We start from the raw sequence: 115,343 nt of genomic DNA on the forward strand, positions 1-115,343 counted from the left end.
AACGCAGATGATAGAGTACGGAACCCAGGTAGTGGGGGGCGTAACGCCCGGTAAAGGTGGCAGCACCCACCTGGAGCGCCCGGTATTTAACACAGTGAAGGATGCGGTAAAGGCTACCGGTGCGGATGTATCTATCATATTTGTACCTCCTGCTTTTGCAGCAGATGCTATTATGGAGGCCGCCGAAGCTGGTATTGCGCTGGTGGTATGTATCACAGAAGGTATCCCCGTTCAGGACATGGTAAAGGCTAAAAGCTACCTGCAGGGCCGCAATACCCGCCTGGTAGGGCCTAACTGCCCCGGCGTGATCACCGCGGAAGAAGCCAAAGTAGGTATCATGCCTGGTTTTATATTCAAAAAAGGGAAAATAGGTATCGTGTCCAAATCCGGTACCCTTACCTATGAAGCCGCAGACCAGGTGGTGAAAGCCGGCCTGGGTATCTCTACCGCTATCGGTATCGGTGGCGACCCGATCATCGGCACCCCCACTAAAGAAGCCGTGGAACTGCTGATGAACGATCCCGAAACGGAAGGTATCATCATGATAGGCGAGATTGGCGGTAGCATGGAAGCAGAAGCTGCCCAGTGGATCAAGGAAAACGGTACTAAACCCGTTGTAGGGTTCATTGCCGGTCAAACCGCTCCTCCCGGCCGCCGTATGGGCCACGCAGGCGCTATCATTGGCGGTGCAGACGATACTGCCGCCGCTAAAATGAAGATCATGGCAGAATGTGGCGTACACGTAGTAGAAAGCCCTGCCAACATCGGTAAGACCATGGCGGAAGTGCTGAAGAAAGAGCTCGTGAAATAGTCATTTCACTGAAACATATAAGGAAAAGGGTCACCACGGTGGCCCTTTTTTATTGCCCATCAATTAACATTTTCTAAAATGTTTTTTTAATAATTTTCGGCCGATTTTTATACCTATTCACCACACACTAAATGAAAATTCCTATGGGAAAGTTTGTTATTAAGACCGGTAATGATGGACAATACCGCTTTAACCTCAAAGCAGGCAATGGCCAGACCATTTTAGTGTCTGAAGGCTACACCTCCAAAGCCGCCTGCGAAAACGGCATAGAGTCTGTAAAGAAGAATGCAGCAGACGATGGCAAGTATGAGAAGAACACCGCCAAAAACGGTAAGTTCTACTTTAACCTGAAAGCCGGCAACGGCCAGGTGATTGGCACCAGTGAAATGTACGAGTCGGAAGACGGCCGTGACAATGGCATCGATTCTGTAAAGAAGAATGCCCCCACTGCCGGAACAGAAGAGCAATAACCTTTGCAGTATTGCAGAATTCTAAAAGGGCTGGGCATCCGGCCCTTTTGTCTTGAAAAGAATATTATAGGTATATTAGTTTAAAATACACCATTCCTTTATGCGACGTAATGCTTTATTAGCCCTCGTATTTACCCTTTTTTGTTTACCGCTTATGGCCCAATATAACTACTCAGCTGAATGGCAAAAAGTAACAGATCTGGAACTAAAGGGATTGTCAAAATCGGCCCTGGAGAAAGTGGACGCCATCTACAACCAGGCGCTTAACGATGGGCGGGAACCGCACCAGGTAAAAGCCCTGCTGTACCGGCTCAAATATTCCAGGATCCTTGCTGAAAATAGCGCCGCGTACAGCCTCCGGATGTTGAACCAGGAGACAGGCCGTACCCACGGCGCCGCCCATGCCCTGGTGCAAAGCATAAAAGCGCAGATGTTGTGGGAGTATATGCAGTATAACCGCTACCGGCTATACAGCCGCACCGCCCTGGCAAACGATACTTCCACAGATATAGAAACCTGGGGCCAGGATAGGCTGGGCCGCGAGATCAGTGCTGCCTACGAGGCTTCGCTGGAAAACACCACCGTGTTACAGCAAACCAATCTCTCCACCTTTGAAGATATATTGGAAAAAGGCAATGCCCGCGCCCTGCGCCCTACTTTATATGATCTGCTGGCGCATCGTGCGCTGGACTATTTTAAGTCCGGCGATCGTTACCTGAACCAGCCCGCCAACCTGTTTGAGTTGGAAGACATGCAGGCATTTGCGCCCGCGGCTGCATTTGCCGCACATCAGTTCAAGGTAGCAGATACGGCCTCCCAGCAGTTTAAAGCCCTGCAGCTATTGCAGGACCTGATCCGTTTTCACCAGAAAGATAACCGCGCCGCCCTGCTGGATGTAGACCTGGAGCGTATCCGCTATATGTACCAGGTAGGCGTAATGCCGGATAAAGAAGCATTGTATGTAAAAGCCCTGCAGCAGATGCAGGAGGACTATGCACAGGATACAGAAGTAACAGAAGTGCTGCACCTGCTGGCCCAGTATTACTATCAACAGGATCAGCAGAGCGATAGCGCTACCGGTAAAGCCGTGCTGGCAGTAGCCTTATGTAACAAGGCTATAGAACAGGCGCCCAAAAGCCATGGGGCCATCATGTGTAAGCAACTGCTGGCCAGTATAAACGTTCGCACAATAGGCCTGGAAACAGAACTGGTAAACCTGCCGGAACAACCCTTCCGTACCCTGGTCACCTACCGCAATGCGCAAAAGATCTACCTGCGCATAGCTGCTATCAATGAAGGCTTCCGTAAACAACTGCGTGATGCGCAGAACGATTATACCGATACCACCAACCGCTATTGGCGGCTCATCACCGGCAGGCCTGCTGATAAGCAATGGGAGCAGGCATTACCGGATCCTAAAGATTACCGTCAGCATACCGTAGAAATAAAAAGTGACGCCCAGCCGCTGGGCCAGTATATGCTGCTCGCCAGTACAGAGCCGGGGTTTTCTACGGAGAACAGCATACTGGCGGTACAGTTTATCCATGTATCCCAGATCAGTTACATCAACCGTGGTAGTACGTACTTAGTGCTGCACCGGGAAACCGGCCAGCCTTTAGAAGGTGTACGCCTGAACGTACAGGAAGCTTACAACGATGCGTCGAAAGGGAAAGGAGAATTAACCCGTATAACGCAAACCTATGTTTCGGACAAAAACGGCCTTATCACCCTGGATGCCGCTAAGAACAGGAGCAGCCGTAATGTGCGCATGGAGTGGATCTACGGTAAGGACGTACTGTATCCTGATAACTACAGATATCTTTACAGGAACGTTCCGCAACCCGCAAAACCGGAAGAAACAAAAAGCTTCCTCTTTACAGACAGGGCTATTTACCGCCCCGGCCAAACCGTTTATTTCAAAGGCATCGTCGTAAAGAAGAATAATACAGACCGTAGCAGCCAGGCCCTGGCAGCCTATAAAACGGAGGTGCTGTTAAAAGATGCCAACGGTGAGAAAGTAGATTCACTGCAGGTGACCTCCAACGAATATGGCGCTTATTCAGGTAAGTTCCAGTTACCCGCCGGCCGGTTGAATGGCGCATTCAGTATCACGGATGATGATACAGATGGCAGCGTAGGCTTCTCCGTAGAAGAATATAAACGTCCCAAATTTTATGTGGAGTTCGATACCTTAAAAGGCAGTTACAAAGTAGGAGATACCGTAACCGTACATGGTAAAGCATTGGCCTATGCCGGTAATAATATTGACGGCGCGCAGGTAAAATACCGCGTAGTACGGGAAGCCCGCTTTCCTTATTATTGGATGTTCTACTTTAAACCGGCGCCATCTTCCGCCTCCCGGGAAATAGCCAGCGGACAGGTACAGACAGCCGCAGACGGCAGCTTCTCCATCCCCTTTACCGCGCTGCCCGATAAGCAGATAAAACCGGAACAGAAACCCATCTTCACTTACCGCATCTATGCAGATGTAACAGACCTGAATGGAGAGACCCGTAGCGGTGATCAACGTATAGCCGCTGGTTATCAAATGCTGGAAGTAAAGCTGGATCTGCCGGAAGAAGTACAAGTGCAGGACCTGAAAAAAGTGGCTATTACCACGGCTAACCTCAATGGCGCTTTTGAGCCTTCCGCGGTAAAAGTGCGCCTGCTGCCGTTGCAGCACCCAGGCAGGCTCATACGCCCGCGGTACTGGAATGCACCGGACCAGTTTGTGATGACGGAAGAAGAATATGTCCGCAACTTCCCGCTGGATGTATACAAACATGAAGACGAGCCGGCACAGTGGAAACGTGGCGCCGCAGTACTGGAGCGGTCATTCACCACCGTTAAAGACAGCGCTGCAGACCTTTCTGTAAAATCGCTGCCACAAGGCTGGTATGAGCTGGAAGTAAGTACAACTGACCGCCTGGGTACAGCAGTAGTACAGAAAAAAGTATTCCGCGTATGGGATCCGCAGGCAACAAAACTGCCTTTCCCGGCTTATTTTGCTACGGGCTTTGATGATAAGGAATATGAGCCCGGTACGCAGGCGCAACTGGTATTAGCCACTACAGCTAAAGACCTGTATATACTGCAGACCGTTGAAAGATGGGATCAGCGGGCAACAGATGAAATGCTGCGCCTCTCCGACAAGCAGCAGGCTTTCCCTTATGCCATAACAGAAAAAGACCGTGGCGGCCTGCAGCTGGAATATAACTTCGTAAAAGATAACCGCGTATTCAGCTGGCAGCAAAGGATAAATGTGCCCTGGAGCAACAAAACACTGGAGCTTACCATTGGTACCCACCGGGATAAATTACAACCCGGCGAAAAAGAAAAATGGCAGGTACAGATAAAAGGCGCTAAGAAAGAACAGGTAGCCGCCGCCATGCTGGCCACCATGTACGACGCCTCCCTGGATGCATTCCGCAAACAGGATTGGTCATTGCCTGACCTGTACCCCGTTTTTTACGGTAATGAGAACTGGGAAGGTAATGAGGTCTTTGTGGTAACGCCCGCCTATGGCTGGTATCCCCAGCCGCCGCAGATAGAAGATAGCGCTATCATTTATGATCAGCTGGACTATTCCAGCGTGATTATAATAGGGTCGCCACGTTTTAAGGAGTCAAGGCCAGTGGCGGCGGGTGCTGCCCGCAGCGCCGCGAAAGTGATGATCAGGGGCGCTGCATTGCCTGCGCCGCCACCAGCAGCGCCGGCCGCTGCCCAGGCAGACATGGCGTATAACCAACTGTTTGCACCTGTATCGGAATCAGAAAAGAAAGAAGAGGTTGATAATACAGCGGCGCCCGCAGCCCCCGCCGTTACGCCACGTACCAACTTCAACGAAACCGCTTTCTTCCTCCCGGACCTGCGCACAGATAAAGACGGTAACATCTCCTTTGAGTTCTCCGTACCGGAAGCACTTACCCGCTGGCGTTTCATGGGCCTGGCACATACAAAGGATATGGCCATGGGTTATACAGAAGCCAGCATTGTAACGCAAAAACCTTTAATGGTACAACCCAATGCGCCGCGTTTTATGCGCGAAGGCGACCGCATGGAATTCAGCGCCAAGATCAGCAACCTGGCAGATAGTATGCTGATAGGGGAGGCCCGCCTGGAGCTCCTGGATCCCGCTACCATGCAACCGGTGGATGGCTGGTTCCAGAACATTTTCCCCACCCAGCACTTCACCGTGCAGAAGGGGCAAAGCACCGCTGTTACCTTCCCGGTACAGATCCCTTACAACTATAACAGCGCGCTGTTATACCGCGTAGTGGCCCAATCCGGCCGCTATAGCGATGGGGAGGAGAATGCGCTGCCCGTGCTGGCCAACAGCATGCTGGTAACAGAAACAATGCCGCTGGCCCTGCGTGGTGATGGTACCCGCAACTTTACATTTGATAAACTGTTAAAAAGCGATACCTCCGAAACGCTGAAACAGCATGCATTAACCGTAGAGTTTACCAGCAACCCGGCCTGGTACGCGGTGCAGGCATTGCCGTACCTGATGGAGTTTCCGCATGAGTGCGCAGAGCAGGTGTTTAACCGCTACTATGCCAACACGCTGGCTACCCATATTGCAAATACATTGCCCGGTATAAAACAGATCTTTGATAAATGGGCAAAAGAAGATACCGCCGCCCTGCAAAGCAACCTGGAAAAGAACCAGGAGCTCAAAAGCATACTGCTGCAACAAACCCCCTGGGTGCTGGAAGCTAAGAACGAGTCTGAGCAGAAAGCGCATATCGCCCTGCTGTTTGATCTGCACCGTATGAGCGGCGAAATGGATCACGCATTGGAACAACTGAAGCAGATGCAGCTGCCCTCCGGCGCATTCCCCTGGTTTATGGGCATGTGGGAAGACCGCTTCATCACCCAGTACATTGTAGCCGGCTTGGGCCGCCTGCGCCAGCTCAACGCGCTCACCGCTGATCAGCAAAGCGCCTTCCGCCAGATCAGGGATAAAGCCCTGGCCTACCTGGATAAGCAGCTGGACAAAGATTATCATAGCCTGCTAAAAGCTAAGGTGGATCTGAAAAAACAGCAGCTCAGCGGCATAGAGGTGCATTACCTGTATATGCGCAGCTTCTTTAAAGACATACCGGTAGCTAAGAATATACAGCCTGCATATGACTACTACCTGTCGCAGGCTAAGTCCTTCTGGCGCCCGCAGAACCACTTTACACAGGCGATGGCCGCCCTTGCATTATACCGCAGCGGTGATAAGACAACGCCGGCAGATATATTACGCTCCTTAAAAGAAAATGCGATCAATAACGAAGAACTGGGTATGTACTGGAAGGAGGATTGGGGCTATTTCTGGCACCAGGCGCCCATTGAAACACAAGCCATGTTGATAGAGGCTTTTGATGTAGCAGGAAAAGACAGCGCCGCTGTAGCCGCTATGAAGACCTGGCTGCTCAAGAACAAACAGACCAATAACTGGAATACCACCAAAGCCACGGCAGATGCCTGTTACGCCATGCTGCTAAGCGGTAATAACTGGCTGGCCGCTAAACCAGAGGTGAGTATCCAACTGGGCAGCGAAACGATCAGCTCCGCTACGCAGGCTGCAGAAGCAGGCACCGGCTACTTTAAACAACGCCTGGATGGCAGGGCCGTAAAACCCGCCATGGGCAATATAAAAGTAACCCTGCAGCAAAGTCAGGGCCAGCCGGCCTGGGGCGCTATTTACTGGCAGTACTTTGAGCAGCTGGACAAGATCACTCCGGCCCAAACGCCGCTGGTGTTGCAGAAAGAACTGTTCATCCAGCGCAACACAGAAAAAGGCCCGGTATTGACCGCTATCACAGACGGCAATAGCCTGAAGATAGGCGACCGTGTTAAAGTGCGCGTAGTGCTGCGGGCAGACAGGGATATGGAATACATTCATCTCCGCGATATGCGCGCCGCCTGCTTTGAGCCGCTGGATGTGATCAGCGCCAACAGATGGCAGAATGGCCTCAGCTATTATGAAAGCACCAAAGACGCCTCTACGGATTTCTTCTTCAGCTATCTGCCTAAAGGAACGCATGTGTTTGAATACACCTTGTTCGTTACGCACGAAGGGGAGTTCTCCAACGGCATTAGCATTGCAGAATGTATGTATGCGCCGGAGTTCAGCGCCCATAGCGCAGGTATCAATGTAAAAGTGACAAAGTAATATTTACAACGGCACAGATAGTGCAGGAGGGGTACCGGATCCGGTACCCCTCCTTTTTTGTAATATTATTTTACCGCAGATTAACCCAGCATCAAGTCCACATCAAGCCTGCCTTAAGTCCGTGTAGCGTTGCACTATCCTTGCATTTCCCTGGCCCTGCACTATATTGTTAATATAGTATCACCCCATTAGCCCCCGCTTTTTGGTATCTTGTCCCCCTTTTATTACCGTATCATGGATGTAGACTATCTCATAGCCGGCCAGGGCATAGCTGGTACCCTGCTCAGTTACAGCTTGCTACAGGCCGGACAGCGGGTGCTGGTCATAGATGAATATAAGCCCAACAGCGCCTCCCGCATCGCCGCTGGAGTGATTAACCCGGTATCCGGCCGCCGTTTTGAGATGGCCTGGATGTACGAACAGCTGTACCCTTTTGCAGTGCAAACCTACCGGCAGCTGGAAGAGCTATTGAATGTGCCGGTGTTTAAGGAACGGGATCTCTGGATGGCCCTGCCCTCTGAACAGCTGCGCACTGCGTTCAACAATAAAACAACGCAGGGCCTTGCCAGCCAGTACACCCATACCGCAGATGCGGCCCTTTGGGATGCCTGGCTGCACCAGCCCTATGGCGCCGCTATTGTAAAAGGCGCTACCGTATTGCTGCAACACCTGCTGCCGGCCTGGCGGCAGTACCTGGATAACAAAGGCGCATTATGGCAGGAACGCCTGGACCCGGACCTGTTGCAGTTTGGGCAGCAGACCCCGGGGCTGCAATACAAAGGAATAAATGCCCGCGCCATCATCTTTTGCGAAGGCGCGCAGATCATCCACAACCCCTGGTTTAAACACATCCCTTTCCTGCTCAACAAGGGAGAAGTATTAAAAGTGCGAGTGCCTGGCCTGGATACAGAGAACATCATCAAAAAAAGCATCACCATGGTGCCGCAGGAACCGGAAACATTCTGGGTAGGCTCCACCTTTGTTTGGGATTACCCGGATGAAGCGCCTACCCCGGAAAAACGGGCTTTCCTGGAAGACGGCCTGCAACAGCTGTTGAAAGTACCTTACCAGGTGCTGGACCACCAGGCAGGCGTACGGCCTTCTGGAAAAGACCGCCGGCCTATTATGGGGCTGCACCCCCGGTACCCTGCCCTGGGCCTCTTTAATGGTCTGGGTACCAAGGGTTGTTCCCTGGCGCCCTATATGGCAGACCTGCTTACCCGCCACCTGCTGCAAGGCGCACCGCTGCTGCCGGAAACGGATATTAAACGATATTTTAATGAATGAACGGCTAGAAATGCTGGCCGTATACTGTATATTTGCCCCCCACCGGTATAGGCGGCAATGGCCGCGCAAAGGCCGGTAATAAACAGAAACAGACAAATTTTAACCAATATGTACAGAACGCATACTTGTGGCGAGCTCAGAATGGAGCAGGTAGGTCAGCAAGTGACCTTAGCCGGCTGGACACAGACAGTAAGGAAATTGCATAAAGCAGTCACTTTCGTCGATCTGCGTGATCGTTACGGTATTACGCAGCTGCTGTTTGGCGAATCCATGAGCGACCGGCTGGAAAAAGAGCCCCTGGGCCGTGAATTTGTGCTGCAGGTTACAGGTATCGTTACCGAACGTACCAGCAAGAATAGCAACATTCCTACAGGAGATATAGAAATTACGGTAACAGATCTCAAGATCCTCAATGCCGCTAAAACGCCTCCCTTTACTATACAGGACGATACGGACGGTGGCGATGAGCTGCGCATGAAATACCGCTATCTGGATCTGCGCCGCAATGCGGTAAAGCAGAACCTGGAACTGCGCTACCGCGTAAACCGCTCCGTGCGCAATTTCCTGGATACCAGGGGCTTTATGGATATCGAAACGCCCTTCCTCATCAAATCCACCCCGGAAGGCGCCCGCGACTTCGTGGTGCCCAGCCGTATGAACGCCAACGAGTTCTACGCGCTGCCCCAGTCCCCTCAAACCTTTAAGCAGCTGCTGATGGTTAGCGGGTACGACCGGTACTACCAGATAGTAAAATGTTTCCGCGATGAGGACCTGCGTGCAGACCGTCAGCCGGAATTTACCCAGATAGACTGTGAGATGTGCTTCGTTGAGCAGGAAGATATCCTGAACAACTTCGAAGACATGGTGAAACACGTGTTCAAAGAGATCAAGGGCCTTGAGTTCAACGAACCGTTCCCCCGCATGACCTTTGACGATGCCATGGAGTTCTACGGTAACGATAAACCGGACATCCGCTTCGAAATGAAGCTGGTGAACCTCACGGATACCGTAAAAGGCCAGGGCTTTAAGGTATTTGACGAGGCAGAGCTGGTAGTAGCCATCAGCGTAAAAGGCTGTGGCGAATACACCCGCAAACAGCTGGATGAGCTCACCGATTGGGTGAAACGCCCGCAGATAGGCATGAATGGCCTTATCTATGTGAGATATGGCGCAGATGGTTCGCTGAAAAGCTCTGTGGATAAATTCTTCGACGAGACCAAACTGAAAACCTGGGCAGAGAAAGCCAATGCACAACCCGGCGATCTCATACTGGTACTGGCGGGCCGCGAAGAGCGCACCCGCAAGGCCATGAGCGAGCTGCGCCTGGAAATGGGCGAGCGCCTGGGCCTCCGCAACAAAAACGAGTTTAAACCGTTATGGGTCATAGATTTCCCGCTCTTTGAGTACGCAGAAGAGGAAAACCGCTGGGTAGCCCGGCACCATCCGTTCACCTCTCCCAAACCGGAGCAGATTGCGTTGATGGACGACCGCTCCAAATACGGCCAGATCAAGGCCAACGCCTACGATATCGTGCTGAATGGCACTGAAATAGGCGGCGGTTCTATCCGTATCTTCCAGCGCGATCTGCAGGAAAAGATGTTTGCCGCCCTGGGCATGACCCCGGAAGAAGCTAACCACAAGTTTGGCTTCCTGCTGGGCGCCTTCGAATATGGCGCGCCCCCGCACGGCGGCATCGCTTTTGGTTTTGACCGCCTCTGCTCACTGCTGGGCGGCAGCGAAAGCATCCGCGACTTTATCGCGTTCCCCAAAAATAACTCCGGGCGCGATGTGATGCTGGATGCGCCCAGTTCCATAGATCAGGCGCAGTTAAATGAACTAAAGATTGCCCTGGTGAAAGAACAACAAGTACAGTAAAACTGTTATTTGACTATCAGGCCGTGCGTAGGTTGTTTAACAGCAAAATAACTGTCCGGCCACCCCAAATGATCATTTCGGCGCGGTTTTTGAATCTTTGGCGCCCGCGCAGATAGTCAAATGAAAGGATGCCCGGTCATTACACGCCGGATGGGTTGAAAATGAACGAATTAAAATACTAAATCCCCTTTGATGCCTGCTTATTATGGCGTCAAAGGGGATTGCCACAATATAGCAAGCATATTGAAATATAATTTATATTATATAATTTTGTAAATTATTGATAACTACTACAAAAAATTATACTGCCATGAGAGGAGGCAAAAAACTACTCAGCCGTGTGGTATGGTTTTGTGCAGTGCTATTATGCGTGCTAGTTGCGCAAACAGCTTACCCCCAGCAGTACAAGAAGCGCTACCTCGATAAATACGAGGACCTGTCCGTACGGCTGATGAACGAAACCGGCATCCCCGCCAGTGTAATACTGGGCGTGGCTATGTTGGAATCTGCCATGGGCACCAGCAGGAATGCTAAACTGTTACACAACCACTTTGGTATCGTGGGCCGCAACTCTTTGGCCAAAAAACACGCTACCTACCGCTCCAAATACAAGGAATATCCTACGGACTCCGCCAGTTATACCCATTTTGTAAAATTGGTTACAAAAAAGAGATGGTTTTCCCAGCTAAAAGGCAATACGGAATACCCACTGTGGTTAAAGCATATGAACCATACCGGTTACAGCACTGCCGGTACGGAGTGGATAAGAAGGGTAACAAACCTGATTAAACGCTACAAATTGTATAAATTGGATGCGCAAATGGATGTTGCAATAAAACAGACATAAGCGTTTTAACCCGGGACAACAACAGATCACTAAGCGTATAAAAGAATACCACACCAATGCCTGCCAACAATAGGTCAGCCCATCCCTTTATTATCATTGCCGGTACGATGGTATGTCTGCTGGCGTTATCATTTGTACATAGCAGCTTTTCCCTGAACGGCTTTACTTTCCGCCAGGTGGATATGCTGGCGGATGTAAAGATGGACGAAAAGCCCCATCCCACGCCCAAACAGGTACTGGCTGCCAAAAAAACAGCAGATTCCAGCCAGGCAACAGGCCCCTCCTCTATACCGGAACCGGATCATCACAGCTATGACTACATGACCTATACCGGCATACAGGAGTACCAGGATACCGTAACCACCGCCCCCGGTATGCAGCATTTCCTCAATGCCCTGCAGGACCTGAAAACCGGTAAAAGGAAAAAAGTACGTATCGCCTACTTTGGCGATTCCATGATAGAAGGCGACCTTATTACCAGCGACCTGCGCGACAGCCTGCAAACACAGTTTGGTGGCGCCGGTGTGGGCTTTGTGCCGGTTACCTCCGTAGTGGCCTCTTTCCGTACCACTATCCTACATACCTTCTCCAAGAACTGGACAGATTACCATTTCCGGAACAACCCGCCGCAGAACCTGGCGCTGGGCCTTTCCGGCCATACCTTCCTGCCTGCTGCGGAAAGCTGGGCGCGTTATGCCCCCGTACACAGGCACGGCCTGGACCGGTTTGATGAAGTATATGTCTTCTACGGCCCTGCCAACGGCGGCAATGTGATCATTAACGGCAAGCCTTACACGCTTTCCGGCGATGCGCCGGTTAATGAGCTGGCCCTCCGGCAGGATACCACGCAACAATCCGTTATGCTTAAGTATGAGGGCGGCGCCCCTATGCCGTTCTACGGCCTTAGCTTTGAAAGCAGCAACGGTATCTATGTAGATAATTTTTCTTTCCGCGGCATCAGCGGTATAGAGCTGGCTAAACTGGGCAAAGGCATGCTGCAGCAAATGCAGCAACAGCATCCCTACGATCTGGTAGTGCTGCACTACGGCGCCAACGTATTATTCCGGCCGGAGTTAACAGATTACAGCTGGTACGAGCGGCCCATGCAGCGGGTAATAGACTCCCTGCGCCATACCTGGCCGCAAACCTCTTTCCTGATCGTAGGCACCGCAGATAAAGCATATAAAAAAACAGACCGTTATATTACCGCCCCTGGAGTAGCGGCCCTGCTTAAAGTACAGCACGAGCTGGCAGAACAGCATGGTACCGCTTACTGGAACCTTTTTGCGGCTATGGGAGGCGAAGGCTCCATGACGCATTGGGTAGAAGGGGATACAACATTCGCCAATAAAGATTATACACATTTTAATAGCAAGGGAGCGGCCAGGGTGGGCGCGTTGCTGTATAAAGCAATAATGGATGAATATAAGCAGGAGGTACACCCATAAAGTGAGGGTTATTGAACGTATAACAAAGTATTTGGTTTTTCAACGCTGGCTGCCCCTCTGTATGGCGGCTATGCTTGCGACTGCCAGCGTGCAGGCGCAGCATGGGCCCAACACCATACAGCAGGATACGGCCCTGAACCGTTTTTTCGCCGCCCTCCAGCAGGCAGATAGTAATGTAGTAAGCGTGCTGCACCTGGGCGATTCGCATATACAGGCAGGTTATTTTCCGGAAGCTACCTGCGCCGGGCTGCAACAGCAGTTTGGCAATGCCGGCCGGGGATGGGTATTTCCCTTTAACCTGGCAGGCACCAACGGACCGGACGATTACCGCTGGAACAGCAACGTACGCTGGCAACCGGATAAGGTGATAGACCGTCACAAAGATTACGAACCAGGCCCCGGCGGCATCGTGATCACCACGCAAAGCGCGGCGCCGGCATTGTCCTTTAACGGCCAGTCCGGCCAGGGACCGGATGATGAGGTGCATGTGGCAGAGCTGTTTTACGATGCAGGTACGGCCGGTGTACATGTAACGGCCCCGGATGCGGAGGTAGCGGTTACGCCCGTGCCTTATGCTGGTACGGAAACGCTGAGTATGGCCACCCTTACCTTCCAGGAAACGGTACAGTCCTTCCAGGCCCGCTGGGACAGCAATGGCAGCGCGCCGTTTCATTTTTACGGAGCCGTGTTGCGGAATGGGCACAACGGGGTACTGTACCACGCTATCGGTATCAACGGCGCCATGTACCAGCATTATGTAGAAAGCAGCAGTACACTGGTCTCGCAGATGCAGGCGCTGCAGCCGCAACTGGTGATCATCTCACTGGGCACCAACGAGGCTTATAGCGGGTTAAGCGCATCCGCTATAACAGAGCAGATAGACAATACCGTGCGGCTCATGCGGGAGCAGTTCCCGGAAGCCTGTTTTGTGTTGACCACGCCGCCGGAATGTATGCGCACCGCACGCCGGGCCTTCCGCAAAAAGGTGGGTAAAAAGTACCGTACCTACTACCGGATCAGCTATTACCCAAATGCGGCCATCACCATGGTCACCCAGCAGATAGTCAGCTATTGCCGCAACAACGGCCTGGCCTGCTGGAATTTTAACGCGGTGAACAGGTCCATGAAACAGGAGTTTGCCGGCGGCTGGGCGCAGGATCATATCCACTTCAATGCAAGGGGATACCAGCTGCAGGGCCGCCTCTTATCGCAGGCATTGCAGGATGCCTACAAGACATACGCAGAAAAGAATCAACAATAGCATATCCATATACAGATGATAGATCTTCAGAAACTGTTGGCCACTTTAGTGTACGATCCTAAGGATCCTGTGCTGTTCAACAGTGCATTTTTCTTCTATTACTTTGCGGTATTCCTGTTCTGCTACCTGGCAGTAGCCGGCAGCAAAACCGGCCGGGTATGGGTGTTCACCCTGTTCTCCCTGTACTTTTTTTATAAAGCCTGCGGTTATTATGTAGGATTGGTCATGCTGTCCGCCATCGTGGATTTCAACCTCTCGCGGTGGATCTTCAAAGCGCAGCAACGGTCATTACGCGTATTCCTGCTGGTCTTTAGTATCGTCATCAATATAGGATTGCTCTTTTACTTCAAGTATACGGACTTCTTCATCGGTATCATCAATGATGTAACCGCAGGTCATATCCAACCCTTGCATCTGTTGCTGCCCATCGGTATCTCCTTCTACACGTTTGAGAACTTGAGTTACACGATAGACGTGTACCGGAAGGAATTTCCGCCGGTGGATAATTTCATGGATTACCTGTTCTTCCTTTCCTTTTTCCCTAAGTTGATGATGGGCCCCATTGTGCGCGCGGCAGACTTTATTCCGCAGATCTCAAAGCCTTATACCCTTAATTCAGAGGATATAGGCAAAGGGATGTATCTCATCATCAGCGGGCTGTTTAAGAAGATCATCATCTCGGATTTTATTTATCTCAACTTTGTTCAATACATCTTTGACGATCCATCCAAACATACCGGCCTGGAGTGCCTGCTGGGCGTATATGGTTATGCCCTGGTGATCTATTGCGACTTTTCCGGTTACTCGGATATGGCCATCGGCATTGCCCGCTGGACCGGCTTTAAGATACCCCCCAACTTTGAAACGCCTTACCAGAGTGCCAACATTACAGAGTTCTGGCGCAGATGGCATATCTCCCTCTCGTCCTGGCTGCGCGATTACCTGTACATACCATTGGGTGGCAACCGTAAAGGCAAGGTGCGTCAGTATGTAAACCTGGCGCTAACAATGCTGATAGGCGGCTTCTGGCATGGCGCCAGCTGGAACTTCATCTTCTGGGGCGGCCTGCATGGCGTTGCCCTGGGCGTGGATAAGATCCGCATAGACTACCTGAAGCGTACTGGCAAAACATTCAACGGCTTTAGCAAACACCTGTTCAAAGTGCTGGGTATATTGCTCACCTTCCATTTTGTATGCTTCTGCTGGATCTTCTTTAAAGCATCCACTTTCCATGATGCCTGGGCCTTGGTACACCAGATCGTGTACGATTTCCAGCCGGCTATCTGGTTTGATCTGTACCAGGGGTACACCACCGTATTTGCCCTGATGCTGCTGGGCTTTATCCTGCACTTTGTATCCGCTGCCGGCGGACAGCATACCATGGAGCGGGCTATGGCCAAAGTACCGGTATGGGGCAATGTGGCTATCATGGTAGCGTTCATCTGGCTGTTGATCCAGGTAAAGACCACCCAGCCCATGATCCCGATCTATTTCCAGTTTTAGTACATTTGCTCCCAAATTCTGTGCTGTATGCGAACATTCAAGTGCCTGCTGGTGCTGTTACCGTTATTACTGCTGTCTGTAATTTCCAGGGCGCAATTCCTCATGGACATGATAGACACCACCACGGAACTGGGCAAGGGCATGTTCTCCATGTATAAAAAATACGATGCGCTGCGTTTCAGCGGTTATATACAACCACAATTCCAATACATAAGCAGCAAAGGCGCTAAAAGCTTTTCCGGCGGCGATTTCCCGGCGGCGGTAAATAACCGCTTCACCCTGCGTCGCGGCCGTTTACGGGTAGATTATGAGCGGCATAATGACGACGGTACACCCAGCGTACTGTTTGCCTTCCAGTTCGATGGTACGGAAAGAGGCGTCTTTATCCGCGATTTCTATGGCCGTTTCTTTGAACATAAATGGGATGTGTTGTCCATTTCCGGCGGCATGTTTGCCCGCCCCTTTGGTTATGAGGTAAACCTGGCCTCCGCAGATCGCGAAAGCCCGGAACGCGGCCGTATGTCGCAGCTGCTCATGCGTACAGAGCGGGACCTGGGCGCTATGATCTCCTTTGAGCCCCGCCGCAAAGACCACCCGCTACGTTTCCTGAAAATAGACGCTGGCCTGTTTAACGGCCAGGGCTTGTCCGGCCCTTCAGACTTTGACAGTCATAAAGACCTCATTGCCCGCATCGCCCTTAAGCCGGTAGCCCTCAATGCCAGCGGCTGGAAGCTCTCGGGTGGTATCTCTACCCTATACGGCGGCATGCAGCAGTTTACCAAATACATCTACCGTAGTGGTAACGGTCCAAACGGCCATGAAGGTTTTATGGTGGATTCTGCGGTAACAAATGAGGGTAAGATAGCGCCCCGCCATTATTACGGAGCAGATGTGCAGCTAAGGATCCCTAATAAAAAAGGTTTTACAGAGCTCCGGGCAGAGTACCTGCGCGGCACCCAAACGGCTACCGCCGCCAGCAGCGAAACACCGGGTACCATACCGGTAGATGCTATTGGCAACCATGCCCCCTTATACATTCGTAAATTTGATGGCGCTTACATCTATTTCCTGCAGCACCTGGGCAGCCCGGAGCATCAGATCGCATTGAAGTACGATTGGTACGATCCTAACCTGGCGCTTAGCGGTCACCAGATTGGCCAGGCAAATACCAACACCACAGAGGCAGATATCCGCTTCGATACCTTTGGGGCCGGTTATCTCTATTATGTGAACGAACACCTTAAAATAACACTGTGGTATGACCTTGTCAGGAATGAATCAACAGACCTGCAAGGTTATACCACAGATGTAAAGGATAATGTATTTACCTGCCGGCTCCAGTACCGGTTCTGATCATTTTACTCATTTACTGGGCACACATAACACCGCATCCGCCATCAGATCCCCCTGTACGCCATCCGGCAACGCAAGGTCTATAGTATAAGGGCTGCCGCTCTTATACTCATAGGTCCCCAGGGATATCCATTCATTAGGATGCTCTTCCAGCGCCACCGTTTCCGTTTTTTTGCCGCCTGCCGCAGTGATCGTAAAGGCGGCAGAAGGCGCTTTACCCTGCCTGCCGGTGTTATAGTAATAGATAGTATAGCGGGCATTGTGCTGCATGGGTGGTGCAAATCGCAGTGTCTTTTTATCCGTGCCGGCCGGCGCATAGGTAACAGAGGTACCATAGTTACCTGGCGCTTTGATCTTCTTCCATTCACCGGTGTGTTGTATATAACCGGCATCGGCGTCATCCACCAGTACTTCCGGTATGCTGCCGTCTGCCAGCGGGTCTTGTTTCAGCTTTTGCTGCAGCGCTGTTATATCTACCGCCTGTATGGTTTGTTTGTTATTAATGGCCATTACAGCTGCTACGGCAGATGACTGGCCCAGCACCATAAACACCGGCTCCATACGGATAGAGCCATAGGCAATATGGGTAGCGGATAAACATACCGGTACCAGCAGGTTCTTACACTCGCTGGCTTTAGGCGTCAGAGAACGGTAGGCAATAGGGTAGGGGCCAGGGGTGCCCATCTGCACATCGCCTTCATTCTTTACCATGCCGTTTACCACCACGCGTTGGCAGTTGTGGGAGTCCATAGTGTAGGCGGCCATACCAATAGCGTCTTTTACTACTTCTTTTCCCTGGCAATTAGCCTGCGTCATTACATAATCGCCTATCATACGGCGGGCTTCCCTTACATACAGCTGAAAGGACCAGTTGCCATTATCCGTATACTCATCCTTGGGGTAGCCCCATTTCAGCATCAGCTGGCGCACGCTGGCCGGCACGTGGGTATCATGCCCCAGGAAGTAGAGCAGCCCTTTGTTATAATCCTCATGTTTTTTGATGATCTGTTGGCGCTTGGCATAATCAGCCTCCGGATAATCATAGTTCATGCCTATCATGTCTGTAGAGAACGGGCCGTTATTGTTGATATCTGTTTTGTGATTAGGCATCAGGTCAAATTTCAATCCGCCCCAAAGGCTGGTCCATGGCTTTACGGCCATTACCCGCAGCACCAGTTCAAACTGGGTGGAGTCGTAGTTATCCGGCCGGGTAATGGGAATACGGTTAGCCGGATCATCCGTCAGGCAAATACGGTAGTTATAAGCCTGTACTTTTTTATCGCCGCTGCCGTGATCCGCAAGCGGCTGGGCGCTAATGCCCCATAACAGGCCGCTGGCGGGTTTGCCCGGCTCTTTATAGGGGTCAATCCCATCCGGGAACTGGTGTTTATCCAGCAGCTGCACGCCGTCGTAGGTTTCGTTATACTGGCTGTTGGCTTCGCGGCCTACGGTATAACTTACGCCGGCCTTGGCCATCAGATCGCCTTCATAGCTGCAGTCAATGAACATTTTTGCCTTAATGGTACGTTGGGCGCCGCCATTGGTGCTTTTCAGGGTAATGGATTGTATGGCCCCCTGCTGTTTTTGCGCGGCGGTAATGTAGTAGTTATACAGTACCGGCGCCTGGGCTTTCTGTATGTATTCCTTGAGTATATCCTCTGCCACATGCGGCTCAAAGATCCATTGTTCAAACTTGCCGTAGTGCATGCCTACGCGGCGGTAAAAATCCCGCGCCAGGCCGGTAATGGCGAATTTGTTGCCAATATCTGTATAGCCTAATCCGCCGCTGGTCATACCGCCCAGGTGTTTACCAGGTTCTATCAGTAATACCGTTTTTCCCATCTTTTTGGCGGTGTAGGCGGCCGTTACGCCGGCAGCAGTGCCGCCATAGATACAGATGTCATAAGTGTCCGCTTGCTGCGCGGTAGCGGGCCGGTAATGCATCATCAGCAGCAACGTGGCTAGCAGTAGGTTTCCTGTTCGTTTGCTTAGGTTCATATCAATCAGTTTTGTCGTGTTTATTTATATCCCGGGTTCTGTGTTAACGTTGGCTGCCCATTCAGGTAGCTGTTCTGAATTTCCGTTTGCGGTATGGGGTAATACTCATCCTCTCCCTTGGTAAAGATGGCCCCTTTAAGATATACTCTTTTAATGGATTCTTTAGCCAGGTAAGCATTCAATTCTGTGTCTGCAATACCCCAGCGCACCAGGTCAAAGATGCGGTGCCCCTCCATGGCCAGCTCCAGCTTGCTTTCAAAACGTACGGCTTTCAGTGCCTCCGTTTTAGAGGTCCAGGGCGTTTGATAGATCTCTACGTGATAATTAGCCGCCGGTGTGCCATCCGGCTCCTGCACATAACAGCCATTCTTGGCGCGGGTACGCAGCATATTTACATACTCCCGGGCCTTATCCGGTGAGCCTATCTCTGCTTCACACTCCGCGGCCCACAGGATCACTTCTGCCAGGCGCAACAGTTTTACGTTATTGGCCACGGCGGTAGGGCTGGAGGCGTCAGAGAACTTGCCCTGCTGCTCTTTATAGTACACATTCTTTTTAGGGCTGTAAGGTCCGGCATAGGCCTGGTTACGGATCCAGGCGGCGCCGGGGTGCGGGCCCCAGTCCAGGTAGGGAATGCCCCTGCGGCCTACCGTCCAGTCCAGCCGGGGATCCAGCGCACCGGTGTACGGCGTGAATGGCTGGTCAGAAGGAATGCCTTCGTCATTCTTCACATCCTCATTGTTATAGGTATCAAGGAATGGCAAACCATTCACATCCGTTCTATAAGAATTTACCAGGTCCTGGCTGGGCTGGAACGTACCACAGCATTTACCCGGACCGCCGGTGTAAGGGTAGTTCAGCACATCGCCGCCATTGCCATTGGCCCCTTTGGCGCCATCGTTTACAGAGGTCTGCGCTTCCAGTATGGCTTCTGCACTGTTCTTGGTATCCGGGTTAAAATTGGCGTGGTAGCAGTCATTCAGCTGGTACTTAACGCCGCGGGCGTTTTTGCCGTTTAATATCACCGCTTCTATCAATGGTTTTGCCTCCGCAAACTTACGCTGGTACATATATGCTTTTGCCAGGTAAGCGGTGGCGGCCCATTTGTTCACACGGCCTATCATATCCTGCGTTTCCGGAAGGTTATCTGCGGCATACTGCAGATCAGCTGTAATATCCGGCCATATATCCCGGTCGTTGGGGATCTTGGGATTCAGGTCCGTAACGCTGTCACTCACATACGGCACATTATTCCAGAGCTTTTTGGCTTCAAAATGATAGAAGCCCCGCAGAAAGCGCGCCTGGGCAGATACGTTCTTCTTCTCATCGTCCGTCATATCCTCCACCTTACGCAGCACCTTCAGCGTATTATTGGCCCTTACTACGCCTTCATACAGCGTGCGCCATTTGCCCAGGTAATAGTTATCAGATGGGTTGGATTCATATCGTTCTATGTTATTAATATCCGGTTGACTGCTCGGATCAGCGCCCTTATGGGCATCACCGCCGCGTATGCTGCCAAAGCTCCAGTTAGAGGCGGTTTGTTCATAGCTGCCGCCGGCGCCTATACCGTCCAGCAGCGAGTAAGCGCCTACCAGGATGGCATTTACGCCTTTTTTATTAGCCAGCGCATTTTCATCAAGGGAGAGCGGCTGTTTGTCCAGGAAACCCTTGGAACATTGCCAGTTGCAGAGCAACAACAGACCGGCGAAAAAAAGCAGGTATTTAAACAGTGCTTTCATATGTAATGATTTTGGATGGTCAGTAATTAAAAACTAAGCGAAATGCCTACCAGTACTTGCCGCGCATTGGGATAAAAACCATAATCCACGCCTTTGTTAAGATCGCCGCCGCCGGTAAAATCCGCATTCATAATATCCGGGTCCAATCCGCTGTACGAGGTAATGGTGAACAGGTTGGTGGCCTGTACATAGATCCGCAGCTGGTCTATATTTACGCGCCGTAATAAAGCAGTAGAGAAAGTATATCCAATTTGCAGGTTCTTGGCCCGCAGATAGGAGCCGTCTTCTATATAGTAACTATGCGAGATACCGTTGCTGATATTATCATTGGCATCCAGTATAGGCAGTTTCGCATTGGGATTATCCGGCCGCCAGGAGTCGTACAGCATGCGTTTGCTGCGGTTGCCGGCAAAGGTTTGAAAATCCGTATAGTATTTGGTGATATTATAGATATCATTACCCTGTGAGCCGTACAGGTACAGGTTCAGGTCAAAATGATGCCAGGCCAGGCTAATGTTAAAACCATACGTGAAATCAGGATGCGGATTGCCGATGAACGTACGGTCTGCCAGCGTAACAGAGCCATCGCCGTTCATATCCTTCAGTTTATACTTACCTACGAATTTAGCCGGGTTGTTTTTATCCATACCGGTTTGCAGGGCATGCGCCTTTACCTCTCCCTCATTTTGAAAAATGCCTTCTATCTGGTAGCCGTAGAACATAGATACCGGCTGTCCTTTCTGGGTAAGCGTAATAGTGCCATAGCGGGTGCCGCCGCTGAAGATCTGTTCTGTGCCGGAATCGCCCAGGCGCAGCACTTCATTTTTATAATGGCTGAAGGTGAGGCCGAATTCATATTGTAAGTCACCAGCCTTATCCCGGTAATTCAGACCCAGGTCAATACCCGTATTACGCATATCGCCAATATTCACAAAAGGCGCATTGCCGCGGCCTGCCAGGGCAGTTAGCTGAGGTTGCGTGAGCATGCCGTTGGTACGGCGGTCGTACCACTCCGCATTTACTTCCAGGCGGTTTTTAAACAGCGCAAGGTCTAATCCTATATTGGTCATTACGGTAGATTCCCATACCGTAGCCGGGTTGCCCAGGTTAGCCAGGTAATAGCCTATCACGGTACTGTTGCTGGTGCCGCCCAGGTCATAGTTGGAATTGCCGGGTGCTGTGCCGTATTCATAGGCATAGTTATACGCCCGCGGTATCTCCTGGTTACCGGTAGAGCCTACGCCGGCGCGCAGCTTCAGCTCATCCAGCCAGGTCACGCCTTTCAGGAAAGGTTCTTCAGAAAGCCGCCATCCCACGCTGGCTGCGGGAAAAATACCATAACGCTCTGCCGGCGCAAAGCGGGAAACGCCATCCCTGCGCAGGATACCGGTAAACAGGTATTTATCGTGAAAAGAATAATCAATACGGCCAAACATAGAGGCCAGCGCTGTCTCGGTCCGGGTGCTGGCATTGGTCTGCGTACTGGGGTCGCCGTTATTGAGGTTCCAGATTTGCTGCGAGGTGCTGAAATAATTCACCCGGCTGCCGCTCAGGTCACGGCCGTTCTCAGAAATGGCTTCTGTGCCTAGCAAAACATTCAGGGAATGATAACCCAGTATCTTCTTATAGGTAAGTGTATTGGTAAACACCCAGCGCAGGTTATAGCTGGCGTTTTCGCTAAAGGAATTATTAGCAGATGGTTCTGAATGCTCCGGGTTCAGGTAACTAAAGCCATAGCCGTTGCTGGTAGTATAGTCAATACCAAAACTGGAACGGAACTGCAAACCTTTCAGCAGCGTGATCTCTGTATAGGCATTACCAAAAGCGCGGAAACCTTTTGTCTTATTATCCTTACCTCTGTATAATAGCGCGTATGGATTAGAGGCATTACCCAAACCAGCCCCGCGGGTACCCGCAAAATTGCCGGCTATATCATATACAGGGATAATAGGCGGCAGGCGCATAGCGTTTACAATGGCATTACCTTCCCCGCTGCCATAGTTACCGCCTGTGGATTCTGTAAAAGCCACCTGCAGGTTCTCGCCAAACTTGATGTTTTTCTTCACCAGCAGCGACGTATTGATACGGGCAGAGTAGCGCTTGAAATAAGTATATGCCAATATACCCTGCTGGTTAAAATAATTAAGACCAAAAGCATAATTACCCTTATCCGTGCCGCCAGAGCCGGTGAGCTGGTGGTTCTGTATAGACGCGGGGGAGAAGATCTGTTTATACCAGTCTGTGCCCGCCTGGTTGGCCTTTACGATCTGGTTAGTGGCCAGGTCATATTTACTTTCATCCACCTGCCCCTCTTGTTTACCTGCAGGCAGTATATAATAGGGGACCACTGCATCCTGGCCGTTGCCAAACTGTGGGTGATTAGGATTGCCGTTGGCGGTTATCTGGCCGGCATTTCTAAGACTGGTCCAGGTAAGGTCAGCCCATTCGCGGGTATCCAGCAGATCCGGCCCTTTGCCTGGATACTGCATGCCGTAATAAGCATCGTAGGCTATTTTAGAGGTGCCTGCCTTGCCTTTTTTCGTGGTGATGATCACCACGCCATTGCTGGCCTGCGCGCCGTAAATAGAGGCGGAGGCGGCGTCCTTCAGCACCTGTATGGATTCAATATCATTCGGGTTCAGGCTGTTCAGGCTCTGGCTGCGGGTAGATACGCCGTCAATTACATACAGCGGCCCGTTATCATTGATAGTGCCTATACCGCGTATACGCATAGCCACGCCGGCGCCGGGTGCGCCATTACTGGTAACCGTTACGCCCGCGGCCCTGCCCTGCAGCTGCTGCCCAAAATTGCCGGCCGGTGTAGACAGCAGGTCTTTGGTATTTACTACCGCTACGGAACCGGTGATGTCTTTTTTCTGCTGCGTGGTATAACCGGTCACCACTACCTCAGAAAGCGAGCTGGTACCGGAGGATAGCGTTACATGCGCCGTGCTTTTATCCGCCGCAGGCAGCTCCCTGGTATCAAATCCAATGTATTGGAACACCAGGATGGCATTGCCATTAGGGATCTGCAAATGGTACTTGCCCTCCGCATCAGACACCGTGCCTTTGGTAGAGCCTTTTACCATCACGCTTACGCCGGGTAACGGCAGATTATCCGTAACAGAGGTAATGATGCCCTGTATCGTAGTATCGGCAGGCGCTGTGTAAGGCAAGGGGTTGCTTATACTTGCCGGTAGCGCCATTGGCAGCGGCGTGGGCGTGTAAATGGTGTAACTGTGCTCGCCATACTGTTTTACCTTCATGCCAAAAGGCGTAAGCAGGTCTTTTAATAACGCATCCAGGTTGGCGTACTGCTGTTGCGACTGCAGGTATTGTAATACTTTTTCTGCCGTTACTTGTCTCTCCGCTAAGGTCTCGCTGTCATAGTCAAATGTTACATGATAGCGCTGTGAAATGTTGGAAAGGGCGGCTGTCAGCGACATGCTTTTAACAGCGCTTTTGCGGTGATGCTGTTCCTGTGGGCGGCCGCTCCAGGAAAGATCCTGGGCCTTTACCGCCTGATGCAGGCACAGGCAGCACCCCAGGAAAAAGAGGCGCCCGGAGCATCTTGGGTAGAAGATGTTCTTCATAACTGGGAATTTTTGTTTTAAGGGATGATGATCTACCTACTTATTATTTCTCTTTTTTTTCGATGAAAACCGTATCTGCCCGTTGTATGATCGAAAGCTGATAAATGGTGCTGAGCTTTTGCAGCAGCAGTGCGGGCGCGTTAGCCGGCGCTGTGCCATTGAACCGTTTATTACTGAGTAGAACCTGCTTATCTATATTAAAATGCCATCCTTGCGTATCTGCCAGGTAGGTAAAAATATCTTCCAGCGGCGCATCCGTAAACACCAGCTGGTTATTGCGCCAGGCCGTATGCCATTGGGTATTTACTTTTTTGCGGCGTAGGCTTGCGCCGTCCGTCACCACCATTTCACCGGGCTGCATCTTTACAGCGGCAATGGATGGGTTAACAGGCGCCACCTGTACGGCCCCCTGCTCCAGCACCACTTTTAGTTGTTGGGCCTGTGTATTTACATTAAAGGAAGTGCCCAGCACCTGTATATCCCCCTGCATGCAGCGCACGGTAAAGGCCGGTGCATGCCCGTGCTTTTGTACAGTAAAATAGGCCTCACCTTCCAGCTGCACCGTATAGGGGTGGCGGCTGTTATAACGCAGGGATGATTGCTGGTTCAGTAAGATCTGTGATCCATCTGCAAACGTCACCCGCCGCATTTCCCCCGGACCGGTAGCCACCAGGTTCAGGGGCGGATTAAAATACCGGTAACTGAAAAAGCCCGCCATCAACAACACCAATACAGCCGCTGCATATTGCCAGTACGGCATTAACCTGCGAAAAGGCCGGTTGTGCTGCTGTTGCCGGAAGTCCTGTACACGCTGCCAGATCTCCTCTACTACCGCTGCATCCGTTGCTGCGGGCGCAAAACTATAATGTAACAGCAACGCCCTTGCTTCATTTACAGTGGCAGCCTTTTCCGGGTGATCCGTCAGGAATTGTGCCCAGTATGCATCATCCGTTGCATCCGGGTTTTTTACCCAGCGTACAAAATCGTCATCCAGCGCCAGGTCCCAGGCAGTATAGCTACTATAAACGGCCGTTGTTTTCATGCAGCAGCATCCATTTCAAGCACAGAGTATCCGGCGCCCGGTTTTTATCCCTCCGGGAAATAGAAATTGATTTTGTCTAAAAAAGAGGTGTTTTTTTGAATGGATACTAACGCATTGTCTCCCGCAACACTACATACAGCCACGCCAGTGCCGGGCCCGGCAATATATTCCGCAGCGTTTCCAGCGCTTTATACAGCGTTTTATAAACAGATTTTTGATCTATCTGCATCACCTCCGCTATCTCCTCATAACGGAGGCCCTGGAAAAAACGGAGATAGATCACTTCCTTTTGCCGGGCAGGCAGCTGGTTTACATAAGATTGCAGGGTGGCCAGCTGTTCTTTCTGCAGATAACTATCCAGTGCGGGCGCCTGCGAAACGGGCGTCAGTTGCAGCATGGTATCAAACAGCTCCTCTACAGGCTGTTCACGTTTGTGCTGGCGTAGTAGCTTCAACAATTCGTTACGCACGCAGCGCAACAGGTAAAACTTAACGGATTGGGGAAGCGGCAATTGCTGCCGGTGAGTGAGCAGGTAGGTAAATACATTCTGTACCGCATCTTCTGCCAGCGATCGCTCGCGGCACATCTTATAACTGTAATCCAGCAGGGTAACTACAAAATGGCGGTACAGCCATTCCAAAGCAGCGGTATCATTATCACGGGTAAACGTTTGCCAGGCAAGCCGGTCTTCTTCGCCCGGCAATGGCGGCGGGTGATGGTATTTGTTCTCGCTGGCTGACATTTACATGATGTACCTCTGATGATGAATCAAACGCCTAATATACATTTTCTCATCAGCAGATTAGCACATCAGCACATTATCATTCCCGCCCGGTATCCAGCGTAAAGCCAAAAGTGGAGCCTATTTCAGGTTTACTGCGCACATTAATGGTTTGTTTATGCGCCTCTATGATATGTTTTACAATGGCCAGGCCCAGTCCGGTACCGCCTATATCACGGCTACGGGCCCTGTCTGTACGGTAAAAACGTTCAAAAACACGGGGCAGATGCTCTTCCGCAATGCCAATGCCATCATCAGAGATCTCTATGAGCACCTGTTTATCATCCATATTGTATACGCTGGCAATGGTATGCCCATCAGCCTTACCGTATTTAATGGAGTTATCTACCAGGTTCATCATCACCTGCCGTACCTTCTCCTTATCGGCCTGTACCACCACCGGGGCTTCACAGCCTTTTTTGATATTGAACTTAATACCCTTGGTATTGGCTTTCAGGGAAAGTGTGTCAAAAACATCCTTGATCATCTCCTGTATCACAAAGCTTTCCTTGTTAATGGTCATCTCGCCGCTTTCCAGCTTGGAGATCTCATCCAGGTCGTCTAGCAGGTGACAGAGGCGGTCAATGTTCTTGGTCGCATTCTTCAGGAATACCTTGTTCACGTTCGGGTCTTCAATAGCGCCATCCAGCAGCGTATGTATATAACCCTGCACCGCAAATATGGGCGTTTTCAGCTCATGGCTCAGGTTCAGCAGGAACTCCTTACGGAACTCCTCATTCCGCCGCAGGATGTCCAGCTCCTCCTTTTTCTGGCTGGCCCACTTCTCTACATCCTCGCTTACCTCGTCAATGGTTTTCAGGGGCAGTATGTTCTTGTTAAAGAACTCTTCCCGTTTAGACGCCTTGGTCTGGTAAATGAACTTGTAGATGAGTTTTATTTTCCGGTAAATGAAGTTCTGTAACGTATACAGGTACAGGTAATAAGATACCAGGAAGGTAAGGATAAAAGCGGTCAGCATTACCTGCCAGCGCCCGTCTGCAATTAAACTACCCAGTGCTATTACCGCAGAAATAATCAGCGCTGTAAATCCCGCCAGCTTTTGCGGGGACAGATTCTTTGCTTTAAACATACTCCAAAGTGAGTAATTATTGTAATACCGGGAAATTAAGCTAATTTTTTTACTTGACATAAATAAGCTAGCTATTAGCCATTGGCTATTAGCTTTTAGCGCCGCCGGGCAAACATATTGGCGCCTATCGTTGAAATAATCAAATGTGAAGCATACTACTAAAAGCTAAAAGCTAACCGCTAACAGCTTACATTTCAAACTTGTAACCTACGCCTTTAACCGTAGTTACCAGGTCAATACCTATCTTCTGACGGATCTTGCGGATATGCACGTCAATGGTACGGTCGCCTACGATCACTTCCGTGCCCCATACCTGGTTCAGGATCTCGTTCCGGAGAAATACGCGGCCAGGTTTGGATGCCAGCAGCTGCAGCAGCTCAAACTCTTTCTTAGCCAGTACGATCTCCTGTCCTTTATAGGTAACGGTGAACTTTTCGCGGTCAATGATCAGGTCCCCCAGCTGCATCTGCATTTCTTCTGTCTTATGCAGGCGGCGGAAAAGGGCATTAATGCGGCTTACAAGTAATTTGGGTTTGATGGGTTTTGCGATATAGTCGTCGGCCCCCATATTCAGGCCGTCAATTTCAGACTTTTCATCGTTCAGGGCTGTCAGGAACAGCACCATGGTATCTTTGAATTCAGGTATCTTTCTGATTTCCCGGCAGGTATCAATGCCGTTTTTATTAGGCATCATGATGTCCAGCATAATAAGATCGGGGCGGAAGATCTTGGCTTTCTGGATAGCTTCGCTACCGTCTTTGGCAGTCACAGTATCATATCCTGCAGATTTCAGGTTGTAACTGATGATTTCCAGAATGTCCAACTCATCATCTACCACTAATATTTTACCTACTACCGCTTGGTCTATCATAAATACGCTTTTATTAAGATGGCACAAAATTAATCAGCGCCCGGGTTAAGTTAACATTATATAATTGTTAACACGATGTTCGCGGAGCTTTGGTACACTGCAAGTTACGAATAATTAAGGCGATCGCTCAGCCTGGCCAATGGGTTAGATATAGTTATTTGGCATCATTCGTATGCTTGTGATTGCCATCCCCATTTTTACTATACAACCGGCTAATAGCATGGGTGATCTCATTAAGCATTTCCACCTGCGTTTGTTGCAGCTCCAGCACGTCCTGTTGCTGCCGCATAATAAGGTGGTCCATCTTCTCATGCAGGATCCTTACTTCCAGCTCTGATTTCAGGTTGATCATATAATCGTTCTTGGCCCGTTGCCGGTCCTTTTCCTCCTGGCGGTTCTGGCTCATCATGATCAGGGGCGCCTGCAGGGAAGCAATGCAGCTCAGGATCAGATTCAGCAAAATGAAAGGGTAGGGGTCAAAGCCCTTGTTGATCAGCCAGAACACGTTCAGGGCCATCCACAGCAGGATAAATACCATGAAAATGATAATAAAGGTCCAGCTCCCGCCAAAATCCGCGATCTTATCCGCCAGGCGCTGCCCGGTACTGAGAGGCGTAGCTTCCGCGCTTTCCTCCAGCTTATCGGTCAGGGTCTCATGGTCCCGCATCTTTTCCATCACGGTCTTTTCCAGCTCCGTTAGTTCCCCTATCTCCCGGGAAAACAGGTTTTCAAAATACCGCTGCCGGTAAAGGTTCAGTTCCGAAATAGACAGGCTGCATCTGTTATTAAAACCCGGATGCTCTTGTTTGATAAGTTCCAGCAGTTCCTGCCGGATAGCATGAAAGGATACTTTTTCTGTGGCGGGGAAATGCCGGCCGGAGATATCACTGACAAATGTTTGCATAATTGCCGCGTTGGTGTATATCACTAAGGTAAGGGCAAATGAGGGATTGACAGGCTCCGAAAGGCTTAAAATCACCTTAATAACACTCATAACACCATTACGCCCCACCCTCCACCCCCAAAACCTGGCGCACAACGGCTACACCGCCTACCTCTACATCTCTTGCGTTCTCTGGCCTTGCCGGGCAGGATTCAAAACGGTCCTTTGGCTAGCGTGCCCCGCTTGATGCCGCCCGGCAAAGAAACCACCGCTGCTACGCCCTCCAACGCCCCATAGTCATCCCAACAGCCAGGCGCAGACCGTTTTCGAACCTGCCCGGCATGGAATAGCACCTGCCCGCCGTGAAACAGCACCTGCCACGAAACAGCACCTCCCGGCACGGGATAAAAAAACGGCAAATTCCCCTTCCAGCAAGGCATTTGCGAATTTGGTCGTAAATTTGCTATAAGGGAAAGCGAAAAGTACATTTATAAATGAGGAAATTTTTTATACTCTTATGCCTGGCGGTTGCTCAAACCGGCTGGGTATATGCACAGGGCGAGCTGAAAGTGGACATTCCTATTGGGCGCCTGGGTTTTCACGAAAACATAGACAAGGAACAGGCTGCCGCCGATAAATTCGATGGTAAGGCAGATGATATGATAAAAGTATCTGATGATCAGACCCTGAATCTCCAGGTAACGAACGCCATCACAAAGCAAGTAGATGATATCCAGCTGGATATAGAAAGGGATACCCTGCTTGATCACCGGCTCAAGATCAAATATCTCACCGGCCTCTATGCTGTATTGCATGACTATAACCTTAAACGCGCCTACCATAAGATAGACGCCGCAGAAGCCCCTGCCATCATACAGGCCTACCGCGGTATGATGCACGCGGATATAAAGGGTCAGAGCATACTGCCCATCGCCAGGGACTTGTCCTTCAGCGCCGGCGAAAAACTGATAGAGGTCTACCACGATAACCCGGGTTATAAAGAAGCCAGGGGCATCCTCTTCTCCAAATACGCTTTCAGCAACCTGGAAACTGTAATGGCAGAGATAGGCCAGTACCTGGAATACCAGGTCACAGACTCCGTGATTGCCGCCGTAGCCCGTAAGTACCCCAACCAGGTGCTTACCTACGCTACTTCCTATACGCCGGTAGCCACCGCCATCAAAAAGAACCCGGATCCCATCGTACAGCTGATCGTTAAGATCGGCAACTCCGGCCAGTCTACCCGCATTCTGCCATTCATAGATGAGCTGATAGAAGGTTCCATGAGCATAGACTCCCTGGAAGGGATCGTAGATAGCGACTACCCGTACTTTAAACAAATGGTAAAAACCTCCATCATACTGCAGCAGAAGAAAAGCAGCGGCCAGAACCCCCTGGGTATGAAGGCCATGATGGATAATATGAAATCCCGCTCCCTGCGCTATATCCGCGAGGTGAACGACCTGCACGAAGAACCGGCCAATGTGCGCTTCCGCGTGGTAAAGGACTTTACGCCGGAAGAACTGTATTACCTGATCGTAAACGGTCAGGAAGAGCTGTTCACCTCCAGCTATACTAACCATAACGATGCCGGCATGTACGACCAGATGATGCTGCGCATGAAACCTGCCCGGGGCGACAGCCTGCTGATGGTAGTAGGGTTTGACCGTTTTAAGAAATTCATCGCCATGGCGGCGGGTTTTAATACCCTGGATCATTTCCTCAAATCCATGGCCCCGGAAAACGCTAACTACCTCATGAAGAAATACGTGAGCAGCCTGGAAAAAACAGAAGACCTGGAAGACGCGGTGGACGTAGCCAACTCCTTTGGCAGTATCCGCGACCCCAAGCTGCTGGATTTCCTGCGGGAAGAAGTGAAAAAGAACTATGTATTTGTATCCAAAAAGAACGATAAACGCGGTAAGGTGATCTATGAGCTGCTCTCCAGCCTGTTTGATACAGAAGCCGGCAAGGGCAACGACTCCACCAAAGCTACAGATATGGCCACCAGGCTTAAGCTGCCGCCGGTGAACTATGTAGACTTTAACGGCCTGCTCAGCGACAGCGGCCGCATCTTCCAGCAGGTATTCTTCTATGGAGATAAAGACGGCCAGGAATCCTACGCCAGCTTTATGACCAGCTTTACCGGTGGCGACTGGAAAGTGAGCAAAGGCCAGTACTGGACCACCATCGTTTCCCTGAAAGGCAAACCCATTACCATTTTCGCCAACCTGCCGCTGAACGAGCCGGAAGATAAGACCGCCATCGAAAAGCTGAGCGAGTACCTGGACGAAAAAGACATCCACCCCACGGTATTCATCCACCGCGGGCATAGCTACCACGTAAACACCACCATGGATAACCTGCAAAGCTCTGCCAAGATAGTAGTGCTGGGCTCCTGCGGCGGCTACCATAACCTGGCCACCGTACTGCAGAAATCCCCGGATGCGCATATCATCTCCTCCAAACAGGTAGGTACCCGTTTTGTGAATGAGCCCATCATCCGCACCCTGGAAGATGTGATCCGCAGCGGCAAGAACGTAGACTGGGTGAATATGTGGGCTGTGCTGAGCAAGCGCTTTGCCGGCGATGCCCGTAACAAAGAGCTCTTCAGCGACTATGTGCCCCCGCACAAGAACCTGGGCGCTATCTTTATCAAGGCATACAAACAGATCATGAAAGACGATAAATAAGTAGCTATTAGCTGTTTAGCCGCTGGCTGTTAGGAGATTAGCAATCACTAATGGTCAGCGGCTAATTATTTAACCCCCGCTCCAATCACTAACTGGCTAACGGCTAACCGCTAATAATTATCTTTGCCTCATGGAGAATTTAACTATCAAGCGGATTTTTGACTTCAGTTTGTTGCGGCGCCTCTTCAGTTTTGCAGTTCCCTATAAACGCTCTTTTTACCTTTCCATGGTGTTAACCATTGTGCTGGCGGTACTGTCGCCCCTGCGCCCTTACCTGATCCAGGTAACCGTAGATAAGTACATTGCCGGGCGCTGGATGCAGATGCTGGTGATCATCACCCTGGTGCAGATAGGGTTGCTGCTGATAGAGACCGTGGTCCGTTTCTTTTTCTCCTACCTCACCAACTGGTTGGGCCAGTCCGTGGTAAAAGACCTGCGGGTAACCGTTTACAACAAGGTGGTACGGCTAAACCTCGCCTTTTTTGACCGCACCCCCATTGGTACCCTTACAACCCGCACCATCAACGATATAGAAGCCATAAATGATGTTTTTTCTGAAGGCATCATCTCCATTGTGGCAGACCTGCTGATGATCGTAGCCATCCTGGCAGTGATGTTCATCGAGGATTGGCGGCTTACGCTCATCAGTCTTTCCCCGTTCCCCATATTGATCATTGCCACCTGGATGTTCAAGGAAAGCGTGAACAAATCCTTTCACCGCGTAAGGAATGCCGTAGCGGCCCTGAACGCCTTTGTGCAGGAGCATATCACGGGCATGGTGGTAGTACAGGCCTTTTCCGCGGAAAAACGGGAATACGCCCGCTTTAAACAGATCAATAAGGATCACCGGAATGCCAATATAGACGCCATCTTCGCCTACTCCGTTTTCTTCCCCGTAGTGGAAATTATCCTGGCCATTTCCCTGGGTCTCATGGTATGGTGGGGCGCCAACAAAGTGCTCAGCTACGAAGTAACCCAGGGCGTGATGATCGCTTTTATCATGTACCTCAACCTGCTCTTCCGCCCCCTGCGGGTGCTGGCAGACAAGTTTAACACCCTGCAAATGGGCATGGTGGCCAGCGAGCGCGTATTTAAGGTGTTGGACAGCGATGATCACATCCCGGACAACGGCAAGGAAAAAGCCGCCAATATGCAGGGCGATATCCTGTTTGATCACGTATCCTTTGCCTATACGGAAGACCGTTATGTGCTCAAAGACATCAGCTTCCACGCCAAACCGGGGGAGACCATCGCCATTGTAGGGCATACCGGCTCCGGCAAAACCACCATCATCAGCATACTGAACCGCCTGTACGAGATCCAGCAGGGCCAGATAAAGCTGGATGGGATCAATATCCGGGATTATGCCCTGGCAGAGCTGCGCAGCAGGATAGGGGTGGTGCTGCAGGATGTGTTCCTGTTCTCCGGTTCCATTTACGAAAACATCACCCTCCGTAACGCAGCCATTTCCCGCGAGCAGGTGGAGCAGGCAGCCCGCCTTATTGGCATGCACGAATTCATTATGCAGCTGCCCGGCGGCTACGACTACCAGGTAATGGAACGGGGCAGCACCCTCTCCCTGGGTCAGCGCCAGCTGATCTCCTTTGTGCGGGCGCTGCTGTACAATCCCGCTATCCTCATCCTGGACGAGGCCACCTCCTCCGTGGATACTGAATCAGAGATGCTGATCCAGCAGGCCATCGACAAACTGATCGCCGACCGTACCTCCATCGTGATCGCCCACCGTTTAAGCACTATCAGCAAAGCCAGCAAGATCATTGTGCTGGATAAGGGCGAGATCAGGGAAATGGGTACGCATGAGGAGTTGCTGAAACAAGAAGGATTTTACTACAAGCTGCATAGCATGCAGTTCAAGAAGACAGTAAATATGTAGATATGGACGTAGTGGCGCCGCGGATATAGGATTTCTTTAATAAGATCCTGGGCCTTGAGCAGAAATATATCTCATTTAAGTAATAACTGTGTACCACCAACGCCGTTCCGCTAAAACGGGACGGTTTTTTTATGCCGGAGAGGCCCGTGGCAGCACAAATAATGTTATAGTTAAACGCCTGTAATTCCATTAGTTAACTATATACGCTCGTTTTTTTCCAACGCGGCTTCGTTTTGAGTTAAAATCGATTATCTTTGCGCAAAATTTCAGAAAACGGTGATTTCCTGCAATCTGTTCAAACATAGTCTGATAGCGCTCTTACTAGCCCTAAACATAATTGGTGTTAGCTCTGTAGCTTATGCCCAACATCCTGGAGAAGAATCAACAAAAGATGCTGAAGTTCGGCAAGAAAAGGATGGGGCGGAAGCTGCCGGCGAAAAAAAGAAAGGATTCGACGCTAAGGAAGTGATCCTGGGCCACGTAAAAGACGCCCATGACTGGCATTTAATGGACTTTGGTAGCACCCCTGTTACCTTACCCCTGCCGGTGATCATCTACAATAAAGAGAGAGGCCTGTCTGTATTCTCTTCCTCCAGGTTCGAACATGGCCACGCCGCTTTTGATGGCTACCGCCTGATAAACAGCCACTACCTGCACGAGAAAGGCCTGGATCCCAATAAATACCTGGAAGGAAGCGTGGTCGCTGTAGACGGCAACGATAACCTTACCGGTGAAACGATCTACGACTTTTCCATGACCAAGAACATCACCTCTATGCTCATAGCCGCCATCCTGCTGGTGGTGCTGATGCTGAATGTAGCTAAGGCGTACAGGATCCGCGGTTCCAAACAGGCGCCCAAAGGCTTCCAGAGCCTGATGGAGCCGGTGATCATCTTCATGCGCGATGAAGTGGTAAAACCCAATATCCCCGGCAAACACTACGAAAGATTCACACCCTTTATATTAACAATATTTTTCTTTATCCTCATTAATAACCTGTTGGGCCTGTTACCCGGCTCTGCCAACGTAACTGGCAACCTGGCAGTAACAGCGGCGCTGGCGATCATCAGCTTCATCGCCATCCTGTTCAGCTCCAACAAACATTTCTGGGGGCATATCTTTAACCCTCCGGTACCCTTGGGCGTAAAATTCATCCTGGCGCCGGTGGAGCTGATAGGCGTATTCACTAAGCCTATCTCCCTGATGATCCGGTTGTTCGCCAACATGCTGGCCGGTCACATTATTATCCTGAGCATTATTTCACTGGTATTTATATTTGGTTCCCTGAATAAAGCGGCCGGCTACGGCTTCTTACCCATCACCATTGTATTCAATATCGTGATGATGATGCTGGAACTGCTGGTGGCCTTTATCCAGGCTTTCATCTTCGCCAACCTTACGGCCGTGTTCATCGGTCAGGCTATGGAAGGCGCGCATGACGAGCACCACCACTAAAATGTAGCACCCGGACAGCGGGCCGATGGTATACAACCTTTGCCAACGACCAGCGCTGCCGGTTACAGATTGCGGACTAAAACATTCATTAATTAAATACATATAACAATCATGGCTCTTTTAACAATTTTAATGCAGGCTACGGATGCTGCTGCTGTTGCCGCTGCTTCTGCTGCTGGTCTGGCTAAAGCTGGTGGTGCTATTGGTGCTGGTATTGCTGCTATCGCGGCTGGTATCGGTGTAGGTAACATCGGTAAAAGCGCGCTGGAATCCATCGCTCGTCAGCCCGAAGCTGCTAACGACATCCGTGCAAACATGATCCTGGCTGCTGCGCTGGTAGAGGGTGTTGCCCTGTTCGGCGTTATCGCAGGTCTGTTGGCAGTTGTGCTGTAAGCCAAAAACTTATTACTGCATCCGGCGCACAGGGCAAAGGATGCAGTAATTGTATTACAGCACATGTAATACATCAACCAGTAAATCAGTAATTTAAACTATACATCATGGATCTGTTACAGCCGGCCTTAGGCTTGTTTACCATTTCATTCATAATATTTCTCATCGTTTTCTTCATCCTGAAGAAATTCGCATGGAAACCCATCCTCTCTACCTTAAAGGAAAGGGAAACCTCGATCTCCGAATCCATTGCTGCAGCAGAAAGGGTAAAGGAAGAAATGGCGCAGATGAAGGCAGAGCATGAGCATGTACTGGCAGAAGCTAAAGCAGAAAGGAGCAAGATCCTGAAAGAAGCCAAGGAAGCAAAAGACCAGATCATCAGCGAAGCCAAGACACAAGCACAGGCAGAAGCCAAAAAGATCATTAACGAAGCGTACACCGCCATCGAAAACCAGAAGATGGCTGCCCTCACCGACGTGAAAAACCAGGTAGGTTCCCTCGTGATCGAAGTGGCAGAGAAAGTGCTCCGCAAAGAACTGTCCGACAAAACTGCCCAGGAACAGTATATCAAACAACAGGCAGAAAGCATTAAATTAAATTAACCAATGTGCTAATATGCTAATGTGCTAATTACTTAGAATACTTCTTTTTCATTAGCACATTAGCATATCAGCACATCAGCACATTAATAAATTATGCAAAATCCCCGTTTAGCATCCCGGTATGCAAAGTCTTTGGTGGATCTGGCCGTAGAAAAAGGCCAGCTGGAAGCGGTGCACGCAGACATGCTGGTACTGCAACAGATCGCCCAGGGCAACCGCGATGTAACGAATTTGCTGAAAAGCCCGATCATTAAACCGGACAAGAAACAGAAGATACTGGCCGCCATACTGGAAGGTAAGGTAAGCCCCATCATCACCGCTTTCATCAACCTGCTGGTGGTAAAGGGCCGCGAAGGCAACCTGCCGGAGATAGCCACTGAATTCCTGCAGCAATACAATAAGCTCAAGAACATCAGCAAGGTGAAGATCACCACCGCCGTACCCCTCGATCCTGCTATCCTCGGCGCCATCAAACAGAAAGTGGCCGCCGGTACTGATAGGATCGTGGAAATGGAAACGGCCGTGGAACCTGATTTAATAGGTGGTTTCGTATTAGAAACAGATGATAAACTGTTTGATGCTTCCATTCAGCGTGATCTGAAGGATATCAAAAAACAGTTTACCGAGAACATCTACGTTCCGGAAATTAGATAAAACATTCACAGCAGCCGCTGCGTACACGCAAAGCTGTTGTCGTTATAATTTACATACTTTAACGACCCTTTTTTAAAAACATAACTGATTATGGTTGAGATAAAACCTGATGAAATTTCGGCGATATTGCGCCAGCAGTTAAGCAACTTCAATGCTGCTGCCGACCTGGAAGAGGTGGGTACAGTGTTGCAGGTGGGCGATGGTATTGCCCGTATATATGGACTGAACAATGTACGTTACGGAGAGCTGGTAGAGTTCGAGAACGGTGTAAAGGCAATCGCCCTGAACCTGGAAGAAGATAACGTAGGTGTGGTATTGATGGGGGAATCCGGTAATATCAAAGAAGGAAATAAAGTAAGCCGTACCGGTTTGATTGCCTCTATTAAAGTGGGCGAAGGACTGATAGGCCGCGTGGTAAATACATTGGGTCAGCCTATCGATGGTAAAGGCCCTATCACCGGCGAATTGTATGAAATGCCCCTGGAGCGTAAAGCCCCCGGCGTTATCTACCGTGAGCCGGTAAAAGAACCGCTGCAGACAGGTATCAAGGCGATCGACGCCATGATCCCCATCGGCCGTGGCCAGCGTGAGCTGGTGATCGGTGACCGTCAGACCGGTAAAACTGCCATCTGTATCGACACCATCATTAACCAGAAAGAATTTTACGATGCAGGCAAGCCTGTATATTGTATATATGTAGCCATTGGCCAGAAAGCCTCCACCATTGCAGGTGTAATGAAAACCCTGCAGGAGAACGGCGCTATGGCTTACACTACCATCGTAGCCGCTTCCGCTTCAGAGCCTGCTCCGCTGCAGTTCTACGCTCCGTTCGCTGGCGCCGCCATCGGTGAATTCTTCCGTGACACCGGCCGTCCTGCCCTGATCATCTATGATGATCTGTCCAAACAGGCCGTTGCTTACCGTGAAGTGTCCCTGCTGCTGCGTCGTCCTCCGGGCCGCGAAGCCTACCCTGGTGACGTATTCTACCTGCATAGCCGTTTGCTGGAACGTGCTGCCAAAGTTATCGCCAACGATGAAATTGCCAGCCAGATGAACGACCTGCCGGAGTCTATCAGACACCTGGTAAAAGGTGGTGGTTCCCTGACCGCATTACCGATCATCGAAACCCAGGCTGGTGACGTATCCGCATACATCCCCACGAACGTGATCTCCATCACCGATGGACAGATCTTCCTGGAGTCCAACCTGTTCAACGCCGGTATCCGTCCCGCCATCAACGTGGGTATCTCTGTAAGCCGCGTAGGTGGTAACGCACAGATCAAATCCATGAAGAAAGTAGCCGGTACCCTTAAACTGGACCAGGCACAATACCGCGAAATGGAGGCCTTCTCCAAATTCGGTGGCGACCTGGATGCTGCTACCAAAGCAGTACTGGACAAAGGCGCCCGTAACGTGGAGATCCTGAAACAGGCACAGTTCAACCCCTACAGCGTTGAAAAGCAAGTAGCCATGATCTACCTGGGTACCCAGGGCCTGCTCCGCGAAGTACCCGTTAAGAACGTAAGGGCCTTCGAAGAAGCCTTCCTGCACGAAATGGAAGTGCGCCTCCCCGAAGTTCTGGCCGATTTCAAAAAGGGCAACCTCGCAGACGACAGTCTGAACAAGATGAAAGCCCTGGCCAACGAACTGAAGCCAAGATTCGCATAAAGCATACAACACATGATCGCAGCATAATCGTAATCATGCAATCATGTAATCATGTAATACAACATTGAGCATAAACATAATCCCGGTCAATTGGCCGGGATTTTTGTTTTAAAGAATTAGAAGATAGTCAATGGGCAACGGCTAACCGTAAATGGGTAACGGTCGATAAGTAATGTTCATGGGTAATGGTAGGTAATGGTTACAGCTAACGCTGATGGGAGCTGGTGATGAGATACACCAACATACTATCGGAGAACCGCCTTACAGCCTCCCCCCTTGGCCATGCGTGCACGCTGCGTTGCCGGCAGGTTCCTCGGTGGGGCCTTGGCTGGCGCGGGTTCATGCAGCCAGCTTGCCCAGCGAAAGTCCCGCGGCAGGCGCAGCCCCACAGAGGAACGCTGCCGGCATAGCCCATTTCCGTCCCCTCCGCCCATTCACCCACAGAGGAACAGCCCCATTCCCGCCACAGCACCCACTTCCAGCATAACCAAATTTCACCGCCTTCCTCCCCGCTTTCACCGCCTCCACCCCCTTCCTTAACCGAATACCCCTCCGCCCACCTTGGTTTCCACCATAAACTAAATTAGTTTTGATCCGAATCCAAATCCCGCCAACAATGTGGAAACACTGCCTTAACCTCATAATCTGTACTTGCATCCCCGCCTTCCTGCTGGCACAACAAAAACTAACTGGCAAGATCACGGACGCTAAAAAACATCCGCTCCCCGGCGTCAACATCTACATAAAAGGTACTTACGACGGCGCCACTACCGCCGCAGACGGCAGCTTCTCCTTCACCACCACCGCCACCGGCGCCCAGGTCATCTCCGCCAGCCTCATAGGCTACAAGACCCTGGAACAACCCACTACGATCAGCGGCCCGTTGCAACTCAACCTAACGCTCAAAGAAGCCATTAACGAGCTCAAAGTAGTCACTATCTCCGCCGGCAGCTTTGAAGCCAGCAATGATCGCAAAAATACCGTGCTCAAACCACTCGATATAGTAACCACCGCCGGCGCTACCGCCGACATCGTCAACGCATTAAAAACCCTTCCCGGCGCCCAGCAGACCAACGACCGCGAAGGCCTGTTCGTTCGCGGCGGTACCGGTTACGAAACCCAGATCTTCATAGACGGCCTGCTGGTAAGGAACCCTTTCTACACCAGCCTGCCAGATTTACCGGGCAGGGGCCGTTTCTCCCCCTTCCTGTTCAAGGGAACAACATTCAGCAGCGGCGGGTACTCCGCCCAATACGGCCAGGGCCTGTCTTCTGCGCTGATATTAGAATCAGAAGACCTCCCGGCACGCTCCTCGTACAGCCTGGGCGCTTCGCTGATAGGCGTCAACGGCGGACTGGACGAGCTCTCAAAGGATAAAAAGACCTCCTACGGCATAGAGGCAGACTACACCAATCTGGCCCCTTACTTCAACATCGCCAGGCCCCGGCAGGAGCCTACCATGGGCCCGGAAATACTGGGAACTTCTGCCAATTTCCGGCATAAGACTTCTTCTACCGGCATGATAAAGTTCTACGGTTATGGTAACTGGAGCCGTATGGGCTTTAGGAAAAATAGCACAGAATACCCGGGGTACCAGGAGCAGTCTGACGTACGTAACCAGAACATTTATACCAACCTTACTTACCGGGAAAGCCTGGGTAGCGGCTGGCGTTTGCAAACAGGTTTCTCCTTCAGCACAAATGATGATAAAATTAAGATCGATACCATCCGGAAAACCGCGCCCGCCAATATCCGCAACCGTTCAGAGCTGAGCCAGCTAAGGTTGATGCTCACCAAAAGCCTGGGCGCTTTTTCCATGCTGCGTTTGGGCGGAGAATATCAGTATGCAGCAGAGCGGGGCGCCTTCAATAATTACCAGGCCAACTATGTAGATAACTATACCGCCGCCTTTGCAGAAAGCGATATCTACTTTACGCCGCAGTTCGTGGGCCGTGTTGGCGGACGTATGGAATATTCTTCCGTGCTGTCTAAAGTAAACTGGGCGCCGCGTGCTTCGCTGGCCTATAAGCTCAATGATTACAGCCAGTTCTCCCTGGCCTATGGGGACTACTACCAGAAGCCGGAGCCGCAATACCTGCGTTACCAGCGGGATCTGGACTATATGAAGGCTACCCATTACATCGCCAGTTTCCAGCGCGTATCCATGGACTACACCTTCCGTGTGGAGGCCTTCTATAAGAAGTACAAAGACCTGGTAAAAACAGTGCCGGACACTTCCAACATGGGTACCGGCTATGCTAAAGGTATAGAGCTGTTCTGGCGGGATCGTAAGACATTTAAGAACGTGGATTACTGGATCTCTTATTCCTTCCTGGATACCAAACGTAACTACCTGTTTTATCCTTTTGAGGTGCAGCCGGATTTTGCGGCCAAACATACCGCGAGCCTGGTGGTAAAGAAATACATCCCTAAGATCACCACCAATATCGGGCTAACCTACAGTTACGCCAGCGGCCGGCCGTATTACAACCCTAACCTGCCGGAAAGTAAATTTATGTCTGAGCGGACCATCGATTTTAATACATTAGGTTTGAGCGCCAGTTATCTTACTACGGTGGGCAAGGCCTTCACCGTGTTTGTATTATCCGTTACCAATGTGTTTGATATTAAACAGGTCTACGGGTACCGCTACTCAACAGATAAACTGCGCCGCGAAGAGATTGTGCCCAACGCCCCCCGCTTCCTGTTCATTGGTATGTTCATGAACTTTGGGATCGATAACCGGCAGGATGTCATCAATAACCTGTAAATTATCAATACACATAAAGCCAAACTATAAAACAACAGTTATGAAACAGTTCCTTTTCCTTCTTTTAACGGCCAGCGTGGCAATGTCAGCCAGGGCCCAGAGCTCGCAGTACCAGGATGCAATGACCAAACAGGTCGCCCTCCTGGATGATGGCGCCAGCTATAATCCGCAAACCCTGCAGGATATCTCCAATGTTTTTGAGCGCATAGCCGCTACAGAAAAAACTGAATGGCTGCCTTACTACTATGCGGCTTTTGCGCAGGTAATGACGGCCTTTGTGCAGGAGGATAAGAGCAAGATAGATCCGCTGGCAGACAGGGCAGAGGCTAACATCAACAAAGCCGATTCCCTGAAGAAGAACAGCGATGAAATAGCCTGTATCAAATCACTGGTGGCTTCTGCCCGTATCATGGTAGATCCGCCCAGCCGCGGCGCGCAATATGGCCCCGAGTCTGGTATGATGATCCAGAAAGCCAAACAGCTGAACCCGGAAAATCCCCGCGTATACCTGCTGGAAGGTCAGGCCCTCTACTTTACACCGGAAGCCTATGGTGGCGATAAGGCAAAGGCCAGGGAAACTTTACAGGTAGCCCTGCAGAAATTTGCCGCCTTTAAACCTGCCAGCAATATAGAACCGCATTGGGGGGAAGCGCAGGCAAAACAGCTGCTGAACGGAGAAGCTAAATAAGGAAAGCATATATATAAGCAATACCGGCGCCCTGATGCAGTCGCATACCAGGGCGCCGGTGGCTTTATATAATATATGACCTGTTAATGATCGTAGCCTCCATACAACCCTGCCAGAACGCCGGTAAAGGCAGGTGACCGCTGGTCCCAACTGCAGTCTCACTTCAGTTGTAACGGTTAATTTTATAAGAAGCCATCGGATCGGCCCTTTCATTCACGAAATGTTACTCCCATGAATACCCCTGAAACCAGGCTGCGAGTGGCTCCCACTTCAGCCCTTGTACTGTCGTATGTAAAAGACCTGTATAAAGACGGGTTAAGCGGTGAATACATGCAGCATATGGACCTCAGTGCTGTACAGACCCTGGTCACCGCTGTTAACAAGGTAACCTCCCATCTTGGATATGTGATTCAGCTGCGTAAGCAGATGGTGCGTTACCTGGTTAGTCAGTTCATTAGCCGCTACCCCCGGCAGCAGATCTGTATTATTGCCGCGGGGCTGGATCCCCTGGGCCTGCAGCTGGCCGCGGACTATCCCCTCCACATCAGCGGCATTTATGAGGTAGACCAGGCCTGGATGAATGAAAAAGCCACCATCTACCACAAGATAGCCCCCCAAATGCCCCTGCCGGTGACTATCCAGACAGATATCACCAACACCATACAGCTCAAAAGACAGCTGCGCGATGCGGGTTATGATGCCGCTCAGCCTACGCTCATCGTATTCGAAGGCATTATCCACTATATCACGGAAGAACAGTTCCGCGATATAATGCAGTGCTTTTCCACTAAGAACGCGCGGAATACAGTGATCATGGATTATATGCTCACAGAAGAAGATATACCCTCACCGGCATTCCGCCAGGTAGGTAAGGAGCTGCAGGCGCTGGCAGAAAAGGCGTTGCAGATCACCTTTCACTTATATAGCCGTAAAAAGATCTTGAATATGCTGGAGCTGTTACAGGCAGAGGTAAACAGTATCTACGATATGCAGGCAGCAGAGCACAGGATGGTGGGCCATAACGAACGCTACCACCAGCCAGGCGATGGCCTCATGGAAATAACGGCATTCCATATCTAGATCTAGCTGTTAGCAGCAGCCAGTAGCTAACAGCTAACAGCTATTAATTATGAGCTTTTGGCAGTCAGTGACTCCGACGCCAGTTCCATCTTCTTCAACGGATTTTGCGTGTTCTCCGCATAGGTCTCCCGTTTCTCCAGGATATCCAGGCAACTGAAAATAGCCTGACGGAAAGAGGCGGCGTCTGCCAGGTTCTTACCGGCAATGTCAAAAGCGGTGCCGTGGTCGGGGGAGGTACGTACAATGGGCAGCCCGGCGGTATAGTTGATACCCTCGCCGCTGGCCAGTGATTTAAAGGGGATAAGGCCCTGGTCATGGTACATGGCCAGTACGCCGTCAAACTGGGCGTACATGTTACGGGCAAAGAATGCGTCTGCGCTATAGGGGCCAAAGGCAAGGATGCCGTTGTTTTTAGCCTGGTCAATGGCGGGTGCGATCTCTTTGATCTCTTCCTGCCCTATCAGCCCGTCGTCGCCGGCATGGGGGTTTAAGCCCAGCACTGCTATCCGGGGGCTGTCTATACCAAAATCCTTTACCAGGCTGTCTTTCATCAGTAGCAGCTTGCCCAGGATATTGGCTTTGGTTACATACTGCGCTACTTCCGCTACCGGCACATGCTCCGTCAGCAGGCCTATGCGCATATTATCGGCCGTCATGAACATCAGCACGTCTTTGGCGCTGAAGGCGTCCCGCAGGTAAGGGGTATGCCCAGTATAGTCAAAATTGGCGCTTTGTATATTCTTCTTATGGATGGGCGCTGTTACCAGGCCCTGTATGATCCCGTCCTTCAGGCACTGGATGGCCACGGCCAGGGAGCGGGCCGCATACTTACCCCCAATGTCATTCAATACCCCCGGGGTGATCTGCACTTCTTCTTCCCAGCAGTTATAAACGTTTACCTGCTTGTGGTTCAGGCGGGTAAGCTCTTTCAGGCTCTGGTAATTAAAGGTGCTTTCATTCATCAGCTTCCGGTAGAAGTTGATGGTCTTATTGGAAGCAAAGATCACCGGGGTGCAAAACTCCAGCATCCTGTTATCTGTAAAGGTCTTGATAACGATCTCCGTACCGATGCTGTTGATGTCGCCTACGGTAATGCCGATTACTGGTTTGTTGGTATGCGTGTTGCTCATGTGTGTGACAAAACACAAAGATATCAAATCCCGGCATTTAGAATGCGGTATTTGGTATCTTTGCCGGAATCATGTACACACTTAAGAAATCACTGGGCCAACACTTCCTGAAAGATGAGAATATGTGCAGGAAGATCGTAGAGGCTTTACCTGTGATCCAGGGGCAGCAAGTGCTCGAAGTTGGCCCCGGTGCGGGCGCCATCACCAAATACCTCCTGCAGTTGCCCGGTATTGACTTTAAAGCCGTGGAGCTGGATACGGAAAAGGTACAGTACCTGGAGAAAACCTACCCGGAGATCCAGGGCAAATTGATCAACCAGAGCTTCCTGGATATGCCCCCGCCCTTTGAGGGCCCCTTTAGCGTAATAGGCAATTTCCCCTATAATATCTCTACCCAGATCATGTTCCGCGTGCTGGAATGGAAGGACCAGGTGCCCCAGGTAGTAGGTATGTTCCAGAAAGAAGTAGCCCAGCGCATAGCTGCAAGCCACGGAAATAAGGACTACGGCATCCTCAGCGTGCTTATGCAGGCCTGGTACCGGGTAGAGTACCTGTTCGAAGTGCATGAACAGTGTTTTATGCCTCCGCCCAAGGTAAAATCCTCCGTTATACGGTGCACCCGCCTGGAGCAGCAGTATGATATTGCCAACGAGCGCAAGTTCTTCAACCTTGTGAAAACTGCCTTCAACCAGCGCCGCAAACAACTGCGCAACCCGCTAAAACCATTATTTGATAAGGAATATTTACAGGACAGCCTCTTCACTAAAAGAGCGGAAGAGCTGACAGTGGCAGATTTTGTCGCATTATCACATAAGATGATATGATAGGCCGCCCATAAAAGACAAACAAGAGAAAGAATGAAACGGAAAGCTTTAATCACAGCCAAAGTACACGAATATCTCATAAACAGACTCGAACAAAGCGGATACGAGGTGATCTACCAGCCCTCCGTCACCTATGACGAAGCCCGCAGCCTGGTGCACGACTGCACCGGTTTGATCGTGACCACCCGCCTCAAAATAGATCCCGCCTTTATAGACAACGCCCCCCAGCTGGAATGGATAGGCCGCCTGGGCTCCGGTATGGAGCTGATAGACGTGACCTATGCGGAAAGTAAAGGCATCCGCTGCGTAAGCAGCCCGGAAGGCAACTGCGATGCAGTAGGGGAGCAGGCCCTGGGCATGCTCATGATGCTCATGAACAACCTGCTGAAAAGCAACCTGGAACTGCGCCGCGGCATATGGGAGCGCGATGGCAACCGCGGTCATGAGCTCAATGGTAAGACCGTGGGCATCATTGGCTATGGCCACACCGGCGCGGCCTTTGCCCATAAGCTGCAGGGCTTTGACGTGGAGATCCTGGCCTACGATAAATACAAAAAAGGCTTCAGTACCGGCAACGTAAGGGAAGCCACTATGGAAGAACTGTTTAAGCGGGCAGACGTAGTAAGCGTACACTTGCCCCTTACAGAAGAGACCCGCCACCTGGCCAACGCCGCCTTCTTTAAATCCTTTGCAAAATCCGTATGGTTTTTGAATACCGCACGGGGCAAGATCGTAAACACCCCTGATATCATAGCCGCCCTGGAAAACGGTACCCTGGCCGGCGCGGGCCTGGATGTGCTGGAGAATGAAAAGCTGGCCACCTACAGCGAAGCAGAGCAGCAACAGTTCCACCGGCTGCTCGAATTACCCAATGTAGTCCTTACTCCGCACATCGCCGGATACTCCCACGAGGCAAGTATTAAAATGCCTAAATATGTGTTGGATAAGTTGGGAATTTAAGTTGGCTGATAATTTAAAATAGTTATATTTGCCGATATACAAACATAGTAAACAACGCTTCTGTGAAAATGGAGGCGTTGATTTTTTTTTCTTATTTCTAAAACCCAAAAGTTATGTCTGGCGTCAACTATGTCACGAAAGAAACCCTTGAGCAAATGAGAGATGAGCTGAGCGGGCTTAAGGGCAAGGGTAGGGCGGAAATTGCCAGGGCCATTGCAGAGGCGCGGGAGAAAGGTGATCTGAAAGAGAATGCTGAATATGATGCGGCTAAAGAAGCTCAGGGGCTCCACGAAGCAAAAATAGCTTCACTTGAAAATGCCATCGCTACCGCCAGGGTAGTAGAGGCGGATTCTATCGATATTTCAAAGGTCTCTATATTATGTAAAGTGACCATCACCAACGTAGCCAATAAAAAAACGGTTACCTACCAGCTGGTGTCCGAAACAGAGGCCGATCTGAAAGCCGGCAAGATCTCTGTTACCTCTCCCATCGGGAAAGGGCTGCTAGGTAAGGTAGTGGGTGATATCGCCGATGTACAGGCGCCCAATGGAAATCTCAAATTCAAGATAGATAATATCAGCGTTTGATCTGATAGCAATCCACGTATGAAATACTGATACAATCCACAAAAAGTCCCGGCCACCAGGCCGGGATTTTTTATTTCAGTTTTACGATTTAGCTTTGGGATACCCCGTTCACAGGGGGCATCATTCATCTAAAACCGCAAACCCAATGTCAGCTTCAGTGTTTACCAAGATCATCAAAGGCGAGATCCCCAGTTATAAGATAGCGGAAAATGACAGGTTCTATGCCTTCCTGGACATCTTTCCCCTCGTGGAAGGGCATACCTTGATAGTGCCTAAATTAGAGGTGGACAAATTCTTTGATGTGCCGGACGAGCTGCTGGGCGAATGGCTGGTATTTGCCCGGCCCATTGCCAAAGCGCTGGAACGCTCTTTCCCCTGCAACCGGGTAGGCATCAGCGTGGTAGGACTGGAAGTGCCACATGCGCATATGCACCTTATCCCCATCAATTCGGCGGATGATATGAATTTTGCACGTCCCAAACTAAAGTTGACAGAGGCGGAGTTCAAAGCAATACAGGAGAAGATCAGGGCAGAGATGTTGACACATTAGGCGTATGGGGCACATTAAAACGGAAACCTACACCATGCAGGGTCTCGAGCTTTATGTCAGGGTCTGATTTAAAATACTTCCGTAGCTTGGTAATGAACACGTCCATGCTGCGTCCCAGGAAATAGTCGTCCTTTCCCCATACATTAAACAGGATATCCTCGCGTTTAAGGGCCTTGTTAACGTTATCGCACAGGTACCGGAGCAGGTCTGCCTCCTTTTGGGTAAGGGTAAAGGACTTCTGCTGGGTGCTGTCATGCAGGCGCAGATCCGCATAGTCAAAGGTCAGCTTCCCTATAATATACTGAGAAGGCTTGGCCGCCTGGGTAGCCTGTAGCATGGTTTTGGTCCGCTTCAGGAATACCTCTATGCGCAGGAAAAGCTCCTGGATGTTAATAGGTTTGGTAATATAATCATCCGCCCCGGTCTTAAAACCGGCGATCTTATCCTCTACCATCGATTTAGAGGTGATGAACAGGATGGGTATGACGTCATTCTTCTTGCGGATCTGCCTGGCCAGCTCAAACCCATGGTCTGAGGCGCCCTTTTCAATATTGCCGGCTTTTTTGGGGATCATTACATCCAGAAGGCATATATCGAATGTCTTATGCTGGAATTCCTCCCAGGCCATCGTCCCGTCAGTACAATGCCTAACCTCATAGCCGGCCTCTTCCAGCCTTCGCTTTGTAGCCGTACCAACATGCTGATCATCTTCCACAAATAGGATTCTAGCTTTCATAGTTGCAGTGATGCTGATTAATGTAAAATGTCACATTTTCTACCATAATCCGGTATTAAAGGTAATCATCATAGTAATGGCGCTATCCCCCCGGCCCATTTTATCATGGAGTTATGAAGATGATTTTTAGTCAAAGTAAATACAATTTCTCAATTTTAGAAATAACCTTTTTAGCGAAGGAATGTTTAAACCAGTTTGTATTCAGTCATTTGCAGTCTCCCGCTACCTGCGGGACAGTTAAACTACAGCCCTGCTACTCTGTCCGGGTGCTGCTGGATAAACTTTTCCCAGCCCTTCCCTTTAGGCAGGCTGGAAAGAGGGTTTGAATCCTGGAAAAAATGACAAACTGCTACTGCCAGCGCATCCGTGGCATCCAGGTACTCCGGTTTTTCAGTAAACAGCAATATGCGCTGAAGCATCTGCCATACCTGCTCCTTGTCCGCATTGCCGTTACCGGTGATCGATTGCTTAACTTTCTTCGGGGAATATTCCGCTACAGTAAGCCCGGCATGCATGGCGGTAGCAATGGCTACACCCTGCGCCCGGCCCAGCTTTAACATACTTTGTACGTTCTTGCCAAAAAAGGGGGCTTCAATCGCGAAACAATCCGGTTTGTGTAAGCGTATGAGGTCGTTGATACAGGCATGGATGAGCTGCAGTCTTTCATAGTGGTCCTTACGACTGGAGAGTTTTAGCACATCCATTTTTATAAGAGTGGCAGTTTTGCCTTGTACCTGTATAAGGCCATATCCCATTACCAGCGTGCCCGGGTCTATGCCAAGAATTATTTTTGACTTGTTTGCCAACCGCGGTTTATTTTTGCCAAAATCTTGATGTCTGAACAAAAGTACCAAAATAATTCTCAATTACCTGTTAGGCACAGCCCTTTTTAGCTGGTTGGCCTGGTCCATATATATACAGGTAAAACATCAGCCAGACCTGGCAACGTCCCTCCAACAGATGGTTTTTACCCTCCGCCAAAAGGGAGCCATGGCGCTCTTGCTCGTATTTGTATTAATGTTTTTTAACTGGGGGCTCGAGGCCCGTAAATGGCAGCTGCTGGTAAGATCCCTGGAAAACGTATCCTTTTTACGGGCTTTCAGCGCCGTTTTATCCGGGGTATCACTGTCTATTAATACCCCTAACCGTATAGGCGAATACGGTGGCCGTATGCTCTATATGAGCAACCAGAATAAGCTTAAATCCATCGCCGCCACCGTCGTAGGAAGCCTCAGTCAGCTCATTATTACTATTATCTTTGGGTTAACAGGCCTCATCTACTATATCAACAACTTCCGGCTGATCAAGGAGAACGGCTATTTTGCCCCCAACTTCTGGGAAAATATTTTACTGGGTTTGCTCGTGGTTATTGGCGCCTTGACCATATTATTATATTTTCGGTTACAGATCATAGTAGCAATATTCGAAAGAATCCCGGTACTAAGGAAAGCAAAGGTGTTTGTATTGATCATAACCCGCTATACAACCGCCGATTTGCAATACCTGTTGCTCCTTTCAGCCTGCCGTTATGTGGTCTTCTCGGCACAGTATTTGATTTTGTTAGACACGTTTGGAGTGGAAATGCTGTGGTGGCAAGGCTTTTTAATGAATGCAGTGATCTACCTGGTAATGGCCCTGGTCCCCACCATTGCTGTAGTAGAATTAGGTCTCAGAGGCAAGGTCAGCTTGTATTTCCTGGGTCTGTTAAGCGCCAATACCGCCGCCATCATCGCCGCTACAGTCGGCATCTGGCTGGTCAACCTGCTCTTACCGGCAATATTGGGAAGTTTATTGCTACTGGGAGTAAAGATTTTTAAGGATAAATAGATCCAGCAATGAGGCATCTTATACTCATATTCTTATTGGCAGGTTTAGTCCAAAGTTATCCCGTTAAGGCCCAAAGTGATTTTTGTGGTATCACAAATGGTAGTTTCCGCCCCGGAGAAAACATGACCATGAGAGTTTATTACCGGTTAAGCGGCGTATATGTAGGCGCCGGCGAAGCCACTTTCAGCTGCCTGCTCGAAAAAATGAACGGCAGGGATGTATACCACATGATAGGAGACGGTAAAACCTACCGCGCCTATGACTGGTTCTTCAAAGTGCGCGACAGATATGAAAGCTACGTTGATACCGCCTCCATGCAACCCCTCAAATTTATACGCAACGTAAGCGAAGGCGGTTATAAAATATACAACAACGTTGTATTCGATCATGCGCAGGGCTCCGCCACCAGCACCAACGGCACCTTTAAAGTGCCCGCCTGTATACAGGATGTGGTCAGCGCCGTATACTACGCCCGCAACATCGACTTCAATAAGTATAAGCCCAATGATAAGATACCCTTTTTCATGTTCCTGGATGATCAGGTGTATAACATCTATATCCGTTACATGGGCAGGGAAGAGGTAACTACCCGCTATGGCAAGTTTAAGGCTATACGGTTTAAACCCCTGTTGATAAAAGGCACCATGTTCCAGGGCGGCGAACAGATGGATGTATGGGTAAGCGACGACGCCAATAAGATCCCCCTGCGCGTACAGAGCGCTATTTCAGTAGGTAGCATTGTAGTGGATATGATGGACTACAAGAACCTGCGTTACCCCCTTTCCTCGCTGATCGACAAAAGATAGATAAACAGCCCTTAGCTTTTAGCCAATGATCCCCGGCGCATTATTTGTAGCATTAATTAGCGGACAACAATAGTCAAGGCCAGGCGCTAACGGCTAAAAGCCAACAGCTAACCGCTTAAAGTTTAACATTTCCTTGCTGAATCCGGCGCCTTGGTGCGGTATAATATTCTATATTTGTTCAAACTATATAACCCGTATGTATTATGGAAGAGCGTAAACCAAACATATTGCTGGCAGAAGATGATACCAACCTGGGCATGGTGCTGAAGAACTATCTGGAGCTGAACGATTATGATGTAGAGCTTTGCAGGGACGGCATCCTGGCGCTGGCGGCCTTCAGGCGCGAAAAGTTTGACCTGTGCCTGCTGGATATTATGATGCCCAATATGGACGGCTTTAAACTGGCAGAAGAGATACGGGACGTAGACCCCGATATTCCCCTGTTCTTCCTCTCCGCAAAAACCATGAAGGAAGATATCATCCAGGGCTATAAGCTGGGCGCAGACGATTATATCGTTAAACCCTTCGATAGCGAATTGCTGCTGCTCAAAATAAGGGCCATCCTTAAACGTAACCAGGAGCTCAGCAATAAGGAAGAAGAACAACATGAGTTTGCTATAGGCCGCTACGCCTTCAATGCCCGTCTCCGCACCCTGGTGCACGATGGCGAGTCTCATACCCTTTCTCCCAAGGAGAATGAGCTGCTGCGTATGTTATGTGAGCATAAGAACGACCTGCTCCCCCGCGAGCTGGCGCTGAAGAAGATCTGGGGCAGCGATACCTATTTTAACGGCCGCAGCATGGACGTATACATCGCCAAACTGCGTAAGTACCTTAAAGACGATCCTAATATCGAAATAGTGAATATCCACGGTAATGGCTTCCGCCTCGTGGTAAAAGACTAGATCAGGCGTTATAAAATAAAAGAGCATTGTGATCATCACAATGCTCTTTTATTTTATAACGATATCAGTATATTAAAACAGCAACCCGCCTGCTCCTTTACCCGGCGTCTTTCCCAAATGCGTATACGCCTTCTCCGTTACCTCTCTTCCCCTTGGCGTGCGTTTAATAAAACCCTCCTGTATCAGGAAAGGCTCATACACTTCCTCCAGCGTACCGGCTTCCTCGCCTACCGCCGTAGCAATAGTCGTAATACCTACCGGCCCCCCCTTAAAGTTTTCAATGATCACATTCAGGATCCGGTTGTCCATATCATCCAGCCCGTATTCATCCACATTCAGCGCTTTCAGGCTATATTTAGAGATGTCCAGGTCAATGGTGCCATTGCCTACCACCTGCGCAAAATCGCGTACCCGGCGCAGCAGCCCATTGGCAATACGGGGCGTACCGCGGGAGCGCCGCGCTATTTCCATAGCCGCGTCAGAGGTGATCTTGGTCCCCAGCAGTCCCGCCGCCCGCCAGATGATCTTCTGCAGGGTGGCCGCAGTATAGTACTCCAGCCGGGATTTGATGCCAAACCGCGAGAGCAGGGGGGCAGTCAGCAACCCGCTGCGGGTAGTGGCGCCTATTAATGTAAAGGGGTGTAGGTTGATCTGTATGGAACGGGCACTGGGGCCGGTATCGATCATGATATCTATGCGGTAATCCTCCATGGCGGAGTACAGGTACTCCTCCACAACAGTGCTCAGGCGGTGTATTTCGTCAATGAACAGCACATCCCGCTCCTCCAGGTTGGTCAGCAGGCCAGCCAGATCGCCCGGTTTTTCTATCACCGGACCGGATGTTTCCTTGATATTAACGCCCAGCTCATTGGATACAATGCGCGACAGCGTGGTCTTACCCAGCCCCGGAGGGCCATGGAACAGGATATGGTCCAACGCCTCCCCGCGCATTTTGGCCGCTTTGATGAACACTTTCAGATTTTCAATGATCTGATCCTGCCCGGAGAAATCAATGATCTCCTTCGGGCGGATGCTGTTCTCAAACTCTTTTTCCGCTGCGCTCTGGCGGTTCTCGTCTGGTCTTAAATGCGGATTGGACATATTGTACTGAAAGTGCTCAAAAATACATAATTATGGCCGTATGGGTTTGCTTGTTTATGAGTATATTAGTTTATTTGTGTTATAATATTTTATTCTATGTACAGGATATGGTTAACCGTCTTTGCGATGGCCTTTAGCATCACCCCAGCCCGCTCACAAGACACGATCAGCAGCACGGAAGTGCGGCGCATTATAAGCACGCTGGCGGCAGATGATATGCAGGGACGCAAAACATTTTCTCCCGGCATAGACAAAGCAGCCACCTTTATTGAACAGGAATATCAGAAGGCTGGATTGCAGACCTGGCAAGGCGCCAAGGGTTACCGCCAGACTTTTTACATGTATCGTATAAAGCCGGTAAGTATACAGCTCACCATCAACGGTGAAAAACGTATATCCGATAATGTGATCATCAAAAGCAGCGCCGGACAGCTCAGCTGGAACCAGGAAGGCCAGGTGGCGGAGCAGCATATCCGGTCTGCGGATAACTTCTTTAACCGCGTACGGGAGCTGCGCCAGCAAAAAGGCAATACCATCATCTGGGTAGACGCCGCGCAGCGCCAGAACTTTAGCCAGTACCGCCAGTACCTGCAGGATAATATCCAGATGGCAGACAGCGGCAACCTGGTACTGGTATTACAGGAAGAGGCAGATACCGCCATCCGCAGCGTAAACCTGGAAGTAAGACAGCAGGTAACCCCCGTGCCGCTTTTTAACGTGGTAGGCGTAATCCCCGGCAGCAGCAAACCGGACGAATACGTGATCTTCTCCGCACACTACGACCACATAGGTATACTCAAACCCGTAGAGCAGGATAGCATTGCCAACGGCGCGGATGATGATGCCAGCGGCACTACCGCCGTTATTATGCTGGCCAATTACTATAAACAGCTTAAACCCGCCCGCACCCTTATCTTCGCTGCCTTTACAGGCGAAGAGATGGGCAGCTACGGGGCCCGCTATTTTTCCCAACAGATGAACCCGGATAAAGTAGTGGCCATGTTTAATATAGAGATGATAGGTAAGGAAGCTAAATTTGGTAAGAACAGCGCCTTTATCACCGGCTTCGAAAGATCTGATTTCGGCGCCATATTACAACGTAACCTGGAAGGCTCCGTATTCCACTTCCATCCGGACCCTTACCCGGACCAGAACCTGTTTTACCGCTCTGATAATGCCACCCTGGCCCGTTTAGGCGTACCCGCGCATACTATCTCCACAGACCAGATAGATACTGACAGCCTCTACCACTCCGTAAATGATGAGGTGGAAAGCCTGGATATGGAAAACATCACCAACACCATCAACGCCATTGCCAAAAGCGCCGTGTCAATCGTGGAGGGAAAGGATACGCCTACACGTATTAAGCCAGAACAATAATTGCCAGGGTCTACAATAATCATATCATTGTCCCGTTTTAACGTATAATAATTTTGTCTAAATTCTGAGAGCGTTTGAACGTTTTCTCAGAATTTAGACTTAATTTCACCCGGGATTTTCACGCACCTATGTAAACTAAAATTCACACTCCTTATAAATTAAAACCATATCAAAATGCAACCTAAACTCCACCAACTGTGCGGAGGACTGGCCCTGGCGTCAGTGCTGTTTTTATCCGCATGCTCCAAACAAGATTCTTCCGAGCCGCAGAACACCAACGCTGATGGCAAGTTCAGCTACGAAATGCAGGCTATCAATCCTAACACGAGCATCATGGGCGATGCTGCCGGTATAGAAAGGATGGCCCAGATCACCAACACGCCGGAAATGGCCAGGACCACTACGGATAGGATGTTCGACTTCACCTGGACGGAAGTGAAAGTACGGGTAAGGGAGATTAAGTTCGAGGCAAAAAAAGGCAACGATCAGGTAAAATTCAACGCCAAGATCGACCAGATGGTAGACGTATTAAAAGCCGCTGGTTTTATTGGTATGATCGAGCTGCCCAAGGGTACTTACAAATCTGTGAAATTATCTGTAACTGCTGCTGGCGATGAGCAGAACCCCGCTGCCATACTGGGCGGCAAGATCACCTGGGACGGCAAGGATATCCCCTTCAGCATCCGCCTGGCTGGTACCATCAACTTCAAGGCAGATGCCCGCGATGTAGTAGTAGGCGACAGCAGCCTCTCCCTGAAAGGTAAGCTGAAACTGGACCTCAAGATCGTAGCTGCTAAACTGCAGTTAGGCGACTTCGACGGTACCTTCAGCGGCGGTCACCTGACTATCATTATCAACCTGGATGGCCCGGACAAGGATAAAGACAAATGCAAACGCATGAGGAACGGCTGGGAAAGCTGCATGCGTTGTGACTGATAGAATGTAGATAAAAACTGTTGAGAGCAGGAACAGGAGAAAGCAGCCACTTGCCAGGCCGCTACTCCGTTCCTGCTTTTTTTATGGAGCTTTTTCTTGCTTACTCCCGCTATTATTGTACGATCAGCTTACTGTATACTGAAAAGTGATCAGAAGAAAAACGCCCCTGCCAGGTAGGGGAGAGCGTTGCATGTTGCAATACACGGAACCTGCCCTTCAGAAAAATATAGTCAATCGGTTTATCAGAAAGCTCCGCTGCCTTAAAACCATTAAAAGTACCGGTAGGTCCATAATGCGGCGTTAAACTCACCGCTTTGCTGTCCGTTAAATGCAGCGGATCAGCATTATCCATCACTACACGGATAGGCTCATCATCCGGGCTGGCATTAAAGTCGCCGGTAATGATAGCGGGCGTATTGCCGGCAATGGCATGTACCTGTTTTAACAACAGGTGCGCGCTCTCACGCCGGGCTACCTCGCCTTTGTGATCAAAATGCGTATTGAAATGGAAGAACACCTTGTTGGTCTTTTTATCCCGGAACCGGCCCCAGGTAACTATCCGGGTAATAGCGGCGTCCCAGCCTTTGCTGCCCGCTACCGTAGGGGTGGTAGACAGCCAGAACGTTTGGCTTTGTAAAAGCTGCAAACGCGCCGTATCATAAAAAATGGCGGAGAACTCGCCCTGTGTTTTACCATCATCCCGGCCCACGCCAATATATTTATAACCCGGCAGGCGCTGCTGCAGGTCTGTTACCTGGTCATACAGCCCTTCCTGTATGCCCAGCAGGGTAGCCTCATGGAATAATACTTCACCGGCAACTTTGTCCTTCCGGTTAGGCCAGGCATTTAAGCTATCATCCGGGTTATTATAACGGATGTTAAAGGTCATTACCTGTAGCGGAGTTTGAGCGGCCGCGCTGCCGGCTATCACAAATAGCAGGCACCATAACAATGTTCTCTTCATAAGTAATTGTATTAGCGTTATAAAAGTAATCACCCCGTTTTTAAGAAACATAGTTTTTTGTACCCATATACATTACCTTTAGGAAGGTCAAAAAAATAAGTGGCTTTGCACTTCCCCGTATACGTATCCCTTTTTACATTAACTATACCGTTACACGCCATAACGGAAACATTGGGCATGTTCCTGGGCTTCCGCTATTTCCTGTACCTGCGCAAACAGCAGGGCGACAGGCTACCGGACCCTAACCGGCTCTGGGTGATCATTGGCGCTATATTCGGCGCCTTACTGGGCAGCCGTATACTGGGCGCGCTGGAAGATCCGGTGGCTCTCTGGTCTGGCCCCAATCCCTTACGCTACATATATGAGAACAAAACCATCGTAGGCGGTCTGCTGGGTGGTCTGGCCGGTGTGGAAAGCATTAAGCTGGCTATTGGCGAAAAACAATCCTCCGGAGATCTGTTCACCTACCCCTTGATACTGGCCCTTATCATTGGCCGCATAGGCTGTTTTAGCATGGGCGTGCATGAAGAGACCTACGGCCTGCCTACCGCGTTGCCCTGGGGCATGAACCTGGGCGATGGGCTGTTGCGGCATCCCGTAAGCTTATATGAGATCGCCTTTCTATTGATCTTAGCCGGACTGTTATATATCATCCAACAGAAATATACATTGATCAGCGGAGCGCGCTTCCAGCTATTCATGATCGGATATCTGTTATTCCGTTTCCTGCTGGATTTTATTAAACCCGGCGCCCGCTATTTTATTGGCCTCGGCAGCATACAGCTGGCCTGCCTGGCCGGACTGATATATTATGGCCGTACCATTATTGCTCCATCCCGCTTAATCCAGAAACAATATGCCTGAAAAAGATTATACCTATTACGATTTTACCATCAGCCTTTGCAGCGCCTGCCTGCGCCGGGTAGACGCCAAGATCATCTTTGAGCAGGATAAGGTGTTTATGGTGAAACACTGTCCGGAGCACGGCCGGGAAAAAGTATTGATCGCAACGGACATTGCCTACTACAAGAACACCCGCAACTATAACAAGCCCTCCGAAGCGCCGCTTAAGACCAATACGCAAACCCACTATGGCTGTCCCTACGACTGTGGCCTGTGCCAGGATCATGAGCAGCACAGCTGTTTAAGCGTAATAGAGGTAACGGACCGCTGCAACCTTACCTGTCCTACCTGTTATGCCATGTCATCCCCGCACTACGGCCGGCACCGAACCCTGGAAGAGATAGAGCGTATGCTGGATATCATCGTGGCCAATGAAGGCCAGCCGGATGTAGTACAGATCAGCGGCGGAGAGCCTACCATCCACCCCCAGTTCTTCGAGATCCTGGATATCGCTAAAAAGAAGCCCATCCGGCACCTGATGCTAAACACAAACGGCATCCGTATTGCAAAAGATAAAGAATTTGCTGCCAGGCTGGCTACCTATATGCCGGACTTTGAGGTATACCTGCAGTTCGATTCCTTTAAACCCGAGGTGCTGGAACAGATGCGCGGCAAAGACCTTACAGATATACGCCGTCAGGCCCTCAATAACCTGAATGAACTGGACCTGAGCACCACCCTGGTGGTGACCTTGCAGAAAGGTCTTAATGATGATGAGATCGGGAAGATCATAGACTATGCCCTGCAACAGAAATGTGTACGCGGCGTAACCCTGCAGCCCGTGCAGATAGCCGGCAGAACAGAGGGCTTTGATCCCGCCACGGACCGTATTACCCTTACAGAAGTAAGACAGCAGATCCTGGCGCAAACCAGCGTATTCAATGAGCATGACCTGATCCCCGTACCCTGTAACCCGGATGCGCTGATGATGGGATACGCCCTTAAACTGGGTGGCCAGGCCTTTCCGCTCACCCGTTTCGTAGATCCTGCCGTACTGCTGAACAACTCAAAGAACACCATCGTATACGAACAGGACGAAGCGCTGCACAAACATGTGCTCAAGATCTTCAGCACCGGTATCTCCACAGATGCCGCCGTAGGCGATATGCAATCCCTGCTATGCTGCCTGCCGCAGATCCAGGCGCCGGGACTGAACTATAATAACCTGTTCCGCGTTGTCATTATGCGTTTTATTGATGCCTATGATTTTGATGTGCGGGCCATTAAAAAGTCCTGCGTGCATATCGTACATAAAGATGGGCGTATCATCCCTTTCGAGACCATGAACCTGTTTTACCGCGATGAGAAAGAGGAATACCTGCGTACCATAATAGACGATTACTCCCCTAAAATCACTACCCATGAACGAAGTATTTAAAAAAGTGTTGCTGTTAGCCGGTATTCCTTTGGTAATTGCCTTGTTATGTATGTTTGGTGGGGATAGCGCCCTTATAAGCCTGTTCATCATCATAGTGGTGCCGGGGGCTTATGGGTTCATCGCCCTGGTAACTTTTATCCTGGGCCACCGCACCTGGGCAAAGGCGTTTCTACTCTCCATGGGAATTATACTGCTGATAGGGTTCTCCGTATGTTCGCTGATGATGTCCAATATGAATTTTAATGGACACTAAATAGCAATAAAAAGGCCGGCCGGAGCATATTATCACTTCCGGCCGGCCTTTATCAGGTATCGCAATATTTATACTACCACATTGATCATCCTGCCCTTCACGATCACCACTTTCTTCAGCGGTTTACCCTCCATCCACTTCTGCACCAGTTCATTCGCCAGCACTTCCTGTTCTATCGCGGCAGTGTCCGCATCCAGCGCAAAGCCCATTTCCGTGCGGGTTTTACCATTAATGGCTACCGGGTAGTTAAAGGCATTTTCCTTCACATACTGCTCTTCAAATACAGGATAGGCCGCATCCAGTATGCTGGTGCTATTACCCAGCAGCTGCCACAGTTCCGCGCATACGTGCGGGGCATACGGCGTAAGCAATACCAGTAACGGCTCCAGTATAGCGCGTTTATTACACTTCAGGGAATTCAGTTCATTCAGGCAGATCATGAACTGGCTCACCGCCGTGTTATAGGAAAAGTTGTTCGTATCGTGATCTATCTTCTGAATGGTCTTGTGCAACACTTTCAGCTCTTCCGGCGTGGGGGACGCATCCTTTACGATCAGCCCTTTCTGCTCATCTACATACAGGCGCCACAGTTTCTTCAGGAAACGGTGCACCCCTTCAATACCTTTGGTTTCCCAGGGTTTAGACTGCTCAACAGGGCCCAGGAACATTTCATACATACGGAAGGTATCTGCGCCGTATTTCTCTACCACATCATTCGGGTTCACTGTGTTGAACAAGCGCTTGCTCATCTTTTCCAACTGGGAGCCGCAAATATATTTGCCCTCTTCCAGCACAAACTCCGCATCAGCGTAATCTGGTTTCCACTGGCGGAAAGCTGCAGTATCCAGTTCTACGCCATCCACAAGGTTCACATCCACATGCAGCGGATCAGTTTCGTACTGGTCCTTAAGGCCATGGGATACAAATGTATTGGTGCCCCGTACACGGTATACCAGGCGGGAGCTGCCGCCTATCATACCCTGGTTCAGGATCTTTTTATAAGGCTCGTCAAATCCAATATACCCCAGGTCGCACAATGCTTTGGTCCACATACGGGAATAAAGCAGGTGGCCTACGGCATGCTCGGTACCGCCTACATATACATCCACCTGGTTCCAGTAGTCCAGTACTTTACGGTCTGCAAAGCTGGTGGTGTTATGAGGGTCCATATACCGGAGAAAATACCAGCTGCTGCCGGCATAACCGGGCATGGTATTCGTTTCCCGCTGTACGCCGGGGGCTATGTTCACCCAGCTGGTCACATTGGCCAGGGGGCCTTCGCCCTCTTCGCCGGGTTTGTAGTTCTCCACATGCGGCAGTTCTACCGGCAGTTCCTTTTCATCCACGGCATAGGCTATCCCATTCTTGAATACAATAGGGAAGGGCTCGCCCCAGTAGCGCTGACGGCTAAAGCCGGCGTCCCGCATCTTGTAATTGATCTGGCGCCTGCCAATGCCCATTTCTTCTACCTTGGCAGCCACTACATCCATGGCGCTTTTCATATCCGTGCCGTTCAGGAAATCGCTGTTCTGCAGAACGGCGTCCTTGGTGGCATTGGCTTCCTGCCCGTTAAAGGCGTCGCCTATAATGTTGGTGATATGGATGTCAAAGTGTTTGGCAAACAGGAAATCGCGCTGGTCGCCACAGGGTACCGCCATAATGGCGCCTGTGCCGTAACCGGCCAGTACGTATTCGGAGATCCAAACCGGAATGGGCTGGCCGTTAAAAGGATTCAGGGCATAGGCGCCGGTAAAGCAGCCCGTGATCTGTTTCACCTCTGCCAGGCGCTCCCGTTCAGAACGGCTCTGCACATAATCCAGATATTTGTCCACTTCCGCCTGTTGCGCCGGGGTGGTTATTTTGGCTACCAGCTCATGTTCAGGGGCCAGCACCATAAAGTCCACGCCAAAGATGGTATCCGGGCGGGTGGTGTATACTGTTATATGCTGATCAGTATCCTGTACGTTAAAACGGATCTCCGCGCCCTGGCTTTTGCCTATCCAGTTACGCTGCATCTCCTTCAGGGCTTCGCTGTAATCTACCTGCTCCAGCCCTTCCAGCAAACGGTTGGCATATTCCGTAATACGCAGGAACCATTGGCGCATCTTCTTTTTGATCACCGGGTAGCCGCCGCGCTCGCTCACGCCGTTCACTACCTCGTCATTGGCCAATACCGTACCCAGTGCCGGGCACCAGTTCACCTCCGCAAAGGCCAGGTAGGCCAGGCGGTAATGCATCAGTATCTCCCGCTGGCGGGGCTCGTCAAAACCCTTCCATTCCGCCGCGCTGAACCGCAGGTGGCGGTCGCCAGGGCATTCATGGCTGGTATTGCCTTCCTGCTCAAACAGGGCCGTTAAGGCTGTAATGGGCGTCGCTTTACGGGTCTGGCGGTTAAACCAGCTGTCAAAAAGCTGCAGGAAGATCCATTGGGTCCATTTATAATAGCCCGGGTCAGATGTACGGAACTCCCGCTCCCAGTCAAAACAAAAACCAATATGGTCCAGCTGCTCCCGGAAAGCCTTGATATTCTGGTCCGTAGTAACAGCCGGGTGCTGCCCGGTCTCCAGGGCATATTGCTCAGCCGGCAGGCCAAAAGCGTCGTACCCCATGGGGTGCAGCACATTAAAGCCCTTTAGCCTTTTGTAACGCGCATAAATGTCTGATGCAATGTAACCCAGCGGGTGGCCTACATGCAGGCCGGCGCCGGAGGGGTAGGGGAACATGTCCAGTACATAACATTTGGGCCTGGAGCTGTCATTACTCACCTGGTAAGCTTTGGTCTGCTTCCAGTGCTCCTGCCATTTTTTTTCTATATCCCTGTAGTTGTATTCCATTTTGTTAAAAAATCCATTAGGATTGGCAAAATTAAACATAACTGCCAATTTTTATTATTTTCGCCGATAAACTCTAGGTTTAATGGCGCAACCGGGAAAATCATCAGCAAAAAGATCCAAACCATCCTACTTTTACTCTATCATCGGCGTAGCCCTGGTATTGTTCCTGTTGGGCACCCTGGGTCTGATCGTTATCCACGCCAACCGCTTAAGCGCTTATTTTAAGGAAAGTATCGAACTGCAGGTGATCCTGCGCGATAACGTGCGGGAAGATCAGGCCCTTATCCTGCGCGACTCCATTGCCCGCAAACCTTATGTGAAATCCATTGAATACGTGTCTAAAGACATGGCCGCCAGCCGCTTCAAAAAAGAGTTTGGCGAGGATTTCATTAACCTGCTGCAATACAACCCGCTGTACGCCAGCATCAATATTAAGGCAAATGCCCGCTATGTGAATGCAGACAGCCTGCGGGTAATAGAACATAACCTTACCCAGCAAAGCATTGTCAGGGAGATCTCCTATCAGCGCCTGCTGGTGAACAAGCTCAATGAGAACGTGCGCAAGATCGGCATCGTAATGCTGGCTATCAGCGCCCTGCTGGCCCTGGTAGTGATCGTACTTATAGATAATACCATCCGCCTGGCTATGTTCAGCAACCGCTTCCTGATAAAGACCATGCAAATGGTGGGCGCTACCCGCTGGTTCATTGCCAAGCCTTTTGATACGCGCAGTATTATCAACGGTGCGCTGAGCGCCGTAATAGCTATTGCCGGCTTAATGGGGCTCATCTACTTCGCAGACCAATGGCTGCCGGAGCTGAGCGGCCTGCGGGATTATTTCATGATCACCGTGTTGTTCCTGGGGATGATCATCATCGGTATCTGCATATCCCTGGTAAGCACGCACCGCTCCGTGATGAAGTATCTCCGCCTTAAGCTAGACGATCTCTATTAAGCTTTGTATAACCATTACTAAACGTAACTTCAATCCATATGATCAAAGAGACCAAACCGGCAGAAAAGGCCGCCATCGCAGAAAGCCGCCCGGTATTTGCCAAGGATAATTATAAGATCATGGTCGCCGGCCTGGTTGTGATAGTGATAGGCTTTTTACTGATGATGGGCGGCGCCAGCAACGATCCCAACACCTTCAAACCCGAAGAAGTATACAGCTTCCGCCGTATCACCCTGGCGCCTGTTGTAATTGTATTGGGCCTGCTCATTGAAGTAGTGGCCATCATGCGGAAACCCAAAGCCTGACTTGTAGACTTTAAGACCAGCCATCACTAATGACCACTCTTGACGCTATCATCATAGCTATCGTAGAAGGATTGACAGAATTTTTGCCGGTCTCATCCACCGGGCACATGATCATCACCAGCGCACTGCTGGGTATCAATAAGGACGAGTTCACCAAACTGTTCGAAGTGTGCATCCAGCTGGGCGCCATATTGGCCGTAGTAGTGCTGTACTGGAAGAAATTCCTGGTATTTGACCGCAACCGGCTCAACTTTTATATAAAACTGGCCCTGGCCGTATTACCCGCCCTTATCTTAGGCTACCTGCTGGGCGATAAGATCGACATGCTGCTGGAAAGCCCCCTCGTAGTAGGCATTACCCTGCTCCTGGGTGGTATTGTACTGCTGTTTGTAGATAACTGGTTTCAGCACCCGGAGATCGATACAGATGAGAAGATAAACGTATTCAAAGCCCTGCGTATCGGTTTCTGGCAATGTATTGCCATGGTGCCGGGCGTAAGCCGCAGCGCAGCCTCCATTATAGGCGGTATGCAGCAAAAGCTTACCCGCAACGTAGCGGCAGAGTTCTCCTTCTTCCTGGCAGTGCCTACCATGGCGGCTGCTACCGGGTATAAGCTGCTGAAAGGCCATGAGCTGCTCACCGCCAACCCCGGTAACCTTACGTTGTTGCTCATAGGTAACGTAGTGGCGTTTGTGGTAGCCATGCTGGCCATCAGGTTCTTTATAGATTCCCTCAAGAAGTATGGCTTCAGAATGTGGGGTTACTATCGTATCATAGTAGGTGCGGCTATCCTGGTGGCTATTGCCCTGGGGTATAAGCTGTCCGTATAAGTATAAATAATAAACATGCCGGTATGTAACTGCAGTAGGTGGTAGGCTTGCTCATTTACTTACCGGCATTTTGCTTTGTATAACTGCACATCATCACCCCTTTACCGCCAGCAGCAGCTCCAGGTCCGTATACTTAAGCTTGAATTTCTCACTCAGGTGGTAATTGGTCAGCGCGCCTTTATAAAGGTAAATACCATTACGCACGCCGCGTTTTATCCATACCAGGTTTTCAAACCCGCCATCATCCGCGGCCTCCAGCAGTAAAGGCATCAGCACATTACTGATGGCCTCAGAGGCGGTACGGGCAAAGCCAGAGGGTATATTAGGCACACAATAGTGCAGTACATCATATTTTTTGAACACCGGGTTCTCATGGCTGGTGATCTCTGAGGTCTCAAAACAACCGCCACGGTCTATACTTACGTCTACGATCACAGATCCGGCTTTCATATTGCTCACCATGGACTCTGACACCACTATCGGGGTCCGGCCGCTTTGAGAAGATAGGGCCCCTACCGCTACATCCGCATTGCGCAGCTGTTCTGCCAGTACCTTGGGCTGTATAACAGAGGTGAATACCCGCACGCCAATATTGTTCTGCAGGCGTTTCAGCTTATAGATATTGTTATCGAATACCTTTACAGAAGCGCCCAGGGCCAGGGCAGTACGGGCGGCAAATTCGCCCACGATACCCGCGCCAATGATCACCACCTTGGTAGGCGGTATACCGGTTACGCCCCCCAGCAGGATGCCTTTGCCTTTATTACCATTGCTCAGGTATTGACCGGCGATCAGCATCACAGCGCCACCGGCAATCTCGCTCATGGCCCTTACAATTGGATAAGTGCCGGCGTCATCTTTCAGGTTCTCAAAAGAAAGCAGCGTAATGCGTTTATCCATCATTTTTTCCACCTGCTGGGCCTTCAGGGCGGCCAGGTGGATAGGGGAGATAACGATCTGGTGGGGATGTAACAGCTCTATCTCTTCATCATTAAGCGGGGCAGATTTTACAATGATCTCCGCCTTATAGACTTCCTTTTTGTCGTAGACGATCTCCGCCCCGGCTTCAGAATAATCCGTATCATAATAATGCGACCCGTCGCCGGCTTTATGCTCCACCACTATATGGTGCCCATTGGTCGCCAGGATGCTCACAGCATCGGGCGTTAAGGCAATCCGGTTTTCCTGGAAAGAGGTTTCTTTAGGGATACCAATGTATAAACGGGAATTTTTCTGGGGAATATCCAGCGTTTCTTCCATCGGTGAATAAGTAAAGCCAGCACTCACAACAGGTTTTTGCCTTTGCTCCATATTCGTGTCAAGATTGATCTATAAAATTACGTCTTATCCAAAGATAAGCTATTTAAAGATTGTGTTAGGTTTACGGTCACTGCCCATTCTATATATGTTGTCACATATTTAGCGGATACTCAACCTTCTGCGCTGGTCCGGCAGTACCTCCAGTTGCAGGTTTACGGTCTCCGGCGGCAGCAGTCGGGTAATAATACCAGGCCACTCTACAAAACATATCGCATCCGGCTGGTACAGGGTATCCTCTATGCCGGCGGTTATCGCTTCTTCCTCATCCCGCAGGCGGTACAGGTCCAGATGATAGATAATGTGCGGCTGCGCTTGCCCGTTATGATACAGGTATTGGTTGATAATGGCGAAAGTAGGGCTGGCCGTAGCGTCTTCCACGCCTTTAGCGGCGCATAGGGCTTTTATGAACGTGGTTTTGCCGGCCCCCATCTGCCCGTCCAGCGTAAACACCCGTTGCCCGGCAAAATATTCCCAGAAAGCCTGCGCGGTGGCCGGCAACTGGTCAGCGGTAAAGATCCAATCCATCACCCAAAAATAATCATTTCGCCTCCCCGTTGCATTAATATTTTACTACCATTACACCACAGTTTCTAAATTTGCCGGGAGCGGCATCGCCTCAATATTAATTCAAGAATATGGAAACGATCAGTTGCAAGGTAAAAGGCATGAATTGTACCAGCTGTGCGCTTACCGTATCCCGGTACCTGCAGAACAGGGGTATGCAGGATGTACAGGTAAGTTTTGCCACAGAAGAGCTGAGCTTTACCGCCCCTACAGGCGCAGATTCCCAGAAAGTGCTCAAAGGCATCAATGACCTGGGTTACCAGGTGGTCATGCCCGATGAGCAGGCGCCTAAAGCCGCTTTCCTGCATTCCCTGGTATTCAAATTCTATGTTTGCCTGGTATTTACCGCGCCCCTGCTGCTGCATATGTGGGTTAAATGGCCCTGGTTACACGATCCCATGGTGCAGTTAGCCCTTTCCACCCCCGTATTCCTCATTGGCCTGTGGCATTTTGGCCGCAGCGCTTACCGTTCCATCACAAACGGTATGGCCAATATGGATGTGCTCATCACCATGGGCGCTACCGCCGCTTATGCCTACAGCCTTATGGGTACTGCGCTGCATATGGGGCCTGATTACATGTTTTATGAAACCACCGCCGCCATCATCACCCTGGTATTTTTAGGCAACCTGCTGGAGGAGCGTTCCGTAAAACAGACCACCACCGCAATTACCGCCCTGGCTAAAATGCAGGTAACTACCGCCCGCCTGATCCACGAAGAGCATGGGCATGAGCATTTCCATGAAGTGGATAATCAAACCCTGCGCCCCGGCGATCGCGTGCTGGTGAATACCGGCGATAAGATCCCTATGGATGGCACCATTTATTGGGGCAGCGGTACCGTAAATGAATCAATGATCACCGGCGAGAGCACCCCCGTGCACCGCAAAGAGAAAGATAAAGTAATTGGGGGCACCATCCTCGAAGATGGCTCCCTAAAGATGTTTGTAACGGCTACCGGCAAGGATACCGTGCTTTCCTACATTATTGAGCTGGTAAAACAGGCACAGGGCGGCAAACCGCCTATGCAACGCCTGGCAGACCGTATCAGCGCCATATTTGTGCCGCTGGTGCTGTGCATTTCCATGGTCACCTTCCTGGGATGGTGGCTCATTGGGCAAACCACCCCGGCTGCCGCTATGATGCGCAGTATTGCCGTATTGGTGATCGCCTGCCCCTGTGCCATGGGATTGGCTACCCCTGCGGCCGTAATGGTGGGCCTGGGCCGTGCCGCCCGTAACGGCATCCTCATTAAAGGCGCCCAAACGCTGGAGGCCTTCCGTAGTATCCGTTATGTGGTGTTTGACAAAACAGGCACCCTTACCACCGGTAAACTGCAACTGGGCAACTACCGCTATTTCGATATGACGGAAGAAGCCTTTAAGATCATCGTATACAGCCTGGAAAAATACTCTTCTCACCCCATTGCCAGGTCCATTGCCACCCAGTGGAAAGGCCATGGAGAAAAGCCCCTCCAGCAGGTACGCGAGTACAAAGGGCGCGGTATGCAGGCCCAGGATGAGGAGGGCAACCAGTGGCAACTGGGCTCCTATATCATGGCGCAGCAGGCTACGGAGGATGATGGGCATAGTATCTATCTCCTGCGCAACGGCCAGCTGGCCGGCTGGATAGACTTTACAGACGAGCTGCGGCCAGACGCGGCTGCGGCCATCCAAACGCTGAAAAAGGCCGGTATAAAACCAGTGCTGCTCAGTGGGGACACCGCCCGTAAATGCCGTGAAATGGCGCAGCTGGTAGGTATTGAAGAAGTATATGCGGAACAGACGCCTGAGCAGAAACTGCAAAAAATAGACGCCTTACAGCAAACCGCCCCCGTAGCTATGGTGGGCGATGGTATCAATGATGCGCCGGCGCTGGCAAAAGCTGCTATCGGCATTTCCCTCAGTGATGCTACCCATGTGGCCATGCAAAGCGCCAACGTAGTGCTGCTGCATAACAGCCTGTCCGCCCTGCCATTGGCAATGGGCCTGGGTAAACACACTTATCTCACTATTAAGCAAAACCTTTTCTGGGCTTTTATCTATAACGTAGTGGCCATACCGGTAGCCGCGCTGGGCATATTAAGCCCTATTGTAGGCGCCAGCATCATGGCCGTGTCAGATATCGTGCTGGCCATCAACTCCGTTAGATTAAGATATAAGCGGGTAATATGACCACGCCGGCCCAAATACTCCGCCAATACTGGGGTCATACCCAATTCAGGCCTTTACAGGAAGATATCATCAACGCCATACTGGCCGGACAGGATACCCTGGCCCTGCTGCCCACGGGCGGCGGCAAGTCCGTCTGCTTCCAGGTACCGGCCATGATGAAGGAAGGCCTGTGCCTGGTAGTGACCCCGCTGATAGCGCTCATGCGCGACCAGGTGGCCAACCTGGAGCGCCGCGGCATTAAGGCGGTGGCTATCTATGCAGGCCTTACCAACCGCGAAGTAGAGCAACGGCTGGAACAGGCCCGCCGGGGGCATTACAAATTCCTCTATGTATCCCCGGAGCGGCTGCAGAGCCGCCGTTTCCTGGATTATTGCGATGGCCTGCCCGTAAACCTGCTGGCGGTGGATGAGGCCCATTGTATTTCCCAATGGGGCTACGATTTCCGGCCGGCCTACCTGCAGATAGCCACTATCCGCGCTTACTTCCCCAATGTGCCGGTATTGGCCTTAACGGCTTCCGCTACGCCCCTTGTACAGGAAGATATCTGCCGGCAGCTGCTCATGCAGCACCCCCAGGTATTTACCAAAAGCTTTACCCGGGATAACCTTTCTTACAGCGTGCTGGAAGAGGAAAGCCGTCAGGATAAGCTGAAACATATACTGGACCGGGTGCCCGGCAGTGCCATCGTATACTGCCGTAACCGTAAACGCACCCGCCAGCTGGCAGACCTGTTGCGCATGCAGGGTATCTCCGCCGCCCATTATCACGCCGGCCTTCCGCCGGAAGAGCGTACCCTCCGGCAGGAGGAATGGATCCACGATAAGGTGCGCGTTATAGTCTGCACCAACGCTTTTGGTATGGGCATAGATAAGCCTAACGTACGCCTGGTCATCCACTATGATGTGCCGGACAGCCCGGAGGCCTACTACCAGGAAGCCGGCCGCGCCGGCCGCGATGAGCAGAAAGCTTATGCCGTGCTGTTATACAATGAGCCGGAACTGCAGGAAATGCGGGAGAAGATAGCGCAGCAATTCCCCTCCCTGGCAGAAATAAAACACGTACACCAGTGCATTGTCAACTATCTGCAGGTAGCTACCGGCAGCTCAGAAGGCATGTACTATGATTTCGATATCAACGAATTTGTAAAACACTTCCAGCTAAATATTACCGTAGCCTACAGCGCCATCCGTATCATGGAGCAGGAAGGCGTATTACAGCTAAGCGAAAGCGTATGCCTGCCATCCCGCGTGGGATTCATCACCAATAAAGAGACCCTCTACGCCATAGAAGAGTTGCAACCCAGCCTGGACCCGCTTATAAAGGCCCTGCTCCGCACCTACGAAGGCATTTTTGATAACGAAGTGCGCATCTTCGAAAAACAGCTGGCCCGTATCATCCGCAAACCGGAGGACCAGGTGATAGCACAGCTGCAACAGCTGCATCAACGCGGCATTATCCAGTACCGCCCCAAAAAGGATGAGCCGCAGCTAAGCTTTCTGCAGGAACGTTTACAAACCCACCTGCTGCGCGTAAATATGGAAAGGATAGCGGAGCGCAGACGGGTATATACGGAAAGACTGGATGCCATGTTCCGCTACGTACGCAATAAAAAGACCTGCCGTACGCAAACCCTGGTAACCTATTTTGGAGAGCAGGAGAGCACACCCTGCGGTATCTGTGATGTATGCCTGAAAAACAAACGTAAACCGGTTAAAGCGGCAGAGTTTGACGAGATAGCCGCCATGGTAATGCTACAGTTGCAACAACCCAAACACCTCGATACCCTCCTGGAAAACTTGCCAGATGTAGAGGAGGAACGGCTGTTGGAGGTGCTCCAGTTCCTGGTATCAGAAGAAAAACTGATCAGGGATCACGATGATATCTTACGTATAAATTGATAGCCATAAAAAAAGCATTGTGATCACGACCACAATGCTCCATTTATTTATATAATGCCCACAATCCGCACCAATTCATCAGCACATTAGCACATCAGCATATTTGCACATCAGAGCTGCACCACTTTCCCTTCCTTGCTGCTCTTGAACGCCGCTTCAATAACCGTTATAATACGTAGGCTCTCTGCTGCCGGTACCGGGTTATCCGCGCCTTTCACCAAAGCATTATAAACTTCATCATAATACTCCAGGTAGTTCCCTTTGGGAGAAGGCAGGTATTGTTTGATGATCTTTCCGTCTTTTTCAGTGTGCAGCAAACCCCATTCATGCTGGCCTTCTACGCCCCAATCCAGTGAGCCGGGCATTAAACCCCGTTGCAGCATAGTTTCCTGTATATCCGCCTTGGTTTTGATAAATGAGCCTATGCGGCCATGGATCTGGTAAGAGGGCATTGGCTCCCTCACCAGGTAGCTGCATTTTAAGCGTACCCGCAGGTGCTCATAGAACAGTACCAGCTCAAAATAGTCATCCACAATAGAATCCTTACGGATGATGCGGATATCCGCCCACAGCTGCTGTGGCATGCCAAACAGCAACAGGGCCTGGTCTATGATATGCGCGCCCAGGTCGTATAAGGAACCTGTGCCGGGCCCGCCCACCTCTTTATGTTTTTTATAGCTCAGCTCTTCTTTAAAACGGTCATAATGGATCTCAGCTTCCAGTATATCACCCAGCTGGCCAGACTGTACCACCTGCCGCGTGATCTTGAAATCACTGTCGTAACGGCGGTTCTGGAACACGCTCATGAACAGGCCCTTGCTTTTAGCCAGCGCTATCAGCGCTTCGCCTTCCGCAGTGGTAACGGTAAAGGGTTTTTCCACGATCACGTTCTTACCCGCTTCCAGCGCAGCTTTTACATAGTCGAAGTGCGTGTAGTTGGGGGTGTTTATCACGATCAGGTCCAGGCTTTTATCCTGCAACATATCTTCAACGCTGGTATACACCTTTACGTTAGGATACTTTTCCTGCGCCAGGTGTTTACTTCTTTCTACTACCGCGGTAAATTCAAATCCCGGATGCACATGGATGAAAGGTACGTGGAAGATCTGTCCTGACATACCATAGGAACAAACGCCTGTTCTGATGATCTTGTCCATATTGTAATTGTTAATAGTTTATGATAGGCTCTTTAGCTTTCGTTCCGTAAGATATAACGGCCATGCTGTAAATGCAAGCACTACCACGGATAACAGCCCGCAGGCATTTAAAACCAGCTGCTCTTTTTGCTGCTTTTACCACCCAATCCTAATGCGCCCAGCAGGCTGCGGGTGATCATATTGGCGGCAGTACGGCCTACCTGTTTGGCTACAGGGCTGCTCAGCACACTTTCCAATACGCTTTTCTCTTCTTTCTTCCGGCCTCCTTTGGCAGCCGGCTGCTCCGCTGTTTTTTCCGCTGCTTCTTCCAGCTTGGCGGTCAGTATCTCATAGGCGCTTTCATTATCTATCTCCTGGTTGTATTTCTTCACCAGTTTGGAATCGCCTACAATATTATCCATCTCGGAAGCCGTCAGCACATCCATCCGGGACCGGGGAGATACCAGCATGGTAGCCGCCAGCGGGGTAGGAGTGCCTTTTTCATTCAGACAGGTGATCAATGCCTCTCCTATGCCTATCTGCGTAAGCAGCTCATCTGTTTTATAGAAATCAGACAGGGGATAGTTCTCCGCTGTTTGTTTAATGGCTTTGCGGTCATTGGCGGTAAATGCGCGCAGGGCATGCTGCACTTTCAGGCCCAGCTGGCCCAGGACGGAGGGCGGTACATCCATAGGGTTCTGCGTGCAGAAGAAGATGCCTACGCCTTTGGAGCGGATCAGTTTAATGATGGTCTCTATCTGTTGCAGCAGCGCGTCGCTGGCTTCCTGGAAGATGAGATGCGCTTCATCAATGAACATCACCAGCTTTGGTTTCTCCATATCGCCTTCTTCCGGTAAGGTGGCGTACAGCTCTGCCAGCAGGCTAAGCATAAAGGTCGAGAACAGTTTGGGCCGGTCCTGTATATCTGTTACCCGCACAATGGAGATCATACCGCGGCCATCATCGCCTATGCGCAGCAGATCGTCCACCTCAAAGGATTTTTCACCAAAGAACACATCTGCGCCTTGTTGCTCCAGTTCTATCACTTTACGGAGGATGGTTCCCGTGGAGGTGGAAGAAATCTTACCATAATCCTTTTCCAGTTCAGCCTTACCATCTGCGGTGGAGTACTGCAGTACTTTCTTAAAATCCTTCAGGTCCAGCAGTGGCAGCTTTTTGTCATCACAATATTTAAAGATCATGGCTACGATCCCCGCCTGGGTATCATTCAGCTCCAGTATCTTGGCCAGCAGCACCGGCCCAAACTCACTTACCGTGGCGCGCAGGCGGATGCCTTTTTCTTTACTCAGTGATAACAGTTCCGTGGGGTATGCAGCTGCCGTCCACTGGCCGCCTATCTTTTGATAACGTTCTTCGATCTTTGCATTGTTGGCGCCCGCGGCGGCTATACCGCTCAGGTCTCCTTTGATATCCATCAGTAATACGGGCACGCTGGCGTCGCTCAGGCCTTCTGCTATGATCTGCAGCGTTTTTGTTTTACCGGTGCCGGTAGCGCCGGCAATTAAGCCATGCCTGTTCAATGTTTTCAGGGGCAGGTGCACATCTGCGCCGGTGATCACTTCGCCATCCAGTATGGCGCAGCCCAGCTTAAAATGCTCGCCCTTAAAGGTATAGCCGGTTTGAATGGATTCCAGGAAGGCTTCTTTATTTGCCATGATGTAGAAAATTTGGGTTGAAGATAGTGCAATTTTTGGCAGAGTTAAAACCAGTCAATCATAGTCGGGTAACAGCAAATATTTATTGATAAACGATAAATATATTTTGTTTATTGATAAAAATGCCATTACCTTTATCTGGATGTTTTATCCCTGAAAACTTAAAAATGACTGTATGAAACAACATACTACTACTTTGCTTCGCGTTTTATTCTGGTTGCTGAATATTGTTATTGCGGGTATTGTGCTCTTTGCACTATTTTTCGCTGTTTTTTTCTTCAGAAATACCTTTCACGCTAACATCCCGCGGGAAGGTTTGGCGGACAGCTTTAAATTAATACTGCTGGGCATTCTTATTCAGGGCGTCTACCTCGCGGGGCTTGTTTATATACTGGTACAGGTAAATAGGATTGTGTACCGTATATTGAAAGGCAATGTATACGATGATAAAAATCTGTACTATCTGCGGCGCATCAGTTATTTGTTGCTGCTGGCGCCCGTGCCGCACATGATCTTTGGCATGATACTACTGTTAGGTGCACAGAAAGGAACAGGTTTTATGATGTTGATTGACAGCCTCGGTAACTATTGGCCTTACTGCCTGGTAGGATTAGGCGTACTGGTATTGTCAGAGATCTACAAGAAAGGGATTGCATATAAACGGGACCTTGAATTAACTATCTAATTATGCCGATCGTAGTCAACCTGGATGTAATACTGGCTAAACGCAAAATGTCGCTTACTATGCTGAGTGAAAGGGTGGGCATTACCCTGGCCAACCTGAGCGTATTAAAAAGCGGTAAGGCCAAGGCTATCCGTTTTTCCACCCTGGAGGAGATCTGTAAAGTGTTAAACTGCCAGCCGGCGGATCTCCTGGAGTATGTAAGCGAAGAAGAGCTGCAACAAAGAAAGCTGGTATAAAAAAAGTGCAGCGGTAAGGTCATTCCTCACCGCTGCACATCATAAACCCCCGGCCGTTACAGGCCATCTGATCACCACAAGTCCTTCATCTATCCGTAACTACAGGTCTTCTTCTCTTTCCAGCATCAATATTGCGCTCTGCGGCACAATAAAGTACTTATCACCCTGGTATGCCACTTCGGTAGATCCGCTTACCAGGAAAATAGCCAGATCGCCTTCCTTTGCCTGTAAAGGGATGTATTTTACTTTTTCTTCTTCTGGTTTCCAGGATTCTGTTTCTTCTGCTGCCACCGGTATAGCATAACCCGGTCCGGTTTTGATTACATAACCCTGTTGCACTTTTTCCCTTTCCCCTACGCCCGGCGGCAGGTATAACCCGCTTTCTGTACGCTCATTGGGTTGGGTGGGTTTGATCAGCACACGGTCGCCTACTACGATCAGTTTTCTCAATTTATTATCAGGTGTCAGATAATTCGTCATTGTTTTAGTTCCTTTACAGGATAAGTATCAAAATGCGTGCAGGGAGGAGATAGGTGCCATTCTGACAGCAGCAATCGCTCCCTTCCGCTTACAACTCCTTCAAACTAAACGTTTCTCCCGCCCGTATCCCGCGCTCCGTTTGCTGCAGCGTACAACACTCTGTCTTAGGATCATGCTCAAAATACAGCACGTATTGATTATCCAGTGCCTCCTGTAAAAAGCTTTTCCGCTCCTGCAGGCTGGTCAGCGGAAACATATCATACGCCATTACATACGAAATAGGCAGATGGCCAATAGAAGGTACCAGGTCTGCCATATAAAGGATCGTTTTGTCCTTATAACGGATCTGCGGCAGCATCATGGCGTCTGTATGGCCATTTACAAACCGGATGGACATACTGTCCTTAAACGCGATCCCCTCCTGTTTATCCACAAACTGCAGCTGCCCGCTTTCCTGTATAGGCAGAATGTTATCTTTCAGAAAAGAGGCTTTCTCCCGCTCATTAGGCTGGGTAGCCCATTTCCAGTGCTCAGGATTGCTCCAGTACACCGCGTTCTTAAAAGCAGGCGCCAGTTTATCACCCTGGCGTACAATAGCGCCGCCGCAGTGATCAAAATGCAGGTGCGTCAGAAAAACATCAGTGATATCATCCCGGTGAAAGCCATGGGCCGCCAGTGATTTATCCAGCGTGGCCTCACCATGCAGGTAGTAGTAGCTAAAGAACTTCGCGTCCTGTTTATCGCCAATGCCGGTATCCACCAGTATCAGGCGCTGGCCGTCCTTTATCAGCAGGCAGCGCATAGCCCAGGTACACATATTATTCTCATCGGCAGGGTTCAGCTTATGCCATATGCTTTTAGGCACCACCCCAAACATAGCCCCGCCATCCAGTTTAAAGAAGCCTGTTTCTATCGTATAAAGTTCCATGAGTATAATGTATAAGTGTATGAAGTTACACTATTTCTCCAGCCGTTGTTTTACCCGTGCAGAGAACACCCATCCAATACCTATCACGAAGAACACGATCAGCGCCAGAACAGAGTTGCGCATGTTGCCGGTCACTTCATGGATGATACCAAAAGAGGTCATGCCTATTACGATGGAGATCTTCTCCGTCACATCATAGTAGCTGAAGAAAGAGGTAGTATCCTGTGTTTCCGGCATCAGCTTGGCGTATGTAGAACGGCTCAGGGATTGTACGCCGCCCATTACCAGGCCCACGGCCGTAGCCAGCAGGTAAAAATCAATAGCTGTTTGCATGCGGTAGCCCGCTACACAAATGCCTATCCATAATATGAGCACGCCCATCAGCACGCGCAGGTTGCCAAAACGGCCGGATAGCCGCGCAATGCTCCAGGCGCCCAGTACGGCCACCAGCTGTATCACTACTACGGTCATGATAAGGGTGGTAGGGGGCAGGTGCAGTTCTTCGCTGCCAAAGATGGTAGCGGCCATCATCACCGTCTGTACGCCCATGCTGTAAAAGAAGAACCCGCGCAGGAAACGTTTCAGCACCGGCATCAGTTTTACCTGTGCATATACTTTCTTAAGCTCCGCAAAACCTTCTGTAAGCGCACTGCCTTTATGCTCGCCTACTGTAGGGGCAGATGCCGGCAGCCGTATCAGGGTGATCTGCGCAAACCCTATCCACCATACGCCTACCAGCAAAAAAGTGGCCAGCACGGCGGTGCCGCCTGTAAGACCGAAGGGTTTTACCGCCACCAGCACAAACCCTACCAGCTGTAATATCACGCTGCCTATATAACCCATGGCAAAACCTTTGGCGCTGATACGGTCACGGTCTTCCGGAATGGCTATTTCCGGCAGATAGGAGTTATAGAACACCAGACCGCCGCAGTAACCCAGCGTGGCCAGCATAAAACAGATCACGCCATATTCCACATTGGCCCCGTTAAAGAGGGCCAGCGCGCTGCAGCTAATGCCTCCCATCCAGGTAAATACCCGCAGGTACCGTTTTTTATTACCCCGCGTATCCGCTATGGAAGAAAGGATGGGCGACAGGATAGCGGCCAGCAGAAAAGCGCCCGCCATGGCATAATCATACAAAGCGGCATTTACATAGGTCTTCCCGAAGAAGGGAATGGTTTCGCTGTGAAAATGTTCTTTAGTGGCGCTGGTAAAGTAAATAGGGAAAAAGGTAGTAGTGATCACCAGGTTGTACACGGAGTTAGCCCAGTCGTACATGGCCCAGCCGTTGATCACTTTTTTACTGGCAGTCTGCATATAATACAATTACGAATGAAGGAATTCAGTTGCAATGGACACCAATACGCCCGCCCGCACATTACTTGTAGTCTATAATATTGATCCGTTCCGGGCACATAAAATACTCCTGCTCGTCATTGGAGCTTATAATTAAAGTACGGTTGCCGCAATGATCTGATATCAGCTGCTGGTATAGGGCTACGCCCGCGGCATCCAGGTTGGTAGTGGGCTCATCCAGCAGCAGCACCGGCACATCAGAAAAAATAGCCAGCGCCAGTTTGATACGCTGCTTCATCCCGGAGGAGAAATTACGTATCTGCTTATGCATCGCCTTCCCCAGCCCCACTATTTCCGCTATCTGCGCGGCGGTATAACCAGGTATAAATGACTTAAACTGTAAATGGAATTGTATACACTCCGCCAGGGTAAACTCCTCTACCACTTCCAGGTAGGGGGCGGCAATAGCGCAATAGCGGAAAAACGCATCAGATTCGATGGGCTTTTCCGCTATGCTATAAGAAACAGTACCTTCATTATGATGAAGATGACCGCTGACAATCTGTAATAAAGTGGATTTCCCCGATCCATTAGGGCCCAGTATAGCATAACGCCCACCTTCCTGGAAGGTGTAGGTCACACGACGGAAGATCCAGTCGTAATTAAAGCGCTTGCCTGTCTGGTTAAGCGATATCGTCATTGTTACGGGTGGTATATCCTTTCATCACACCCCTGCCGGATTCGCGTATAAAGGAAAGGATCTCATCGCGCTCGTCTGTGGCCGGGAATTCAGCCTCTATAATGCTCATGGCCTTGGATACATTGTAGCCCTTCACAAATATTACGCGGTAAATATCCAGGATGTGGTTGATCTTTTCCAGGGAGAAGCCGCGGCGTTTCAATCCTACGGAGTTTACGCCCACATAGGAAAGCGGCTCGCGCGCTGCCTTTACATACGGCGGCACATCCTTGCGCACCAGCGAACCGCCGGTCACAAAGGCATGGTCGCCTATCTTACAGAACTGGTGCACTGCTACCATACCCGCCAGCACTACGAAATTACCTACCGTGATATGGCCCGCCAACGTAGTATTGTTAGAGAAGATACAGTTATTGCCCACCTCGCAGTCATGCGCAATATGGCAGTAAGCCATGATCAGGCAGTTTTTACCGATGGAGGTCTTCCAACGGTCCTTGGTACCGCGGTTGATGGTCACAAATTCGCGGATAGTGGTATTATCGCCAATTTCCACGGTCGTATCCTCCCCTGCAAATTTCAGATCCTGGGGTATGGCGGAAATAACAGAGCCCGGAAAAATACGGCAGTTCTTGCCGATACGGGCGCCTTCCATAATGGTCACGTTGGAGCCTATCCAGGTGCCATCCCCAATTTCTACGTTCTTATGGATAACGGTGAAAGGATCGATCTTTACATTGGGCGCAACTTTGGCGTCCGGATGAATGTACGTAAGCGGGTGGATCATGCGTTATTTGCCTTCTCTAGTTTTAATGATTTGTGCTACCAGATCTGCCTCAGTGACAACCTTGTTACCAACAAATACGGTCCCCCGCATTTCTACAATACCGCGCCTGATAGGGCTTAATAATTCCATCTTCAGGATCATGGTATCTCCCGGCAATACTTTCTGCTTGAATTTGCAGTTATCTATTTTCAGGAAATACGTGTCATAATTCTCCGGATCAGGAACAGTGTTTAACGCCAGTATACCGCCGGCTTGCGCCAGGGCTTCTATCTGTAATACGCCGGGCATTACCGGGTTGCCGGGAAAATGCCCCTGGAAGAAGTATTCATTGAACGTTACGTTCTTGATACCTATTACCTGCGTATCCGTCAGGTCAATGATCTTATCCACCAGCAGGAAAGGATAGCGGTGGGGCAGCGTTTTTTCTATACGCCGCAGATCAAAGATAGCCGGCTGGTTAGGATCATATACCGGTACATCCCGCACATGCTTGTTCTTCTTGATGTACTGTTTGATCTTACGGGCAAACTCCACATTGGAGGCATGCCCCGGACGGTTGGCGATGATATGCGCCTTGATGGGGAAGCCGATCAGGTTCAGATCGCCCACCACATCCAGCAGCTTATGCCGGGCCGGTTCATTGGGGTAGCGGAGCTGTATGTTATTCAGGATGCCTTCGCGCTGCACAGAGATATGATCCCGGTTAAACGCCTTGGCCAGCCTTTCCAGCTCCTCTTCCGTTACCGGACGGTCCACCACCACAATGGCATTGTTAATGTCGCCGCCCTTGATCAGGTTCAGCGACAGCTGGTATTCCAGCTCATGTAGGAAACAAAAGGTGCGGCTGCCCGCTATCTCCTTCCGGAACTCCTGCAGGCCCTTTAAATTGGCGTGCTGGGTACCCAATACAGGTGAATTAAAATCTATGAGGCAGGTGATCCGGTAGTCCACTGCAGGCAGGGCCACCATTTCCACCTTCTTTACTTCGTCGTAATAAGAGATATTGGTATCTATGGAATAATAGATCTTTTTAGCGTCCTGTTGCTGTACGCCTACTTCGTCTATCACCTCAATGAACGGCTGTGCGCTGCCATCCATAATAGGTACTTCCGGCCCGTTCAGCTCAATCAGCACGTTATCCACACCAGTGCCGGCCAGGGCGGCCATAATATGCTCAATGGTGCTTACCCGGGCGCCATTATGCTCCAGGGTGGTGCTGCGCGTGGTATCCACTACGTAATCCACGTCTGCTTTTACTACAGGTTGTTCCGGCAGGTCTATACGTTGAAACTTAATGCCAAACCCGGGAGGGGCTGGTTTCAGGGTCATATTTACTTGCGCTCCCGTATGCAAACCCACCCCTGAAATGCCGACAGGGGCCTTCAGGGTATGTTGATGCTGCGAGTCTTGATTTTCCATCATAATATATTACTGTTTGTCTCTTAAATCCTTCAAACGCCTTCCCGCTCGGAAAGGAGTTGCTTTACCATGTCTTCCAGCTCCTTCACCCTTTTTTCAAGGTCCGGCAAATTTCTAAAAATTGCCTGACTTTTCAGTGAACTTTTATAATCGAACGCCGGAGAGCCATTCAGGGAGGTGTTAGGATCCGCGATGGACTTAGACAAACCGCTCTGTGCGTTTATTTTAGTATTATCTGCTATATGTATATGGCCAACCATGCCTACCTGGCCGCCAATCACACAATTCTTACCTATTTTGGTGCTGCCGGAAACCCCTGTTTGGGCCGCAATCACCGTATCAGTGCCTATATCCACATTATGGGCCACCTGGATCAGGTTATCCAGCTTCACGCCCTGGCGTATCACGGTAGAGCCCATGGTAGCCCGGTCTATAGTGGTATTGGCGCCTATTTCCACATCGTCATGTATCACCACATTACCTATCTGGGGCACTTTCTTATAGGATCCGTCCGGCTGAGGGGCAAAACCAAAACCATCGCCGCCTATTACGCAGCCGGCATGTAATATTACCCGCTTGCCCAGCACACAGTTATCATACACCTTTACGCCCGGGTAGATAACAGCATCGTCATTCACGATCACATTATCGCCCAGGTACACGCCCGGATAGATCTTTACATTATTACCCAGCACCACATTCTCGCCCAGGTAAGCAAAAGCACCTACAAATACATTAGCCCCGGTCTTTACGGAAGCGGGTATATGGGAAGGTTGTTGTATACCGGTCTTATTGCCTACAAGCTGCTTATATTTCTCCAGTAACAGGGCAAAAGCGCTGTAGGCGTCTTTTACACGGATAAGCGTAGGTGTTACAGGACGCTCCGTAATAAGGCTTTCATTTACGATCAGGATAGATGCCTGGGTAGTATAGATGAATTCTTCATATTTAGGATTGGCTATAAAGCTTAGCATACCATCGCCGGCCTCTTCTATCTTGGCGATATTGCTTACTTTAACGTCCGGGTTTCCCTCCAGCTTACCATCTAACATGGTAGCTAATTGTACTGCGCTGAATTGCATAGTTAAAATTTATAAAGTTACTATTAGGCCCTCACCGGATTGTATGAACATAATCTTTAACATCTTAATTACTTATAAAACGTTGCTTACCTACATTTTTGGATGGCAAATGTAGAATTTTTTTACGGGTATCGCCAGGGTATGGCTAACCAAAGCGTTGTCAATAGACGAGATATCTTTCACAGTGCCGTCCTTAAAAAGAATGTTAATTTTTTCGTCTATGATGTTGTAAGCCCGTAAACTGGCCGTACCCGCAAATACCAGGTAGTCCAATTCACCACCCTCAATACCCCATTTTTCCTGCACCTGCTGCTTTAACAGGGCTATTGCATCTTCGCTGATCGCTTCATTACTCAGGATACACTTAAGTAAATTCCTGTTTATCAGCCAATTACATAAAAGCGACAGCACCTTGTCGGCATGCTGCGACCATACTTTAATGGCGCTCATGATATCATAGTCGTCCAGCAGGCAGAATTGCTGTAAACAGGTCGGCTCCCGTTCAAAATTATCCGCCGTAATGGTATGATACAGAAAGAATCGCAAAGCAGGTGAGGCATACAGTTCTACTCCCTTTAACGCTAACTCCTTAGCCCGGCATAGTATTTTTACCAGCATATTTTCGGCGCTCAGCACCGTTTTATGCAAATACACCTGCCAATACATCAATCGCCGGGCCACAATGAACTTTTCAATAGAATAAATTCCTTTTTCTTCCACCATCAGCTCCCCGTTATGCACCGTCAGCATCTTTATGATCCGGTCATACCCTATTACCCCCTCCGATACGCCCGTGTAAAAGCTGTCGCGGTTCAGGTAATCCATCCGGTCTACATCTAACTGGCTGGAAACCAATTGATGCAGGAACTTTTTATGATACCGGTCATTAAAGATGTCCAGCGTAAGGCTCAGCGCCCCTTTCATCTGGTGGTTCAGGTCCTCCATCAGCCAACGCCCTATCGCCTCATGCGAAACGCCGTCGATAATGTCATGCTCCAGTGCATGGGAGTAAGGGCCATGCCCTACATCATGCAACAGGATAGCCATTTTGGCGGCCAGCTCTTCTTCCCTGGTAATTTGTACCCCCTTTCCCTGCAGCTCCTGTAAAGCGCTGCACATCAGGTGGTAAGCCCCCATACTATGATGAAACCGCGTGTGCATGGCGCCCGGATACACCAGATGGGCCAGAGCCATTTGGTGGATGCGCCGCAAACGCTGATAGTATGGATGGGAAATGAGGTTAAAGATCAAAGGATGATCGATAGTTATAAAACCATACACCGGGTCATTTATGATCTTACGCTTACGCTCCGTCATGCGAGATACTCTCTTTAGCTTGTTTACAAAGCTACATTTTCAATCGGTAACTTTTTCTAATGTATAGACGTTTAACGGATAAAATACCCCTATATGTTACTGAAAGCTTTAAAAAGTGTCACCTGTATGACTATTCAATGTGCTCCATGTTTAACGGGGCGCCAAAAATGAAGGCCCCGCATGGGCTATCCGCACCCCCTCGGCCGTCCTTCCAGACAGCGTAACTTATTATAATAAATGCACGTTTCAACAAACAAATATTCCCTATATGTCGCGCAATGCTTCAAAATTTGCCTGCTGCCTGATCACGCTGGCCGCCTTTATGTTTAACAGTTGTAAAAAAGATGATAAAGACAAGCTGGTCGCAGCCCATGTACAGCTTACATTGATCGAAAGGGATTGTGCGGGTGTTGTTGTTCAGATAGAGGGTCCTATTGCTGCATCCTTTGGCCAACCTAATTATATCATAGGCGATATCATATACAGGAATGCAGCCCTTGTGCAGATGGGCATGCCTGACGCGGTACTCATCGGACACCCTTTTTATGCTGATATTCAGTCTATTGAAAGGCAGCCCTTTATTTTCTGTATGTCTCATACCCCGCCAGATAAGGTCATCGCTATCCTGAAGGTCTACTAACCCGCCGGGCGTTTTAACAAATCATTGATAAGGTGAGGGAATGATTTTTGCCGGAATTTAGGTTAAATTGTTCCGGTTTCCGGTCTATGCCGGTCATTCCTTTCACCATATCAATAATTGTAAATGAGCCAGATAAATATACTTTGGGTAGACGATGAGATAGAATCACTGAAATCACAGATCCTTTTCCTGGAAAATAAAGGTTATAAAGTATCCGCCCTTACCAACGGGTACGATGCGCTGGAGTTCCTGAAAGACCAGGTAGTGGACGTAGTGCTGCTGGATGAGTCTATGCCCGGTATTACCGGTCTGGAAACCCTGGGCAAGATCAAGGAAATAGACCAGCAGATCCCCGTGGTCATGATCACTAAGAACGAGGCGGAGAACGTAATGGACGATGCCATTGGCAGCCAGATTACAGATTACCTGATCAAACCCGTAAACCCTAACCAGGTGCTGTTATCCCTGAAAAAGATCATCGATAACAAACGCCTGGTGGCAGAAAAGACCACCATCGCTTACCAGCAGGAGTTCCGCTCCCTGTTTATGGCCCTGAGCTCCAATCTTAACCACCAGGAATGGATGGATATTTACAAGAAGCTCGTATACTGGGAAATTGAAATGAGCAAAGCCAACAGCCCGGAGCTGCTGGAGGTCTTCAATACCCAAAAAGCAGAAGCTAATACAGAATTCGCCAAATTCATCAGCCGTAACTATAGCGATTGGGTACATCCCAAGGCCAAAGAGGCCCCGGTGATGTCGCATACCCTTTTCCGCGATAAAGTGCTGCCCAACCTGGATAACGAAGTGCCTAATTTCTTTATCCTGATAGATAACCTGCGTCTTGACCAGTGGAAAACCATCATGCCTATCTTCCAGGAATCTTTCCGCCTGGTAGAGGAAGACACCTTCTATAGCATACTGCCTACCTCCACCCAATACAGCCGCAATGCCATCTTTGCCGGCCTGCTGCCCGTGGATATAGAACAGAAATTCCCCGTACAATGGAAGAATGATGATGAAGAAGGCGGCAAAAACCTCTATGAAGAGGAGTTCTTTGCGGGACAGCTGGCCCGCCTTAAAATGGACAGCCGTTTCTCCTACACAAAGGTCATTAACCATAACGACGGGCAACACCTGGTAAACAATATCCATAACCTGCTGGACTATCCGCTGAACGTGATCGTATACAATTTTGTGGATATGATGAGCCACGCCCGTACGGAGATGGAAGTGCTGAAGGAACTGGCCGGCGATGAAACCTCTTACCGCTCCATTACTGCCAGCTGGTTTGAGCATTCCCCCCTGCACCAGGCCCTTAAACGCATTGCGGACAGGAAGATCAACCTCATCATCGCCACAGACCATGGCAGCGTACGCGTAAAAACGCCGGTAAAAGTGATAGGGGATAAGCAAACCACCACCAACCTGCGTTACAAACACGGCCGCAACCTGAACTACGACGCCAAGGAAGTACTGGCCTTCCGCGATCCCCGCGAAGCAGGCCTGCCCAAGCCTAACGTGAATTCATCGTATATATTCGCCCGTGAGGATGGCTATCTCTGCTATCCTAACAACTACAACTACTTTGTAAACTACTACCGCAATACCTTCCAGCACGGCGGCATCTCCCTGGAAGAGATGATCGTGCCCGTGGCCCGGCTGGTAAGCAAATGATGTGCTGATATGCCGATGTGTTAATGTGCTAATGGATCGTTGCGGCTACCATATAAAATAATGACGATCATCCGCTGCATTTTCATTAGCACATTAGCATATTAGCACATCAGCACATTAATAGCTATTTTTGTACGATGAACATCAAAGTCACACCTAATAACCTGTCCCGGCTGGAAAAGATCTTTGACGAGGCCAAATATGTGCTTCGTTTTGAGAAGGGCACCTTCACGTCCGGTTACTGTGTATTGGAACATAAGAAGGTGGTGGTGATCAATAAATTCCTGAATCTGGAAGGGCGTATCAATACGCTGCTGGATATCTTGTCCAGCCTGCAGTTGGATGCCACGCTCCTAAGCCCGGAGTCATTAAAGCTCTACCAGCAGGTACAGCACAATAAGAATATTACGGATGCGGAAAACCCTGGCACGCAGGACCAGTTACCGCCTCCTGAACAAGAAGCATAATGAAGATCACTTTCCTTGGAACAGGCACGTCGCAGGGAGTGCCGGTAATTGCTTGCAATTGCCGGGTTTGCACCTCTCCCGATAAGAAGGATACACGGCTGCGGAGCAGTATACTTGTAGAAACGGAAATAGGCAACATCGTAGTGGACACCACACCGGATTTCCGTTACCAGATGCTGCGCGCGCATGTACAGCACCTCGAAGCAGTATTGATCACCCATTCCCATAAAGATCATATCGCCGGTATGGACGACATACGGGCCTTTAATTATTTTCAGCAAAAGCCCATAGATATCTATGCTACAGAGTTCTCCCAATCCGTGATCATGCGGGAGTTCGCCTACGCCTTTGCCGATTTTAAATATCCCGGCATACCGGAGCTCAACCTGAAAACCATCACAGACGAAGCTTTCAGCATAAACGGCTTTAATATTACCCCCATCCAGGTCATGCATTTTAAGATGCCGGTACTGGGTTTCCGCTTTGGCGATTTTACCTACATCACAGACGCCAATTTTGTGGCCGATGAGGAAAAGGAAAAGATCCGCGGCTCAAAAGTGCTCGTGCTGAATGCCCTGCGCAAAGAAAAACACATCTCCCATTTTTCCCTGGAAGAAGCCATGGCCCTTGGCAAGGAGCTGGAAGTGCCCCAGGTATACTTTACCCACATCAGCCACCAGCTGGGCCGCCATGAAGAAGTGAATGCAGAGCTGCCGGCCGGTATGGCCCTGGCGTATGACGGGCTGGAAGTGGAGTTGTAAATCGCTTCCTCATCACCATTAATATCTGATTAACCTCATTCCCTCGCGTTTCCCCGTACCTTGATCCCTTTTTTATGGATAAAAGACCGCTACGCGAATACTTCGGATTCTCAAAACGGGAACGTGTTGGCATATTAACACTGCTGGCAGTCATCGCCGTCTCCCTTTGCATACCCCGCATATGGGAGATCTACCTGCCGCCCGTCATTCCCACAGACAGCAGTTTCCTGGCAGAGGTAACCGCTTTTGAACAGCAGCTGGCTGCCGCAGATACCACACCGCGCAAGTCCGCATACGGCCGTAAACACTACCGGCAGGAGCAGGGCGACCAACCATACCGGTACGGCAACCAATATTCATCACCCCGGCAAAACCACCGTTATAGCAACTATACGCAGGAAAACCACAACTATCCGCGCCAACAAGCCTATCCACATCCAGACAGCCCCGCTCCGCGCAAAACCTATCCTCCCAGGCCCGCCCGTAAACTGCCAATACTCAACATAAACACCTCCGATTCCCTCGATCTCGAGATCCTGCCCGGCATCGGCCCCGCGCTGGCAGGCCGTATCATCCGCTTCCGCGAAAGGCTGGGCGGCTTCCATTCCCCCGCCCAGGTGGCGGAAACCTATGGCCTGCCCGATAGCACTTTTAAAAAAATTCAACCTTACCTGCGTGTAGATAATGTTTCACTAAAAAAATTGGATATCAACCATACGGATGAGCAGTCTTTGGCGCAACATCCATACATACGTTATAAACTGGCAAAGCTGATTGTGCGCTATCGCACTGTACACGGGCCTTTCAGCGATATTAAGGGTATAAAAAACATTCCATTGGTAGATGATAGTATTTATCGTAAAATTGAACCGTATATAAGCAGCAACTAAACCAAAACAAATTCCCCATAATATGGATTTTCAGCCTACGGAAATGCAGCAACAGATTGCGCACATGATACGGGACTTCGGAAAAACGCACATACAGCCCCACATTATGCAATGGGATGAGCACCAGGAATTTCCACGTCCGCTATTCCGGCAACTGGGTGAACTGGGCCTCATGGGCGTACTGGTACCGGAAAAATACAATGGTAGCGGCTTTGGATACCCTGAGTATGTAACAGTGATCAGCGAAGTAGCTAAATTCTGCGGCGCCATTGGCTTAAGCCTCGCCGCACACAACTCCCTCTGTACAGGACATATCCTGCAATTTGCCAATGAAGAGCAAAAACAGCGATACCTCCCTAAACTCGCCACAGCAGAATGGATAGGCGCCTGGGGCCTTACAGAGCCCAACACCGGCTCCGATGCCATGAACATGAAATGCGTAGCCCGCCAGGAAGGCGATGACTGGGTCATCAGCGGTACCAAATGCTGGATCACCCACGGCAGCAGCTGCGATGTAGCAGTAGTGATAGTCCGCACCGGCGACGTACGCGATAGCCACGGCATGACCGCCTTTGTAGTGGAAAAAGGTACGCCCGGTTTCAGCGGTGGCAAAAAAGAGAATAAGCTGGGCATGCGCGCCTCAGAAACCGCAGAAATGATCTTTGATAATTGCCGCATACCAGCGTCCAATATGCTGGGCGCAGTAGGGGAGGGCTTTATTCAATCCATGAAGGTATTGGACGGCGGCCGTATCTCTATAGCCGCGCTCTCACTGGGTATTGCCAAAGGCGCTTACGAAGCCGCCGTAAAATATGCGCAGGAGCGCCACCAGTTCGATCAGCCCATCGCGCATTTCCAGGGTATCTCCTTTAAACTGGCAGATATGGCCACCCAGATAGCCGCTGCGGAACTGCTCACCATGCAGGCCGCAGACCTCAAACAACGCGGCGAAAAAGCCACCAAACAAGCCGCCATGGCCAAGTACTACGCCTCCGAAGTAGCCGTAAGAACAGCCAATGACGCCGTACAGATCTTCGGCGGCTACGGTTACACCAAAGACTTCCCCGTAGAAAAATACTACCGCGATGCCAAACTGTGCACCATCGGGGAAGGCACCTCAGAGATCCAGAAGATCGTGATCGCCCGCGAAGCATTGCGCGGCTAAGTTCACAGGATAAAACACACAAGGCTTTTAGTAACCCGTTATAATAGAAGGCTGGCCTGCATAGGCCGGCCTTCCTCATAAAAAACAACGCCGCCACAACATACCAACGCGCTAATGGAGAACAACATTAATTAACACGCTACCCCCACCGCCTAACGTGCAACCGGCGTTGCCGGCAGGTTCCTCAGTGGGGCCTTGGCTGGCGCGGGCTCCTCCAGCCAACCTGCAAAACGAACACCCCGCGGCAGGCGCAGCCCCACAGAGGAACACTGCCGGCATAGCATATTCCCCCCTCCACTCCCTGCATATCACATCTCTTTATTTGCAAATCCCCAGTCCATCCGCACATTCCCATCCCACACCATCCCTGCCCCCACAGCCAATATTTGACCGTTAATTAACAATCGGCCAACCAACCAGTTATGTTTCCGCGTAAATTTATGTGCCCAAAAAAATAGGCATTATTAAATATCTTGTTTGAGCGCAAATAATTGTTATGAAACTCGAAGAAAAACTAGAACAGCTTTTCCCGTCAACGGAAACCGCCATACCAGCGGAATACCAGTTGCCGGCTGAAATTCATCAACGGGAATACCTCTCCGGTGGCGAAATGAAACAATGGAGCGGCGACGTACACACCGTTGTATCTCCTATAGGCATTCGTACTGCAAATGGATTTGAACGCAAAGTTATAGGCTCCTATCCGTTATGCAGCGCAAAAGAAGCCATGGCTTCGCTGGATGATGCGCTGGCCGCATACGATGACGGCCGCGGCGAATGGCCCACCATGCCCGTAGCAGAAAGGATTGCCTGCGTAGAGAAATTCACCGGCAAAATGATCGAGCGTAAGCAGGAAGTAGTAAAACTCATCATGTGGGAAATTGGTAAATCCTATGCGGACTCCGTAAAGGAATTTGACCGTACCGTAGAATATATACATGCTACTATAGACGCTCTCAAGGAGCTGGACCGTAACTCATCCCGCTTTGAGATCCAGCAGGGCATCATCGGACAAATACGCCGTTCCCCCCTGGGCGTTGTGCTGTGTATGGGCCCCTTCAACTACCCGTTGAATGAAACCTTTACCACGCTCATACCCGCGCTGATCATGGGTAATACCATCCTGTTCAAACCGCCGAAACACGGCACTTTATTACATTATCCCCTGCTGGAAGCTTTCCGTTCCTGCTTCCCCAAGGGTGTGGTAAACACTATCTACGGTCGTGGTAATGTGATCGTACAGCCGCTGATGGAATCCGGCAAGATCAACGTATTAACGCTGATCGGCTCCAGCAAGGTGGCTAACCAGCTTAAGAAAATGCACCCCAAGGTGAACCGCCTGCGCGCCATCCTGGGCCTGGATGCCAAGAACGCCGCCATCATCACAGATAAAGCAGATATCGACCTCGCAGTAAAAGAGTGCGTACTGGGCTCTCTGTCCTTCAACGGCCAGCGTTGCACCGCTTTAAAGATCATCTTTGTACACCGCCGTATTGCAGACGCATTCCTGCAAAAGCTCAGCGATGCCGTGGGCAAGCTCAAGACTGGCATGCCCTGGGAAAAGGATGTGTTCCTTACCCCGCTGCCGGAGCCACAGAAGCCCGGTTACCTGCAAACCTGCATTGAAGACGCTATCGCCAACGGCGCTAAGGTCATTAATCCCAATGGCGGCGCTACGTATGAGTCTTTCGTATATCCGGCTATCGTATATCCGGTGAATGAGCGCATGAAGCTGTATAGCGAAGAGCAATTCGGCCCGGTAATCCCCGTTTTACCTTTCGATGACATTAACACGCCGATAGAATACCTGATCCATTCAGAGCACGGACAGCAGGTAAGCCTGTTCACCAATAATCCGTCAGAACTGGCTTCTCTTATAGACCCGCTAGTAAACCAGGTAAGCCGTGTAAACATCAACTGCCAATGTCAGCGTGGCCCGGATACTTTCCCCTTCACCGGCCGTAAAGACAGTGCAGAGGCTACGCTCAGCGTACCGGATGCTTTAAGGGCATTCTCTATCCGTTCAATGGTAGCCACCAAACAAACGGACGAAAACAAAGCATTAATTAATAAGATCGTCAGTGACCAAACATCAAACTTCCTGTCAACTAAGTACATATTTTAAGTTGGTATAATGTAAAAAAGGGTGAACTATATTACCATTGATCTTTTTTGACAAAAAAATGAACATTAACCCTTTTGTGTGATGGAAGTATGAAAAAGGAATGTTAAATTTGGGTTAAGTCAATCACTCTTTACCTTTTATCAACCTAAACCCAAAACACAGACGATTGAAACACTTTTACGCAATCGAAGAAGCATCCTGATCACACAGGATGCTTTTTTACTGTGTATCCCCTGTGTATCCCCCGCAATTTTATAATTCCGTACTTCTACTGATGTAGTTTTCTCCCCCAGGGTCTATTTTTGTCCGCAACAAAATACAGGAATTGCCATATGCGTAAATTCTTTAAATGGGTAGGCATCATCGCCGTTACCCTGGTGGCCTTGCTATTAATAGGGTATGCAGTCGTGTGGATCTCTACTGATAGCCGCATCAACAAACAATATTCCGTACAGGTAAAACACATGGACCTCCAGGCAGATTCCGCCATGGTGGCCTACGGCGCGCGTTTATTCAACACACAGGGTTGTGCGGAATGCCATGGCGCCCAGGGCGAAGGCCGTGTCTTTATCAACGACCCCAAAGTAGCCGTTATCGGCGGCTCAAACATCACCACCGGTAAAGGCGGTTTGCCTGCCGGTTTTGATGACAATGCCTGGCTCATGGCCTTACGTCATGGCCTCACCCCAAAAGGCAAACCGCTCATGATCATGCCCTCGTATGATTATGCAAAACTGGCTACTTACGAACTGGCAAGCATCGTAGCCTACTGTAAAACCCTGCCGGCTGTGGATCACGAAGTGCCCGCCCCGCAGGTAGGCCCCCTGGGCCGCGTGCTCACTTTCTTCCATAAGTTACCCCTTGTTCCCGCAGAGGAAACAGATCATCAGTACCAGCCCCCCGCCATTGTTAAAAAAGAAGTATCCCCCGCGTATGGAAAGTATCTGTCCATTACCTGCACCGGCTGCCATCAGCCTGATTTTAAAGGAGGCCCCAATCACCAGCCAGGAAGGCCCCAGGTGGCTAATATCACTAGCAAAGGACACCTGGGCCAGTGGACAACAGATCAATTTATTACTACTCTCCGTACCGGTAAAACACCGGAGGGTAAGCAGTTGAACAATGAAGATATGCCATGGAAAATGACCGCTCAGTACACAGACGACGAACTGAAAGCGCTGTACCTTTATCTGAGAAGCCTCTAGGAGTGAGTGAAAAAAGAAACATCCCGCCATAAGCGGGATGTTTTCATTTATATCAGTAACTAACTTAATTATACATTATCCATCCAGGAAATCGTCTGACTGCTGCACGTCTTTTTTCTCCGGCTGCTGACTACTACCCATACCGGCAAACCATTTATCTACTGTTTCACCAATAAAAGGAGGCACCTTGCTCTTCACATAATCGCGCATCACAGCAATAGCCTGCTCCGCCTGTTGCGGGTTTAGCCCCGCCTTTTCCTGTAACTGTTGAATGAGTTCCTGCATGTTTGCTAATTTTTCCTTTGTTACGCTACTTTCAGCTTCACCAATGGGCTCTGTTCCAGCCTTTGCTGTGCATAAGCTTTGGTCAGGACAAACACCTGTTCTGTAGTAGATGGCAGATGGAACATCGCATCGCTCATCACCACTTCACAGATAGAGCGCAGGCCACGGGCACCCAGCTTAAACTCCATTGCCTTGTCCACGATATAGTCAACTGCATCGTCTTCTATGGTCAGCTCTATGCCTTCCACACGGAACAGCTTCTTATACTGTTTAACCAGCGCGTTCTTCGGCTCTGTCAGGATGGCTTTCAGGGCGTCCCGGTCCAGGGAGTTCAGGTAAGTTACCACAGGTAAACGACCCAGCAGTTCCGGTATCAACCCAAAGGATTTCAGATCCTGGGAGTTCACGTAACGCAGGATATGCTTTTTAGTAGCCTCTTCCTTCTCTTTATCTACAGTAAAGCCAATGGAATGCGTTTGCACCCTTCTGCTGATGATCTTGTCAACGCCATCAAAAGCGCCGCCGCAGATAAACAGGATATTCTGGGTATTTACCTTGATCAACTTCTGCTCAGGATGTTTGCGGCCGCCTTGCGGGGGCACCAGCACCTCTGTGCCTTCCAGCAGTTTCAGCAGGCCCTGCTGAACGCCTTCGCCGCTCACATCGCGGGTAATGGAGGGATTATCGCTCTTACGGGCAATTTTATCGATCTCATCTATATATACGATGCCCCTTTCTGCCGCTTCCACATCATAGTTACAAACCTGCAGCAGGCGGGTCAGGATGCTTTCCACATCCTCGCCTACATAGCCGGCTTCCGTAAATACGGTAGCGTCTACAATGGTAAAGGGCACATTCAGCAGCTTGGCAATGGATTTGGCCAGCAGGGTCTTACCCGTACCGGTCTCGCCCACCATGATGATGTTGGATTTTTCAATTTCCACCTCATCATCCCCTATTTGCTGGTTCAGGCGCTTGTAGTGGTTATACACCGCCACAGCCAGTATTTTCTTGGCGTCGTCCTGGCCAATCACGTACTCATCCAGGAAAGACTTGATCTCCACAGGTTTAGCCACTTTTGGCACAAAATGGGAGGGGGCCTTTTTATTATGCTGGAACAGCTCCTGTTCTATGATTTCCTGTGCATTAGCCACACAGTTCTCACAGATATGCCCTTCCGCACCAGCAATCAGTATCTGCACGTCGTCTTTGGTACGGTTACAGAAGGAACAGCGTATTTTGGATTCTTTCATCCTCAGTAGTTTATTTTTTTCGCAGTAGCTAACAAAGTTAGGTAAAATACCAAAAAGGGAGAAACGGAGAAAGGACCGGCCTTCCTCCGTTTCTCCCTATAGTAGCAAACGCTTATTGCGGCGTATTTTCCTGTTTCTTTTTAGGATTTTTGTCCAGCACGTCGTCAATGATGCCATATTCCTTGGCCTCATCGGCAGTCATCCAGTAGTCGCGGTCAGAGTCCTTTTCCACTTTCTTGAACGGCTGGCCGCAATGGCTGGAAATGATCTCGTTCAGCTCCTTCTTCAGCTTCACAAACTCGCGGGCAGTGATCTCTATATCAGAGGTCTGGCCTTCCGCGCCGCCATGAGGCTGGTGGATCATCACACGGGCGTGTTTCAGCGCCGTACGTTTACCTTTGTTGCCGGCTACGAGCAGCACAGCGCCAAAAGAGGCGGCCATACCGGTACAGATAGTGGCTACTTCAGGAGAGATGATCTGCATGGTGTCATAGATGCCTAAACCGGCATATACGCTACCACCCGGGCTGTTAATATACATCTGGATATCGCGGTTGCGGTCTGCAGACTCCAGGAACAATAACTGGGCGGTGATCACATTCGCCACATAGTCATTGATGGGATCGCCCAGGAAAATGATACGATCAGCCATCAGGCGGGAGAACACGTCCATTTGGGTCACGTTCAACTGACGCTCTTCAATAATGTAGGGCGTTAAGGAGTTAAACTGGTGACGGGCATAGCTATCTACTACCAGGCTGCTGATTCCACGATGATGGACCGCATATTTTCTGAATTCGTTATTAATGTTCATGATGGTGATGTTTATGAGGTAATTTAGCAAATTCTTCGGCTGTTATTTCCTCTTCTTTTAGATCCACCTTTGTTTCTGCCCAGTCAAACAGTTTCTGGGTAACCATTTCACGATAGGTCTGGTCCACGAATTTTTCATCCTGCATCAGGCGATCCAGGTAGCTGTCCAGCCAGTCAGCGCCATCCAGTGCGGCGCCGGCCCCGTAATAGCCCATCAGTTTCTGTTTAGCGCTCTCCCTTAATTCTTCGAAAGATACTTCCAGTTTATTCTCGCGGATCAGTTTATCGCTTATGAGCGTCCAACGCAGTTGATGATCAAAGTTCGGATATTCTTTTTCGGCTTCTTCGGCAGTCTTCGGTTTCTCGCCGCCGGTCTGTAACCAACGGGTCAGGAAGCCTTTGGGTAATTCCATGGGCGTTTCATGCACCAGCACCTCGAAAAGGTCGTTATGCAGGCGGTTACGGCTTTCGGTATCCCAGTATTTTTCTATTTCTTCTTTCAGTTTAGCCCGGAAAGCAGCTTCTGTGGTCAGTTCCTCATTAGGATAGATCTCCTTGAAAAACTCTTCATTTAGCTCGCGTTGTTCTATCAGGCCAACTTTGGTGATGGTGAGTTTGAAGTATTTCTGGGCGGCTGCCTGGTCATTTTCTTCAAAGCCCAGGTCCTTCAGTATCCAGTTCAGTCGCTCTGTATCAAAGGAAGTAGCTAGCTGGAAAACGATGGTATCGCCCGCTTTTTTGCCCTTCAGCTGCTCCTGGATAGAGGAGGAGAAGTATTTCAGCAGTAAGGAGTTATCTTTTTTAATGCCGCCTTCGATTACATTACCCTGCGCGTCGCTTTCTTCAAATTCTACGTTCAGTACATTGTCTTCGTTGTCAATTGCCTCAGGCTCAGTCATTTTGCCGCCTTTGATCTGCAGGCGTTTTACTTCTTCGTCCACTTCAGCGTCTGTAGCCTTGACCTTGTAACGGGTCATGACTGTTTTGCCAGCCTCAAGGGGAGATACCTCAAAAGCAGGTTTCAGACCTACCTCAAAGTTAAAAGCGTATTCGTCGGGTTTGTTGAAGTCCAGGGGCAGGGACTCCTTGTCCAGGGAGATAGGCTGGGCAAAAATGTCCAGTTTCTCGTTCTGCAGGTAACCTGTCAGCTCTTTTTCAACGGTTCTCAGTACTTCATCCGCAAACAGCGCCTGGCCGTGCATCTTCTTTACCATACCAGCAGGCACCATACCTTTACGGAATCCCGGAATATTGGCGGATTTGCTGAATTGTTTTACCGCTTTGTCAAAATTAGGAAGGTAGTCTTCCTGGCTCACTTTCACAGTGATCTTATCGTTCAATAAACCAATGTTTTCTCTGGTAACGGTTGCCATAATAATTATTAAAATAAGTGTTCTTTATAAGCAATAATAGTTCCTTGTTTGATTTTCTGCCATGAAGTCACAAAGGCACGAAGGAATGGCAGCAGGGAAAGAGGTACTTAGTGACTTAGCGCCTTTATGGCAAATATGCATTAAAAAAACGTGTAAAGTAAGGGCGTTTAAAAGTAGATCTTCGCCAGCCCCTGATTCAGCCGTCCTTAGTGTAATTAGCTACCTGTCAAATAGTTACAAAAATTAACTGCCTTTACCGAAGCGCGAAGATAGTGCGTTTCAATGAAGTTTGTTTATATAGGCCCGGCAAATTTTTTAGGCGGATGGCGCTCCGCCAGGGCCGTCCGGCTGCGCTCCCGCATCGCTGGCCGTTTTATCCCCGCCTTAGCCAACGACCGCAGCTACCACCCCCACCCGCCACTCGCAAATGAACGCCAAATCCCGGTTGTTTATTAATTTAGCACCGCAGCCATCTCTTATTAATAAGGAACAGGGGGACAATACAGCATGAAAAAGGACTTTCCCATCTATGATATAAGCACTATATCTGAATTTAAAAAGGAGGATATCCTCATCAGCAGGTTTGCGCCTTACCTGGAAACGCATCCCAACCTCTGCCTGCCCCATAAGCATAACTTTTTTCATATGCTACTGTTCACAGAAGGCGGCGGCCATCACGCCATCGATTTTAAGGAATTCCCGGTAACGCCTTTCCAGATCTATTTCATGATCCCCGGCCAGGTACATAGCTGGAACTTCGAAGGCGAAGCAGACGGGTTTGTGATCAACTTCTCCCTGCCCTTCTTCAAATCCTTCCTCTTAGATTCCGCTTACCTGGAGCAGTTCCCCTTCTTCAGCGGCGTACTGGAGGATTGTGTGCTCTTTTTGCCGGACGAGCTCCAGTCAGAGGTCTTACGTTTATTCAACAGCATGCTCACAGAGTCCGAAGCTGGCCACCAGCAGGGTATGGATATGATCCGGGTACTACTGGTACAGCTATTCATCACTCTCAGCCGCCTCAGCGAGCGCAGCCAGTCTAAACAACGGCATGGCGCCTCTTATGCTGTCTTCAAAAAATTCATGTCCCTGATTGAGCAGCATATCACCACGCTTAAACTCCCCAGCGAGTATGCCGCCTTACTGCATGTCACGCCCAATCACCTGAACAGCGTCTGCAACATGATCTTTGGAAAATCCGCCGGAGAGATCATCCGCGATAGGGTAGTACTGGAGGCCAAACGGATGATCATTAATATAGAACTTTCCATTTCTGAGATCGCCTATAAACTGAACTTTAAAGACGCCTCTTATTTCTCCCGCTTCTTTAAGAAGTATGCGGGCCAGTCGCCGGAAGAGTTCCGGCAGGCAACACTGCATATAAACAAACATTAATACCATAAGCAGTAAAGAGGCCCCCTCCATATAGAAGAAGCCCCTTTCTGTCAATCAATCAACCGTTACTATTTATCAGGCGGCTTGTATCGCAGAGAGCTGCGGGGCCGGTTTCAATTTTCTAAAAGAAGGTCGTTTCAGATACGTGAGGCTGCGCCACAGCCATTCACACGGTCCAAAAAGGAAATAGCGGAGCCAGATATGGCTGAATATTACCTGGAAAGCATAAAAGCCCAGCGCTAATCCAAATATCTCGTAACGCTGTAACCTGCCATAAAAATTAATGGCTGTCAGCAGCATAAAAACAGACTGTACCAGGTAATTCGTGAACGCCAGCTGTCCTGCCGGCGCCAGCACATTAAACACACGCCGGAAAGCGGATAACTTATACAACAGGGCCAGCAGCCCTATATACCCCACTACCTGGAATATACGCCGCACCTGCAAAAGGTCTGCCGCCGGTCTGTGTTGTATTACTATTACCTCATCAAATTTTACAGCATAGATATAACTGGCATTAATATAATTATACCACACACCAGCCGTAACGCCTATAACAGCAGTCAACACATATATGGCCACATGGCTTTCACCGCTCAGGAACCCTGATCTGTATAAAATCATACCCACAAAAAAGAACAACAGCACATCAAACCAGTTATCGTACAGGAATACGCTCTCCATATACACTGCCCTCGTTTGACGGGCCTCGATAATACCGCCGGCATCCGCCTGCTGCATTGTAGCCGTTTCCTGCATGGCTTTTTGCATCATACCTTTGCTACTGTTCTCCTGCCGGAACGTATGGTAATTGGTTAGCTCCGTAGCCTGCGTAGCAGAAAGTTTCACTTTTTTACTTTGCAGTACGTCCGCCTGCACGCCCTTTTCAATAATGGCCTTTTTCTCAATGATCTTATTAGATTGATGGTACACGCCAAATACCAGCAGTACCACAATCGGTATCAGCAACCAGCGCACAGACATCTTCCTGAAAGGGAACAGGAACATACCTATTAAACCGTAAAAGAAAAGTATATCGCCCCACCAGAGCAATACAAACGCATCAAACACGCCAAATGCCATCAGCCAAATTACACGCCGGTAATAGATATCCGCCGCTGCCACCGCATGGTTACCTTTTTCGATCCGGTCCAGCAACAACAAGCTCCCCGCGCCAAACAGCACGGAAAACAATCCCCGCATAGCGCCTTCACAGGTCACCATCGCAATTACCCAGGCATAATAATTTAAGCCGGTGACCGGTTGCTGCAGGTTCATATTCCTGTAAAAAACATTGGATTGCACCGCTCCCATGATGTTCATGAGTAGGATGCCCAATAAGGCTAGGCCGCGTAATGCATCCAGGAAGCGGATCCGCGCTGTATTCGTCAGCGGGGCCTGGGCCTGGTCGTTTGTGGATACTGCTGTCATGAGGTATTCGTCATTAATACTCATTGTCCCTGTCTGCTGGAGTTAAATTACGTTCCTGTACTGCAATGCGCCCGCATAACAATCCGGTTCTTCAATAGATCATGGTAATTGATAACAGCATGTATCCACAAAACTGTTTCGCGGATCAAAAGTAGTATGCCGTAGTATGATAACATATCGCCGAAAGTGGTGATAACGCATGTCTCATTTTTTGTTGTTTTTCTGAAGAACTACTACATTTGAAAAATGGCTTATAAAAAACATGATATCCTGTTGAAATCCGCGTTCGAAGAGACTTTCCCCGACTTACTCCGTTTTTATTTTGATAGTGCTGACGTCATTTTCGATATGGAGAAACAATTTGAATTCCTGGATAAAGAATTGAGAGAAATTTTTCCAGATCCTGATAAAAACGGAGGTACCCGGTTTGTAGACATGCTGGTAAAAACCTTCCTAAAAACCGGGGAAGAGGAATGGATATTGGTACATATAGAGATTGAGGGAGGCCGTAACCAAAACTTTCCCCATCGTATGTTCCAGTACTGGTACCGCATCTACGACCGTTACGGCGTAGACATTGCCGCGCTGGCCGTTTTTACCGGCAATCGCCGCCAGCCTGCGCCCGCCCGCTACTGCAAGGAATTCTTAGGCACCCGTATATCCTATGAGTATAACGCCTACCACATACTGACCCATAGCGAAGAGCAACTGCTCTCCATGGATAATCCCTTTGCCCTGATCGTACTGGCCGCCCAGAAAGCGCTGCTGGCAGGCCGGATTCCCGAAGAAGAACTGGCAGAGGAACGCCTGACAATTGTAAAGGCGATGATCGCCAGTGGTAAGTATGATAAGGAGCGGATTATGCAATTTCTGTTGTTCCTGAAAAATTTCCTGTATATCGGGGATAAGGAAATAAATCGTAAATTTGAAGAGGAGATAAAATTGATCACAGAAAATGAGATTAATATGGGTATTGTAGAAGCAACAAACATAGTTAATTACGAGAGGGGGTTGGAGGAAGGAGAGAGCTTACAGGCAAAGATAGGCGTTACCAATATGCTGCGCGAAAATTTTGCAGTGAACAAAATTGCCTCTTTACTGGGTGTCTCAATCGAATTTGTTGAGAAGATAAAAGCAAGTCTAAGTAAATAAGTATCCGGAGCCTGTCTGGCATTGATAAAGTATTATTATCCCGTTTATTTAACTCCCTCAATCAAAATAAGACCCCGAAAATCCCACTCAATAAATAATACCATTTACTTATTTTATATACACTAAAAAGAATTTCATGGGTATTTTGGAAACACTTAACCAGCCTGCATACGAAGAAGGATACAAAAAAGGCATTACACCGGGTGTACGCTACCTCGTAAAGCATCACAACTATACAGCTGAATACCTCGCATCAGCATTCAACGTATCCATTGATGTCAAGAAGAAATAATACAAACCTCCCCTGCAGAATAACCCAATCCCATCTTTCGTCATCGATATCTACCTATTGCCAGTCACTTAAATCCCCCGCTCGGAATAACAAATTTCATCTCAATCTGAACATATCTCCGTCAATCTGCCCCACCACCTGCTAAAACAAAATCCCATTTTAGCAATCCCTATTTTTTCCTTAAATTGAACCCTATTCAATTAACAATCAATATCTAATTATGAAAATCTATTTTTATGGCAACACAAACCAGCGTAATCAAATTCACCGGCAAACTAGGTGATATCATCGGCTACCGTTGTGGCAAAAAACACCATCTGCGTACCCGGCCGGAACACATTCACCAAACCGCTGCCACCAAACAAGCAGCCCAAAACTTCGGCATTAACAGCCGCAAAAGTAAGATCATCCGTAAGGCAATCCTCCCGCACCTGGATCTGCGTTACGATGGTACCACCGGCAACCGCCTAACCCGGGAACTGATCCTGGCAGGCAAACAACCACCCAAAAGCAGCCCCACAAAAGCGCCGCATAAACACAGCAGCGACCACCTGCAGGCACTCCTGGGCTTTCGCTTTAATCACCACACCGGCATAAACAACATCCTCCTAGAGCCTCCGGTAATCACCCCGGATGGTCAGATAACCCTGCCCGCGCAGTTCATCCGTCAACCAGGATCCGCGGGATTTATCGAAGTAAAAGCAATAGCCGTACGCATCAATTTCACAGAACGCCGGGTAGTCAGCACAGACGAAGCCATAGAGCTCATCGACTTGAGCCAGTCATTCTCCGGTACTACATTAAAGATCGATACATCCGGCAAAGGCACCTTATTCATAGTGCTGCAACTCCGGGCCTGCATCAGCTGCAACGGCGCCGTTCTCCCGCTGGGCGACCGCCGGTATAATGCCGCTGATATCATCGCTGTCACCCCACAGCAAAAGCCCAACAATAACGACAAGAAGCCTCGCAGAAAACAGCTGTCCTACACAACATATACCGGCAGGCACACGCATCACATGTCCTGTATCAAACCGGCTGCCCTGGCATCCTTTGACTGGCCCAATAATCAACCAGCCGCTTATGCTGCCAAACCCGGCTGCAATACCTGGCCAACAATAACGGACCGCCAACGGGAATGAACAGCCAAACCATGCGCATAAACGGCCTTTTTCAGGAAGCCTGCACACATCATCAAAAGCTTCATGACAATAAGCCCGGATCGCCGCCTACAAAATGAACATCACATGCTGCAACCCGCTAACAACCCATCTCACAGATCACTCAAAACAAAAGGAGCAACCAGCTCCCGGACAACCTATGCCCGGTAACGGCTAAACCCCATGCTTTTTGCATACCTCCCACAATTCTCCCGTTATCACCCTCGCTAAATCCTCTCATTCCCCTCCCGGAAAACCGCTTTTTATCACCCATACAAGCACTATTCCCCATATCCTGCCAGCAAAATATCACCTCGCCCCATTTCCAGGGCAGATCTGATGCAAGTCCACCTTTTCTCCGGCTAGGGTTGCACTATCCTTGCTCTTTCCTGGCCCTTTCGTCGTATATACCCCCACTAATACCCATGACACACTCATTTACACCCAGGCGAAGAATGGATCACCTCCCATACATCTGCAAACCCACCAAAATCCAATCCCCAACCAATACCGCACTGAAACATCCACAACATCCTCCAACTAATCCCACTCACCTCCATTCACCAAAAATTAACACCCCCCGCCTCAATACATTTTATATTTTCACCCTTTAATCACTAATCAATATGAACACATCCATCCGTTCCAAACTCACCTTGTTGTTAATCATTTTATTCCCCCTGGCAAGCGCCCACGCAACACAATTGCCCGGTAATTTAGACACCACCGCCGCCATCACTGCCATCCGCGCTGCATACCAAAAGATCAACGCTGGCCCCAATACCGTAGAGATCTTCAAATACACCGCCCAGGACTGCGTAAACGAAGGCGAAGTCACCTATTTCTTCAATGCCCAAAAAGAAGTAGTCAAGATCGTCGAAACCGGCGATATCGGCGACGGCGTGTGGTCCCGCGAATTCTATTACCAATCCGGCAAATTCATTTTCTGTTATGAACTGCTCATCGGGGGCCCGGCAGAAGGACCAGAAATGAAGAGTGAATTCCGCACCTACGTAAAAGACGACCAGGTGATCCGGTTTATGGAAGACAAAAAAATAATGACGCCGGAAGTGCGCTCAGCAGACGCATTAGCCGTTTGCTACAAACTGGTAAAAGCCCGCACAACCAAAAAATTTGCAGAAGTACTCTGTCATTAAGATACACAAAAGAAAAAGAGGCCAACCGGCCTCTTTTTTCAAACAAACAACAGGTATCTATTCGTAACAAAAAACCTTCAAACTAAAACCACGGCACAAAAACAACAACAACAATCCTCCCACAAAACCTTTCAACCAACAACAATCCCCCGTCACTGCCTTTTAACCCGCCCTACCTTTATCAACTGCACCGCCTTTTCATCCCCTCTATCAGATCTAAGATTAGATATATCCAAACGAGCCACATCATCCGCGATCACCGGCACGCGGGGATCAGCCATCTGCGAACCCAACGTCACATCCCGCAGCGCAATATCTTCCACATGCCGGATAAACAACCCGGAACTAGGCAAATTCTTCCACCTGTCAGGCGCCGGATACTCCTTTTCCAACTCCGGCACTTTTAATGGATCACCCATATACTCGCCCTGCTGAACACCGCCCTTATTCACAATCCGGACATTATTCAACGTAATATTCTCTATCGGCGAGCCCGGTATCCCGGTAATCGACGATGAATAATTCCCCGCATCATACACATTTATATCCGACAGTGAAATATTCCGCATCTTCCCCCGGGGCGGCTCCGGGGCCGCATCCGTATGTTTCCGGGCCCTGTTGCCAAGCCGCACATAAATAGGACAGGCCGTGCCTTCAATAGTGATATTACTCACCGTCACGCCATCCATTACCCCGCCATCCACTATTTCAAGCGCAATACCCACCTGTCCTATACGCGGCGTTTTAAACACCGGTTCCGTAGGGCATACGGAAGGTTTTACAATACAATTACTGATCTGGATATTTTTAAACCCGCCGGTAGATTCTGTGCCACACTTAATAGCCGCGCAAAAGCTGCTCACAATACAATTGGTAATAACAACATGCTCGGTGGCCGCGGCCCCGGTGCTTTTAAGCGTAATACCATCATCATCCGTATCCATAATACTGTTCGATATGACCACATGCCGGCACCCATCTATATCAATCGCATCATTATTCCGGTTACTATGGTTATAAACATAGATCTTATCAATAACCACATTGTCACAATTCAGATAATGCTGGTTCCAGATCCCGGAGCTTTGCATCGTCACATCCTCAACCGTAACCTTCCGGCACGATATAAACAGGATATTCCTGGGCCTGCCATCCCGGTCTTCATATACCGCGCCCGGTGGGGTAGGGAGGGGTACCTGCTTAGCGCCCTGCCCATCTATAGTCCCTGGCCCGCCGATACCAATATTACTGGCGCCTTCCGCATAAATAAGGGCATACCACCCGCCCGGATCCTTTTGAGAGCGATATGCTGGCTGTTTTTGCCGTGGAAAATCACGATGATCGGTACTGGCATACAAAACAGCGCCCCGCTCCAGGAAAAGCGCCACATTATCCATTAAAGTAATGGTGCCGCTTTTAAAATTACCGGTGGGAATGATCACCCTGCCACCGCCAGCTTTATAACAAGCCTCCACCGCCTTATTAATAGCTGCCGTGCTCAATTTACTGGTGTCGCTGACAGCCCCATAATCCACTATATTAAAATCATTAGCCTTTACAGAAACATAAAACAAGGCAAAAACAGGTAACCACAATAATATCTTCATCCTACGATCATTTTATACTTAATATCCATACCCCTGGTGCAGATTAGGATTGCTGCTCAGCGTCTGAGGGCCATAAGGCAGGATCTCCCGCTGATTAGGCACAAAACTTCCTGCCCAGTCATTCTCAAAATTGTTCAAATACGAAGATGCCCAGTTCACGCTGCTATACCCCGCCGGCGGAGTAGCCGGTGTAGGCTGATAATAACTGGAATAATACACAATACCCGTAGCCGAATTATTGAGATAATACATTTTGGCAGGCAGATTATTATAAGGCGCCTCCAGCTTCCGGAACTTCGCCAGGTTAACCCTGGTTTCAGAAAACACAGTACTGATCAGGTTCCAACGGATCAGGTCCCATTTCCGCAACCCTTCGCCGCCAAACTCAAACATTCGCTCATCAGTAATAGCGGTAAAGAAACCTGCGTAGTCAGATGGAATAGCACCCATTTGACTTTCATCCCCATTAAACCCTCTTACATGCACCTGTTTAAAAGCATCCAATGCTGCCGCAGTAGGAGCGTGGTGGATCTCATTTTCCGCTTCTGCGAACATCAGCAGTACATCAGAATAACGGATCATTGGCCAGCTGATGCCGGTATACGCAAAATTGCTGTTAGCCGGAGTCGCCGGGTTAGAATGCCAGTCGCGCCGGAACTTTGCCATCACAAAAGGCCCATAAACGGAGGCCAGCCCGGTATAATAGCCGGATCCATTGATGGCATAGCTGGCAATGGTCACATCCCGCCTTACATCCAGGCTGTCGAATTTATAGAAATAGGTAGGCAGCGCCCAGTCAGATCCCATCCCATTGCCATTCACCCGGATGCCGTCTATAAAGCCCACCCGGCCGTCTGAAACGCCGGTGCCGCCGGATAATCCTACCTGGAACAATATCTCCCCATTGGGCTCCAGCCGGTGCGCGTCCAGGTTATCTTTAAATACCGCCTGGAAGCTGGGATTCAAATGATGTTTACCGGAATTGATGATGTCATTACATTCATCGCTGGCTATCTGGTAATATTTCAGGTAGTCCGCCGGCCGTTCCATCTGTTTGGATGCAGCCCGCAATGAATAACCGCCCCGGAACAAAGCTATCCTGGCTCGCAGCGCCTTAGCCGCCCCTTTCGTTATCCGCTCGTCCGCAGTTACACCGGGATCACCCCGCCAGGGCAATAAGGTATCCGCCAGGGCCAGATCGTTCAGGATATGATCATAGATAGAGTCCCTGTTCGTAGCCGGCAGGTTAAGATCCGGTTGGTCTACGGAGGGGATGTACGGAGCAGGCACATCTCCCCAGAATTTGATCAGGTCAAAATAGAACTGCGCCCGTAAGGTCAGCGCCTCGCCATACAGCCTCCGCAGACTGGCTTTATCACTTTCAGATCCATTGGTATACAAATGCATCTGCGGAATGCTTTTGATGCAATGATTGGCGCGGTCAATCCCCGCATAGTAAATATTCCATTCCGCGTCCAGCTCCGTATTGGTGGCGAGGGCATTGTACCTGCAAAGGGCCTTGGGGCCATTATCGCCGCCTATGGTGATGGTATTGCTGGCGTTGCAGTACGATTCATCACAGTCATTGGAAAAATAATACTGGATCCTTCCGCCATACCCTCTGTCGCCGGTAAGGGTGGCATACGTGCCTATAACGGCGCTATATGCGTCGTTAACGCTGCCAAAAACATAAGCCTCATCAAAAGCCGAATTAGGGCTCAGCGTCAGGAATTTCTTACAGGAGTAAAACGAGATGGCCATTAGAAAGGATCCGCCAAGAACAGCCAGTCTCTTTAAATGAATAATGCGCATATGCTGAATGATCTTAAAATTTAACATTAATACCGGCAATGAATGTTCTGCTTCTTGGATAGGGAGAAGAGTCAACGCCGGGCGTTACATAATTGGAATTTTTGGTGCTTACCTCAGGATCAAGACCGCTATAACCTGTTATAACCGCAACATTATTTACCGTACAATAGATGCGCAGGCTGCTGATCTTATGCCGTGTCAGCGTCTCCACCGGCAAACTATAACCAAGGGTGATATTATTCACGCGCAGGAAAGAACCATTCTCCACCGCCCAGGAATCAAGCTCCAGGTAATTACCGCCTTTAATAGGCTGCCAGATCTTTGCATCCTTGTTAAGCGCTGCCAGTACTTCCGGCGAAGCGCCGGCCGGTACAGATTTACCATTTACGGATGTGGCCCATTGTACCGCATTCCCGTTGGCGTCAATAGTCCGCCAGCGGTCATTCATGATAGCCGTGAGGTTAGAGAAGCTGCCTGCATACGCATTGCTGAATTCCACCTTATCGCCATTCAGTATTTTATTCCCATACACAAAGTTCACAAACACACTCAGGTCAAATCTTTTATAGGTAAGCTGGTTGTTAAGGCCACCGGTGAATTTCGGCTGTGCATTACCCAGGATGGTCTGGTCATTGGCATTTACAATACCATCGCCATTCAGGTCCTTTAACTTTTTTGTTCCCGGTGCGGGAATACCTACGGATGCCGTATTATCCGCTACCCCTTTTTTCAATATATACGCGCCGTTACTGGGATTATAATCAAAATCATTCAGCGTATACATCCCATCTGCCTGGTATCCCCAGATCGTGCCTACCGGTTGCCCCACCTGTACCAGGTATTCATTACCCATACCCCAACCGGAGCTGGCAAAATAATGGTCAGCCACATTCGACAGCTTCATAACTTCATTATGATTGGTGGATATATTGAAATTAATACTCCAGTTAAAATCCTTTTTCGATATGGCCACCGTGCTCAGTTGCAATTCCAACCCGCGATTTCTTACACTGCCTACATTCTGCAACTGCGTGCTGAATCCTGAATTAGCCGCAATAGGTACATTGATCAGCAGATCCCGCGTATCATTCATATAAGCGTCCAGGCTGAATTGCAGGCGGTTGTTAAAAAGACCGACATCCAATCCTATATTGCGCGATAAAGTGGACTCCCATTTCAAATTCGGATTAGCCAAACTATTGATCGCATATCCGGGGATCAGCGTATTATTCAAACTGTAAGGCGTACCATTAGACCGGTACAGCGATGTATACAGAAAATCACTGATCCTGTTATTCCCCGCCAGCCCATAGCTAAACCGCAGCTTAACATCAGAAGCAAAATTATTCGGCGTAAAGAAATCTTCACTGGAGATCCGCCAGGCTACAGCCGCCGATGGAAAATACCCCCACTGATGACCGGGCGCAAATTTCGAAGATCCATCCGCCCGCAGATTAAACGTAGCCAGGTATTTATCTTTGTGACTATAACCTATCCTCGTAAAAAAAGATAGGATCCTGCTCTTTGCATCCAGCGAAGTAGGATACAACGGTACAGAACTACCCAGGCTCAATTGCGAAAATGCTTTCTCCGGCGTAATACCTACCGGGAAATACCGTACCTGGTCCGTTTGCGAGTAGGAAGAAACCTGGTATACCTCCTGCCCCAACAGCGCATTAATGGAATTGTTCTTATGAAAAGCAGACTTAAATGCGCTGTTATTAAAACTAAGCACCGCATTCTCATTTACAGAAGTCGTATTGCTGTTAATAATATTAATGATAGGCTTCCCCGCTCCGTTAGTAATAGCATTCCAGGTAATATAATCATCAAATGAATTCAGCTTGCCATCATTCTTATTAAGACCGCCGGTAACCTTCAATGACAGATACGGCGTAAATGTATACTGCAAATAAGAGCTGATCGTAGTATTCACCGCACGGTTCTTACGATATGACGCCTGCGAAAATTCTATGGGGTTGATAAGATAATACCCGGTCGCATTCGTCTGTGCAAAATAAGCAGCGTCATTAGAACTGTTGGGATCATCTGAGTTCACCAGGAAAGGACGGTATTTCACCGAATTCCGTAACCGGTTATTGGTCACATTACCGGATGCGCTCGTTCCTGGCCCCGTGATCGTCTGGTCGTTATAAGAGATATTCAGCCCCACCTTGAACTTATCAGAAACCGTATGATCCAGCCGCATATTTAAAAGATTCCTTAAATAGCTGGAGTTGATCATCACGCTCTGCTCATTGTTATTAGTATAACTAAGGTTAAAAGTCGTGGTCTTAGTCCCGCCGGTAACGCTTACATTATGGGTTTGGGTAGCCGCGCTCCTGCCAAAGGAAAGATCCTGCCAGTCTACAAAAGGCGCATTCCTGATGGAATCCAAGCCTACCCAGCTATTCCCGTATTGAGACGTAAAGGCCACGCTGTCAGACACCGTGTTCCTGGTCTTTTCCCAATTATATTCAATAAACTCCCTGGGGTTCATGACATCAAACTTTTTAGCCAGTTTATTCACGCCATAGAAGTAATTATAGGCCACCACCGTTTTCATAGACTTGCCGCCTTTAGTGGTAATAATGACCACGCCGTTAGCGCCCCTGGCACCGTAGATAGAAGTGGCTGCAGCATCCTTCAGCACATCTACAGACTCAATATCCTGCGGCGCTATCTTTGAAAGGGCATCCTCTACCTGGATGCCATCCACCACATACAGTGGTGTATTATCCTGGGTGATGGACCCGCCGCCCCGGATCTTGATCGTAACAGCAGCGCCCGGCCCTCCTTCCGTTGTCGAAATATTAACGCCGGCCAGCCTGCCTTCCAGTGCCTGCATGGCAGAAGTAAGCGGCACATCTTTTATCTGGCCCGCATTAACAGATGATACAGCGCCCGTAAGATCCCGCCGCCGCTGCGTAGCATACCCCACTACCACTACATCATTCAGCGCCCTCATGCTCGCCACAAGTGTCACGTTCACCGGTTTGCCAACTGCTGCCTGCACTTCCTTAGTAGTAACATTCATCGCGGAAAACACCAGCGTAGCCTGCGTGCCGGTAATACGCACACGAAAATCGCCATGATCATCGGTATAGCTAAAGTTATGAGACCCTTTCTCCGTAACAGTAATGGCTTCCAGTGGCTCGCCTTTATCATTGGTAACATGTCCGGTAAGAGTATTGGAAGCCGGCGGAGAGCTTCCCGGCTGCTGGGCAGCTGCGGTAATGAAGAGATATTGTATGCCTGCACAAATAAATACACCCCTGCAGGACATTCGTAAAAAACGTCTCATAACGGAAATCTGTTTTAGAATTGTAAAGAGATAATAGGTGTGGCGCCGCTTAGCGCTAACGTAGAAGAGCGTATTAATTTTTCATAACGGTTACGCCCCTGCATTCCCCCTCTGTAAAAATAACGACAACATTTAATGCAGGACCGGCTTTCTTTTATCTTAAAACGGCTGTTTTTTACGCTATGGCGACTTTACCGCCGCGGCCCGTTGATACCGGTCCAATAAAAAATAAGGCAACGCTTGTGAATATATTTAATAATTAAGATCACTGGCCCATGCCATCCAACTATGATTGACCAGGTTACTATAGTTATTCTTGTACATAGATTTATAAATAAATCCCATGTTAGTCGTATTCCAGTCATGCCAGCACAGCCAGCCTATTACATTAGGATAAGTGGTCCTGATCTTTTCCGCCAGCAGGTTATAATCAAAAGTACCGTTCAGGTTAGGATCGCTGTTGCCCCTTACCCCATGACCGGTACCAAACTCCGTTAGCATAATGGGCTTGGCCAGTGTGCGTAATACGCTGTAATCGTTAATGACCATATCATCAGCATAAACATCGGCGCCCACAATATCCACATAACCTGTGCCCGGATAATAGTTAGTATAAGCGCCGTCTCCCACTACATTATTATTGGGCGCATAGATCCAGATAAGATTATTCAGCTTTTTAGTGGTGGTGAAATAGTTGAACAGGTCCGCCCACAGCGCTTTAAAATTGGCATAGTTAGTCGTATAATACCAGGTCCAGCTACCGTTCATTTCATGAAAGGGCCGGTACAATATACTCACGCCATTAGTTTGAAAATAAGCCAGCTTAGCGGCCATAGCGTCCATATTAGCTACCCACTGGGTTCTCAATGATCCGCCTGGTAGTAATGCGCTCAGATCACTGCCGCTGGAGATGCCCGGATTATTAAGCCCGCCGCAGATCTCAATAATACATTTATGCTGCTGGTTCAGGTCTTTCAGAAAGGGAGAATGATAATTCCAGTTATCAATATCATTAAAATCAGAACCCACTATAGCAGGATACTTTCCCGTGGCCTGCGCAAATGGATGAATGATCTGATCATCTCCCAGCTTATACTGTGTCTTATTGGAGATATTACTGTTTTGTCCGGCCAGTATCCTTTTGCCAGGCTGGTTCTTCAGGTTCTGAATAAACCGCAGTAGCGCGTCCGTCCTGGGATCCAGCGCTGGGTTCGCTCCCATGGGAGTAGCCACAACAGATGGTTTATCTGCCTGCTGAAAAGAGTTGTTCAGGTTGTCCTGTTTAAGACAGCTCGAAATGAGCACTATTTGCAGCAGCGTAAATAAGTTCATAATAACAGTTTTCATAGCGTTTCATTTTTAGGTTGACAATAGCATATCAACAAGCGTTGCCTCGCTATTATCAAGATACGCTCATACCAGGGTGCCAATTACAGCAAAGTCGCCATAGCGTATAAAACACGTATTTTAAGATAAAAGAAACCGGGTCACCCATTGAAACTACCTCACTATTTTTACAGGAGTAAATACAGGGGGTACACGTTATGAAAAATAGATACCCTCCTATGCTGCTTTAGTGCTGATCAGGCTTTCCACGTATATATCATCTAAAAATACATCTGTTATATGAAAGTACTTGTACTGTTACAGTTCTTACTTTTCACGTTTGTATACATCGCACAGGCGCAAACAGACACCAATAGAAATGTCGCCTCTCCGCGTATGACCATCGATACGCAGGCATTGGGAGAAGTGGTGGTTGTAGGGTATGGTACCCGGCAAAAGAAAGATCTCACTACTGCTATCAGCTCCGTAAAAGGGGCAGAGATCAATAACCTGCCTACCATGAGCGCCGCACAGGCCATTGTTGGCAAGGTACCGGGCATCAGCCTGCAGCAGGGTAGTGGCGGTCCTGGCGCCGCGCCTATTATCCGTATACGTGGTAGCGGCTCTATCACCAGCGGAAATAGTCCTTTGTATGTGATTGACGGTTATCCTACTTCCGATGGAGACCTGTTCAATTCCATCTCCCCTTCGGATATTGAAAGTATCGATATCCTCAAGGATGCCGCCGCTGCCGCCATTTACGGGTCAAGGGCGGGTAACGGCGTGATCGTTGTCAGCACCCGCAAAGGCAAGGCCGGTCCGGCTAAGTTCACTTTTGATGCTACACTGGGACAAAACCAGGTCACCAAAAAATATGATGTGCTGAGCCCGCAGCAATTTGTTGATGTGGCCAAAGACTGGTATGCCAATCAGCACCAGGCTTTACCTGCCATTTTCACAGACCCGGGCCTGCAAACGCCTACTGATTGGCAGGATGCCATCTTCCGGAAAGCGCTCTATAGCAACTATCAGCTGAGCGCTTCCGGTGGTGCGGATAAAGTGAATTATGCCATCTCCGGCGGATACACAAAAGAAGAAGGCGTTATAAAACGTACCGGCCTGGAAAGATATAATTTCCGCTTAAACCTCAACGCCAATGTCAGCAAACGGCTCAAGGCCGGCGCCAATGTACTGGCTTTTTACAGCGTACGCCAGGATCAGCCGCTGGGTGGTCCTAACAACCAGAGCGATATTGCCGGCATCCTGGGAGAAGCCATATCCCTCGTCCCTATCGTGCCTGTGTATAGACCCAACGGCGATTATATGATCATCCCAAGGGATTCCAACCTGGTAAAGATCTTTAACACCCAGATCTATAACCCGGTTAATAAGATCGATGCCAATAACGAATACACAAAATCCGTAAGGCTCCTTGGGTCTGCTTTCCTGGAATATGAAGTGATAAAAGGCCTGAAATTACGCTCCACGCTGAACATAGGCGCAACCAATGAAAGATATGAACAGTACGTGGCGCCTTTTATTTCCTTCCGCTCAAACGACGCGGGGAATATTTCTACACCCAACCTGTCCGCCATCAGGGCTTCGCGCAGCAATAGCAGCTATACCAATATCTACTGGTCCAATACGGCCAGCTATGATGTAGACCTCGCCGCTGATCATCATTTGAACGCCCTGCTGGGTTACGACGTAGCCAGACAATCAGATTACGGTATCCGGTTGGATCCCCGCACGGATAAAGATAATCCCGTTGCCTTCGATAACCCTAACATCACCAACGTGCAAGGTGCGGTGTTGAACCAGGGGGCTTCTTTTAATACCGGCTATACGTTCGATGCGGTCTTTAGCCGCCTGGAATACAGCTACCGGAATAAATATTATGTCACCGGCTCCCTGCGCCGGGACCGCTCCAGCCTTTTCGGTCCGGAGAACAGGGCGGGTGTGTTCCCCTCCGTTTCACTTGCCTGGCGGCTGGCCAATGAGTCTTTCATACAGGCGCTGCCGTTTGTTTCTGATCTCAAGATCAGGGCCAGCTACGGCGAAACAGGCAATGACCAGCTCTCTTCCTACTATCCCTGGTTAGGTACCATGAGCAGAACAGATTACGTGTTTGGAGAAACAGACGCCCGCGTAAGAGGTTACTACCCCGGCGGCTTTACCAACGCCGGTCTCAAATGGGAAAAGAACCGGCAGCTGGATTTCGGCCTGAACCTGGGCCTCTTCCAGGACCGGGTATACCTCACGGCAGATATCTATGAACGGAACAGTAATGCCATCTTATCCGCCGCTATTCCCAGCGTAAACGGTATTGCCCAGTCCTATATTGATAATGTGGGCAATATCCGTAACCGGGGGCTGGAGCTGGCCCTGGACACCAGGAATTTAACCGGTGAATTGCAATGGAACACCAGCTTCAATATCTCTTTTAATAAGAACCAGATCGTCCGCCTTGGCCCCAATCAAACACAACTGGCCAATCTTTCCGCCGGTGGCGGCTACCCCGGCGATTGGCTGAATGTGATCCGCAACTATCTCGGCCGCCCCATGGGCGATATCTACATGTATAAAGTAATAGGCGTTTTCAAAGATGAACGGGAAGTAAACACCTTGCCTAAACTGGGCACACAGGGAATAGGTGATCTCCGCTTTCAAGACACAAACGGAGACCAGCGCATAACCCCGGACGACATGACCTATGTTGGCAATTATCAGCCCAACTTCATTTATGGCATAACCAATACACTCAACTATAAAGGTTTTGATCTGAATGTGGTGCTGCAGGGCTCTCAGGGTGGTAAAATGGTGAATGCATTCGAAAGGATGCTGACCAGCTTCAGACAGCTGGATAACTCCACTACGGCGGCGCTGCATCGTTTCCGCTCTGTTGATGATCCGGGTGATGGAAAAACGCCTATCGCGGGTTCCAGCAATGTTGGCACCAATATCAATCCCAATACACGGTACCTGTATTCTTCCAGCTTCCTCCGGGTAAGGACCTTAGCATTAGGCTACCGCCTGCCGTCCGCGTTATCCCGGCAGCTGCATATAGAGAAGGCCCGCGTATTCATTGCCGCACAAAACCTGTTCACCTTCACCAAATATCCTGGTTTCAATCCTGAAGCAAACTTCTATGGCGACAGCGCCGTACAGAACGGTGTTGACCTGGGTACCTATCCCATCAGCAGAAGTATTTCACTTGGCTTAAACCTTAGTTTCTAACCGCTTAAACACTATGATCATGAAATACTTATTATATCCCGTGCTGTTCTCATGTTTGTTGTTAGGCAGTTGCGGTAAAGGTTTTTTTGACCAATACCCGGGTGATGTACTGTCTAACGCCAACTTCTACACGCAATCAGGCGATTTTGAACAAGGGCTGAACGCGGCTTACGCCAATCTCAGGAATAATTACCGCTGGTGGTATGTATTCGGGGATATGACCTCGGATGATGTGTATAACTGGAAGCGGAACAATAGCTCCACCATTATCCAGTTCAATGAATCCAATATCTCATCAGATAACAGCCTCTTAAACGATCTGTGGAACAGCAGTTACGCCACCATCGCAAGATGTAATATCGTCGCCGGCAGGATCGGGAATATCACCATGGATGAAACGCTGAAGCAGCGGTATACCGGAGAAGCAAAATTTCTCAGGGCCCTTATCTACTTCAACCTGGTAAGGGTGTTTGGCGATGTGCCGCTGGTATTAACAGAAGTAACAGCCGCGCAGCAATCATTCGGTTTTGCCAGGGAAGCCAGCGATAAAGTATATGCCCAGATCGTCCAGGACCTGAAGGATGCCGCCGCCACTTTGCCCGATGTTTATACAAAGAACAACGATATCGGCCGTGCTACCAGTATTGCCGCTAAATCACTGCTGGGCAAAGTATACCTGACCCGGAAACAATATCCGGAAGCCGCCGCTATCCTGCAGGAAGTGATCGGCTCCGGTATCCCGGCTTTATTACCTACTTACACGGATGTTTTCTCACCAGACAATCCCAATAACAAAGAGATCATCTTTGCCGTACAATACGGGCGTGGATTTGATCCGCAACAGGGAAGCCCCTTTGGCAACGATGTGGCCCCCAATGAACCGGTAAATAAAATAGTGGTGGCTGCTGGTAATGGACAGGGTACCTTTCTCGTGACGGATGATCTGGCCCAGGCATTCACCACCGCTGATACCAGGAAACAGGCTATTGACAGCGCCACCGGTACCAGGAAATACTACTTCACCAATAAGTATTTCGATCCCGCCATCACTAAAGCTAACGACGCCGCTAATGATTGGATAGTGCTCCGCTATGCGGATGTTTTGCTCATGGCTGCCGAAGCCTACAATGAGCAGGGACAGGTTACACCGGCCCTCACCTACATGAACGAAGTCCGCCATCGCGCAGCCCTCACGGCTTCCGCCACAACGGATAAAGGGACGCTGCGTACAGAGATCGCACAGGAAAGACGCCTGGAGCTCAACTGTGAAGGACATCGCTGGTTCGATCTGGTAAGGACCGGACAGGCAAAAACAGTGATGAACGCTTTCTTTGAAAAATACAAAGCAGACGATGATCAGGCGGGCAAAAGTTCCACTATTCAGGATAATGAATTAATTTTCCCTATCCCGGGTTTCCAGGTAAATTTAAATCCGGAGAAGATCAAACAAAACCCTGGCTATTGATACGGAACCGGGTACACGGAACTTCCCATGCATAGAGCAATCTTAATGCGAAGGGCCACCCGCCAGTTAGATCCGGAAATATGGACCTTTTCCAGAGGTTCCATCCGGCAGTTAAAAGATAAATATCACGGATGAAAACATGCTTTGCACGGGGCGTTCTGCTCATTTTGCTGATTATATATAGTGGCGCCCGCTTAATGGCCCAATCCAAATGGCAGCTGTCAGATTTTGCCATCGATCTGAACCGCCTGGTCACCCCGCCCAACCATTTATGGGTGGGCAGCGGTTATACCAGCGTAAACCCGGTATTAAGCTCCGTATTGGGAGTGGGGGAGGTGATGTCTCCCCCCATCTCAGGCCATGGGTTTAAATTCGAGGCCCTGTTTATAGCCAATGGCGATACCATCAGGGACCACTTCGTATGGGGAGGCAAAGTCCGTAATATCTTGTACACGGGTGGGTTTTGGCAGCCCGATAGGATCATCCGCAGAGGTACCTACCACCGCATGCACGCCGGCGGTTTGATCTCCTTCGAGATCAATTCCCACCTCATCCCACTGGCAGACAAGCCCGGTTTTTTAATACGCTACGAAGTCAGGAACAGGACCACTACCCCTTTACAGCTATCTATGACCCCGCTGATAACTACCGGCAAACCGGCTGTATATCCGCTAAGGGAATGGGGTTTTATGCCTCCGGCCGATCCGGCCAACAACGACACCGTACCAGTAAAAGTATTACAGGAAGGCCAGCGGCTTAACATTGCCCCGCAGCAAAGCCAAACAGCCTACGTTGCCGTTGTGTTCACCAATAACACCAACACCACATCCATAAAAGACTGGGAAAACCAAACCACCGCCATCTGGAACACCCGGCTGGCATGGGCTTTAAAAGACATTCCCACCCTTACCTCCAACAATGCCGCACTGGAAAGCTATTATAAAAGATCCATCGTTTCAGGCCTGGTCTGCATCTGGGAAAAACCAGAGTTCAAATTACATCCCACCATCGTTACCAGCGGATTAGACGGCGGCGGCATGAACACCTACCTCTGGGATGTAGCCGGCTACGCGCCCGGGATTGTTTCCATGATGATGGGCAACAAATTGCTGGATATCGCCCGCACCATGACCGCCATCGATCTGGAAAGATCTTACGCCTTTGCCCAGGATGGTACCGGGCTGGGCGTAAGATATGCCTACAGTACGGTAGCCTTCACGTCCCTCGTATACGCCATCGCCTGCCAGGATCGCGTATATCCGGACCTGTTCGAACAAGTAAAGAAATTGGTGCTCAGCGATGAAAAAAGACCCATGATAAACGGCGTCATTGATTACGGAGACCAGCATAATTTATTGGAGATGCGTGGCATGGGCTGGGAACACATGGTGCCAAGTCCCAATGCAGAAAGGGCCTGGTGTTTCAGACGTTTGGCAGACATGGGCGAAAAGATCGGCTACGACAAAACAGCCATCCAATCATGGCGTAAGAAAGCAGATACCATCGCGGCAAATATCAGGCAAGCCCTCTGGGACGATACCACCGGCTGGTTCGCCTGCAAATACCCGGATGGCCATAAAGAGACCGTTTACTCCATCCAGGTATTCGACATACTCAGGACCGGCGTATGTACCCCCGCCATGAAGAAGCGGATGCTGGAACAATTACAGGACGGCAAATTCCTTTTCCCGTATGGCGTAAGCAGCGTTTCCAAAGCAGATTCCATCCACTACGAAGTCACAGATACAGACTGGGGCGGTGGCGGCGCTTATTCCGGTGATCTTCCGCAGCTGGCGCTGGACCTCTATGGAGAGCACCTCCCTGCAAAAGCCTGGGATGTATTAAAACGTCAGTTCTGGATAGGCCAGCAATTGCCCTATTTCCCGCAGGAACATTTCTGCGACCGTCCCGGCTCGCCCGCTTATAAAAGGGCGAATGTTGTTTCCGGGCTAATGGGCAGCGCGGCCATCCTCTACGGAATGGTTGGCCTGGAGCCCCGCCTGGATGGCAGCCTCTGGATCCATCCCCAACCCACGGCAGACAATAACGTGCAGATAAAAGGCTTCATCCACCGGGATCACATAGTAGATGTGCAGCTCTCTGCCAACCTTTGCAAGGTCACATTGGATGGTAAGATAAAATATCAGGGCAAACCCGCAACCATAAAGATTTTCTGATCATGGGCGTTAAGAAATTCCTGCTAAAGAATTTTATCCGGGGCGATGAAGCCTTTCATCTGGCCAGGGTCACTATCCACTCCCGCCATGACCTGTCCTTGCACAAACATAATTTTGCAGAGATCTTCTGGGTAGAAAGCGGCAGTGGTCATCACCTGATCAACGGCCGCAAAATAACGCTGGAGCCAGGTCACCTGGTCATGATCCGCCCGGATGATCAGCATACGTTTACATCTGCAAGAGGAGGTCTTACATTGATGAACCTCGCGTTTCCACTGGAAACCTTACACCATTTAAGGGACCGTTATTTCGCCGGCGTAGATTCTTTTTTCTGGACCCCTGATGTGATCCCCTATCAAACCCTGTTGGCCGTATCATCCATTCGCAGGATCTCACAACG

At 49.8% G+C, this 115,343-nt stretch carries 90 protein-coding genes (2 of these 90 running past the window's edge); 55 read left to right on the forward strand and 35 right to left on the reverse strand.

The window, feature by feature from the left end:
• From sucD to F0L74_RS06555, 10 genes are all read left to right on the forward strand, one after another.
• Window positions 1–811: the 3' portion of a succinate--CoA ligase subunit alpha gene (gene sucD, locus F0L74_RS06510; RefSeq protein ID WP_149836993.1), read on the forward strand. It extends 74 nt beyond the left edge of the window; the window shows 811 of its 885 coding nt (coding positions 75–885); its start codon lies off the left edge, out of view; its stop codon occupies window positions 809–811.
• 143 nt (window positions 812–954) lie between these two features.
• Window positions 955–1,281: a YegP family protein gene (locus F0L74_RS06515; RefSeq protein WP_149836994.1), complete on the forward strand. Its 327-nt coding sequence runs from the start codon at window positions 955–957 to the stop codon at window positions 1,279–1,281.
• 100 nt (window positions 1,282–1,381) lie between these two features.
• Window positions 1,382–7,447, forward strand: a complete 6,066-nt coding sequence (locus F0L74_RS06520; RefSeq protein WP_149836995.1) for an alpha-2-macroglobulin family protein — start codon at window positions 1,382–1,384, stop codon at window positions 7,445–7,447.
• 234 nt (window positions 7,448–7,681) lie between these two features.
• Window positions 7,682–8,734, forward strand: a complete 1,053-nt coding sequence (locus F0L74_RS06525) for an NAD(P)/FAD-dependent oxidoreductase (RefSeq protein ID WP_149836996.1) — start codon at window positions 7,682–7,684, stop codon at window positions 8,732–8,734.
• A gap of 108 nt (window positions 8,735–8,842) precedes the next feature.
• Window positions 8,843–10,609 carry an aspartate--tRNA ligase gene (aspS, locus tag F0L74_RS06530; protein WP_149836997.1) on the forward strand — a complete coding sequence of 589 codons (1,767 nt, stop codon included), beginning with the start codon at window positions 8,843–8,845 and terminating at the stop codon, window positions 10,607–10,609.
• Window positions 10,610–10,919: 310 nt separating this feature from the next.
• Window positions 10,920–11,456, forward strand: a complete 537-nt coding sequence (locus F0L74_RS06535; RefSeq protein ID WP_149836998.1) for a glucosaminidase domain-containing protein — start codon at window positions 10,920–10,922, stop codon at window positions 11,454–11,456.
• A 56-nt stretch (window positions 11,457–11,512) separates the two neighbouring features.
• On the forward strand, window positions 11,513–12,904 hold the full coding sequence (locus F0L74_RS06540; protein ID WP_149836999.1) for a GDSL-type esterase/lipase family protein: 1,392 nt from the start codon (window positions 11,513–11,515) through the stop codon (window positions 12,902–12,904).
• 31 nt (window positions 12,905–12,935) lie between these two features.
• Window positions 12,936–14,165 carry a GDSL-type esterase/lipase family protein gene (locus F0L74_RS06545; RefSeq protein ID WP_188315877.1) on the forward strand — a complete coding sequence of 410 codons (1,230 nt, stop codon included), beginning with the start codon at window positions 12,936–12,938 and terminating at the stop codon, window positions 14,163–14,165.
• A gap of 15 nt (window positions 14,166–14,180) precedes the next feature.
• A complete protein-coding gene (locus F0L74_RS06550; RefSeq protein WP_149837001.1) occupies window positions 14,181–15,668 on the forward strand; it encodes an MBOAT family O-acyltransferase in 1,488 nt (495 codons plus the stop codon).
• 27 nt (window positions 15,669–15,695) lie between these two features.
• Window positions 15,696–17,021 carry a putative porin gene (locus tag F0L74_RS06555; RefSeq protein WP_213086902.1) on the forward strand — a complete coding sequence of 442 codons (1,326 nt, stop codon included), beginning with the start codon at window positions 15,696–15,698 and terminating at the stop codon, window positions 17,019–17,021.
• Window positions 17,022–17,030: 9 nt separating this feature from the next.
• On the opposite strand, the gene F0L74_RS06560 is transcribed toward F0L74_RS06555, so the two are convergent.
• The 8 genes from F0L74_RS06560 to F0L74_RS06595 all read right to left on the reverse strand — a co-directional run bounded on the left by F0L74_RS06560 (window position 17,031) and on the right by F0L74_RS06595 (window position 29,042).
• A complete protein-coding gene (locus F0L74_RS06560; RefSeq protein WP_246197635.1) occupies window positions 17,031–19,019 on the reverse strand; it encodes an FAD-dependent oxidoreductase in 1,989 nt (662 codons plus the stop codon).
• Between the two features lie 20 nt (window positions 19,020–19,039).
• A complete protein-coding gene (locus tag F0L74_RS06565; protein WP_149837002.1) occupies window positions 19,040–20,761 on the reverse strand; it encodes a RagB/SusD family nutrient uptake outer membrane protein in 1,722 nt (573 codons plus the stop codon).
• A gap of 26 nt (window positions 20,762–20,787) precedes the next feature.
• Window positions 20,788–24,354: a SusC/RagA family TonB-linked outer membrane protein gene (locus F0L74_RS06570; RefSeq protein WP_149837003.1), complete on the reverse strand. Its 3,567-nt coding sequence runs from the start codon at window positions 24,352–24,354 to the stop codon at window positions 20,788–20,790.
• Between the two features lie 43 nt (window positions 24,355–24,397).
• A complete protein-coding gene (locus F0L74_RS06575; protein ID WP_149837004.1) occupies window positions 24,398–25,396 on the reverse strand; it encodes a FecR family protein in 999 nt (332 codons plus the stop codon).
• A gap of 106 nt (window positions 25,397–25,502) precedes the next feature.
• The gene (locus F0L74_RS06580) at window positions 25,503–26,138 is read right to left on the reverse strand and encodes an RNA polymerase sigma factor (protein ID WP_149837005.1); all 636 of its coding nucleotides are present in this window, start codon (window positions 26,136–26,138) and stop codon (window positions 25,503–25,505) included.
• 79 nt (window positions 26,139–26,217) lie between these two features.
• Window positions 26,218–27,267 carry a sensor histidine kinase gene (locus F0L74_RS06585; protein ID WP_188315878.1) on the reverse strand — a complete coding sequence of 350 codons (1,050 nt, stop codon included), beginning with the start codon at window positions 27,265–27,267 and terminating at the stop codon, window positions 26,218–26,220.
• Window positions 27,268–27,454: 187 nt separating this feature from the next.
• Window positions 27,455–28,138, reverse strand: coding sequence for a response regulator transcription factor (locus tag F0L74_RS06590; protein WP_149837007.1), 684 nt, complete (start codon window positions 28,136–28,138; stop codon window positions 27,455–27,457).
• 154 nt (window positions 28,139–28,292) lie between these two features.
• Window positions 28,293–29,042 (reverse strand): DUF1003 domain-containing protein, encoded by a 750-nt coding sequence (locus tag F0L74_RS06595; protein WP_149837008.1) that lies wholly within the window; start codon window positions 29,040–29,042, stop codon window positions 28,293–28,295.
• A gap of 473 nt (window positions 29,043–29,515) precedes the next feature.
• Here F0L74_RS06595 and F0L74_RS06600 point away from each other — a divergent pair, with 473 nt between their 5' ends.
• The 10 genes from F0L74_RS06600 (at window position 29,516) to F0L74_RS06645 (ending at window position 42,918) form a co-directional block, all read left to right on the forward strand.
• On the forward strand, window positions 29,516–31,714 hold the full coding sequence (locus tag F0L74_RS06600; RefSeq protein ID WP_149837009.1) for a hypothetical protein: 2,199 nt from the start codon (window positions 29,516–29,518) through the stop codon (window positions 31,712–31,714).
• A gap of 130 nt (window positions 31,715–31,844) precedes the next feature.
• Complete coding sequence (locus tag F0L74_RS06605) at window positions 31,845–33,608, forward strand: ABC transporter ATP-binding protein (protein ID WP_149837010.1); 1,764 nt, start codon at window positions 31,845–31,847, stop codon at window positions 33,606–33,608.
• Window positions 33,609–33,884: 276 nt separating this feature from the next.
• Entirely contained in the window at window positions 33,885–35,063 is a 1,179-nt protein-coding gene (gene atpB, locus F0L74_RS06610; RefSeq protein ID WP_149837011.1) for a F0F1 ATP synthase subunit A, read from the forward strand.
• 111 nt (window positions 35,064–35,174) lie between these two features.
• Window positions 35,175–35,456, forward strand: coding sequence for an ATP synthase F0 subunit C (gene atpE, locus F0L74_RS06615; RefSeq protein WP_188315879.1), 282 nt, complete (start codon window positions 35,175–35,177; stop codon window positions 35,454–35,456).
• 107 nt (window positions 35,457–35,563) lie between these two features.
• The gene (gene atpF, locus F0L74_RS06620; protein WP_149837012.1) at window positions 35,564–36,058 is read left to right on the forward strand and encodes a F0F1 ATP synthase subunit B; all 495 of its coding nucleotides are present in this window, start codon (window positions 35,564–35,566) and stop codon (window positions 36,056–36,058) included.
• A 93-nt stretch (window positions 36,059–36,151) separates the two neighbouring features.
• Window positions 36,152–36,712 carry an ATP synthase F1 subunit delta gene (gene atpH, locus F0L74_RS06625; RefSeq protein ID WP_149837013.1) on the forward strand — a complete coding sequence of 187 codons (561 nt, stop codon included), beginning with the start codon at window positions 36,152–36,154 and terminating at the stop codon, window positions 36,710–36,712.
• 90 nt (window positions 36,713–36,802) lie between these two features.
• Window positions 36,803–38,380 carry a F0F1 ATP synthase subunit alpha gene (gene atpA, locus F0L74_RS06630; protein WP_149837014.1) on the forward strand — a complete coding sequence of 526 codons (1,578 nt, stop codon included), beginning with the start codon at window positions 36,803–36,805 and terminating at the stop codon, window positions 38,378–38,380.
• Between the two features lie 616 nt (window positions 38,381–38,996).
• Window positions 38,997–41,150: a TonB-dependent receptor gene (locus F0L74_RS06635; protein WP_149837015.1), complete on the forward strand. Its 2,154-nt coding sequence runs from the start codon at window positions 38,997–38,999 to the stop codon at window positions 41,148–41,150.
• A 40-nt stretch (window positions 41,151–41,190) separates the two neighbouring features.
• The gene (locus F0L74_RS06640) at window positions 41,191–41,838 is read left to right on the forward strand and encodes a hypothetical protein (protein WP_149837016.1); all 648 of its coding nucleotides are present in this window, start codon (window positions 41,191–41,193) and stop codon (window positions 41,836–41,838) included.
• Window positions 41,839–42,096: 258 nt separating this feature from the next.
• The gene (locus tag F0L74_RS06645; RefSeq protein WP_213086903.1) at window positions 42,097–42,918 is read left to right on the forward strand and encodes a class I SAM-dependent methyltransferase; all 822 of its coding nucleotides are present in this window, start codon (window positions 42,097–42,099) and stop codon (window positions 42,916–42,918) included.
• A gap of 47 nt (window positions 42,919–42,965) precedes the next feature.
• Here the strand turns inward: F0L74_RS06645 and pdxA are convergent, their stop codons facing one another.
• A complete protein-coding gene (gene pdxA / locus F0L74_RS06650; RefSeq protein WP_149837018.1) occupies window positions 42,966–44,048 on the reverse strand; it encodes a 4-hydroxythreonine-4-phosphate dehydrogenase PdxA in 1,083 nt (360 codons plus the stop codon).
• Between the two features lie 71 nt (window positions 44,049–44,119).
• Between pdxA and rsmA the strand changes: the two genes are divergently transcribed.
• The 4 genes from rsmA to F0L74_RS06670 all read left to right on the forward strand — a co-directional run bounded on the left by rsmA (window position 44,120) and on the right by F0L74_RS06670 (window position 46,969).
• Entirely contained in the window at window positions 44,120–44,872 is a 753-nt protein-coding gene (gene rsmA, locus F0L74_RS06655; protein ID WP_149837019.1) for a 16S rRNA (adenine(1518)-N(6)/adenine(1519)-N(6))-dimethyltransferase RsmA, read from the forward strand.
• A gap of 33 nt (window positions 44,873–44,905) precedes the next feature.
• The gene (locus F0L74_RS06660) at window positions 44,906–45,832 is read left to right on the forward strand and encodes an NAD(P)-dependent oxidoreductase (RefSeq protein ID WP_149837020.1); all 927 of its coding nucleotides are present in this window, start codon (window positions 44,906–44,908) and stop codon (window positions 45,830–45,832) included.
• A 113-nt stretch (window positions 45,833–45,945) separates the two neighbouring features.
• Complete coding sequence (gene greA / locus F0L74_RS06665; protein WP_149837021.1) at window positions 45,946–46,419, forward strand: transcription elongation factor GreA; 474 nt, start codon at window positions 45,946–45,948, stop codon at window positions 46,417–46,419.
• 145 nt (window positions 46,420–46,564) lie between these two features.
• Window positions 46,565–46,969 carry an HIT family protein gene (locus tag F0L74_RS06670; protein WP_149837022.1) on the forward strand — a complete coding sequence of 135 codons (405 nt, stop codon included), beginning with the start codon at window positions 46,565–46,567 and terminating at the stop codon, window positions 46,967–46,969.
• Here F0L74_RS06670 and F0L74_RS06675 read toward each other — a convergent pair.
• Window positions 46,944–47,705 carry a response regulator transcription factor gene (locus tag F0L74_RS06675; protein WP_149837023.1) on the reverse strand — a complete coding sequence of 254 codons (762 nt, stop codon included), beginning with the start codon at window positions 47,703–47,705 and terminating at the stop codon, window positions 46,944–46,946. The two genes, F0L74_RS06670 and F0L74_RS06675, sit on opposite strands and share 26 nt — an antisense overlap.
• A 242-nt stretch (window positions 47,706–47,947) precedes the next feature.
• On the reverse strand, window positions 47,948–48,511 hold the full coding sequence (gene ruvC, locus F0L74_RS06680; protein WP_149837024.1) for a crossover junction endodeoxyribonuclease RuvC: 564 nt from the start codon (window positions 48,509–48,511) through the stop codon (window positions 47,948–47,950).
• A 91-nt stretch (window positions 48,512–48,602) separates the two neighbouring features.
• On the opposite strand from ruvC, the gene F0L74_RS06685 reads away from it, so the two are divergent.
• The 3 genes from F0L74_RS06685 (at window position 48,603) to F0L74_RS06695 (ending at window position 51,243) form a co-directional block, all read left to right on the forward strand.
• Window positions 48,603–49,532 (forward strand): lysylphosphatidylglycerol synthase domain-containing protein, encoded by a 930-nt coding sequence (locus F0L74_RS06685; protein ID WP_188315880.1) that lies wholly within the window; start codon window positions 48,603–48,605, stop codon window positions 49,530–49,532.
• 128 nt (window positions 49,533–49,660) lie between these two features.
• Window positions 49,661–50,338, forward strand: a complete 678-nt coding sequence (locus F0L74_RS06690) for a DUF3108 domain-containing protein (protein ID WP_246197636.1) — start codon at window positions 49,661–49,663, stop codon at window positions 50,336–50,338.
• A gap of 203 nt (window positions 50,339–50,541) precedes the next feature.
• Window positions 50,542–51,243, forward strand: coding sequence for a response regulator transcription factor (locus tag F0L74_RS06695; protein WP_149837027.1), 702 nt, complete (start codon window positions 50,542–50,544; stop codon window positions 51,241–51,243).
• 72 nt (window positions 51,244–51,315) lie between these two features.
• Here F0L74_RS06695 and ruvB read toward each other — a convergent pair whose 3' ends face one another.
• Entirely contained in the window at window positions 51,316–52,344 is a 1,029-nt protein-coding gene (gene ruvB / locus F0L74_RS06700; protein WP_149837028.1) for a Holliday junction branch migration DNA helicase RuvB, read from the reverse strand.
• A gap of 96 nt (window positions 52,345–52,440) precedes the next feature.
• On the opposite strand from ruvB, the gene F0L74_RS06705 reads away from it, so the two are divergent.
• A complete protein-coding gene (locus F0L74_RS06705) occupies window positions 52,441–53,724 on the forward strand; it encodes a M20/M25/M40 family metallo-hydrolase (protein ID WP_149837029.1) in 1,284 nt (427 codons plus the stop codon).
• Window positions 53,725–53,898: 174 nt separating this feature from the next.
• Window positions 53,899–54,660 (forward strand): hypothetical protein, encoded by a 762-nt coding sequence (locus tag F0L74_RS06710; RefSeq protein ID WP_149837030.1) that lies wholly within the window; start codon window positions 53,899–53,901, stop codon window positions 54,658–54,660.
• Window positions 54,661–54,772: 112 nt separating this feature from the next.
• Here F0L74_RS06710 and F0L74_RS06715 read toward each other — a convergent pair whose 3' ends face one another.
• Window positions 54,773–55,624: an endonuclease/exonuclease/phosphatase family protein gene (locus F0L74_RS06715; RefSeq protein ID WP_188315881.1), complete on the reverse strand. Its 852-nt coding sequence runs from the start codon at window positions 55,622–55,624 to the stop codon at window positions 54,773–54,775.
• 99 nt (window positions 55,625–55,723) lie between these two features.
• On the opposite strand from F0L74_RS06715, the gene F0L74_RS06720 reads away from it, so the two are divergent.
• From F0L74_RS06720 to F0L74_RS06730, 3 genes are read left to right on the forward strand one after another with little or no spacing between them, the layout of a single operon-like run.
• On the forward strand, window positions 55,724–56,488 hold the full coding sequence (locus F0L74_RS06720; RefSeq protein WP_213086904.1) for a prolipoprotein diacylglyceryl transferase: 765 nt from the start codon (window positions 55,724–55,726) through the stop codon (window positions 56,486–56,488).
• The gene (locus F0L74_RS06725) at window positions 56,481–57,905 is read left to right on the forward strand and encodes a radical SAM protein (protein WP_149837033.1); all 1,425 of its coding nucleotides are present in this window, start codon (window positions 56,481–56,483) and stop codon (window positions 57,903–57,905) included. The genes F0L74_RS06720 and F0L74_RS06725 overlap by 8 nt, the downstream gene beginning before the upstream one ends.
• Window positions 57,889–58,158 (forward strand): hypothetical protein, encoded by a 270-nt coding sequence (locus F0L74_RS06730; RefSeq protein WP_149837034.1) that lies wholly within the window; start codon window positions 57,889–57,891, stop codon window positions 58,156–58,158. Before F0L74_RS06725 ends, F0L74_RS06730 begins: the two co-directional genes overlap by 17 nt.
• 68 nt (window positions 58,159–58,226) lie before the next feature.
• On the opposite strand, the gene leuS is transcribed toward F0L74_RS06730, so the two are convergent.
• Window positions 58,227–61,031 (reverse strand): leucine--tRNA ligase, encoded by a 2,805-nt coding sequence (gene leuS, locus F0L74_RS06735; protein WP_438502954.1) that lies wholly within the window; start codon window positions 61,029–61,031, stop codon window positions 58,227–58,229.
• A gap of 43 nt (window positions 61,032–61,074) precedes the next feature.
• On the opposite strand from leuS, the gene F0L74_RS06740 reads away from it, so the two are divergent.
• The 3 genes from F0L74_RS06740 to F0L74_RS06750 are packed head-to-tail and all read left to right on the forward strand — an operon-like array spanning window position 61,075 to window position 63,082.
• Entirely contained in the window at window positions 61,075–61,947 is an 873-nt protein-coding gene (locus F0L74_RS06740; RefSeq protein WP_149837035.1) for a cell division protein FtsX, read from the forward strand.
• 38 nt (window positions 61,948–61,985) lie between these two features.
• Window positions 61,986–62,252, forward strand: coding sequence for a DUF3098 domain-containing protein (locus F0L74_RS06745; protein WP_188315882.1), 267 nt, complete (start codon window positions 61,986–61,988; stop codon window positions 62,250–62,252).
• Between the two features lie 29 nt (window positions 62,253–62,281).
• Window positions 62,282–63,082: an undecaprenyl-diphosphate phosphatase gene (locus tag F0L74_RS06750; RefSeq protein ID WP_149837036.1), complete on the forward strand. Its 801-nt coding sequence runs from the start codon at window positions 62,282–62,284 to the stop codon at window positions 63,080–63,082.
• Window positions 63,083–63,175: 93 nt separating this feature from the next.
• On the opposite strand, the gene F0L74_RS06755 is transcribed toward F0L74_RS06750, so the two are convergent.
• Window positions 63,176–64,393: an alanine dehydrogenase gene (locus tag F0L74_RS06755; RefSeq protein WP_149837037.1), complete on the reverse strand. Its 1,218-nt coding sequence runs from the start codon at window positions 64,391–64,393 to the stop codon at window positions 63,176–63,178.
• Window positions 64,394–64,501: 108 nt separating this feature from the next.
• Window positions 64,502–64,927: a tRNA (adenosine(37)-N6)-threonylcarbamoyltransferase complex ATPase subunit type 1 TsaE gene (gene tsaE / locus F0L74_RS06760; protein WP_149837038.1), complete on the reverse strand. Its 426-nt coding sequence runs from the start codon at window positions 64,925–64,927 to the stop codon at window positions 64,502–64,504.
• Between the two features lie 110 nt (window positions 64,928–65,037).
• On the opposite strand from tsaE, the gene F0L74_RS06765 reads away from it, so the two are divergent.
• Window positions 65,038–67,140: a heavy metal translocating P-type ATPase gene (locus tag F0L74_RS06765; RefSeq protein WP_149837039.1), complete on the forward strand. Its 2,103-nt coding sequence runs from the start codon at window positions 65,038–65,040 to the stop codon at window positions 67,138–67,140.
• Window positions 67,137–69,038: a RecQ family ATP-dependent DNA helicase gene (locus tag F0L74_RS06770; RefSeq protein ID WP_149837040.1), complete on the forward strand. Its 1,902-nt coding sequence runs from the start codon at window positions 67,137–67,139 to the stop codon at window positions 69,036–69,038. Before F0L74_RS06765 ends, F0L74_RS06770 begins: the two co-directional genes overlap by 4 nt.
• Before the next feature lie 110 nt (window positions 69,039–69,148).
• Here the strand turns inward: F0L74_RS06770 and F0L74_RS06775 are convergent, their stop codons facing one another.
• Together F0L74_RS06775 and F0L74_RS06780 are read right to left on the reverse strand one after the other, a co-directional pair.
• On the reverse strand, window positions 69,149–70,195 hold the full coding sequence (locus F0L74_RS06775; RefSeq protein ID WP_149837041.1) for a Gfo/Idh/MocA family oxidoreductase: 1,047 nt from the start codon (window positions 70,193–70,195) through the stop codon (window positions 69,149–69,151).
• 107 nt (window positions 70,196–70,302) lie between these two features.
• Window positions 70,303–71,850, reverse strand: a complete 1,548-nt coding sequence (locus F0L74_RS06780; protein WP_149837042.1) for a helicase HerA-like domain-containing protein — start codon at window positions 71,848–71,850, stop codon at window positions 70,303–70,305.
• Between the two features lie 175 nt (window positions 71,851–72,025).
• Between F0L74_RS06780 and F0L74_RS06785 the strand changes: the two genes are divergently transcribed.
• Both F0L74_RS06785 and F0L74_RS06790 read left to right on the forward strand, forming a co-directional pair.
• On the forward strand, window positions 72,026–72,535 hold the full coding sequence (locus F0L74_RS06785) for a DUF2975 domain-containing protein (protein ID WP_149837043.1): 510 nt from the start codon (window positions 72,026–72,028) through the stop codon (window positions 72,533–72,535).
• A 2-nt stretch (window positions 72,536–72,537) separates the two neighbouring features.
• Window positions 72,538–72,771 (forward strand): helix-turn-helix domain-containing protein, encoded by a 234-nt coding sequence (locus F0L74_RS06790; protein WP_149837044.1) that lies wholly within the window; start codon window positions 72,538–72,540, stop codon window positions 72,769–72,771.
• Between the two features lie 99 nt (window positions 72,772–72,870).
• Here the strand turns inward: F0L74_RS06790 and F0L74_RS06795 are convergent, their stop codons facing one another.
• The 8 genes from F0L74_RS06795 to F0L74_RS06830 all read right to left on the reverse strand — a co-directional run bounded on the left by F0L74_RS06795 (window position 72,871) and on the right by F0L74_RS06830 (window position 80,777).
• Window positions 72,871–73,251 carry a co-chaperone GroES gene (locus F0L74_RS06795; protein WP_149837045.1) on the reverse strand — a complete coding sequence of 127 codons (381 nt, stop codon included), beginning with the start codon at window positions 73,249–73,251 and terminating at the stop codon, window positions 72,871–72,873.
• Window positions 73,252–73,339: 88 nt separating this feature from the next.
• Window positions 73,340–74,179: an MBL fold metallo-hydrolase gene (locus F0L74_RS06800; protein ID WP_149837046.1), complete on the reverse strand. Its 840-nt coding sequence runs from the start codon at window positions 74,177–74,179 to the stop codon at window positions 73,340–73,342.
• A gap of 30 nt (window positions 74,180–74,209) precedes the next feature.
• Window positions 74,210–75,496, reverse strand: a complete 1,287-nt coding sequence (locus tag F0L74_RS06805) for an MFS transporter (protein WP_149837047.1) — start codon at window positions 75,494–75,496, stop codon at window positions 74,210–74,212.
• A 61-nt stretch (window positions 75,497–75,557) separates the two neighbouring features.
• Entirely contained in the window at window positions 75,558–76,175 is a 618-nt protein-coding gene (locus F0L74_RS06810) for an ABC transporter ATP-binding protein (RefSeq protein WP_149837048.1), read from the reverse strand.
• Window positions 76,159–76,959, reverse strand: coding sequence for an acyl-ACP--UDP-N-acetylglucosamine O-acyltransferase (gene lpxA / locus F0L74_RS06815; protein ID WP_149837049.1), 801 nt, complete (start codon window positions 76,957–76,959; stop codon window positions 76,159–76,161). The genes F0L74_RS06810 and lpxA overlap by 17 nt, the downstream gene beginning before the upstream one ends.
• Window positions 76,960–76,962: 3 nt before the next feature.
• The gene (locus F0L74_RS06820; protein WP_149837050.1) at window positions 76,963–78,381 is read right to left on the reverse strand and encodes a bifunctional UDP-3-O-[3-hydroxymyristoyl] N-acetylglucosamine deacetylase/3-hydroxyacyl-ACP dehydratase; all 1,419 of its coding nucleotides are present in this window, start codon (window positions 78,379–78,381) and stop codon (window positions 76,963–76,965) included.
• Window positions 78,382–78,410: 29 nt separating this feature from the next.
• On the reverse strand, window positions 78,411–79,460 hold the full coding sequence (gene lpxD / locus F0L74_RS06825; protein WP_149837051.1) for a UDP-3-O-(3-hydroxymyristoyl)glucosamine N-acyltransferase: 1,050 nt from the start codon (window positions 79,458–79,460) through the stop codon (window positions 78,411–78,413).
• A 90-nt stretch (window positions 79,461–79,550) separates the two neighbouring features.
• The gene (locus F0L74_RS06830) at window positions 79,551–80,777 is read right to left on the reverse strand and encodes an HD domain-containing protein (RefSeq protein ID WP_149837052.1); all 1,227 of its coding nucleotides are present in this window, start codon (window positions 80,775–80,777) and stop codon (window positions 79,551–79,553) included.
• 268 nt (window positions 80,778–81,045) lie between these two features.
• Between F0L74_RS06830 and F0L74_RS06835 the strand changes: the two genes are divergently transcribed.
• From F0L74_RS06835 to F0L74_RS06870, 8 genes are all read left to right on the forward strand, one after another.
• Window positions 81,046–81,417, forward strand: a complete 372-nt coding sequence (locus F0L74_RS06835; protein ID WP_149837053.1) for a hypothetical protein — start codon at window positions 81,046–81,048, stop codon at window positions 81,415–81,417.
• A 123-nt stretch (window positions 81,418–81,540) separates the two neighbouring features.
• Entirely contained in the window at window positions 81,541–83,094 is a 1,554-nt protein-coding gene (porX, locus tag F0L74_RS06840; protein WP_149837054.1) for a T9SS response regulator signal transducer PorX, read from the forward strand.
• Between the two features lie 137 nt (window positions 83,095–83,231).
• Window positions 83,232–83,561, forward strand: coding sequence for a hypothetical protein (locus tag F0L74_RS06845; RefSeq protein ID WP_149837055.1), 330 nt, complete (start codon window positions 83,232–83,234; stop codon window positions 83,559–83,561).
• A complete protein-coding gene (locus F0L74_RS06850; protein WP_149837056.1) occupies window positions 83,561–84,322 on the forward strand; it encodes an MBL fold metallo-hydrolase in 762 nt (253 codons plus the stop codon). The genes F0L74_RS06845 and F0L74_RS06850 overlap by 1 nt, the downstream gene beginning before the upstream one ends.
• Before the next feature lie 74 nt (window positions 84,323–84,396).
• On the forward strand, window positions 84,397–85,212 hold the full coding sequence (locus F0L74_RS06855; RefSeq protein WP_149837057.1) for a ComEA family DNA-binding protein: 816 nt from the start codon (window positions 84,397–84,399) through the stop codon (window positions 85,210–85,212).
• A 22-nt stretch (window positions 85,213–85,234) separates the two neighbouring features.
• On the forward strand, window positions 85,235–86,377 hold the full coding sequence (locus tag F0L74_RS06860; protein ID WP_149837058.1) for an acyl-CoA dehydrogenase family protein: 1,143 nt from the start codon (window positions 85,235–85,237) through the stop codon (window positions 86,375–86,377).
• A gap of 496 nt (window positions 86,378–86,873) precedes the next feature.
• Window positions 86,874–88,502, forward strand: coding sequence for an NADP-dependent glyceraldehyde-3-phosphate dehydrogenase (locus F0L74_RS06865; protein WP_149837059.1), 1,629 nt, complete (start codon window positions 86,874–86,876; stop codon window positions 88,500–88,502).
• 332 nt (window positions 88,503–88,834) lie between these two features.
• Window positions 88,835–89,707, forward strand: coding sequence for a c-type cytochrome (locus F0L74_RS06870; RefSeq protein ID WP_149837060.1), 873 nt, complete (start codon window positions 88,835–88,837; stop codon window positions 89,705–89,707).
• 75 nt (window positions 89,708–89,782) lie between these two features.
• Here F0L74_RS06870 and F0L74_RS06875 read toward each other — a convergent pair whose 3' ends face one another.
• From F0L74_RS06875 to tig, 4 genes are all read right to left on the reverse strand, one after another.
• Window positions 89,783–89,992: a hypothetical protein gene (locus F0L74_RS06875; RefSeq protein ID WP_149837061.1), complete on the reverse strand. Its 210-nt coding sequence runs from the start codon at window positions 89,990–89,992 to the stop codon at window positions 89,783–89,785.
• A gap of 20 nt (window positions 89,993–90,012) precedes the next feature.
• Window positions 90,013–91,245 (reverse strand): ATP-dependent Clp protease ATP-binding subunit ClpX, encoded by a 1,233-nt coding sequence (clpX, locus tag F0L74_RS06880; RefSeq protein ID WP_149837062.1) that lies wholly within the window; start codon window positions 91,243–91,245, stop codon window positions 90,013–90,015.
• Between the two features lie 112 nt (window positions 91,246–91,357).
• Complete coding sequence (gene clpP / locus F0L74_RS06885; protein ID WP_149837063.1) at window positions 91,358–92,059, reverse strand: ATP-dependent Clp endopeptidase proteolytic subunit ClpP; 702 nt, start codon at window positions 92,057–92,059, stop codon at window positions 91,358–91,360.
• Window positions 92,049–93,431, reverse strand: a complete 1,383-nt coding sequence (tig, locus tag F0L74_RS06890; protein ID WP_149837064.1) for a trigger factor — start codon at window positions 93,429–93,431, stop codon at window positions 92,049–92,051. Before tig ends, clpP begins: the two co-directional genes overlap by 11 nt.
• A gap of 507 nt (window positions 93,432–93,938) precedes the next feature.
• On the opposite strand from tig, the gene F0L74_RS06895 reads away from it, so the two are divergent.
• Window positions 93,939–94,823: a helix-turn-helix domain-containing protein gene (locus F0L74_RS06895; protein ID WP_149837065.1), complete on the forward strand. Its 885-nt coding sequence runs from the start codon at window positions 93,939–93,941 to the stop codon at window positions 94,821–94,823.
• A gap of 75 nt (window positions 94,824–94,898) precedes the next feature.
• Here F0L74_RS06895 and F0L74_RS06900 read toward each other — a convergent pair whose 3' ends face one another.
• Window positions 94,899–96,254 (reverse strand): DUF418 domain-containing protein, encoded by a 1,356-nt coding sequence (locus F0L74_RS06900; protein ID WP_188315883.1) that lies wholly within the window; start codon window positions 96,252–96,254, stop codon window positions 94,899–94,901.
• A 246-nt stretch (window positions 96,255–96,500) separates the two neighbouring features.
• Here F0L74_RS06900 and F0L74_RS06905 point away from each other — a divergent pair, with 246 nt between their 5' ends.
• The 3 genes from F0L74_RS06905 (at window position 96,501) to F0L74_RS06915 (ending at window position 100,015) form a co-directional block, all read left to right on the forward strand.
• Window positions 96,501–97,406, forward strand: a complete 906-nt coding sequence (locus F0L74_RS06905) for an RpnC/YadD family protein (RefSeq protein WP_149837067.1) — start codon at window positions 96,501–96,503, stop codon at window positions 97,404–97,406.
• Between the two features lie 528 nt (window positions 97,407–97,934).
• Window positions 97,935–98,840, forward strand: coding sequence for a hypothetical protein (locus tag F0L74_RS06910; protein WP_149837068.1), 906 nt, complete (start codon window positions 97,935–97,937; stop codon window positions 98,838–98,840).
• A gap of 644 nt (window positions 98,841–99,484) precedes the next feature.
• The gene (locus F0L74_RS06915) at window positions 99,485–100,015 is read left to right on the forward strand and encodes a hypothetical protein (protein ID WP_149837069.1); all 531 of its coding nucleotides are present in this window, start codon (window positions 99,485–99,487) and stop codon (window positions 100,013–100,015) included.
• Window positions 100,016–100,167: 152 nt separating this feature from the next.
• Here F0L74_RS06915 and F0L74_RS06920 read toward each other — a convergent pair whose 3' ends face one another.
• The 4 genes from F0L74_RS06920 to F0L74_RS06935 form a co-directional block, all read right to left on the reverse strand.
• Complete coding sequence (locus F0L74_RS06920; protein WP_149837070.1) at window positions 100,168–101,622, reverse strand: glycoside hydrolase family 28 protein; 1,455 nt, start codon at window positions 101,620–101,622, stop codon at window positions 100,168–100,170.
• Between the two features lie 18 nt (window positions 101,623–101,640).
• Window positions 101,641–103,434, reverse strand: coding sequence for a RagB/SusD family nutrient uptake outer membrane protein (locus tag F0L74_RS06925; RefSeq protein WP_213086905.1), 1,794 nt, complete (start codon window positions 103,432–103,434; stop codon window positions 101,641–101,643).
• 13 nt (window positions 103,435–103,447) lie between these two features.
• Window positions 103,448–106,738 carry a SusC/RagA family TonB-linked outer membrane protein gene (locus F0L74_RS06930; RefSeq protein ID WP_149837071.1) on the reverse strand — a complete coding sequence of 1,097 codons (3,291 nt, stop codon included), beginning with the start codon at window positions 106,736–106,738 and terminating at the stop codon, window positions 103,448–103,450.
• Between the two features lie 252 nt (window positions 106,739–106,990).
• Window positions 106,991–108,085 (reverse strand): glycoside hydrolase family 26 protein, encoded by a 1,095-nt coding sequence (locus F0L74_RS06935; RefSeq protein WP_149837072.1) that lies wholly within the window; start codon window positions 108,083–108,085, stop codon window positions 106,991–106,993.
• A gap of 279 nt (window positions 108,086–108,364) precedes the next feature.
• On the opposite strand from F0L74_RS06935, the gene F0L74_RS06940 reads away from it, so the two are divergent.
• The 4 genes from F0L74_RS06940 to F0L74_RS06955 all read left to right on the forward strand — a co-directional run.
• Complete coding sequence (locus F0L74_RS06940) at window positions 108,365–111,301, forward strand: SusC/RagA family TonB-linked outer membrane protein (protein ID WP_149837073.1); 2,937 nt, start codon at window positions 108,365–108,367, stop codon at window positions 111,299–111,301.
• A gap of 19 nt (window positions 111,302–111,320) precedes the next feature.
• Window positions 111,321–112,766 carry a RagB/SusD family nutrient uptake outer membrane protein gene (locus tag F0L74_RS06945; protein WP_188315884.1) on the forward strand — a complete coding sequence of 482 codons (1,446 nt, stop codon included), beginning with the start codon at window positions 111,321–111,323 and terminating at the stop codon, window positions 112,764–112,766.
• A gap of 131 nt (window positions 112,767–112,897) precedes the next feature.
• Entirely contained in the window at window positions 112,898–114,943 is a 2,046-nt protein-coding gene (locus F0L74_RS06950; RefSeq protein WP_149837075.1) for an MGH1-like glycoside hydrolase domain-containing protein, read from the forward strand.
• Between the two features lie 2 nt (window positions 114,944–114,945).
• On the forward strand, window positions 114,946–115,343 hold the beginning of the coding sequence (locus tag F0L74_RS06955) for a helix-turn-helix domain-containing protein (RefSeq protein WP_149837076.1). It continues 439 nt past the right edge of the window; only the first 398 of its 837 coding nucleotides appear in the window; its start codon is at window positions 114,946–114,948; the stop codon falls past the right edge of the window.

This window comes from Chitinophaga agrisoli (assembly GCF_008386695.1).
In the GTDB taxonomy this organism is placed as follows: domain Bacteria; phylum Bacteroidota; class Bacteroidia; order Chitinophagales; family Chitinophagaceae; genus Chitinophaga; species Chitinophaga agrisoli.

What these genes read in the sequence shown, in the direction of transcription:
- F0L74_RS06515 (WP_149836994.1), top strand. Translation starts at nt 955, where the DNA reads ATGGGAAAGTTTGTTATTAAGACCGGTAATGATGGACAATACCGCTTT.
- F0L74_RS06520 (WP_149836995.1), top strand. Translation starts at nt 1,382, where the DNA reads ATGCGACGTAATGCTTTATTAGCCCTCGTATTTACCCTTTTTTGTTTA.
- F0L74_RS06525 (WP_149836996.1), top strand. Translation starts at nt 7,682, where the DNA reads ATGGATGTAGACTATCTCATAGCCGGCCAGGGCATAGCTGGTACCCTG.
- aspS (WP_149836997.1), top strand. Translation starts at nt 8,843, where the DNA reads ATGTACAGAACGCATACTTGTGGCGAGCTCAGAATGGAGCAGGTAGGT.
- F0L74_RS06535 (WP_149836998.1), top strand. Translation starts at nt 10,920, where the DNA reads ATGAGAGGAGGCAAAAAACTACTCAGCCGTGTGGTATGGTTTTGTGCA.
- F0L74_RS06540 (WP_149836999.1), top strand. Translation starts at nt 11,513, where the DNA reads ATGCCTGCCAACAATAGGTCAGCCCATCCCTTTATTATCATTGCCGGT.
- F0L74_RS06550 (WP_149837001.1), top strand. Translation starts at nt 14,181, where the DNA reads ATGATAGATCTTCAGAAACTGTTGGCCACTTTAGTGTACGATCCTAAG.
- F0L74_RS06555 (WP_213086902.1), top strand. Translation starts at nt 15,696, where the DNA reads ATGCGAACATTCAAGTGCCTGCTGGTGCTGTTACCGTTATTACTGCTG.
- F0L74_RS06560 (WP_246197635.1), bottom strand. Translation starts at nt 19,019, where the DNA reads ATGAACCTAAGCAAACGAACAGGAAACCTACTGCTAGCCACGTTGCTG.
- F0L74_RS06565 (WP_149837002.1), bottom strand. Translation starts at nt 20,761, where the DNA reads ATGAAAGCACTGTTTAAATACCTGCTTTTTTTCGCCGGTCTGTTGTTG.
- F0L74_RS06570 (WP_149837003.1), bottom strand. Translation starts at nt 24,354, where the DNA reads ATGAAGAACATCTTCTACCCAAGATGCTCCGGGCGCCTCTTTTTCCTG.
- F0L74_RS06575 (WP_149837004.1), bottom strand. Translation starts at nt 25,396, where the DNA reads ATGAAAACAACGGCCGTTTATAGTAGCTATACTGCCTGGGACCTGGCG.
- F0L74_RS06580 (WP_149837005.1), bottom strand. Translation starts at nt 26,138, where the DNA reads ATGTCAGCCAGCGAGAACAAATACCATCACCCGCCGCCATTGCCGGGC.
- F0L74_RS06585 (WP_188315878.1), bottom strand. Translation starts at nt 27,267, where the DNA reads ATGTTTAAAGCAAAGAATCTGTCCCCGCAAAAGCTGGCGGGATTTACA.
- F0L74_RS06590 (WP_149837007.1), bottom strand. Translation starts at nt 28,138, where the DNA reads ATGATAGACCAAGCGGTAGTAGGTAAAATATTAGTGGTAGATGATGAG.
- F0L74_RS06595 (WP_149837008.1), bottom strand. Translation starts at nt 29,042, where the DNA reads ATGCAAACATTTGTCAGTGATATCTCCGGCCGGCATTTCCCCGCCACA.
- F0L74_RS06600 (WP_149837009.1), top strand. Translation starts at nt 29,516, where the DNA reads ATGAGGAAATTTTTTATACTCTTATGCCTGGCGGTTGCTCAAACCGGC.
- F0L74_RS06605 (WP_149837010.1), top strand. Translation starts at nt 31,845, where the DNA reads ATGGAGAATTTAACTATCAAGCGGATTTTTGACTTCAGTTTGTTGCGG.
- atpE (WP_188315879.1), top strand. Translation starts at nt 35,175, where the DNA reads ATGGCTCTTTTAACAATTTTAATGCAGGCTACGGATGCTGCTGCTGTT.
- atpF (WP_149837012.1), top strand. Translation starts at nt 35,564, where the DNA reads ATGGATCTGTTACAGCCGGCCTTAGGCTTGTTTACCATTTCATTCATA.
- atpH (WP_149837013.1), top strand. Translation starts at nt 36,152, where the DNA reads ATGCAAAATCCCCGTTTAGCATCCCGGTATGCAAAGTCTTTGGTGGAT.
- atpA (WP_149837014.1), top strand. Translation starts at nt 36,803, where the DNA reads ATGGTTGAGATAAAACCTGATGAAATTTCGGCGATATTGCGCCAGCAG.
- F0L74_RS06635 (WP_149837015.1), top strand. Translation starts at nt 38,997, where the DNA reads ATGTGGAAACACTGCCTTAACCTCATAATCTGTACTTGCATCCCCGCC.
- F0L74_RS06640 (WP_149837016.1), top strand. Translation starts at nt 41,191, where the DNA reads ATGAAACAGTTCCTTTTCCTTCTTTTAACGGCCAGCGTGGCAATGTCA.
- pdxA (WP_149837018.1), bottom strand. Translation starts at nt 44,048, where the DNA reads ATGAGCAACACGCATACCAACAAACCAGTAATCGGCATTACCGTAGGC.
- rsmA (WP_149837019.1), top strand. Translation starts at nt 44,120, where the DNA reads ATGTACACACTTAAGAAATCACTGGGCCAACACTTCCTGAAAGATGAG.
- F0L74_RS06660 (WP_149837020.1), top strand. Translation starts at nt 44,906, where the DNA reads ATGAAACGGAAAGCTTTAATCACAGCCAAAGTACACGAATATCTCATA.
- greA (WP_149837021.1), top strand. Translation starts at nt 45,946, where the DNA reads ATGTCTGGCGTCAACTATGTCACGAAAGAAACCCTTGAGCAAATGAGA.
- F0L74_RS06670 (WP_149837022.1), top strand. Translation starts at nt 46,565, where the DNA reads ATGTCAGCTTCAGTGTTTACCAAGATCATCAAAGGCGAGATCCCCAGT.
- F0L74_RS06675 (WP_149837023.1), bottom strand. Translation starts at nt 47,705, where the DNA reads ATGAAAGCTAGAATCCTATTTGTGGAAGATGATCAGCATGTTGGTACG.
- F0L74_RS06690 (WP_246197636.1), top strand. Translation starts at nt 49,661, where the DNA reads ATGAGAGTTTATTACCGGTTAAGCGGCGTATATGTAGGCGCCGGCGAA.
- F0L74_RS06695 (WP_149837027.1), top strand. Translation starts at nt 50,542, where the DNA reads ATGGAAGAGCGTAAACCAAACATATTGCTGGCAGAAGATGATACCAAC.
- ruvB (WP_149837028.1), bottom strand. Translation starts at nt 52,344, where the DNA reads ATGTCCAATCCGCATTTAAGACCAGACGAGAACCGCCAGAGCGCAGCG.
- F0L74_RS06705 (WP_149837029.1), top strand. Translation starts at nt 52,441, where the DNA reads ATGTACAGGATATGGTTAACCGTCTTTGCGATGGCCTTTAGCATCACC.
- F0L74_RS06710 (WP_149837030.1), top strand. Translation starts at nt 53,899, where the DNA reads ATGCAACCTAAACTCCACCAACTGTGCGGAGGACTGGCCCTGGCGTCA.
- F0L74_RS06715 (WP_188315881.1), bottom strand. Translation starts at nt 55,624, where the DNA reads ATGAAGAGAACATTGTTATGGTGCCTGCTATTTGTGATAGCCGGCAGC.
- F0L74_RS06725 (WP_149837033.1), top strand. Translation starts at nt 56,481, where the DNA reads ATGCCTGAAAAAGATTATACCTATTACGATTTTACCATCAGCCTTTGC.
- F0L74_RS06730 (WP_149837034.1), top strand. Translation starts at nt 57,889, where the DNA reads ATGAACGAAGTATTTAAAAAAGTGTTGCTGTTAGCCGGTATTCCTTTG.
- leuS (WP_438502954.1), bottom strand. Translation starts at nt 61,031, where the DNA reads ATGTTTAATTTTGCCAATCCTAATGGATTTTTTAACAAAATGGAATAC.
- F0L74_RS06740 (WP_149837035.1), top strand. Translation starts at nt 61,075, where the DNA reads ATGGCGCAACCGGGAAAATCATCAGCAAAAAGATCCAAACCATCCTAC.
- F0L74_RS06745 (WP_188315882.1), top strand. Translation starts at nt 61,986, where the DNA reads ATGATCAAAGAGACCAAACCGGCAGAAAAGGCCGCCATCGCAGAAAGC.
- F0L74_RS06750 (WP_149837036.1), top strand. Translation starts at nt 62,282, where the DNA reads ATGACCACTCTTGACGCTATCATCATAGCTATCGTAGAAGGATTGACA.
- F0L74_RS06755 (WP_149837037.1), bottom strand. Translation starts at nt 64,393, where the DNA reads ATGGAGCAAAGGCAAAAACCTGTTGTGAGTGCTGGCTTTACTTATTCA.
- tsaE (WP_149837038.1), bottom strand. Translation starts at nt 64,927, where the DNA reads ATGGATTGGATCTTTACCGCTGACCAGTTGCCGGCCACCGCGCAGGCT.
- F0L74_RS06765 (WP_149837039.1), top strand. Translation starts at nt 65,038, where the DNA reads ATGGAAACGATCAGTTGCAAGGTAAAAGGCATGAATTGTACCAGCTGT.
- F0L74_RS06770 (WP_149837040.1), top strand. Translation starts at nt 67,137, where the DNA reads ATGACCACGCCGGCCCAAATACTCCGCCAATACTGGGGTCATACCCAA.
- F0L74_RS06775 (WP_149837041.1), bottom strand. Translation starts at nt 70,195, where the DNA reads ATGGACAAGATCATCAGAACAGGCGTTTGTTCCTATGGTATGTCAGGA.
- F0L74_RS06780 (WP_149837042.1), bottom strand. Translation starts at nt 71,850, where the DNA reads ATGGCAAATAAAGAAGCCTTCCTGGAATCCATTCAAACCGGCTATACC.
- F0L74_RS06785 (WP_149837043.1), top strand. Translation starts at nt 72,026, where the DNA reads ATGAAACAACATACTACTACTTTGCTTCGCGTTTTATTCTGGTTGCTG.
- F0L74_RS06790 (WP_149837044.1), top strand. Translation starts at nt 72,538, where the DNA reads ATGCCGATCGTAGTCAACCTGGATGTAATACTGGCTAAACGCAAAATG.
- F0L74_RS06795 (WP_149837045.1), bottom strand. Translation starts at nt 73,251, where the DNA reads ATGACGAATTATCTGACACCTGATAATAAATTGAGAAAACTGATCGTA.
- F0L74_RS06800 (WP_149837046.1), bottom strand. Translation starts at nt 74,179, where the DNA reads ATGGAACTTTATACGATAGAAACAGGCTTCTTTAAACTGGATGGCGGG.
- F0L74_RS06805 (WP_149837047.1), bottom strand. Translation starts at nt 75,496, where the DNA reads ATGCAGACTGCCAGTAAAAAAGTGATCAACGGCTGGGCCATGTACGAC.
- F0L74_RS06810 (WP_149837048.1), bottom strand. Translation starts at nt 76,175, where the DNA reads ATGACGATATCGCTTAACCAGACAGGCAAGCGCTTTAATTACGACTGG.
- lpxA (WP_149837049.1), bottom strand. Translation starts at nt 76,959, where the DNA reads ATGATCCACCCGCTTACGTACATTCATCCGGACGCCAAAGTTGCGCCC.
- F0L74_RS06820 (WP_149837050.1), bottom strand. Translation starts at nt 78,381, where the DNA reads ATGATGGAAAATCAAGACTCGCAGCATCAACATACCCTGAAGGCCCCT.
- lpxD (WP_149837051.1), bottom strand. Translation starts at nt 79,460, where the DNA reads ATGCAATTCAGCGCAGTACAATTAGCTACCATGTTAGATGGTAAGCTG.
- F0L74_RS06830 (WP_149837052.1), bottom strand. Translation starts at nt 80,777, where the DNA reads ATGACGGAGCGTAAGCGTAAGATCATAAATGACCCGGTGTATGGTTTT.
- F0L74_RS06835 (WP_149837053.1), top strand. Translation starts at nt 81,046, where the DNA reads ATGTCGCGCAATGCTTCAAAATTTGCCTGCTGCCTGATCACGCTGGCC.
- porX (WP_149837054.1), top strand. Translation starts at nt 81,541, where the DNA reads ATGAGCCAGATAAATATACTTTGGGTAGACGATGAGATAGAATCACTG.
- F0L74_RS06845 (WP_149837055.1), top strand. Translation starts at nt 83,232, where the DNA reads ATGAACATCAAAGTCACACCTAATAACCTGTCCCGGCTGGAAAAGATC.
- F0L74_RS06850 (WP_149837056.1), top strand. Translation starts at nt 83,561, where the DNA reads ATGAAGATCACTTTCCTTGGAACAGGCACGTCGCAGGGAGTGCCGGTA.
- F0L74_RS06855 (WP_149837057.1), top strand. Translation starts at nt 84,397, where the DNA reads ATGGATAAAAGACCGCTACGCGAATACTTCGGATTCTCAAAACGGGAA.
- F0L74_RS06860 (WP_149837058.1), top strand. Translation starts at nt 85,235, where the DNA reads ATGGATTTTCAGCCTACGGAAATGCAGCAACAGATTGCGCACATGATA.
- F0L74_RS06865 (WP_149837059.1), top strand. Translation starts at nt 86,874, where the DNA reads ATGAAACTCGAAGAAAAACTAGAACAGCTTTTCCCGTCAACGGAAACC.
- F0L74_RS06870 (WP_149837060.1), top strand. Translation starts at nt 88,835, where the DNA reads ATGCGTAAATTCTTTAAATGGGTAGGCATCATCGCCGTTACCCTGGTG.
- F0L74_RS06875 (WP_149837061.1), bottom strand. Translation starts at nt 89,992, where the DNA reads ATGCAGGAACTCATTCAACAGTTACAGGAAAAGGCGGGGCTAAACCCG.
- clpX (WP_149837062.1), bottom strand. Translation starts at nt 91,245, where the DNA reads ATGAAAGAATCCAAAATACGCTGTTCCTTCTGTAACCGTACCAAAGAC.
- clpP (WP_149837063.1), bottom strand. Translation starts at nt 92,059, where the DNA reads ATGAACATTAATAACGAATTCAGAAAATATGCGGTCCATCATCGTGGA.
- tig (WP_149837064.1), bottom strand. Translation starts at nt 93,431, where the DNA reads ATGGCAACCGTTACCAGAGAAAACATTGGTTTATTGAACGATAAGATC.
- F0L74_RS06895 (WP_149837065.1), top strand. Translation starts at nt 93,939, where the DNA reads ATGAAAAAGGACTTTCCCATCTATGATATAAGCACTATATCTGAATTT.
- F0L74_RS06900 (WP_188315883.1), bottom strand. Translation starts at nt 96,254, where the DNA reads ATGACAGCAGTATCCACAAACGACCAGGCCCAGGCCCCGCTGACGAAT.
- F0L74_RS06905 (WP_149837067.1), top strand. Translation starts at nt 96,501, where the DNA reads ATGGCTTATAAAAAACATGATATCCTGTTGAAATCCGCGTTCGAAGAG.
- F0L74_RS06910 (WP_149837068.1), top strand. Translation starts at nt 97,935, where the DNA reads ATGGCAACACAAACCAGCGTAATCAAATTCACCGGCAAACTAGGTGAT.
- F0L74_RS06915 (WP_149837069.1), top strand. Translation starts at nt 99,485, where the DNA reads ATGAACACATCCATCCGTTCCAAACTCACCTTGTTGTTAATCATTTTA.
- F0L74_RS06920 (WP_149837070.1), bottom strand. Translation starts at nt 101,622, where the DNA reads ATGAAGATATTATTGTGGTTACCTGTTTTTGCCTTGTTTTATGTTTCT.
- F0L74_RS06925 (WP_213086905.1), bottom strand. Translation starts at nt 103,434, where the DNA reads ATGCGCATTATTCATTTAAAGAGACTGGCTGTTCTTGGCGGATCCTTT.
- F0L74_RS06930 (WP_149837071.1), bottom strand. Translation starts at nt 106,738, where the DNA reads ATGAGACGTTTTTTACGAATGTCCTGCAGGGGTGTATTTATTTGTGCA.
- F0L74_RS06935 (WP_149837072.1), bottom strand. Translation starts at nt 108,085, where the DNA reads ATGAAAACTGTTATTATGAACTTATTTACGCTGCTGCAAATAGTGCTC.
- F0L74_RS06940 (WP_149837073.1), top strand. Translation starts at nt 108,365, where the DNA reads ATGAAAGTACTTGTACTGTTACAGTTCTTACTTTTCACGTTTGTATAC.
- F0L74_RS06945 (WP_188315884.1), top strand. Translation starts at nt 111,321, where the DNA reads ATGAAATACTTATTATATCCCGTGCTGTTCTCATGTTTGTTGTTAGGC.
- F0L74_RS06950 (WP_149837075.1), top strand. Translation starts at nt 112,898, where the DNA reads ATGAAAACATGCTTTGCACGGGGCGTTCTGCTCATTTTGCTGATTATA.